This window comes from Nocardia sp. BSTN01 (assembly GCF_015354405.1).
Classification (GTDB): Bacteria; Actinomycetota; Actinomycetes; order Mycobacteriales; family Mycobacteriaceae; genus Nocardia.
Genome location: NZ_JADKYP010000012.1, coordinates 1 through 115,343 on the forward strand (window position 1 = coordinate 1; position 115,343 = coordinate 115,343).

At 67.3% G+C, this 115,343-nt stretch carries 95 protein-coding genes and 1 riboswitch (1 of these 96 running past the window's edge); of the genes, 44 read left to right on the forward strand and 51 right to left on the reverse strand.

The window, feature by feature from the left end; translation table 11 throughout:
- The coding region (locus IRT45_RS12775) for a non-ribosomal peptide synthetase (RefSeq protein ID WP_194806064.1) at nucleotides 1–4,378 on the reverse strand (4,378 nt) is incomplete at its 3' end.
- A gap of 270 nt (nucleotides 4,379–4,648) precedes the next feature.
- On the reverse strand, nucleotides 4,649–5,422 hold the full coding sequence (locus tag IRT45_RS12780; RefSeq protein ID WP_228534269.1) for a class I SAM-dependent methyltransferase: 774 nt from the start codon (nucleotides 5,420–5,422) through the stop codon (nucleotides 4,649–4,651).
- Between the two features lie 2,072 nt (nucleotides 5,423–7,494).
- Between IRT45_RS12780 and IRT45_RS12790 the strand changes: the two genes are divergently transcribed.
- Nucleotides 7,495–7,770, forward strand: coding sequence for a GlsB/YeaQ/YmgE family stress response membrane protein (locus tag IRT45_RS12790; RefSeq protein ID WP_194806159.1), 276 nt, complete (start codon nucleotides 7,495–7,497; stop codon nucleotides 7,768–7,770).
- Nucleotides 7,771–7,996: 226 nt separating this feature from the next.
- Nucleotides 7,997–8,920, forward strand: coding sequence for a PHB depolymerase family esterase (locus IRT45_RS12795; RefSeq protein ID WP_194806066.1), 924 nt, complete (start codon nucleotides 7,997–7,999; stop codon nucleotides 8,918–8,920).
- Between the two features lie 66 nt (nucleotides 8,921–8,986).
- Here the strand turns inward: IRT45_RS12795 and IRT45_RS12800 are convergent, their stop codons facing one another.
- On the reverse strand, nucleotides 8,987–11,164 hold the full coding sequence (locus IRT45_RS12800) for an acyltransferase family protein (protein ID WP_194806067.1): 2,178 nt from the start codon (nucleotides 11,162–11,164) through the stop codon (nucleotides 8,987–8,989).
- Between the two features lie 44 nt (nucleotides 11,165–11,208).
- Here IRT45_RS12800 and IRT45_RS12805 point away from each other — a divergent pair, with 44 nt between their 5' ends.
- Nucleotides 11,209–11,532: a hypothetical protein gene (locus IRT45_RS12805; protein WP_194806068.1), complete on the forward strand. Its 324-nt coding sequence runs from the start codon at nucleotides 11,209–11,211 to the stop codon at nucleotides 11,530–11,532.
- Here the strand turns inward: IRT45_RS12805 and IRT45_RS12810 are convergent.
- Both IRT45_RS12810 and IRT45_RS12815 read right to left on the reverse strand, forming a co-directional pair.
- Nucleotides 11,514–12,575 (reverse strand): alpha/beta hydrolase, encoded by a 1,062-nt coding sequence (locus IRT45_RS12810; protein WP_194806069.1) that lies wholly within the window; start codon nucleotides 12,573–12,575, stop codon nucleotides 11,514–11,516. The two genes, IRT45_RS12805 and IRT45_RS12810, sit on opposite strands and share 19 nt — an antisense overlap.
- Nucleotides 12,576–12,669: 94 nt before the next feature.
- Entirely contained in the window at nucleotides 12,670–13,911 is a 1,242-nt protein-coding gene (locus tag IRT45_RS12815) for an alpha/beta fold hydrolase (RefSeq protein WP_309240922.1), read from the reverse strand.
- A 507-nt stretch (nucleotides 13,912–14,418) separates the two neighbouring features.
- Here IRT45_RS12815 and IRT45_RS12820 point away from each other — a divergent pair.
- Nucleotides 14,419–14,682: a MerR family transcriptional regulator gene (locus tag IRT45_RS12820; protein WP_194806160.1), complete on the forward strand. Its 264-nt coding sequence runs from the start codon at nucleotides 14,419–14,421 to the stop codon at nucleotides 14,680–14,682.
- 480 nt (nucleotides 14,683–15,162) lie between these two features.
- The gene (locus IRT45_RS12825; protein ID WP_194806071.1) at nucleotides 15,163–16,227 is read left to right on the forward strand and encodes an NAD(P)-dependent oxidoreductase; all 1,065 of its coding nucleotides are present in this window, start codon (nucleotides 15,163–15,165) and stop codon (nucleotides 16,225–16,227) included.
- A gap of 14 nt (nucleotides 16,228–16,241) precedes the next feature.
- Here the strand turns inward: IRT45_RS12825 and IRT45_RS12830 are convergent, their stop codons facing one another.
- From IRT45_RS12830 to IRT45_RS12840, 3 genes are read right to left on the reverse strand one after another with little or no spacing between them, the layout of a single operon-like run.
- Nucleotides 16,242–17,318, reverse strand: coding sequence for a HAMP domain-containing sensor histidine kinase (locus tag IRT45_RS12830; RefSeq protein ID WP_309240923.1), 1,077 nt, complete (start codon nucleotides 17,316–17,318; stop codon nucleotides 16,242–16,244).
- The gene (locus tag IRT45_RS12835; protein WP_309240924.1) at nucleotides 17,308–18,006 is read right to left on the reverse strand and encodes a response regulator transcription factor; all 699 of its coding nucleotides are present in this window, start codon (nucleotides 18,004–18,006) and stop codon (nucleotides 17,308–17,310) included. The genes IRT45_RS12830 and IRT45_RS12835 overlap by 11 nt, the downstream gene beginning before the upstream one ends.
- Nucleotides 18,003–19,358 carry a hypothetical protein gene (locus IRT45_RS12840; protein WP_309240925.1) on the reverse strand — a complete coding sequence of 452 codons (1,356 nt, stop codon included), beginning with the start codon at nucleotides 19,356–19,358 and terminating at the stop codon, nucleotides 18,003–18,005. Before IRT45_RS12840 ends, IRT45_RS12835 begins: the two co-directional genes overlap by 4 nt.
- Nucleotides 19,359–19,522: 164 nt before the next feature.
- Between IRT45_RS12840 and IRT45_RS12845 the strand changes: the two genes are divergently transcribed.
- Entirely contained in the window at nucleotides 19,523–20,185 is a 663-nt protein-coding gene (locus IRT45_RS12845; RefSeq protein ID WP_309240926.1) for a glycosyltransferase family 2 protein, read from the forward strand.
- The gene (locus tag IRT45_RS12850; RefSeq protein WP_194806073.1) at nucleotides 20,182–20,856 is read left to right on the forward strand and encodes a DUF2064 domain-containing protein; all 675 of its coding nucleotides are present in this window, start codon (nucleotides 20,182–20,184) and stop codon (nucleotides 20,854–20,856) included. Before IRT45_RS12845 ends, IRT45_RS12850 begins: the two co-directional genes overlap by 4 nt.
- 85 nt (nucleotides 20,857–20,941) lie before the next feature.
- Here IRT45_RS12850 and IRT45_RS12855 read toward each other — a convergent pair whose 3' ends face one another.
- From IRT45_RS12855 to IRT45_RS12865, 3 genes are all read right to left on the reverse strand, one after another.
- Nucleotides 20,942–22,057 (reverse strand): aminotransferase class I/II-fold pyridoxal phosphate-dependent enzyme, encoded by a 1,116-nt coding sequence (locus IRT45_RS12855; RefSeq protein ID WP_194806074.1) that lies wholly within the window; start codon nucleotides 22,055–22,057, stop codon nucleotides 20,942–20,944.
- A 429-nt stretch (nucleotides 22,058–22,486) separates the two neighbouring features.
- Nucleotides 22,487–22,816, reverse strand: coding sequence for a hypothetical protein (locus IRT45_RS12860; protein ID WP_194806075.1), 330 nt, complete (start codon nucleotides 22,814–22,816; stop codon nucleotides 22,487–22,489).
- A 184-nt stretch (nucleotides 22,817–23,000) separates the two neighbouring features.
- Nucleotides 23,001–23,909: an alpha/beta hydrolase gene (locus IRT45_RS12865; protein ID WP_194806076.1), complete on the reverse strand. Its 909-nt coding sequence runs from the start codon at nucleotides 23,907–23,909 to the stop codon at nucleotides 23,001–23,003.
- Nucleotides 23,910–23,952: 43 nt separating this feature from the next.
- Between IRT45_RS12865 and IRT45_RS12870 the strand changes: the two genes are divergently transcribed.
- The 7 genes from IRT45_RS12870 (at nucleotide 23,953) to IRT45_RS12900 (ending at nucleotide 29,550) form a co-directional block, all read left to right on the forward strand.
- Nucleotides 23,953–24,420, forward strand: coding sequence for a MarR family winged helix-turn-helix transcriptional regulator (locus IRT45_RS12870; protein WP_309240927.1), 468 nt, complete (start codon nucleotides 23,953–23,955; stop codon nucleotides 24,418–24,420).
- 300 nt (nucleotides 24,421–24,720) lie between these two features.
- Nucleotides 24,721–25,539 (forward strand): glycosyltransferase family 2 protein, encoded by an 819-nt coding sequence (locus tag IRT45_RS12875; protein WP_309240928.1) that lies wholly within the window; start codon nucleotides 24,721–24,723, stop codon nucleotides 25,537–25,539.
- Nucleotides 25,540–25,874: 335 nt separating this feature from the next.
- Nucleotides 25,875–26,234, forward strand: a complete 360-nt coding sequence (locus IRT45_RS12880; RefSeq protein WP_194806079.1) for a nuclear transport factor 2 family protein — start codon at nucleotides 25,875–25,877, stop codon at nucleotides 26,232–26,234.
- Nucleotides 26,235–26,421: 187 nt separating this feature from the next.
- Nucleotides 26,422–26,670 (forward strand): hypothetical protein, encoded by a 249-nt coding sequence (locus IRT45_RS12885; RefSeq protein ID WP_194806080.1) that lies wholly within the window; start codon nucleotides 26,422–26,424, stop codon nucleotides 26,668–26,670.
- 50 nt (nucleotides 26,671–26,720) lie between these two features.
- Nucleotides 26,721–27,110 carry a bifunctional 2-polyprenyl-6-hydroxyphenol methylase/3-demethylubiquinol 3-O-methyltransferase UbiG gene (locus tag IRT45_RS12890; RefSeq protein ID WP_194806081.1) on the forward strand — a complete coding sequence of 130 codons (390 nt, stop codon included), beginning with the start codon at nucleotides 26,721–26,723 and terminating at the stop codon, nucleotides 27,108–27,110.
- A gap of 263 nt (nucleotides 27,111–27,373) precedes the next feature.
- Entirely contained in the window at nucleotides 27,374–28,270 is an 897-nt protein-coding gene (locus IRT45_RS12895) for an aminoglycoside phosphotransferase family protein (RefSeq protein WP_309240929.1), read from the forward strand.
- Nucleotides 28,271–28,680: 410 nt separating this feature from the next.
- Complete coding sequence (locus tag IRT45_RS12900) at nucleotides 28,681–29,550, forward strand: oxygenase MpaB family protein (RefSeq protein ID WP_194806165.1); 870 nt, start codon at nucleotides 28,681–28,683, stop codon at nucleotides 29,548–29,550.
- A 59-nt stretch (nucleotides 29,551–29,609) separates the two neighbouring features.
- On the opposite strand, the gene IRT45_RS12905 is transcribed toward IRT45_RS12900, so the two are convergent.
- The gene (locus IRT45_RS12905; protein ID WP_309240930.1) at nucleotides 29,610–30,482 is read right to left on the reverse strand and encodes an oxygenase MpaB family protein; all 873 of its coding nucleotides are present in this window, start codon (nucleotides 30,480–30,482) and stop codon (nucleotides 29,610–29,612) included.
- Between the two features lie 274 nt (nucleotides 30,483–30,756).
- On the opposite strand from IRT45_RS12905, the gene IRT45_RS12910 reads away from it, so the two are divergent.
- The 3 genes from IRT45_RS12910 to IRT45_RS12920 are packed head-to-tail and all read left to right on the forward strand — an operon-like array spanning nucleotide 30,757 to nucleotide 32,580.
- The gene (locus IRT45_RS12910) at nucleotides 30,757–30,960 is read left to right on the forward strand and encodes a hypothetical protein (RefSeq protein WP_194806082.1); all 204 of its coding nucleotides are present in this window, start codon (nucleotides 30,757–30,759) and stop codon (nucleotides 30,958–30,960) included.
- A gap of 7 nt (nucleotides 30,961–30,967) precedes the next feature.
- On the forward strand, nucleotides 30,968–31,120 hold the full coding sequence (locus tag IRT45_RS12915; RefSeq protein ID WP_194806083.1) for a hypothetical protein: 153 nt from the start codon (nucleotides 30,968–30,970) through the stop codon (nucleotides 31,118–31,120).
- A 29-nt stretch (nucleotides 31,121–31,149) separates the two neighbouring features.
- Entirely contained in the window at nucleotides 31,150–32,580 is a 1,431-nt protein-coding gene (locus IRT45_RS12920) for a carotenoid oxygenase family protein (protein ID WP_194806084.1), read from the forward strand.
- A 34-nt stretch (nucleotides 32,581–32,614) separates the two neighbouring features.
- Here the strand turns inward: IRT45_RS12920 and IRT45_RS12925 are convergent, their stop codons facing one another.
- The 3 genes from IRT45_RS12925 to IRT45_RS12935 form a co-directional block, all read right to left on the reverse strand.
- A complete protein-coding gene (locus IRT45_RS12925; RefSeq protein ID WP_194806085.1) occupies nucleotides 32,615–34,039 on the reverse strand; it encodes a hypothetical protein in 1,425 nt (474 codons plus the stop codon).
- Nucleotides 34,036–35,835, reverse strand: a complete 1,800-nt coding sequence (locus IRT45_RS12930) for an FAD-dependent oxidoreductase (RefSeq protein ID WP_194806086.1) — start codon at nucleotides 35,833–35,835, stop codon at nucleotides 34,036–34,038. The genes IRT45_RS12925 and IRT45_RS12930 overlap by 4 nt, the downstream gene beginning before the upstream one ends.
- 572 nt (nucleotides 35,836–36,407) lie before the next feature.
- On the reverse strand, nucleotides 36,408–37,268 hold the full coding sequence (locus tag IRT45_RS12935) for an SDR family NAD(P)-dependent oxidoreductase (protein WP_194806087.1): 861 nt from the start codon (nucleotides 37,266–37,268) through the stop codon (nucleotides 36,408–36,410).
- A gap of 159 nt (nucleotides 37,269–37,427) precedes the next feature.
- Between IRT45_RS12935 and IRT45_RS12940 the strand changes: the two genes are divergently transcribed.
- Complete coding sequence (locus IRT45_RS12940; RefSeq protein ID WP_194806088.1) at nucleotides 37,428–38,288, forward strand: helix-turn-helix transcriptional regulator; 861 nt, start codon at nucleotides 37,428–37,430, stop codon at nucleotides 38,286–38,288.
- A 182-nt stretch (nucleotides 38,289–38,470) separates the two neighbouring features.
- Here the strand turns inward: IRT45_RS12940 and IRT45_RS12945 are convergent, their stop codons facing one another.
- From IRT45_RS12945 to IRT45_RS12970, 6 genes are all read right to left on the reverse strand, one after another.
- Nucleotides 38,471–39,592 (reverse strand): HoxN/HupN/NixA family nickel/cobalt transporter, encoded by a 1,122-nt coding sequence (locus tag IRT45_RS12945; protein WP_194806167.1) that lies wholly within the window; start codon nucleotides 39,590–39,592, stop codon nucleotides 38,471–38,473.
- A 104-nt stretch (nucleotides 39,593–39,696) separates the two neighbouring features.
- A complete protein-coding gene (locus tag IRT45_RS12950) occupies nucleotides 39,697–40,113 on the reverse strand; it encodes a nitrile hydratase accessory protein (RefSeq protein WP_194806089.1) in 417 nt (138 codons plus the stop codon).
- Nucleotides 40,113–40,718, reverse strand: coding sequence for a nitrile hydratase subunit alpha (gene nthA, locus IRT45_RS12955; RefSeq protein WP_194806090.1), 606 nt, complete (start codon nucleotides 40,716–40,718; stop codon nucleotides 40,113–40,115). The genes IRT45_RS12950 and nthA overlap by 1 nt, the downstream gene beginning before the upstream one ends.
- On the reverse strand, nucleotides 40,715–41,419 hold the full coding sequence (gene nthB / locus IRT45_RS12960) for a nitrile hydratase subunit beta (RefSeq protein WP_194806091.1): 705 nt from the start codon (nucleotides 41,417–41,419) through the stop codon (nucleotides 40,715–40,717). The genes nthA and nthB overlap by 4 nt, the downstream gene beginning before the upstream one ends.
- Entirely contained in the window at nucleotides 41,416–42,957 is a 1,542-nt protein-coding gene (locus tag IRT45_RS12965) for an amidase (RefSeq protein WP_194806092.1), read from the reverse strand. The genes nthB and IRT45_RS12965 overlap by 4 nt, the downstream gene beginning before the upstream one ends.
- 156 nt (nucleotides 42,958–43,113) lie before the next feature.
- A complete protein-coding gene (locus tag IRT45_RS12970; RefSeq protein WP_194806093.1) occupies nucleotides 43,114–44,055 on the reverse strand; it encodes a helix-turn-helix domain-containing protein in 942 nt (313 codons plus the stop codon).
- 188 nt (nucleotides 44,056–44,243) lie between these two features.
- Here IRT45_RS12970 and IRT45_RS12975 point away from each other — a divergent pair, with 188 nt between their 5' ends.
- Entirely contained in the window at nucleotides 44,244–45,719 is a 1,476-nt protein-coding gene (locus IRT45_RS12975; protein WP_228534278.1) for a PLP-dependent aminotransferase family protein, read from the forward strand.
- A complete protein-coding gene (locus IRT45_RS12980) occupies nucleotides 45,712–45,939 on the forward strand; it encodes a ferredoxin (protein ID WP_194806094.1) in 228 nt (75 codons plus the stop codon). Before IRT45_RS12975 ends, IRT45_RS12980 begins: the two co-directional genes overlap by 8 nt.
- Nucleotides 45,940–46,085: 146 nt before the next feature.
- On the opposite strand, the gene IRT45_RS12985 is transcribed toward IRT45_RS12980, so the two are convergent.
- The 6 genes from IRT45_RS12985 to IRT45_RS13010 form a co-directional block, all read right to left on the reverse strand.
- Complete coding sequence (locus IRT45_RS12985; protein ID WP_194806095.1) at nucleotides 46,086–46,571, reverse strand: group 1 truncated hemoglobin; 486 nt, start codon at nucleotides 46,569–46,571, stop codon at nucleotides 46,086–46,088.
- Between the two features lie 198 nt (nucleotides 46,572–46,769).
- Nucleotides 46,770–47,534 carry a thioesterase II family protein gene (locus IRT45_RS12990; RefSeq protein WP_194806096.1) on the reverse strand — a complete coding sequence of 255 codons (765 nt, stop codon included), beginning with the start codon at nucleotides 47,532–47,534 and terminating at the stop codon, nucleotides 46,770–46,772.
- A complete protein-coding gene (locus IRT45_RS12995) occupies nucleotides 47,531–48,553 on the reverse strand; it encodes a Gfo/Idh/MocA family oxidoreductase (protein ID WP_194806097.1) in 1,023 nt (340 codons plus the stop codon). The genes IRT45_RS12990 and IRT45_RS12995 overlap by 4 nt, the downstream gene beginning before the upstream one ends.
- The gene (locus IRT45_RS13000; protein WP_194806098.1) at nucleotides 48,553–49,674 is read right to left on the reverse strand and encodes a saccharopine dehydrogenase NADP-binding domain-containing protein; all 1,122 of its coding nucleotides are present in this window, start codon (nucleotides 49,672–49,674) and stop codon (nucleotides 48,553–48,555) included. Before IRT45_RS13000 ends, IRT45_RS12995 begins: the two co-directional genes overlap by 1 nt.
- Complete coding sequence (locus IRT45_RS13005; RefSeq protein WP_194806099.1) at nucleotides 49,671–55,154, reverse strand: non-ribosomal peptide synthetase; 5,484 nt, start codon at nucleotides 55,152–55,154, stop codon at nucleotides 49,671–49,673. The genes IRT45_RS13000 and IRT45_RS13005 overlap by 4 nt, the downstream gene beginning before the upstream one ends.
- Nucleotides 55,151–64,219, reverse strand: coding sequence for a non-ribosomal peptide synthetase (locus IRT45_RS13010; RefSeq protein ID WP_194806100.1), 9,069 nt, complete (start codon nucleotides 64,217–64,219; stop codon nucleotides 55,151–55,153). The genes IRT45_RS13005 and IRT45_RS13010 overlap by 4 nt, the downstream gene beginning before the upstream one ends.
- Before the next feature lie 640 nt (nucleotides 64,220–64,859).
- Here IRT45_RS13010 and IRT45_RS13015 point away from each other — a divergent pair.
- The 4 genes from IRT45_RS13015 (at nucleotide 64,860) to IRT45_RS13030 (ending at nucleotide 68,056) form a co-directional block, all read left to right on the forward strand.
- Nucleotides 64,860–65,684 carry a class I SAM-dependent methyltransferase gene (locus tag IRT45_RS13015; RefSeq protein WP_309240931.1) on the forward strand — a complete coding sequence of 275 codons (825 nt, stop codon included), beginning with the start codon at nucleotides 64,860–64,862 and terminating at the stop codon, nucleotides 65,682–65,684.
- A gap of 73 nt (nucleotides 65,685–65,757) precedes the next feature.
- Nucleotides 65,758–66,321 carry a TetR/AcrR family transcriptional regulator gene (locus IRT45_RS13020; RefSeq protein ID WP_194806101.1) on the forward strand — a complete coding sequence of 188 codons (564 nt, stop codon included), beginning with the start codon at nucleotides 65,758–65,760 and terminating at the stop codon, nucleotides 66,319–66,321.
- 451 nt (nucleotides 66,322–66,772) lie between these two features.
- Nucleotides 66,773–67,453: a cutinase family protein gene (locus IRT45_RS13025; RefSeq protein WP_194806102.1), complete on the forward strand. Its 681-nt coding sequence runs from the start codon at nucleotides 66,773–66,775 to the stop codon at nucleotides 67,451–67,453.
- Nucleotides 67,454–67,576: 123 nt separating this feature from the next.
- The gene (locus IRT45_RS13030) at nucleotides 67,577–68,056 is read left to right on the forward strand and encodes an SRPBCC family protein (protein WP_194806103.1); all 480 of its coding nucleotides are present in this window, start codon (nucleotides 67,577–67,579) and stop codon (nucleotides 68,054–68,056) included.
- Nucleotides 68,057–68,170: 114 nt separating this feature from the next.
- Here IRT45_RS13030 and IRT45_RS13035 read toward each other — a convergent pair whose 3' ends face one another.
- Entirely contained in the window at nucleotides 68,171–68,962 is a 792-nt protein-coding gene (locus IRT45_RS13035) for an SAM-dependent methyltransferase (protein ID WP_309240932.1), read from the reverse strand.
- Between the two features lie 463 nt (nucleotides 68,963–69,425).
- The gene (locus tag IRT45_RS13040; protein ID WP_194806105.1) at nucleotides 69,426–70,325 is read right to left on the reverse strand and encodes an oxidoreductase; all 900 of its coding nucleotides are present in this window, start codon (nucleotides 70,323–70,325) and stop codon (nucleotides 69,426–69,428) included.
- On the opposite strand from IRT45_RS13040, the gene IRT45_RS13045 reads away from it, so the two are divergent.
- Both IRT45_RS13045 and IRT45_RS13050 read left to right on the forward strand, forming a co-directional pair.
- On the forward strand, nucleotides 70,300–71,004 hold the full coding sequence (locus IRT45_RS13045) for a TetR/AcrR family transcriptional regulator (RefSeq protein WP_228534264.1): 705 nt from the start codon (nucleotides 70,300–70,302) through the stop codon (nucleotides 71,002–71,004). The two genes, IRT45_RS13040 and IRT45_RS13045, sit on opposite strands and share 26 nt — an antisense overlap.
- An 857-nt stretch (nucleotides 71,005–71,861) precedes the next feature.
- The gene (locus IRT45_RS13050; protein ID WP_194806106.1) at nucleotides 71,862–72,983 is read left to right on the forward strand and encodes an epoxide hydrolase family protein; all 1,122 of its coding nucleotides are present in this window, start codon (nucleotides 71,862–71,864) and stop codon (nucleotides 72,981–72,983) included.
- Nucleotides 72,984–73,230: 247 nt separating this feature from the next.
- Here the strand turns inward: IRT45_RS13050 and IRT45_RS13055 are convergent, their stop codons facing one another.
- Nucleotides 73,231–73,977, reverse strand: a complete 747-nt coding sequence (locus IRT45_RS13055) for a glycoside hydrolase family 19 protein (RefSeq protein WP_194806107.1) — start codon at nucleotides 73,975–73,977, stop codon at nucleotides 73,231–73,233.
- Between the two features lie 892 nt (nucleotides 73,978–74,869).
- Here IRT45_RS13055 and IRT45_RS13060 point away from each other — a divergent pair.
- Nucleotides 74,870–75,283 carry a nuclear transport factor 2 family protein gene (locus IRT45_RS13060; RefSeq protein ID WP_194806108.1) on the forward strand — a complete coding sequence of 138 codons (414 nt, stop codon included), beginning with the start codon at nucleotides 74,870–74,872 and terminating at the stop codon, nucleotides 75,281–75,283.
- Here the strand turns inward: IRT45_RS13060 and IRT45_RS13065 are convergent.
- The gene (locus tag IRT45_RS13065) at nucleotides 75,278–75,418 is read right to left on the reverse strand and encodes a hypothetical protein (RefSeq protein WP_194806109.1); all 141 of its coding nucleotides are present in this window, start codon (nucleotides 75,416–75,418) and stop codon (nucleotides 75,278–75,280) included. The two genes, IRT45_RS13060 and IRT45_RS13065, sit on opposite strands and share 6 nt — an antisense overlap.
- Before the next feature lie 250 nt (nucleotides 75,419–75,668).
- Complete coding sequence (locus IRT45_RS13070; protein WP_228534265.1) at nucleotides 75,669–76,691, reverse strand: glycoside hydrolase; 1,023 nt, start codon at nucleotides 76,689–76,691, stop codon at nucleotides 75,669–75,671.
- 534 nt (nucleotides 76,692–77,225) lie between these two features.
- Here IRT45_RS13070 and IRT45_RS13075 point away from each other — a divergent pair.
- Nucleotides 77,226–77,975, forward strand: a complete 750-nt coding sequence (locus tag IRT45_RS13075) for a nucleotidyltransferase domain-containing protein (RefSeq protein ID WP_194806110.1) — start codon at nucleotides 77,226–77,228, stop codon at nucleotides 77,973–77,975.
- A gap of 222 nt (nucleotides 77,976–78,197) precedes the next feature.
- Here IRT45_RS13075 and IRT45_RS13080 read toward each other — a convergent pair whose 3' ends face one another.
- Nucleotides 78,198–78,548, reverse strand: coding sequence for a VOC family protein (locus tag IRT45_RS13080; protein WP_194806111.1), 351 nt, complete (start codon nucleotides 78,546–78,548; stop codon nucleotides 78,198–78,200).
- Nucleotides 78,549–78,607: 59 nt separating this feature from the next.
- On the opposite strand from IRT45_RS13080, the gene IRT45_RS13085 reads away from it, so the two are divergent.
- Together IRT45_RS13085 and IRT45_RS13090 are read left to right on the forward strand one after the other, a co-directional pair.
- Nucleotides 78,608–79,186, forward strand: a complete 579-nt coding sequence (locus IRT45_RS13085; RefSeq protein ID WP_309240933.1) for a TetR family transcriptional regulator — start codon at nucleotides 78,608–78,610, stop codon at nucleotides 79,184–79,186.
- Between the two features lie 140 nt (nucleotides 79,187–79,326).
- Nucleotides 79,327–80,247 (forward strand): class I SAM-dependent methyltransferase, encoded by a 921-nt coding sequence (locus IRT45_RS13090; protein ID WP_194806113.1) that lies wholly within the window; start codon nucleotides 79,327–79,329, stop codon nucleotides 80,245–80,247.
- Nucleotides 80,248–80,281: 34 nt separating this feature from the next.
- Here the strand turns inward: IRT45_RS13090 and IRT45_RS13095 are convergent, their stop codons facing one another.
- The 4 genes from IRT45_RS13095 to IRT45_RS13110 form a co-directional block, all read right to left on the reverse strand.
- Nucleotides 80,282–80,500, reverse strand: coding sequence for a hypothetical protein (locus tag IRT45_RS13095; RefSeq protein ID WP_194806114.1), 219 nt, complete (start codon nucleotides 80,498–80,500; stop codon nucleotides 80,282–80,284).
- A 45-nt stretch (nucleotides 80,501–80,545) separates the two neighbouring features.
- Nucleotides 80,546–80,839: a hypothetical protein gene (locus IRT45_RS13100; protein WP_194806115.1), complete on the reverse strand. Its 294-nt coding sequence runs from the start codon at nucleotides 80,837–80,839 to the stop codon at nucleotides 80,546–80,548.
- Nucleotides 80,836–81,051, reverse strand: coding sequence for a hypothetical protein (locus IRT45_RS13105; protein WP_194806116.1), 216 nt, complete (start codon nucleotides 81,049–81,051; stop codon nucleotides 80,836–80,838). Before IRT45_RS13105 ends, IRT45_RS13100 begins: the two co-directional genes overlap by 4 nt.
- A 92-nt stretch (nucleotides 81,052–81,143) precedes the next feature.
- The gene (locus tag IRT45_RS13110; RefSeq protein ID WP_194806117.1) at nucleotides 81,144–82,082 is read right to left on the reverse strand and encodes an MBL fold metallo-hydrolase; all 939 of its coding nucleotides are present in this window, start codon (nucleotides 82,080–82,082) and stop codon (nucleotides 81,144–81,146) included.
- Nucleotides 82,083–82,435: 353 nt separating this feature from the next.
- Here IRT45_RS13110 and IRT45_RS13115 point away from each other — a divergent pair, with 353 nt between their 5' ends.
- Nucleotides 82,436–83,197: an SDR family oxidoreductase gene (locus IRT45_RS13115; RefSeq protein ID WP_194806118.1), complete on the forward strand. Its 762-nt coding sequence runs from the start codon at nucleotides 82,436–82,438 to the stop codon at nucleotides 83,195–83,197.
- Between the two features lie 43 nt (nucleotides 83,198–83,240).
- On the opposite strand, the gene IRT45_RS13120 is transcribed toward IRT45_RS13115, so the two are convergent.
- Both IRT45_RS13120 and IRT45_RS13125 read right to left on the reverse strand, forming a co-directional pair.
- Nucleotides 83,241–83,438: a hypothetical protein gene (locus IRT45_RS13120; RefSeq protein WP_194806119.1), complete on the reverse strand. Its 198-nt coding sequence runs from the start codon at nucleotides 83,436–83,438 to the stop codon at nucleotides 83,241–83,243.
- 2 nt (nucleotides 83,439–83,440) lie between these two features.
- Nucleotides 83,441–84,457 carry a hypothetical protein gene (locus IRT45_RS13125; protein WP_194806120.1) on the reverse strand — a complete coding sequence of 339 codons (1,017 nt, stop codon included), beginning with the start codon at nucleotides 84,455–84,457 and terminating at the stop codon, nucleotides 83,441–83,443.
- Nucleotides 84,458–84,822: 365 nt separating this feature from the next.
- Here IRT45_RS13125 and IRT45_RS13130 point away from each other — a divergent pair, with 365 nt between their 5' ends.
- On the forward strand, nucleotides 84,823–85,431 hold the full coding sequence (locus IRT45_RS13130; RefSeq protein ID WP_194806121.1) for a hypothetical protein: 609 nt from the start codon (nucleotides 84,823–84,825) through the stop codon (nucleotides 85,429–85,431).
- 19 nt (nucleotides 85,432–85,450) lie between these two features.
- Complete coding sequence (locus IRT45_RS13135; protein WP_194806172.1) at nucleotides 85,451–86,182, forward strand: cobalt-precorrin-6A reductase; 732 nt, start codon at nucleotides 85,451–85,453, stop codon at nucleotides 86,180–86,182.
- Between the two features lie 27 nt (nucleotides 86,183–86,209).
- On the opposite strand, the gene cobJ is transcribed toward IRT45_RS13135, so the two are convergent.
- From cobJ to IRT45_RS13165, 6 genes are all read right to left on the reverse strand, one after another.
- Nucleotides 86,210–87,790: a precorrin-3B C(17)-methyltransferase gene (cobJ, locus tag IRT45_RS13140; RefSeq protein WP_194806122.1), complete on the reverse strand. Its 1,581-nt coding sequence runs from the start codon at nucleotides 87,788–87,790 to the stop codon at nucleotides 86,210–86,212.
- Complete coding sequence (locus IRT45_RS13145; protein ID WP_194806123.1) at nucleotides 87,787–88,422, reverse strand: precorrin-8X methylmutase; 636 nt, start codon at nucleotides 88,420–88,422, stop codon at nucleotides 87,787–87,789. Before IRT45_RS13145 ends, cobJ begins: the two co-directional genes overlap by 4 nt.
- 73 nt (nucleotides 88,423–88,495) lie before the next feature.
- Nucleotides 88,496–89,068, reverse strand: coding sequence for a hypothetical protein (locus IRT45_RS13150; protein WP_194806124.1), 573 nt, complete (start codon nucleotides 89,066–89,068; stop codon nucleotides 88,496–88,498).
- Between the two features lie 157 nt (nucleotides 89,069–89,225).
- The gene (gene cobG, locus IRT45_RS13155; RefSeq protein ID WP_194806125.1) at nucleotides 89,226–90,428 is read right to left on the reverse strand and encodes a precorrin-3B synthase; all 1,203 of its coding nucleotides are present in this window, start codon (nucleotides 90,426–90,428) and stop codon (nucleotides 89,226–89,228) included.
- A 65-nt stretch (nucleotides 90,429–90,493) separates the two neighbouring features.
- Nucleotides 90,494–90,634, reverse strand: coding sequence for a hypothetical protein (locus IRT45_RS13160; protein WP_194806126.1), 141 nt, complete (start codon nucleotides 90,632–90,634; stop codon nucleotides 90,494–90,496).
- Nucleotides 90,631–90,885: a hypothetical protein gene (locus IRT45_RS13165; RefSeq protein WP_194806127.1), complete on the reverse strand. Its 255-nt coding sequence runs from the start codon at nucleotides 90,883–90,885 to the stop codon at nucleotides 90,631–90,633. Before IRT45_RS13165 ends, IRT45_RS13160 begins: the two co-directional genes overlap by 4 nt.
- Before the next feature lie 108 nt (nucleotides 90,886–90,993).
- A riboswitch (cobalamin riboswitch) is annotated at nucleotides 90,994–91,101 on the forward strand.
- A 28-nt stretch (nucleotides 91,102–91,129) separates the two neighbouring features.
- On the opposite strand from IRT45_RS13165, the gene cobN reads away from it, so the two are divergent.
- Together cobN and IRT45_RS13175 are read left to right on the forward strand one after the other, a co-directional pair.
- Nucleotides 91,130–94,753: a cobaltochelatase subunit CobN gene (gene cobN, locus IRT45_RS13170; protein WP_194806128.1), complete on the forward strand. Its 3,624-nt coding sequence runs from the start codon at nucleotides 91,130–91,132 to the stop codon at nucleotides 94,751–94,753.
- 86 nt (nucleotides 94,754–94,839) lie between these two features.
- A complete protein-coding gene (locus IRT45_RS13175) occupies nucleotides 94,840–95,229 on the forward strand; it encodes a PPOX class F420-dependent oxidoreductase (RefSeq protein WP_194806129.1) in 390 nt (129 codons plus the stop codon).
- Nucleotides 95,230–95,262: 33 nt separating this feature from the next.
- On the opposite strand, the gene IRT45_RS13180 is transcribed toward IRT45_RS13175, so the two are convergent.
- Together IRT45_RS13180 and map are read right to left on the reverse strand one after the other, a co-directional pair.
- Nucleotides 95,263–95,649, reverse strand: coding sequence for a PPOX class F420-dependent oxidoreductase (locus IRT45_RS13180; protein WP_194806130.1), 387 nt, complete (start codon nucleotides 95,647–95,649; stop codon nucleotides 95,263–95,265).
- Nucleotides 95,650–95,686: 37 nt separating this feature from the next.
- Nucleotides 95,687–96,454, reverse strand: coding sequence for a type I methionyl aminopeptidase (map, locus tag IRT45_RS13185; protein ID WP_194806131.1), 768 nt, complete (start codon nucleotides 96,452–96,454; stop codon nucleotides 95,687–95,689).
- A gap of 77 nt (nucleotides 96,455–96,531) precedes the next feature.
- Here map and IRT45_RS13190 point away from each other — a divergent pair, with 77 nt between their 5' ends.
- Nucleotides 96,532–96,795 carry a helix-turn-helix domain-containing protein gene (locus tag IRT45_RS13190; RefSeq protein WP_194806132.1) on the forward strand — a complete coding sequence of 88 codons (264 nt, stop codon included), beginning with the start codon at nucleotides 96,532–96,534 and terminating at the stop codon, nucleotides 96,793–96,795.
- Nucleotides 96,796–96,803: 8 nt separating this feature from the next.
- On the opposite strand, the gene IRT45_RS13195 is transcribed toward IRT45_RS13190, so the two are convergent.
- Nucleotides 96,804–97,451 (reverse strand): TetR/AcrR family transcriptional regulator, encoded by a 648-nt coding sequence (locus IRT45_RS13195; RefSeq protein WP_194806133.1) that lies wholly within the window; start codon nucleotides 97,449–97,451, stop codon nucleotides 96,804–96,806.
- A gap of 96 nt (nucleotides 97,452–97,547) precedes the next feature.
- On the opposite strand from IRT45_RS13195, the gene IRT45_RS13200 reads away from it, so the two are divergent.
- Nucleotides 97,548–98,054 (forward strand): nitroreductase/quinone reductase family protein, encoded by a 507-nt coding sequence (locus IRT45_RS13200; protein ID WP_194806134.1) that lies wholly within the window; start codon nucleotides 97,548–97,550, stop codon nucleotides 98,052–98,054.
- 16 nt (nucleotides 98,055–98,070) lie between these two features.
- Here IRT45_RS13200 and IRT45_RS13205 read toward each other — a convergent pair whose 3' ends face one another.
- Together IRT45_RS13205 and IRT45_RS13210 are read right to left on the reverse strand one after the other, a co-directional pair.
- Nucleotides 98,071–99,456 (reverse strand): metallopeptidase TldD-related protein, encoded by a 1,386-nt coding sequence (locus IRT45_RS13205; protein WP_194806173.1) that lies wholly within the window; start codon nucleotides 99,454–99,456, stop codon nucleotides 98,071–98,073.
- Between the two features lie 50 nt (nucleotides 99,457–99,506).
- On the reverse strand, nucleotides 99,507–101,030 hold the full coding sequence (locus IRT45_RS13210) for a TldD/PmbA family protein (RefSeq protein WP_309240934.1): 1,524 nt from the start codon (nucleotides 101,028–101,030) through the stop codon (nucleotides 99,507–99,509).
- Nucleotides 101,031–101,236: 206 nt separating this feature from the next.
- Between IRT45_RS13210 and IRT45_RS13215 the strand changes: the two genes are divergently transcribed.
- The gene (locus IRT45_RS13215) at nucleotides 101,237–101,890 is read left to right on the forward strand and encodes a TetR/AcrR family transcriptional regulator (RefSeq protein ID WP_083870789.1); all 654 of its coding nucleotides are present in this window, start codon (nucleotides 101,237–101,239) and stop codon (nucleotides 101,888–101,890) included.
- Nucleotides 101,891–101,897: 7 nt separating this feature from the next.
- On the opposite strand, the gene IRT45_RS13220 is transcribed toward IRT45_RS13215, so the two are convergent.
- Complete coding sequence (locus tag IRT45_RS13220) at nucleotides 101,898–102,665, reverse strand: TSUP family transporter (protein ID WP_194806135.1); 768 nt, start codon at nucleotides 102,663–102,665, stop codon at nucleotides 101,898–101,900.
- 81 nt (nucleotides 102,666–102,746) lie between these two features.
- Between IRT45_RS13220 and IRT45_RS13225 the strand changes: the two genes are divergently transcribed.
- The 6 genes from IRT45_RS13225 to IRT45_RS13250 all read left to right on the forward strand — a co-directional run.
- Nucleotides 102,747–103,967: a histidine kinase gene (locus IRT45_RS13225; RefSeq protein WP_194806136.1), complete on the forward strand. Its 1,221-nt coding sequence runs from the start codon at nucleotides 102,747–102,749 to the stop codon at nucleotides 103,965–103,967.
- Between the two features lie 30 nt (nucleotides 103,968–103,997).
- Nucleotides 103,998–104,657: a response regulator transcription factor gene (locus IRT45_RS13230; protein WP_036501594.1), complete on the forward strand. Its 660-nt coding sequence runs from the start codon at nucleotides 103,998–104,000 to the stop codon at nucleotides 104,655–104,657.
- A gap of 85 nt (nucleotides 104,658–104,742) precedes the next feature.
- Nucleotides 104,743–105,225, forward strand: coding sequence for an FxsA family protein (locus IRT45_RS13235; protein WP_194806137.1), 483 nt, complete (start codon nucleotides 104,743–104,745; stop codon nucleotides 105,223–105,225).
- Between the two features lie 50 nt (nucleotides 105,226–105,275).
- Nucleotides 105,276–106,871 (forward strand): amidohydrolase, encoded by a 1,596-nt coding sequence (locus tag IRT45_RS13240; RefSeq protein WP_194806138.1) that lies wholly within the window; start codon nucleotides 105,276–105,278, stop codon nucleotides 106,869–106,871.
- A 211-nt stretch (nucleotides 106,872–107,082) separates the two neighbouring features.
- Nucleotides 107,083–108,672 (forward strand): apolipoprotein N-acyltransferase, encoded by a 1,590-nt coding sequence (gene lnt, locus IRT45_RS13245; RefSeq protein ID WP_228534290.1) that lies wholly within the window; start codon nucleotides 107,083–107,085, stop codon nucleotides 108,670–108,672.
- Nucleotides 108,673–109,042: 370 nt separating this feature from the next.
- Nucleotides 109,043–115,343: the beginning of a non-ribosomal peptide synthetase gene (locus tag IRT45_RS13250; RefSeq protein WP_194806140.1), read on the forward strand. Its footprint extends 7,349 nt past the window's final position; only the first 6,301 of its 13,650 coding nucleotides appear in the window; its start codon is at nucleotides 109,043–109,045; its stop codon lies beyond the right edge, outside the window.

Below are 115,343 nucleotides of genomic sequence, written 5' to 3' on the forward strand. Positions count from 1 at the left end.
CGCCTTGGAGTTGATCGATGAACCAGAGTCGTTGCTGGGCATACGACAACGGAACCCGCTCCGGGCGCGGCACAACCCGCAGCGTCGACTGAGCGGGGCCGCCACGATGCCGGTTCAGGTAGTCGGCGAGACCCTCGACCGTGGACGCGTCGAACAGATACCGGACCGGCACTTCTCTGCCCAGCGCGAGCTGCAGCCGCGCGCTCACCCGGGTAGCGGTCAACGAGTTTCCACCGAGGGCGAAGAAATCGTCATCGAGTCCCGCTCGGTCTCGGCCCAATACCTCCGCGAACGCCTCGGCGATGATCTTCTCGGCCCGAGTCTGTGGCGCCCGGAAGGGCGCAGCGGCAAACATCGGTGCCGGCAACGTCTGACGGTCGATTTTGCCCGACGAGGTCAGCGGGAACTCGTCGAGTACCACAATCTGCGCCGGCACCATGTACTCGGGTAACCACGAGCTCAACCGCTCACGGATGGCGGCGATGTCGATATCGCGGTGGGGGTCGTTGGCGTGAACGGTGATTCGATGCTCTCCGGTGGCAGGCAGGTACAGGTCGGTCAGCGGTGGGACGTGCCGGCGGTGGGCGTCGGTGGGGGCGAGGAAAACGGCATCGAGCGTGCCGGGGCGGGTGCCCCAGGTGACGGCGACCTGATATCCGGCGGTTTCGCCCACGCGGTGCAGTTGTTCGGGGGTAGTGGTGTCGGAGGTGGCGTCGGCTCGCGCGAGTGCGTCGGCTGGGGACAGCCCGTCGGCCAGGGCGCGTTCGATGAGGACATCGGTGATCAGTCCGGTACGGGGGATGTCGGTAATGCGCACGGCGGTGGGATGTTCGGAGATCAGCTGCGCGCGCAGCCCTGCGAATCGGGTCCACGTCCGAGTGGGTACCGTGGCCAACGAGCGGACCGGCGTCGGCGTCGTGTGGACGATGACGTCGTACCGGTACCGAGTGAGTTCGTTGTCGGCTGATCCGCGTTTCACCTGGATGTCGAGTCCGGCCACCGACGAATGGCCGGCGGCCCAACTGGTGAAGAACTCTGGGGCGAGCAGCAATTCGGGTTCGCCGAGCAGGGCGAGCTGGACTCGCCGGCGGACCTCGGCGGCGTCGGTGGTGGCGGTGCGGGCCAGCGTGACCGCGGTGTGGAACGCGGCCTGCAGAGTGTGGTTGCGGACGTCGCCGATGAATATCGCCCCACCGGGGGCCAGCAGATCCAGGGCGGTGTCGATGACCTCGGTCAGATAATCCCTGTCGGGGAAGTACTGGATCACCGAGTTGAGAATGATCGTGTCGAAGTAGCCTCGCGGCAGTGCCTCGGTGCCATGCGCCGGCTGGGTCAGCAACTGGACTCGGTCACGCCACGGGATCCGCATCTGCTCGAGCGAGCGCGCGATATTGTCGATCGCCACCGCCGACACGTCGGTGGCAACATAGTGCTCACACCACGGGGCGATCTGTGACAACACCAGCCCGGAGCCGACACCGATCTCCAATACTCGCCGCGGCCGCAGGGTGAGGATCCGATCCGCGGTGGCCGAACGCCACTCCATCATCTCCTCGAGCGGAATCGGATCATCGGTGTAGCTGCTGTTCCAGCCCCGGAAATCCATGCCGAACCCCGCCGCCGCCACCTCGGCGCCGTACAACTCGTCGTTCATGTGTCGCCACTGTTCGACGATCTCGGCATCGCGATCGGTGGTGGTGTGATCGAGGATGACGTAGGCGATGAGGTGCGTGCCGGTGGCGCTCTGGTGCACGGTCGCGGCGGCCCGGGTGACCTGTGGGCAGGCCAGTAGCGTGTTCTCGATTTCACCCAGCTCGATGCGCTGGCCGCGCAGCTTGATCTGGGTGTCGGCGCGGCCCACGTAATCCAGGGTGCCGGTGGAGGTCCAGCGCACCAGGTCGCCGGTGCGATACACCCGCGCCCCGGTCTCCCCGTACGGGTTGGCCACGAACCGTTCCGCGGTCAACTCCATTCGGCCCACATAGCCGCGCGCCAGCGCGGGCCCACCCAGATACAGCTCGCCCACCACCCCGACCGGGGTGGGGTTCAGCCGCGCGTCGAGCACCAGCGCGCATATCCCGGGGATCGGAGTGCCGATGCTGACCGGCTGCCCCGCCGATACCGGCGCAAGCGTGGCGCCGATGGTGGTCTCGCTGGGGCCGTAGCCGTTGAACATCCGCCGTCCCGGCGCCCAGACGGCCACCAACTCCTCCGGGCAGGCCTCGCCGGTGGTGATCACCGTGCCCACCCGGTCGAGCCGGGACCGATCCAGCGACGACAGCACGGTGGGGGTCAGCACCGCCGCGCTGACCCGCTGGTCCTGCAGGAACGCGGTCAACGCCTCTCCGGCATACACCCGCGGCGGTGCCACCACCAAGGTCGCGGCCGATCCGACCGCCCACAACATGTCGAAGATCGACGCATCGAAGGTCGGCGCGGCCACCATCGAAACACGCGCGTCCGCGCCCAACCCGAACACCGCCCGTTGCGCCGCGGCCAGCCCCGGCAGACCGGCGTGGCTGACCGCCACGCCTTTGGGCGCGCCGGTGGAGCCCGAGGTGAACATCACGTACGCGATGTTGTCCACCCGCAGCTCGGACGCCCGATCGGCGTCGGTGATCGCCGCCGCGGACCGTCCGGACACATCCAGAGCGTCGATGCGCAGGACCGGACGCGCCGCGGCCCCGGCTACCGTGTCGGTGCCGCGAGCCACTACGCATACGGCCCCCACCGCGTCCAGCACCGTGGTGATCCGTTCGACCGGATGGGCATGGTCCAGCGGCACATACACCCCGCCGGCCTTGGCCACCGCCCACCAGGCCACGACCAACTCCAGGCAGCGATCCATCGCCACACCCACCGCGCGCTCCGGACCCACGCCCGCCTCGATCAGCACCCGCGCCAATCTCGTCGACCACTGGTCGAGCTCGCGATACGACACCTCCCGGGCGCCGTCGACGACCGCCGGCGCGTCCGGGCAGGCCGCCACCGCCGCAGCCAACAACTGCGGCGCCAACCCGACCGGCGCCGCCACTCGCGCACCGGACCACCCCGACAACACCAGATCGCGTTCACCGGTGGCCAGCAGCGACACCTCGCCCACCGTCACCGACGAATCCGCCACCAGAAGGTGGTCGACAAGCATTTCCAGCCGGCTTATGTGACTGGCGATGTCGTCGACGGCGTACCGCTCCGGATTCCACGTGAACTGAATTCGCGGCGTGCCGTCACCCAGCTGCGGATAGATGTTGATCGCGCAGTCTTGGATGGGATAGGTGGTCAAGACGTTGTACGTCACTTCGGAAGGCCCGAAACGAAGCGGGGCGGCGAAGTCGAGGATGTTGATCGCCGGGCCGAATTCGATGTTCATGTCGGTTCGGGTTGCCTGTGCGGTCAGATCCGGCCAGCGCCGGAACTGTTGATGCCGCAACGCACTGATCATGGCCTTCGCCACCCGATCGCTCAGTGCGCCGATGGTGTCGTCGTCATGGACATCGATGAGCAGTGGCACCATGTTCGACACCATGCCCGTACACCGTTTCAGTGCCGCGGTCGTACGTGCCGAAACCGGCAGGGACAACGAGACGTGTTGCTGTCCTGTGGTTTTCGCGATGAACACCGCTACTGTCGCGACAATCCTTGCGACATCGAAGCGGACATGCCGGTTCTCCTCGACTCGATGCGGGCACACCAGTTCCCGTATCAGCGGGTGGCGCGGCGCCACCGGCCTCCGCGTCCCGCCCAGGTCGGTGATGTCGAGAGGTTCACGCAGAACAGTTTTCCAGTACTCGGCATCGGCCCGGCTGCGCGAAGACTGCTGATACTTCCGATCCGCGGTGCGGATGAGGTCCAACTCGGAGAAGTCGACTTCGCCGGTAACCGGCGTGGCTCCCGAGTAGACGGCCGCGATGTGCCGCATCAGATTATCGGCGCCGTACCCGTCCAAGAGAACGTGGTGTGTACGCAGGTAGAAGTACGACTGATCGTCGGTGATGCGCAGCAGTACGAAGTCGGTGAGTCGGTCACGGGTCACATCGAACGGCCGGTGATAGTCGTTGTCCATCCAGTCGTGAGCAGCGGATTCCGGGTCGCTTTCGGCGCGCAGATCGATACAACGGAGGGTGTGCGGAAACGAGCGGTCGACGATGAAGACCGGTTCGCCGTCGTCGAGGGACAGCCGCGCGCAGGGTGTGCCGAACCGGGTTGCCGCCGATTCGCACGCGACCATGAGCCTTTCGGCGTCGACATCGTGATCGATCGTCAGGAAAGCGGCCACGTTGTAAGGGACTTCGGGCCGGAGTTGTTGGGCAGCCCATATCGACCTTTGAGCGGCGGTCAGCGACCCCAGAACCTCCAGTTGAGCACCGTAGTTGAGCATGATGACGAATTCCTCGTATGTCCTCGAGGCTTCACATTCCGGCAACCCGACGACCGATCAGATGATCTCGTGCCGGCTGTAGCGGTGATGGCGATAACACGCACTGCACCCATGCTCGTGGTCACGGGCCTCGATGCCGATCGGTTCAATCGAATATCCACGCGTCCGGCCCCTATCGTCTGGGGAGCTGCCGTGGACGCTCGCGGGGAGCCACCTTCGATGTGGCCTCACGAGCACACTACGCCGAACGGGATTGCAACACATCAGAAGTCAGGACAGGATCTGGGCTCCCCTACGTCGGTGCCGGACGGCCACCGCGATCTGCGGGCTTCCGGGGAGAACGGGCGCCTGCCTGCGCAGTTCGAGGGTGATCGCCGGGTCGGCGTAGCGGGCCAACGCACGCAGCGCCGACGGGCTATAGGCGCGCAACGAGCTGATCAACGCGTCGTGCCAGTACGGAATGATCGTCAACGGCAGTGCCAACGCCACCATGACGAGGTGCAGGAACGAAGGCGCACGCGACAAGTCGATGATCAGCAATTTATCGGCGGCGCGGGTGCCTTCTGCGAACACTCGGGCGGCGAGCGGTGGTGGCAGATGGTGCAGCGACAGCGCGAATACGGCGAGGTCGTAGTACCCGTCGGGCGCGTCGATGGCGGTGGCGTCCATCTCCCGCACGGTGGCCCGCGGATGACTGCCCAGGTCACCGGCTTCGATGGCGGCTACGGATGCGGGCTCGATGTCGGTGACCGTGACGCGGGCGGTGGGATGCATCGTCAGCAGGGCGCGCGACAGCCCACCGTGGCCGGAGCCGAGTTCGAGGATCTGGGGATCGCGCACGCCGGTGACCTCGTCGAGCGCGATGCGCGCGAGCCTCCGGTGTATCCCGAAGAGCCTTTCGCCGCGGTCCAGAGAGCGGATTATGCTGCGCTTGCGACGTTCGACGTCGTCGCGATCGAGGTACTCCAGGCGATCGGTCTGCAACCGCCGGTCCAGCCATGACGCATCCGGTCCACCGCGCGGCATGCGGTCGATGTCGAACATGTCGGTGGCCCTGTCGTTCACCCTGCCCTCCGCGATGCCACCTTTCTGCCGCTTCGTCGTCATTCTTGCTCGGCGGTTGGCCGCGACCAGCCGCATCAGGAACGAGGGCCGCGCGAGCCGGGCGGGTGGGTCGACGAAGTGCATCACCCGAAGGACCGCTTCGGCGACCGCCGGATCGTTCGCGGCGGCTTCCTGTGCCTTGTCTATGGGCCAGTTCACCAAGCGTCTCGGCGCCCGGCGCCAACCATCTCCCTGGGACACGGTGAAATCGGTGAACCGATTACCGCGCCACACCGGGCCGATCTGCTTGGCAGTCGCCGTGAAGAATCGTCGACTCACGTCTGTGTCGCGATCGGTCAAGCAGTTGCGAAGCGTCACGGCCTGCAGCGCGGCCATGGTCATGCCCTGCATATAGACCGGGTTGAAGCTGCAGATCGCATCGCCCATCACCAGCAGCCCCGCCGGGAATCGCCGCATCTTGTCGTAGCGTCTCCATGTGCTGGCCGGGTAATGCTGCGCAGACATCGCGCCGAGCGGCTCGGCGGACCGCAGCGCGGCGATCAGCGAAGGCGGCGCGAATTGCGCGGCGCATTCGATGACGCCGGACAGATCATGGGGAAGTTTGTGCCCATCCACGCCGAACAAGGTCAGGATCCAGGTGTCGTGCTCGTAGGCCACGGCCACCACCCCGACCGGTCGTTCGGGCACCGGGCTGACCGAGAAGCCCAATTTGTCGCCGACCACGTCAGCGGGAACCCGCAGAAATTGGCTGGCGTAGCTCAGATGTACCGGATAGCTCTGCTCGATCGGTCGCTCGCAGCCGAGGCTGTCGAGAAACGCCGGGGTGTGCCCGGAGCGACCCATCGCATCGACCACCAGTTCGGCCTTCAGCCCGGTTTCCTCACCCGTGTAGCGGTTGACCACCCGGGCACCCGTGACCCGGCGGGCGCGGTCGGTCATCGGCTCGACGACACCATGACTGTCCAGGATTCTCACGTTCTCGATGGCGCGGACGCGCCGCCTGACATGGGAGTCCAAAAATGGCCGGCTGGGTTGATAGACGACCAGCGCGGCCGGGTCGGCATATTTGTCCGAACCGCCGAGTTCATGCCGGCCCAACCGGACATAGACACGCGATGGTTCATTGGCGAGAACGTTCGCGCCTGCGATGACGAGTTCATCGAGTAGGCCAGGAAACAGCTGGCCCAGGACATTCGATCCCGTGCTCAGCAGAGCATGAAAGTGCCGCGCCTGGGGCACACCGCGACGCTGCTCAGGACCGTCCGGCAGCGGGTCCCGCTCGATGAGTGTGACCTCGTCGTAGAAGTCCGACAGCACCCGGGCGGCCAGCAGCCCGCTCATACTCGCACCGCAGACGATGGCTTGCTGTCCGAGATTGCTCATGGCACTCCCTGCCGCAACTCGCCGTTGTGCTCGTTGGTGAGAAGCTTGCCCTTCTATCCTTCGTCCTATCCAGCAAGTACGAAACAGCGGGTGTCCCAGGTTCACATTTTTCGAAGTAATTTCCTGCCGCCCGCCCTCTCTACGCTACGACGTTGCCGGTGTCGAGGCAGCGGCCAGCGGTCCCGGCTTTCCCGGGGAGCGGCAGCCGGCGATTTCGAGCTCACCGCTGTTCGGCTACCGCGGCCGGGCATCGGCGGCAGGTGGTGAGGTGGTCTTCGACGGCACAGCTCGGTCACCCGATGCGCGGGGCAGTCGATCCGGCGATGGGCACCGCCGCGTCCGGTCAGTTGTCTTCTCGCGCGCCCTGCGGATTTCCCTCAGTCCGCGGGAGATGGAAATGGCGATCGCGGCGATGCCCAGCAAGCCGACGCAGATCGAGAAGATCAGCTGCCCGTGGGCGCCATCGAGTGTCATGCAGTCCTCCTCGCTCACCATCGTCGAACGCGCCGGTTTTCTGCGGCATAGACGCGGACAGACTTTCGAAACCTTCAGCACGGGAAAGAGTTTGGTGTTCTCGATGTCGGTTGGTTGGTTGCCGGGATGCGGGGTATATCGGCGTCGAGCACGCTCGGATGGGGAGCGTTTCGACGTTCGAAAGAGGAGACACGATGTTGGGACTGGGAATCATCGGTTGGATCATCATCGGTGGATTGGCGGGCTGGCTGGCTGGCAAGATCATGAAAACCGATGCTCAGCAGGGCATTCTGCTCAATATTGTGGTCGGCGTGATCGGCGGCTTCATCGGCGGTTTCCTGCTGAAACTGTTCGGCGTCGATGTCGAGGGCGGAGGATTGTGGTTCAGTTTCTTCACCTGCCTCGGCGGCGCGGTGGTCTTGTTGTTCTTGGTCGGTATGGTCACCGGCCGCGGCCGCGCACTCCGGTAAGCGCGCCGCGCCTCGCCGATCGCCCGTTCGCTCGCCTGCGCGTGAGCTGGATGTGATGAAAGAGGCGTCATGCTGGGCTCGGAGGCCGTCGTAGCCTCCGAGCCCAGCAGTGTGTCCACCGGATTCGTTCGCGCAGGCCGAGGCGAACCGATTCAACCGTTTACCGCTATGGAAAACCATGGCCACAGTAGGCTGCTGCCCATCGCCGTCTCGAGGATGGGAAAGTATGCGCGCTATCGCAATTCACCTCGCCGCGGCAGTGGCCGCCATCGCCGCAGTCGTCGCGTCATCGCAGATTGCGCATGTGGCACAAGCCGATCGAAGCCGAGTTCGTCCCACCGCGGCGCAGTGCAGCCTGGCACCGACGGCCGGCACCGTCGTACGAACGATCGGTCACCGAATCTATCGGCTCGACGTTCCCGCCGGCCTGGCCGGACACTCGGTGCCGCTGCTGCTCGCCGAGCACGGAAATGCCAGCAACGCAGCCGATTTCGAGCAGGTCTCGGGCTGGACTCCCTACGCGGCCGCGCACCACTTCATCGTCGCCTACCCGCAGGGCAACGCCAACAATCTACCGCTGGACCCCGGTAACGGTCTGGTGGGCAATGATTGGGAGTTTCAGCAGGGCTCGATCGACGTCCGGTTCCTCCGTTCGGTCGTCGCCGACATCGAGGCGACGTGGTGCGTCGACCCCGGGCGCGTATACAGCAGCGGCTGGTCCGACGGCGGCATCATGTCGCAGCGGATGGCGTGCGACGCCTCCGACGTCTTCGCGGACGTAACCTCTTGGGAGGGCGGCGATCCCACCCTTCCCAACCCGACCCTGCTGATGCCCAGTCCCGGGTCGCCCTGCCAACCCGCTCGACCGATCTCCGTCGCCATCGCCCAGGGACAGATCGACCCGATCTCCGATCCGGCAGCCGGTGTGGCCAACGTCGGCGCATGGGTGAATCGCGACGGCTGCCCCGTCCGGCCGGCCCAGTCCAGCGACGCCTTCGGCACGACGGCCGGCTACGGACCGTGCCGGAGCGGGACCTCCGTGCAATACCGGGTGGAAAACGGTCAGTTGCATCAGTGGCCGTCCGGCGCGGCCGGCGAGGACCTGCGAGATCGACTGTGGAACTTCATGTTCGCCACCACCCTCCCCTGAGAGCCGGGCGGGCTGACGGCACTGGCAGAACCGACGTCCGATGCCACAGTGGAATTCCGATGCCCCTCAGCCGTGGGCGAGGGCGCCGTCGGTGAGGGCGCCGATCGCCGGTCCGAGGGTCTGGGCGTAGCTGACGGTCAGGTGATTGTCGTCGCGGTACACCAGAGTATTGCCGACGATGACGGGGCAGCGGCCGGCAGTGCAGAACATCGAGGTGAGATCGGCGTACTCGCCGCCACCGGCCGTGGCCGCGGCCCGCTCGGCCGAGACGCCGGCGTCGTTCACCCCGGCCGGGCGCGCGGGTGCGCATGCGGTGGCATCGTCGAGGTGTTCGGACAGACAGGTCGGCACCGTGGTGTGGGGATCGGGGATCGGGCCGAGAACGAGAACCGCCGAACCGATCGCGCGCAGCTCGGAAACGAGGCGGGCCAGGCTGTCGACCCAGGCTCGATCGTAGGAGACGAAGCCGAAATCGGCGCCGTAGCGTCGGGACATGCCCACCACGATCAACCGCGGGTGCTCGTTGCGCAGCCGGTTGAGCACCTGGCCGCGCCACTGCTCGCATTCGGTGTACTCCCGGTCCAGGTACGGGCTCGTGATGGGCAGGTCCAGCAGGGGGCAGGTGACCTTGGCCATCGTTTCCAGCCGCCAGTGCCGCGCCTCGGCGATCGGTTCGAGCGCCGGATTCCACATCGCCGCATGGGAATCGCCCACCAAGGCCACCGTGGTGGACGAGTCCGGATCACCGGAGGCGCATTCGGCCTGGCCGACCTCGCGCCACGAGCGGACACAGCCGTTGGTGAACACGTCGGCCTTGTCGCCGGGCGCGTTGTCCAGCGAAGGGGTGAGATTCGATGGAACAGCACGGATGTCGGCCGAAGCGGCGACCGCGGATTGCGCTTGTGTCATCAGCTGCTGGACCGCCTCGTCTCGAGGGTCGGCGGCGGGTGTGGCCGAGTCGTGGGGTGCGGTGAGGACGAGGGACGGTGCCGCCACGCCGTGCCCGACCGGGGCGGGGACGAGGGAGAGCAGGACGAGTGCCGCGGTGGTGGCCAGTGCGGTGCAGGCGAAGCCGCAGGCGAGGCTGCGCGCGGCCGAGTTCCGCAACGGTGCCGCGAAGCGGACCGGATTCTCGATGGTCCACTGAGTGAGCAGAGCAAGCCCGCCGGCCATCATGAGCGCACCGATGGCGCCGACTCGCCCGAGCGGATGGCCCAGCATATGCGGTGCCAGCAGCAACACCGGCCAATGCCACAGGTACCAGGTGTAGGACACGCCTCCGATCGCCCGTACCGGACCGCGGGTCAGCAGCTGGCCGACCCCGAAACGTGGTCCGGCACAACTGGATACGATCATCAGAGCGGTGCCCGCGACGGGAATCAAGGCCGCGCTGCCGGGATACGGTGTCCTGCCGTCGAAGTGGGTGCAAGCAACGACGACCATAACCAAACCGATCCATCCGGCCGGCGCGGCCACCGAGTGCGGCAACCGCGACCACACGACAACCGAGAGCGCCACCAGGCCGCCGGCCGCCAACTCCCACGCCCGGGCGGGCAGCGAAAAGAACGCCCACGGCGGCAGCGTGCCGGTCCAGATCAGTGAGATCGTGAACGAGAGCGCGGCGACGATCGCGAGAATGGTCAGGAAAGGAAGCGGCCCGGCCGATCCGGTGCGGCGGCGCCGCACGAACCACGCCGACGCGACGATGAGTACCGGCCACACCAGGTAGAACTGTTCCTCCACGCCGAGGGACCAGAAGTGCTCGAACGGCGAAGGCGGCTCGTTCGCCGCGAGGTAGTCGGTGCCACGCAGGGCGAGCCGATTGTTCCCGACATACAACGCGCTGGCGATCCCGTCGCCGAGGACCTGGCGCGCCTGCAGCGGCGGCAGCAGCACCGCCGCGCCGATCGCGGTGGCGACCACCACGATGCCCGCCGCGGGCAGCAGCCGGCGCGCGCGTGCGCCGTAGAATCGGGCCAACCCGATGGTGCCGCCGGCTCTGATCTCCCGCCACAGGATGCCGGTGATCAGAAATCCGGAAATCACGAAAAAGACGTCCACACCGACAAATCCACCGGTTATACCCGGAATTCCCGCATGGAACAGCACGACCGCCACGACAGCGACCGCGCGCAGGCCCTCGATATCGGGTCGAAATCGCTCCCGGGGCTGTGATGCATCGTGAACCCGGTCTGCCCGCCGAGTTGCCAACCCGCTTACGGCCGTGTCCGTCATGTGCAGCATTGTGATTGATCGACCCGGTAGTGACGCGACGACGTGCCGGTTCAGTGGCCGACGAATTCGGCGTGCCGGATGTGCTACTTATGGTGGAATTCGGCGGTTTTTCATCGCGGAATTCGCTGGGCGCGGTGAGTATTCTCGCGAGCGCGCCGATGCTGATGCGAAACGACAACAACTTGATGCCGGTCTTCATAGATCACTGTGCCCTCGCTCACTGCGGGATCGGTGAGATTGCTCTCGTACCAAGCGTTTTCGCGGCGGCGGAACTGTTCTTGCGCGGCGGTGAGAACACCCGATCGGGACAATCCGTTGACCACGGTGAATGCTCGCTCACTGCCATCGGTTCGATACCTCACTGGTCGGTGGTGTAGGGCTCGCCTAATCGCGCCCGGACGGCATCAGCGATGTCTTCGGTGGCGGCGCGTGCGTTGGGATCCACGAGCAGGGTGGCGAATCCGTGCGGCAGGTTGTCGTAGCGTTCGAGCGATACCGGTACGGCGAGGTCGTCGAGTCGATGGGCCAGGGCTTCGCCCTGATCACGCAGGACATCCATTCCGGCGGTGACGATGTGCGTGTCGGGCATGCGGCTCAGATTCGGCGCGCGCAGCACGCACACTCGTGGGTCGGCGGCGGTGTGCGGGTCGGGGACGTACCAGGTCAGGGCTCGTTCGACGCAGCCGCGATCCAAGGGCACAGCGAACAGGTCGCTGGATCGGTAGCCAGCCATGCTCGTGTCGACCACCGGATACAGCAACACAGCCAGAGCCGGTCGATATCGAGAGTCCGCACCGAGATGCAGGGCGACCGCCGCTGCCAGGTTGCCGCCGGCGCTGTCGCCGCCGATCGCGATCCGGGTGCCATCGACACTCCAGTCCGGTGCGTGATCGACAGCGAATCGGTACGCCGCGAGGACATCGTCGAATGCCGCGGGGAACGGATGTTCGGGCGCGAGCCGGTAGTCGACCGACAGCACTGTGACGCGGCCGCGCGTGGCCAGGAGTCGGGCGGGCGCGTCGAAACCGGCGGCGCTGCCCAGATGCCAGCCGCCGCCGTGCGCGTAAACCAGTAGGCCGCATGGTCGCTGCAGTTCAGTGGGTTCATACAGTCGTGCGCTGAGCGGGCCGGCTGGACTGCTCATCCGGATGGTGGTGACAGCGACATCGGTGTGGTCGATGCCGCCGGCGATGCGTGTCAGGGCATCGAAGCGGGCTCGAGTGGCCGGTGACGGGGGCCGTCGGGCGAGTAGTTCGCGCTTTCCGAGTGTGGCCAACACGTGCAGGCGCGGGGAGAGTTGCTGGCCGTCGAGGACGGGGCGTTCGGGTGCCAGCGGCGACCACCATGCCGAGGGCATCGACAGGGCACGAGCGCCCGCTGCCTGTATCGCGGTCGTCAGGATCCTGGTGCTGAGGCTCACGGCGCTCCTTGCTTGCTTACCGACGCCACATCGAGACAGCTCATCGAGTTCTGACAGGGTCGGCGTACCTGGCGGTGGTTCGAGTTCGTCCGACTCAGCCTGAACGTAGCGGCTTCTGTTCGCGCTCGCCGCGCAGCCAGCGGGACAACGCTTCGTAGACTGCCTCGTGGTTGAGCAGCGTGAAATGATTCGCCCCGGGCAGGTGCATGCCGTTGTCGTCGTCGAAACCGATGCGCCGGGCGCGATTTCGGCCCGAACCGCTCGTGGTCAGCACCAGACCGTCTCCGATGACGCGGCCCAGGGGATGGTGCGGGCTGCGAGTGATGGTCGCGGTGACGAAATAATGATCGGCGCCCTCGAGGAGGGGGATTTCGCGAATCGCTCGGCGGCGCAAGGCGTCCGCGTCCACACCGTCCCAGTCCTGATCGACCAGTGAACCTTGACGCAGATCGCGGATGCCCGCACTGCGGCGGCGGAGCAGTCGTCCGAACGGGCGGGTCTCCGGGACGCGGACCAGCGCCGCGGAGAGGTAATGGACGAATTGCTCGAGCGGCGCACCCAGATGAGGTGACCCGAGGCAGACCATCTGGCGCACCCGGCGTATCCAGGACCGTCCCTCCTCGGCGGCGTCGAAACAGGCGCCACGGGCGATGAGCCCACCCATCGAATGGCCGACCAGCGACAACTGTTCGATCTCGACCGGCCAGTGCTCGACGAGGCGCTGTAACAGATCGTCCAGTCGCCGGGCGTTCTCGGAGATGTGCAGACCGCTGTTGTATCGCACCTGAAGGGATGTGCAGCCGAGATCGGCCTCGAGTCGTTCGGCATAGGTCGGTCTGCCGCCGAGACGCCACGCGTGTTCGGTTTCCGCCAGACCGTGCAGGAAGATCACGACCCGACCGCTCGGGTTCGTGATGTGCTTCGCGACCTGTTCCGGCGCCACCGGTTCGCCGTCGAACCGAAATGCCATGGGGGAAGCGAGAATCGGCCGCTGCTGGGCGAGAGTGTCACCGATCAAGCCCTGCAGGGCAGCGAGGAGGCCCGACCCGAAAACCGTACGCGACGGGGCGGATACTCCGGAGAGCGTCGCGGCGTGTTCGGCCAGCACGCCCGCCGAGACCGCGGAATCGCTGACGATCCGGTACACGCTGTCGGCGATGGTGTCGTGTACCACCTGCACCGGCAGAGCGGCCGGTCCGGCCCCTCTCCGTACGGCCGCGAAAACGTGATCGGAGATGGCGCGGTGCACCGTGGCGACCCCGTCGACAGCACCGCCGAGTTCGTCGCCCGCCAACCGGGCGAGTGCCTCGATCTCCGACTGCTGCCGATCGCTCACGCTTTCAGAGTACGACCGTGCACTGAAATCTGCGCGACGTCCACGGGCTTTCGTTGTGCACCGCTGCGACGGACCGAAAAAATCTGTAGTGGCGACGGTAGACATTCGCCGATGGATGCGGTAGCTTCTGTCTTGTAGGTAGTGAAGAAAGTATCCAGATGGCACGGGAGATGACGAACTGCCCGTGAGAGGAAAACGGCGGGCGCGGCTGCGGGACCGGCAAGTACGTCGGTCTCGTCGCCCGCCGGGCAAGAGATGAAGTGGAACGGAAGTTGAAGTAACCCGTGAGGAGAAGGGAGGAGTTGCCCGTCGGGTCACTCGGAAGCATGTCTGTTCCGTGTGATCGCCGGCGTTTCGGTTACATGTCGGAAGACGCAAGTACATTCCCCCTTTCAGCGCCCCGGTGCCGGACGGCACCGGGGCGCTTCGGCGTATGGAGGCCGCACGATTTCTGAATCACCCACCGCGAACGAGAAGTTCGACGACGACGACTACCCCGCCTACACGATGGGCCGGGCCGCGGACATGCTCGGCACTACCCAAGCGTTCCTGCGTAGCCTGGACGAGGCGAAACTGATCACCCCGCAACGCTCCGCCGGCGGGCACCGCCGCTACTCGCGCTACCAGCTGCGTATCGCCGCCCGCGCCCGCGAACTCGTCGATCAAGGCACTCCCCTCGAAGCGGCGTGCCGGATCATCATTCTCGAAGACCAGCTCGCCGAAGCTCGCGATCTCAACGCCAAACTCACGCGGCAGGACCGGCCCAGCTGACTCTCTGTTTCTGCCGCGACGATCGGGCGACCGCGCCGGCTGCTCACGAGGTCAGGGCTGTTGCAGGCTCGGCCGCCGCCGCGGCGGGTGGACTGGCGGTCCTGGCCCTCGCCGACGAACGAGGCGGGCCCCGCGCGCCGCGCCTTGATCCTCGGTGCCGCAACGGAATTGGCTGCCGGTGAGGTGATGAGCCGCCGGATGGGATTGTCGGCGGAGCCGCTGCACCAGGGGACCGCGGGCCGATTGATGAACGCCGCCGAAGCATTGTCGGCTTTCGGCATCGTGGCCGGGGGAGTGTGGGGCCGGCGTTCGAGGGCAGCCGCGATTCTCGGCGGCCCCGCTGCGGTGGCAGGTTCGGCGTGCACCCGGTTTCGGGATCTTCCACGCCGGTGTCGCATCCGCCCTGTGCGAATGTGACGGTTTGCTTACCGGTGGCGCCGCGTCCCCGCCTCGGGCACCGACGGTGGCCAGAATCTCGGTATGCGGATTCTGCTGACCGGCGCGGCCGGGTTTATCGGATCTCATGTGTGGCGGGCGCTGACCGACGCGGGGCACGAGGTGGTGGCGGTCGATGCGATGCTCAGCGCGGCGCACGGCCTACGAGCTCGGCCGCCGCAGGGCGTGCATCGCGTCGATGTGCGCGATCAGGACGCGCTCGACCGTGTGCTGCCGGGAATCGATGTGGTGTGCCATCAGGCCGCGGTGGTGGGCGCGGGGGTGACTGTTCAAGATGCCCCCGCTTACGCCAGTCACAACGATCTGGGAACGGCGGTGCTGCTGGCCGCGATGGACCGGGCCGGTTGCCGCCGGTTGGTGCTGGCGTCGTCGATGGTGGTGTACGGCGAAGGACGTTATCGCACAGCCGATTCCGTGGCGGTGACACCGTTGCCGCGCCGGCGCGCAGACCTCGAGCGCGGCGTATTCGACCATCGCCATCCCGACACCGGTGCGCCACTGCAGTGGGCGCCGATATCCGAGGATGCGGCATCGGACCCGCGCAGCCTGTATGCCGCCAGCAAGCTCGCGCAGGAAAATTATGCGGCGGCGTGGGCCACGGCCACCGGCTCGACGGTGACCGCGCTGCGCTATCACAACGTCTATGGCCCCGAGATGCCCAGGGACACACCGTATTCCGGTGTGGCGGCGATCTTCCGGTCGGCGCTCGAGGCGGGTTCGTCGCCGCGCGTTTTCGAGGACGGCGCACAGATGCGCGACTTCGTGCACGTCACCGATATCGCCGAGGCCAATCTGCGGGCCGTGGAACAGCCGTTGGACCGGTTCACGGCGCTCAATATCGCGTCGGGACATCCGATCAGCATCGGCGCGGTGGCCGCGATCCTGGCTCGCGCGCAGGACGGGCCCGAGCCGGTGGTGACCGGCGAGTTCCGTCCCGGCGATGTGCGCCATATCGTCGCGGGGCCGGATCGGGCACGCGAACTGCTGGGATTCACCGCGGCGATCGATCCGATCAGCGGTCTCACCGACTTCGCCACCGCTCCGTTGCGAGCCGCCGCAGGCGCGGGGGCGCCGCAGTGGCAGCGCTGACGAACGGTCGACGGTCAGGACGGCGAGATCGACAACCCGCGGTCGTGAGCAGGCCGCGACACCGCGGCAGGGTCGGCGCCGTCGAGCAGCGGTAACCGAATGTCGAAGCGGGCGCCGTGTTCCCGGTTCGATGCGCGGATCTCGCCGTGATGGACCGACACCAGACCGGCGGCGATCGCCAGTCCCATACCGCTGCCGCCGCCCTCGGACGCGGGAGAGCGTGCGGCGGTGCCGCGATAGCCGGCCTCGAAGATGCGGGGAAGATCCGCCTCGGCGATGCCGGGACCGGTGTCGTCGATGCGCACCCACGCGCTGCCGCGGGTGGCATCGGCCGAGATGTCGATATGTCCGCCCGGCGGGGTGTGCGCGATCGCGTTGGCGACGAGGTTGGTCAGCACGCGGGTCAGCGCCTGATCGCTGCCGGCCACCGTGATCGCCGAATCCGGCTGTCGAACACGCAGTGTCACTCCCGCGCGCTGGGCGGCCGGTTCGTTGGCGGCTACCACCTCGTCGACGAGTTCGCGCAGATCCAGTGGTTCGACGTGCAGGCGCAAGGCTCCGGCGTTGATCTTCGACATCTCGAACAGGTCGTCGACCATGCCCGACAATCGCGTGGTCTCGCGCACGACCTGCCTGCCGTAGCGCTCGACATCCCCGGTCTGCGCGACCACGCCGTCGGCGAGGGCCTCGCCCATCGCCCGGATCCCTGCCAGTGGCGTGCGCAGATCGTGGCTGACCCAGGCCACCAGTTCGCGTCGCGACGCCTCCGCGGCGCGCTCCCGGTCGAGCATCTGTTTCTCCCAGACCAGCTGCCGCGCCTGCGCCCGGCCTAGGACGACCGCCGCGGGCACGGTCACCGCCGTGACCACGATGAGGACCACCGACATCTTGGCCAGCGCATCGGAGAACATCAGTCCGCTGACCGCGATGAAGCCGCTGAGGGTGGACAGCGTCGGAATCAACACCAGAATCACCATCGACAGTCCGAGGGCCCGATTGCGAAAGGTCCGCAGCAGCATCGCTCCGAGCGCGACGATCGGCACCGATCCGGCCAGCGCCCATCCGATCAGGCCCGCAACATCATTCGGCACGATCGACTCCCGTTCCGGTACCCCAGGCGTAACCCCGTCCCCACACCGTCTCGATCCGGTGGGTATCGCCGAGTTTGGCACGCAAGCGTTTGACGTGCACTGTCACCGTCGACTGGTCACCGAAATCCCAGCCCCACACCTGGGCTAGCAGTTCCGTACGGCTGAACACGCGCCGCTGATTGGCCAGCAGGAAGCACAACAGGTCGAATTCGCGTGCCGTGAGTGATATCGGCCGACCGGCGATATCCGCCGTGCGCGCCGCCGGCCGCAGGCGGATCTCGCCGCTGCGCAACACGCCTGCCGTCGGCGCCGGTCCGTGGGTGCGGCGCAGCACCGACGCCACCCGAAGCGCCAGTTCCCGCGGGCTGAACGGTTTGGTCAGGTAGTCGTCGGCGCCCGCTGTCAGTCCGAGCACGCGGTCCTCCTCCTCACCGAGGGCCGTGAGCATGATGATCGGCGTCTCGGGACGCTCGCCCTCACGCACCGACCGGCACAACGCGAGGCCGTCGGGCGCGGGCATCATCACATCGAGGACGGCCAGATCGATATCACCGCCGGCCAGGGCGCGTTGCGCCTGCACGCCGTCGGCGGCCTCGGCGACCTCCATGCCGTCGCGTTCGAGGTAGCGGCGGACCACCTCCCGCACCACGGGGTCGTCATCGGCGATCAGGATGCGCACCGCGCTCACCAATTCGTGAGAAGGAGGTGGGCGAGCACCAGGGTGGCGACGGCCTGGACGGTGAGCCAGGCGCGAGCGTTGCGCGCCGGCAATAGGGCGGCTCCACCGATCACCCAGATGTCGAACGGTAGCCAGATCCGCTCGGTTTCGGCTTTGCTCAGGCCGCTGAGATCGGCGAGCAGAAGGGCGGTCAGTGCGGCCAGAGCCAGCAGCGCCGCCGGGTCCGCCCGGGCGCGCCAGCGTGTGAACGCCGTCGCGGGCGCGGCGCGGATCTCCGCCGGTGCGGGAAGGTGCAGCGCACCCGGAAGTCGATGCAGCGCCGCGGCGGATGCGATTCCGATCGCACACACCGTCGCCGCCAGATTCCCCCAGATCCAATAGGACACGGGCCGTGTGGTCGCGATGCCCTGGTAGTAGCGCTGCACCACCAGGTGATAGCCGTCCAGCCACCAGAAGCCGGACAGCGTGAAGACGGCGACGACGGCCAGCACGCCCAGCGCCGTGGGCCATACCGCTCGCACACCGCGCAGCAGCGCCACCGCCGCGGCCGGGACGGCCATCAGGACCAGTCCGTAATTGAGATAGATGCCGAATCCGAACAACACCCCGGAGACGAACAGGATCAGCGGACGTGGCCGCGCGCCGCCGAGTCCGACCGCGAGCGCGGCCACCGCCCAGGCGACCACCCCGGCGAAGAAGGCGTCCGCGGAGACCGCCAGCCAGATCGCCGCAGGCGCGAGCGCGAGATACGGTGCGGCCGCTCGCGCCCTGCTCTCGGCGCCCAACGCCCGCATCGCCACCAGCACGGCCATCGACGCGCTGCAGCCGACCAGCACGCACAGCGTGGAAGCCCATGCGCCGCCGCTCAATCCGATCCGGTCGAGCCAGACGAACACCAGTAGTGCGCCCGGCGGATGGCCGGACACGTGGGTGGTCCACGAATCGGGTTGATAATCCAGAATCCGGTCGGAGAATCCGCGCAGCATCGCCGGAATGTCGTGGACTCCGCCGACCTCGTGCAGATATTCGTGCATCGTGGTGAGCCGGCCGGCGAATCCGCGCTGCCACCCGTCGACCATGGCGAGGGAGAATGCCCACGTGAGTGCGGTCACCCAGGTGGCCGGCAGCAGCCGCCGCCAGGTGAGCGTGGCGGCGAGCCGCGGGCCGTAGCGCACCACGGCGACGGCGATCGCGATCGCGGGAGCCGTGCCCCATCCGACGTGCGGCAGCCATGAGCCGAAGATCGGCGCCGCCGCGGCGTAGATGGCATCGCGATAGTGCGGCGTGCTGATCCTCGGCACGAGGAAGGCGGCGGCCACCAGGACCGTCGCCGCCACCGCGCAGGCGATATCGGCGCGCACGCCCGATCCTCGCCGTATGTGCGATGCGGTACTGCTGCGGGTATCGCTCACCCGTTCACCGTAGGTCCCGCTCGTGTCGTGCGGCGCCCACGCGATCGTGCCGTCATACTTTCGTCACCTGTGTCACCAGCTGTTTTTCGTCCGATCGGCCTTACGGTCGACACGTGACCCCAGTCGAAGCCAGTCGAGAGCTGACCGTGGTGATTCCTTGCCGGAACGAGGCCGACGCGCTACCGGGCGTCCTGGCGGCGGTTCCGGCGGAGTATCGGGTCGTCGTTGTGGACAACGGCTCGACCGACGACACCGCCGCGGTGGCGCGGGCGGCGGGCGCGACGGTGGTCGTCGAATCCGTCCCCGGCTACGGCAGTGCCGTACAAGCCGGGATCGCCGCCGCGACAACCGACCTGGTGGCGGTGCTCGACGGTGACGGTTCGATGGCGCCCGGCGAATTACCGTTACTGGTGGCCGAATTGGGCCCCGATGTGACCATGGTGGCCGGCCGCCGCCGCCCGGTGCGGGGCGCCTGGCCGTGGCATGCGCGCCTGGGCAATTGGCTGCTGGCGCAGTGGCTGCGGCGACATTACGGGCTGCCGGTGCACGATCTGGCCGCGATGCGTGTGATCCGGCGCTCCGAGCTGGTGGCATTGGGCCCGCTGCATCCGCGGTCGGGATATCCGCTGGCATTGCTGGCCGGCGCGGCGCGGGCGGGGTGGCAGGTGGTCGAACGTGATGTCACCTATCGACCGCGCACCCATGGTGTGTCGAAAGTGTCCGGTTCGGTAATCGGGACGGCGCGTGCCGCCCGCGACTTCTGGAGTGTGCGATGACTGTTCTGCCATTGACGCTGCTGGTGGTGGCGAAAGCGCCGGTCGCCGGATTCGCCAAGACCCGGCTGACACCACCGTTGTCCCCGGCCGAGGCGGCGGATCTGGCCGCCGCCGCGCTCTTGGACACCCTGACCGCGGTGCGCGACTGCGGCGCGGCGCGGGCCGTGGTCGCGTGGGCCGGCGATCTGGAGCGAGCGTGCCGCGCACGCGAAATAGGTTCGGCCCTGCGCGATTTCGATGTCGTTCGGCAGCGCGGCGACGGTTTCGGCGTGCGCTTGGCGAATGCGCACGCCGACGCGGCCCGATTCGGGCTACCTGTTCTGCAGATCGGGATGGACACTCCGCAGGCCGGGCCGGCGCTGCTGGCCGAATGCGGGGCGCGGTTGCTGGCCGGCCCGGATGCGGTGCTGGGGCCGGCGGCCGACGGCGGCTGGTGGGCGCTGGGGTTGTGTGACGTGCGCCCGGCGCGAGTACTCGCGGAGGTGCCGATGTCCACCGATCGAACCGGTGTACTCACCCGAGAGGCATTGCTGCGTAACGGTTGCCGCGTCGAGATGCTGCGTGAACTCAACGATGTCGATCTGTACGCCGATATCGCCGAGGTCGCAGCCGGCTGCCAGGGGCTGTTCGCTGCGGCCGCCGGATCGCTGACGGCGGCTCCGCGCACCTGAGTGCCGAGCGCGACTGTCGTTTGCCGCTGCCGACGGCGGTCACGCCTGTGCGCTCGACCGGCGGCGGTTGCTCCAGCGGCCGGGGTCACCGGCCGTGACCGGCACGGACCCGTTCACACGCGGTGATGATTCGTTCGATCTGCTCGGCGGTGAGTGCGGCGTGCAACGACAGCCGAATCAGCGACCCGCCCGGAGGGGTGGCGGGCGGGCAGAACGGAGCGCCGAGGACACCGTGTGCTTCCAGGATCGCGCGCACCGCGCGACCGTCGGCTTCGGTTCCGGTGGGCAGTGCGACGATGTGGCTGTCCACTCCTCCCATATCGAAACCTATGTGGGCCAGCGCTTCTCGGACGGTATGGGCGATCTCGCGGAGCCGGACGCGGCGTCCGTCCTCGGCTCGGACCACCTCCAGAGTGGCGGACAACCCGGCGACGTCGTGGGACCGCAGGCCCGAGGAGAAGATCGCCGGATAGGCCACCGACTCGAAATAGGACGCGAAATCGGGGTCGAGTGCCGTCACCAGCCCGGCCCGGCCGATGAACGCCTTGGCCAGGCTGGCGGTGCGAAACGGCACGCGCCGGGTGAGCCCGAGCGCGACCACCGCACCGGCACCGTGTGGGCCGACGACGCCCAGGGAGTGTGATTCGTCGACGACGAGAACGGAACCGGTCTCGTCGGCGACGTCGCACAGTGCGGCCAGGGGGCTGGGTGTGCCGGTGGTGCTGTCGATCGCGTCGACGGCGATGATTCCGGGACCGTGGACGCGGATCTGCGCCGCCAACCGAGCGGGGTCGGTCTGTCCGAAAGTGTGCAACGGCGCGGCCGCGGCCAGTGCCGCCTGTCGCCAGGACATGTGCGTGTTCTCCCCGACATGTATCGGTACGCCCGGCGCCGCGATCGCTTGCAACAATCCGATATTGGCTGCCCAGCCCGATTGGCACACCACCGCCGCCGCGCTGTGCGTGTAGTGCGCCAGGCGGCGCGCCAGAGGGCTGGTCTCGGGCTCGACCGGGGCGACCATCGCCTCGCTCATGGCGGCGGTGATCCGCCTGTCGCCGGAGAGCGCCAAGTAGTCGTTCGTCGACAGTGTGATGTCGGTGGCGGCGGTGCCGGGGCCGCGCAGAAACATCCTGGTTTCCCGCATATCCGTCGCGTGGCCGCGACCGATATGTTGCTGCACGCGTTCGGCGACTGTTGCCACCTCGGTCTCCTCGGTAGGTCGCGCTCGTCGGTGTGGTTCGGCCTGCCTGCTCGGTGCCTGCGGCCGCGGCGTGTGAGCAGGCATCCCGAAGATCATCGCGCACTCGCAAGCGGAGGTGCCCCGCGACGCGATGACGAAACCATGACGTATCGCCGGATCGGTGATCGGCGACCATGCGACGAATGGCTGGGTTGAGGCTGTGTGGATGGGTATTGAAAGGTCGCGGTCGGTGCGACCGTCGTCACGGAGCGCTTCTGGTTCGTGGTGCAGCGGGCTGAGCGCGAGGAGTTCTGGTGACATACGGCGGCGCGACGGTGAATACGGCCACGGAGTATGTGATCACGCAGTTGGAGAGTGCGGGTAGTGCGGAGCGACACGATTTCGATGTTCTGGTCGCCGGCGGCCGGATATCTACGGCTGTAGGCGATGTCAGGCTGTGCGCAGCCGAATTCGCCGGGTCGCGTCGAGATGCCGGTCGGCGATGAACTGTGCGGTGGTGCCGACGATGGGTGGTGTGCCGGTCCAGAACAGGGCGGACCACAGACCATCGAACGCGACGAAGTATTCGCGAGTGGTGGGGAAGACGTCGGTGATCTCGGCGGTGACTTCCGAGCCGACGGGATGGCGGCGTGTGGCGGCGTGCCAGGGTGTCGACCTGCGCTGCCCCCGCGGCCGACACGCGCTCGGTTGCCCGGCGCAGTTTGTCGGCATCGCGCCCGACCAGTACCAGGTGTGCACCGGGCGCGACCTGGCGCGCACATGCCAGTCCGATACCCGCAGTGGCGCCGGTTTGGAGGTCGAGCATCACGACCCGCCGCGCCAGCTGCCCCGCTTGGCGGAGGCGGTCGCCGCGTGAGCCACGGTGAGCCGAAGTCGGCGCTGGCCGCCGGACTTTGATTCAGCCGCGAAACGGTCGCCAGGTCCGGTGTGGCTGTTGCGCTGTTCAGTGAGCCGGCGTTCCGGTGCTGTGTTGGGTGAGGAACAGGGCCGCGCGGTCGAGGGCTTGGTCTGCTTCGTCGAGTATGCCTGCGAAGGCCTGGAACACGTGCGGCACGTCGGCGGTGACGTCGAGGATGACGTCCACTCCCGCTGCCTGCGCTCGCGCGGCGAGGCGGGTGGAGTCGTCGAGCAGGATCTCGTTGGTGCCCACCTGGATCAGCAGCGGGGGAAAGCCGGTGAGGTCGGCGAGGACGGCGGGGCTGAGCAGGGGTTGGCGGGGGTCGGCTCCGGCGAGGTACATGGCCCCGGTGTGTTCGACGGCTCGGCGGGTGAAGATCGGGTCGAGGTCTGCTTTGGTGTGCATACTTTCGCCGGTGCGGGTGGCGTCGAGGCCGGGGGAGAAGGCGACGATGGCGGCGGGCAGCGGCAGTCCGGCGTCGCGGGCGGCCAGACAGGTGGTGACGGTGAGGCCGCCGCCTGCCGAGTCGCCGGCGAACGCGATGGTCGAAGGATCTGTTCCGGTGTCGAGCAGGGCGCGGTAGGCGGTGAGGGTGTCCTCGATCGCGGCCGGGAACGGGTGCTCGGGGGCGAGGCGGTAGTCCAGCGAGTAGGACGTGAAGCCCGTCTTGGCGACGAGGTGTCCGGTCAGCGACAGCGCGGTCTCGGGGGAGCCGAACACGAAGCCGCCGCCGTGGAAGTACAGGATCGTCGCGGCGCCGGGTTCGTCGTCCGGTTCGACCCGCAGTGCGGGTCGGTTGCCGAGCGTCGTCGGCGCGATCCGGATGTTGTCGGGGACGATCATCTGGGCCATCAACGTCTCGAATCCGGTGCGCAGCGCCTCGACCGACCGAGGGCCGGAGGGGCGTGGCTGCCGCAGCATCGCGTCGACGAGGGCCCGCTGTTGCTTGCTCATGGTTGTGTTCCTCCCGGAAGTAGATTCCATTACACTATATGCCGTGGAATATAAATCGGGGCGTGGCGTCGACCTCACCTGCTTCTTCGCGGATTTGGTGCGTTGTGAGACGCGTCTGTACAACGCTCTCAACGACCGTCTGCGGGAACGGCACGGGATTGTCACCTCGCAGTTCGAGTTTCTGCGCTTCCTGCGCGACCGGCCGGGATCGCGCGTGGCCGACCTCGCCGCCGAATTCGCCATCGGCGTCGGTGCCACCAGCAAAGGCGTCGACCGTCTGGAGACGCGGGGATGGGTGGTGCGGCAACCGAATCCGGCCGACCGCCGGTCGTCACTGCTGGCCCTGACCGCCGACGGCGCGCGACTGTTCGACGCGGCGCAGCAGACGGTCACGGCTGGACTCGCCGAGTTGATCGGCGACATCGTCGAGAGTTCTCCCGACACCGTGCGCGCCGTCGCGGAACTGCGTGGCACGCTCGAACGCAATCAGATCGGCATGCCCATCGGCTGATCGCCGGCACCCCCGATGAGCCGACATGGCGCCATCGGCGAACTCGCTTCTGCCGCGGCACTGTCGGTGCGATCGGCCGCGGGCCCGGATGGGTGAAACGGTGCCGCGCGGTGCGTAATCCGTGCCGTCGAGTCCTCGGCAGGACGCGCTGGGATCGCCGTGCGGTGGTTCGGGGCGTCGGTGTTTCGGAAAGTCAAGTGCTGCCAACGGTTGTGGTTTAGGGTTGCCCGAAGCTAGCGCTCTCCCTCTTGATCGGTTCATCCATTCCCTTGTCGCAGGAGATGTTTGATGATCTTGTCGGTGGTAGTTCCTGCTCTCAACGAAGCTCGCGTCATCGAGCGAACCCTGTCTCGGCTGGTCGCCCAGGATGCGGTCGACGAGGTGATCGTGGTCGACAACGGCAGCGTCGACGACACCGCAGCCGTTGTCTACGAATTCGCCGGCTCGCATCCGAAGGTGCAGCTGGTTCATGAGCCGGTGCGCGGCATTCCCGCGGCGCGCAACGCCGGATTCGACAAGGCGCGTGGAGAATTCATCGCCCGCACCGATGCCGACACCCTCGTCGACGACGACTGGGCCGCCACCATCCGCGACCACCTCAGCACCCACCCCGACACCGCCGCGGTAACCGGGTTGTGCACGTATCACGATTCGCCGGTCGGATTCTTCCTGCGGTTCGGCCAGCAACTGCTGCTGCGAGCGGGGAAGCTCGGCGGGCCGGTGGGGAATATGTACGGCCCGAACATGGCGCTGCGCCGGGATGCGTGGGAGCAGGTGCGCGCGGTGGTGCAGACGCGGGCGGATGTCGCCGAGGATCTGGATCTGGCGTTGTGTTTGACGTTGCGGGGTCTGCGGATCGACCAGGTCACCGCGATGCGAGCGCGGACCTCGGCCCGACGCCGGCGCACCAGCCCCCGCCGGCAGTGGCAGTTCCATCACCTCGGCTTGCGCACCATCGAACACCACGGCTTCCAGGTACGCCCGCGGCATCGGCTGATCATTCTGGCCGCCTGCGTTTCCCACACCGTGCAGTGGCCGATCTACCGATTCTGGGACTTCCAGCACCGCCGGTTCCGGCTGCGGCCGGGCGCGGAACGGATCTCGGCGACCGGCCACTGAACCACCACCCGCCGGCGTTGCGAGCCCTCGGCATGTCGCTGGAGACTCACACTTCTGCGGTCACCGTGATCGATCGCACCCGGAGGGCGGCGATGCCCCGAGGTGCCGGCGGACCATTCTTTCCGGCGCAGCAGTTTCGTCTACGGACGCCTCGAACACCTCGGCGGCCGCGGTTCGCCGGGTACGTCGATACGCCCGCCCAGACCGCCGAGCGGTTCGTCACCAACGGATGCTGTTGCCTCACAGGAGATCTCGGCCTCGACAGGACGGTCGATTCTTCTACGCGTCTCGCGATGACGATGCCAATCCGGCCGCCGGCTGGCAAGGTGTTCCGCATGGAGAACTTGCGAGACGCCGAGCGCCGGCTCCAGACCGCGCAGCTCGCCGGCGACGTCGAGGCACTGGACCGGCTGCTGGATGATCGGCTCATCTTCACCTTGGGTGCGAACGTTCAGACCAAGGCGGACGACCTGGAGCTGCACCGCACGCGAGCGCAGGTGGTGACGAAGCTGGCCGAGGAGGAGTTGACCGTGCTCACCGACGGGCGTACCGGGGTGACGTGGTTTCTCGGCACCGTCGAAGGGACCGTCTCCGGGGTGCCGTTCGCGGCGAGGATGCGCTACACCCGGACGTGGCTGTACGACGAGACGCACGGGTGGCGAATCATCGCCGTGCACGCCGGCACGACCGATTGAGGCAGCCGAACACCTGTCCCTCCACCTGTACTTTCGCGACCGTGTGTCATCCCTTCCAGAGATGTCCGCCAGCACTCGACATCGAGTCCGACTGCACTCGGCAACGTCAACCTGTCGGGGGTTGCCGATACGCTCGCGGCTCCCGCGAATCGGCTACGGACACGTCTCCACGCACCTGGACCGCATCGTGGGAAATCCGAGGGTAGGGCTGGTCATCGATACAGAGGCCGCATTGCGTCCTGATGGCGAGCGGCCGAACAAACAGGTCCGGGTGATCGGCGACGCCACCGTCACCCCCGAGCATGGTGGCGTGTGGACGCGAAGGATTCGAGCCGAATACGTCTGTCCTGCAATCGATCCCGGCACGGCGATGGCAAGGGCAAGGATGCTCATCACGGTCACACCCCGCCAGGTCATAGCGATCGCCAGCGTCTGAGCCCGTGGATATTCCGTTGCTGTCGCACGTACCGGCGGACAGCATTCGGTATGACTTTCGAACTCGTAGAACACTATTCGCGCACCTCGGAGTGTGATCGGCTACTCAGGTCCGCGCACGGTCGCCTGGAGTTTCTGCGCACCCAGGAATTGATGCGCCGCGTCCTGACGCTCCAGGCGACGGCGCTCGACGTCGGTGGCGGCACCGGCGTCCACGCCCGATGGCCGGCCGGTGACGGGCATTCGGTACATCTCGTCGACCCCGTACCCCGCCACATCGAAGTGGCCGCCACACTGCCCGGAGTCACCGCGGAGATCGGCGATGCGAGGCGACTGCACACCGCCGACAACAGCGTCGACGCTGTCTGGTGGCCGAGATCCGGCGGTGTTGGATGGCGCGTCGGCCGGTCGCAGACCAGGCGGGGACCGGCTATTCAGTAGTCGGTGTTGCTGGTCGGAATCGCGACCGGCGGTGGCCGTTGTCGCGAATGCTGGGAAAGGCGATGGCGTCTACGGTCGTTTGATGTTCAAGACGCGCGGGCTATCGAGGGAGCGCCGGTGACGACCGCGACGCGCCGGGACAGACCATGGGATCACGCGCCCATTCCATGGGTAGGAGCAGCAGGGCGGCAACCGAATACCGTGTCCACGAAGCGATCGGAAATCGGTTGTCGAGCACGGCCGGCAGGGTTCAGGATGGCGCGGTGACAGTTTCCGCGGACGGCCGCGCCGGAATCGATGCGGGGCTGGTCGCGCGCTTGATCGCGAGACAGTTTCCGCGATGGAGCGCGCTGGCGGTCACACCGGTGGTCAACGACGGGTGGGACAACCGCACTTTCCGCCTCGGCGAGGACATGTCGGTCAGGTTGCCGACCGCGGCCGGCTACGCACCCGCTGTTGCCAAGGAAAGCCGCTGGTTACCGCGATTGGCGCCCTCGCTGCCGGTACCGGTGCCGACCGTTCTCGCCGTTGGTGAACCCGACCTCGGCTATCCGTTTCCGTGGTCGGTGCGCCGGTGGATCCATGGTGAGACCGCCGATCGAGCCGGAATCGAGGACATGACCGAATTCGCGGTCGCTGCCGCAGAATTCATTCACGCTCTGCAGCGATGCGATGCCGCCGAAGCACCCCCTGCCGGTGCGCACAGCTTCTACCGAGGCCGACCACCAGGCCACTACGACGCACAGACCCGGCACTGTCTCCACATCCTCGACGGTCGCGTCGATACCGCATCGGCCACGGGCGTCTGGGAAAAGGCCCTGGCTACCGAGTGGGAGCGGAATCCGGTGTGGTTTCACGGCGACCTGGCCCCCGGCAATCTGGTCGTCGACCAGGGGAAGCTGGCTGCCGTCATCGACTTCGGCGCCTGTGGGATCGGCGACCCCGCCTGCGACCTGGTCCTGGCGTGGACGATGCTGTCCGGAGACAGCCGCGAAGCGTTCCGACGAGCAATCGACCACGACAGCGCGACGTGGGACCGCGCCCGCGGCTGGGCGCTGTGGAAAGCGCTGCTCACCGTCGCCGAGTATCGGTCCACCGATCACGAGTCGGCCAGCCGGGCACAGCGCATCCTCAACGACATACTGACCGACGAAGACTAACTCAGCCGCCTACGAGCCCGAATCCAAGATCAATATAACGAGAATTGTCGATAACATCTGCATTGACTGCCGTCCATCTCCCCTGAGAAGATGACGTTGTATTATTATCATCATCTCGCGGGGGCTTGCGATGGGTAGAACTCGATCCGATCGTGACCGATGGCCGAGGCCTTCGGTCGCCGATGCCCGCCCGCATCCCGTGTGTACGGGTCACTCCCCAGCCCCTACCTTCAGTCGCCGGTGGCGCGGCCGGAGTGGGCGTATACCTTCCACGGAAAGGATCATTTGGCATGGACGCGCAATCGTCGGCGCCGAATTATAGAGGCCCGCATAATAATTCATACGAAGAGGAACCCTCGGCTCCGGTGCGACACCGCCGGATCGAAGCGGTGAAACCACCCGAAGCCGCGATGCGGGCGCTGACCATCGAGGAGACGCGGATCCCGATATCGGCCGTCCATCGGGCCACGACGAAACGGCTACCGCAACTGCCGGACGCACTCGATTTCTGGGGACTCGCGGCCGCCCCGGCGAACGTAGCCATGCAGATGGCATGGCCCGAAGTGGGCCGCGGTGTCATCGAGAGCCCGGTCGAGTCCGGAGCGCTGATGAAGCATCCCTGGAAACGGTTGCGCACCACCGCGTCATACCTCGCAGTGGCCATTCTCGGCACCGACGCGGAGAAGCGTGCCATGCGCGAGGCGGTGAATGTCGCGCACCGGCAAGTGCGGTCCGCACCCGGAGCGAAGGTGCGGTACAACGCCTTCGACCGCACTACTCAACTATGGGTCGCCGCATGCCTTTTCGTGGGCTTCGAGGACGGCTATCAGCTACTGAACGGCAAGATGAGCCCGGAGCAGGCGGAGGCTTTCTATCAGAACGCCTCTACGCTGGGCACCACGCTGCAGGTGCATGAGGACATGTGGCCGAAGACCCGTGTCGACTTCGATCAGTATTGGAACGAGGCGTGCGGCCGGGTGAGTATCGACGAGGAGGTCCGCGCGTACGTCGATGATCTGCTGCACCTGCGGATGATCCATTGGTATCTACGACTGTTCTTCGGCGGACTACTGCGCTTTCTGACGGCGGGATTTCTGCCGCCGCATTTCCGGGAACAGATGGGTGTGGAGTGGACGGCCACCGACCAGCGCCGGTTCGAGAATCTGTTCCTGTTCGTAGGATTCGTCAATCGGTTCATCCCCAGGTTCATCCGGAACGTGGGGAACCCGCAGATGGGATACGTGCGCTGGCGTATCCGCAAGAAGTACGCACTCGTGTGATCGGCCACCGGCCACCCCTGTTGTCGACGGGGTGGCCGGAGCGGATCATCGAACCGCTTTCACACCAAGGGTTTTCCCAGGGTCCGCCGCCGTCGCATATCCCGGAGGTAGTCCCAGTAGGGGTACATCCGCCACCGCTCGGGCAGCCGGTCGAGTATCAGCCCAAGCAGACGCATGATCTTCTGAAAGGCCCACTGCCGGCGAGGACTCCAGACAAGACCGAGTTCGTCGCGGAATTGCGGTGGGAGAAAGCCGGTGGTGAAGAACCGATTCACCCGCCGCAGGGCGACACGATATGGACGGGTGAAGGGCCCCAGGTCGACGATCTGCTCCAGTAGATACGCCTTGACCTCCTCGTCGACGGAGATTTCGGCGAGCTTGGAGTTCCAGTATTCGTCGAAGGCAGCCCGGTTGGCGGGCCACGCCTGCGCGGGCATCTGCAGTGTCGTCCCGAACCGGGCCGATTCCCGGTACAGATCATCGGCCGTGTCGTCGTCGAGCTCGCCGAAGAAATAGATCAGATAGTCGCGCACACCGACGTAGATGCAGGCGGCCACCCACAGTTGCAGCTCCGGATCGAAAGCGTTGTAGGTCACGCGACTTCCGGGCGCCGACTTCACCTGACGATGCGCGGTGTTCGTCGCGGCCCGGTATGCGGCGCGCTCGTCCTCGGTGCCCATCATCGCCACCGCCAGGTAGGTCAGCGTAGTGCGCGAACGCTTGCGCGGATGCAAGTCGTAGCGGCCACTCTCGACAACGCTCTCGAAAACACCGCGACCCACGGCGGGATTGCTCAGCTGCATGATCACGTTGGCGCCACCGCCGCCGAGTAGCGCACCGAGCCCCACCATGTACCGCCGGCGGCGTTCGATCGCGGTGGGGTCGTCGGCTCCTGCCCCCGGAACGGGTGAGGAACGAATCGGGTACGCCACTATACCTCCCGAGTTAATGAGATGATTATCAACTCATCGTCTCACGGCGCAGAGCTGCGGGCAACCCTCCCGCGGCGATAACTCCAGCTTCTGGTATGTGATTAGCGATTCACCCGGACTCTCACTAAACATCTGGATCAGAGGCGAGGCCATTATCCCTGTTAGATCGTGGATCTATTGCACTTCGCCCCGTTTCTAGAGAGAGAATGTGTAGTAACATAGCGCTCGGCGCCGGGAAGTGTGGCGCGCCCGCGGGGTGGGAAGGAGTTGCCGGATGATCGGGCCGATCCCGCACTGGCTCAACAGGATTCTCGGTGTGGAGCTGACGGTGTTCGAGTTCACCCTGCTGGTGTTCCTCGGCGGCGCCGCGATCGGGATGGTTCGCGTGGCTTGGGTGACATGCGCCCGCGTCGTGCCGTCCGTCAGAAATATCGGGAAGGGACTCATGGAAACCGAACTACGACGTCCCGCACAGTGATTCGGACGTGGAGGAGACCGCCGCACCGGTGTGGTGCCGGGCGGCCGAGATCGTCCCGGGCTCCGGCGAGGCACGCGTGCTGACCACCGAGCAGGCCCGCAGCAAGACACCCATGCGCGACGTGCGGAAGCGCACTCGCAAGAACAAGGCCCTCATCTGACCACGTTGCGCGATCGAGAGGTGATCGTAATGACCGATGTGATCAAGCATTCAGCGCAGGAACCGGCCGTGGGCGAGTTCGACGACGTCGTGGTCAACGACGTCGCGGGCGTCATTCCACCCGAGTTGTCCGGCACGCTGTACCGCAACGGACCGGTGCGCTGGGAAGCGGGCGGTTTCTACGCCCAGCATCTGTTCGACGGCGACGGCATGATCGCCAAATTCGTCTTCGACAAGGGCGAACTGCACTATCGGAACCGGTACGTGCGGACCCCGAAATATCGTGCCGAGGAACGAGGACGAGGGATGCGGATCCGGGGGATGGGCACCAACGCCCCCGGCGGAGTGTTACGCAACGCCGCCCGAATCCCGAAAGACCGAGCCAACACGCACGCGATCTATCACGCCGAAAAACTGCTGGCACTGACCGACGACGGCCGACCGTGGCGTATCGACCCCGGCAGCCTAGCGACCTTGGGCCGGGAGAACTTTCGCGGCCGGTTGCCGTTGTGGAGCACCTTCTCCCCGCATCCGAAATTGGACCCGCGCACGGGCGAGATGTTCAATTTCGGGCTGACGATTCCGCGGGTTCCACGGCCGGGCGCCCTTGCCGCACTGCGCTGCTACCGGATCGATCGCAGCGGGCGCCTGTCCACGATTCGGACGGTGCCGCTGCCGCGGATCTTCATCAACCACGACTTCGGGCTGACCGAGAACCATTTCGTATTCCTCATCGATCCGTTGCACGTCAAACACCCGATTCAGTTCGGACTGGGCCTGCTCGACGCGAACGCGGCCACCGTCCATGAATCGGAGCTCGGCACGCTGGTGCTGCTCGTTCCCCGTGACGGCGGCAAACCGCGCATGTTCGTGGCAGACACTATCGCGAAGGCTCACGTCAACAACGCCTATGAAATCGGCGGTGAGGTGATCATCGATCTGGTGCGCTACGACGATTGGAACGAATTGTCGGCCATGCTGTGCGGATTCCGCGAGTACGAGAAACTCACCGGCGGCATCCCCAGCCGAGTGCGAATCACGCCGTCGGACACGTTGATCGTCGAGGACCGGACCGATCTGCTCGCGGAATTCCCTATGCACGACTGGCGGCGCACCACCCAGGACTACCGATACTCCTACCTGGTGCACGGCGACGGCAGCCGTGCCGGAATCATCAAACTCGACAACCACAGCGGCCGGACGTGGTTACACGAGTTCGCTGAGCGCGATTTTCCCGGCGAGCCGGTCTTCGTCCCGCGGGAGACAACCACGGCCGAGGACGACGGCTGGCTGCTGGTCGTCAACTACGACGGCACCCGCCATCGCACGGCCGTGGTGATACTCGATGCCCGCGACATGGAAGCCGAACCTGTCGCGGTCGCAACGCTGCCGCATCATTTCATGCCCGGATTCCACGGCATGTTCACCGGCGAGATCCGCGAGGCCGGGCACCCGGGGTGAGGTGTCCTCACCCCGGGACCGAAATACCTTGCGACTATTGATGGTTGACGACAATGTCGCAGTTGCGGACAGTGTTGTTGCCTGGGCCGACCGCGCAGCGATCGACTCCGCCCGGCCCGCCGTCGACATAGTTGTCGCCGGGACCGGTGTCGATGGTGTCGTTGCCAAGCCCGCCGACTATCCGATCGTCGCCGCCACCTTGCTTGTACCCGAAGAAGCCCGGAAAGTTGCCGGTGAAGGTGGACAGCGGGATCGGCATCCGGTCGATCTGCGGCAGACCGAGCAGGCTGGTCGCTATGCCGTCGATGGTGACGTCCAGAGCGGCAATGATGTTGTGGCCCTGGACCGGAGCGCCGATCCCGTTCGGGCCGTCACCCAGCACCATGAGGTTGTTGCCGCCGTCGCCGCTGATGGTGGGACCGATCGCGGACTGATTATCCCCAGCCATGAATCCGGTGCCGCCGGGCGGGCCCACGAGGATGTTGTTGCCACCCCGGCCACTGGCTCCGTAGAAGCTGGTATTGCCCCCGGCCATCGAGAAAGCCGTTCCCCCGGAATCGATTTCGATGTTGTCGCCACTGTCTCCCTCGGCGTGGCCGAAGATCGAGCCGTTGTGGCCGACGAAGATGTCACCGTTGTTTCCAGGGTCGACCAGCACGTTGTCGCCACCCGAACCCGCGGCGCTGCCGACGAACGCCGCGCTACCACCGTGCAGGATGTTGAAACTGTCCTGCCCGCCGCTCAGGAAATTGCTCCCGCCGTGGCCGCCCGCGCACTCGGCGTGACCGAACTCCGCGGCGTTGTTACCGGCGATGATGTTCATCAGACCGGTGCCACCCTGCAGGATGTTGTCACCGCAGCGGCCGTCGACGTTGCCGGCGATCGAGAAGTTGTTGCCGATGATGACGTTCGCGCCTGCGCCGCCATCGACGATATTGTTGCCGGGGCCACCGATCAGGACGTTGAAACTACTTCCGCCACAAATGATGTCGTTGCCCTCACCGCCGTTGATCCAATTCACCGGCCCGGTGCCCACGATGACGTTGTCGCCCGGCGGGCCCTGGATGTAGCCCGTCCCGGTGATGGTGGCGGGGCGGCCATGGCAGGTCGGCCGTGCCGGGTCGGCCGGCTGACCGACCCGTGGATCACCCGCCGTATCGTCGACGATGTGGTGATCGGGACCGCCGAGCACTACGTTGTGATCGCCTACGCGGCATTGGATGTCGGCGGCCGGGTCCGGCCGGTTGGACCCGGCGACACCGTTGACCGAGATTCCTGGGTCAACGGCCTGCCCGTACTGAGCCCGCAGGCTGCTCGCGAGGGCATCGTGACAGCTCGGCAGCGGCGCATCGGCCGCCGCCGGGCCGAACGACGCGGACGCGGCCACGACCGACAGGCCGAGCAACCCGAGCGCCATGCGAACCGGGTGTGGTCTCAGCGCATCTCCGATATTTCTCATCCCACGTCCATGATGTGTGGCTGGCCGGCCAGATACCGGCCGCGATCGACAGCTTTCAGCGAGGCGAGTTCCGGCGGGTTGTATCCGTCGAACAGCGCCGCGTGCGATTCCCGCGAACCCGCGGTGTCCAGCAATGCGTTCACCGCGTGCCGCCCCGCCTCGTTGGCGGCCTCCATCGAGGTGAAGTCGATGTTCTTGGGGGTCTGGACATAGTCGGCCGCCAGAAACAGATTCGGAATCGCGGTGTGCGCGGTCGGGCGCAGTTCCCACGAACCCACGGTGTTCAAGAAGTAACGTTCGTCGTTGTACGGCTGATCCGATCCCAGATTCTGCGCCGCGGGATCGATGAAGTACGACTCGATCATGTTGTCGGTCAGTACCTGCGCACCCCATTTATTGGTGTGCCGCTTCATCTGCTCCCAGACCTCGTTGGCCACCTCCTGCGGGGTGCATCGGCTTGCTGGTTTGCCGTACAGCACCCCGGGTTCCTGCACCCAGTCCGAGACGACGACTGACAGGCATTCCTGTTCTCTCCCCGAACCCCAGGTCCGGCTGAAGTTTTCGCGCCAGATCTGTCCCTGCGGCAGCGAGACCAGCTTCCATGGCGAGTCGATATGGGCGACGTGGCCACGAAGCATCTGCGGCTGAGTGTTGAGATAGAACTGAATCCCGTTGGACCACGACGTCTGCAACTGCTTCAGCTTCTCGAATTGCGGGTCCCGCTCGGCGATTCGGGGCACAGTGAGTAGCGGCACCGCCCGCTCCAGCGGCACCGCCAGCACGAACCAGTCGGCGGTCACGGACTCCGTCCCCTGTGGGCCGCGTACTCGGGCACCGCCGATTCGATCGCCGTCGAGATCCAGTCCGACAACCTCAGCGGGAAGGCGGAATTCGACCCCGAGCGACTCGAGGTGGCGAACCCAAGGATCGATCCAGGCCTCGTTCGTCGGCGCACCCATCACCCGGTTGAGCGGCCCAGAGCTACCCGGCAGCTGGAGATAGCCGGAGTACAGAATCGATTCGATGCCTTGTCCCGCCGTCCGGGCGCTGGCGACCTGCGCCTTCAGCGCCTGGATGATCTGGGCCGAACCGCCGAAAACGCGTTGATAGTCAACACTTCTCGCGGGGGCGCCGATGTAATCCCACCAGGACACATGTTCCCACTGACCGTATCGGCGCTCGTGACAACTCGACAGATAGATCAGTATTCGATCGACGACGTAGGCGGCCTCCCACGGTGGGATGGCCACCCCGTGCGCGAGCGTGCCGAGCAGCATCTGCCCGATACTCTCGAGGTTGATCTGATCCGGGGTGTGTACCGGATCGGTCAGCACCCAGTCTGGGAGATCGGTGCGGGCGAGGCTGACGTCCGCGAGGGTCACCAGATTTCCCAAAACTCCGTTTGCGTTGCCCGGGAATGGAATACGGCCGAGTGTATCGGGCAGATGGCGGTAGAACCCGAAATATCCGCGGTGGCCGTGCTCGCCCGGCAGATCCCGGCGCCCACCGGTGCCCGTGCCCGGCCGGTACATGCTCTTCGCCTTGCCGCCGAAGGCTTTTCGCTCGTACACCGTCACCGCGAAGCCACGCTCGGCCAGTTCGTGCGCTGCGGTCAAACCGGCAACACCACCGCCGAGCACCGCCACCCGGCGGTCGCTCGATCCCGGTGCTGCGGCGGCGGTGAACCCACCGGCGCCGGCGAGGGTCGTCCCGGCCGCGGCGACCCCGGCGGCCTTCAAGAGTGTCCGGCGGGAAAATGGCGAGCTCACCGTCTCCGGACGCGTCGAATCAATCATCTTCCTCCGTTCACACGGCAGGCACGCCCGCCATGCACGAGAAGCTGGTGTGGGTCGTGAAATATCCCCGGCGGCAACCGAACTGGAAGCCGAAAGCGCGAATGCGGCGCTGCACCCCCCGGGAAGAAGGCCATCCCTTCAGGCCGACATGAGCGGCCGAAGCGGAGGCTCGGGTCACCAAGTAAGCTTGATTTCCCCGTTGATGCTGCAAATCCTCCCAGTCCAAATCCATTGGACTAGAAGTAAGTTAATCTCAATTCCCGGATGCTGCAACGGTAGGTGGTCTACGTCATAGGCCGCCGGTGGCATGACCGAGCTTGGGCGCCGATCCGACATGTTATCGATCTTCTTTTCCAACCCTGATCAGTCGGAGTCTCACTCACGCCGCACCTCAGCGCCGCGCACCTGAGATACGTTGTCGCACCGAAGGTATCGTCTGCATGCCCGCGCCAGAGCACCAATCTGCGCCGCCGAAACCGGCCGGGGTGAGCTGAAGTAGGGAGAATCTCCGAGGGGGTGTGGCTAGTCGTGCGGTACGAAGATCTCGGCGCGGTCGGCGGCCTCCAGGCAGCTCATCGTGCTTGTATCCCGAGGAGTTCCGAGGTCGCGTTCCACAGCTGTGCGGCCATCTCCTCGTCCAGACCGGCCTTGCCTTGTCGGCCGACCGCGGGAAAGCCACGCACACCCCCCGGCCCGTCCGGCCCGACATAAGAATTTCCGGGAACGTCCTGGGTCGCGGCGTACAGGACCGACAGCGCGCCACGCTCGGGGGAATTGGTCAGGAAGGTGAGACGGTTGATGATGTTCGCCGGGGAGTGCGCGGCCAGGCTGGTACGGGCGATCCCCGGACTGGCGAGCACCGACCGGACAGGGCTGCCTTCAGCGGCCAGCCGGCGCTGCAGTTCCAGCGAGAACAACACGACAGCGAGCTTCGATGCCTGGTAGGCGGCCATACCGTTGTACGTGCGTGTGCGCCAGTCCAGATCGGCCAGGTCGATCTTTCCCAGCCGGTGCAGCTGGCTGGTGACGTGCACCACACGATCGGTGATGTGCTCGAGCAGCATGTTGGTCAGCGCGAAGGGGCCGGTGTAGTTGGTGGTGGTCTGCTGATCGAGGCCGTCGGCGGTACGCGCAGCGGGGATGTCCATCACACCCGCGTTGTTGATCAGGATGTCGAGGTCGCCCGACCAAGCATCGGCGAAGGCTCGCAGCGAGCCGAGGTCCGCCACGTCGAGTGGCCGGACGTCGAAGGTACCGGGTATGTCGGCGACGGCGCGCCGCCCCTTGTGCACGTCACGTACACCCAGCACGACGTGTGCTCCGGCACCGGCGAGTTCTCGCGCCGTGATCAGGCCCAGCCCCCGGCCGGCGCCGGTGATCACCACCGTCCGTCCCTTCATGTCGGGAAGTTGGTTTCCTGTCCATGTGGTCATGTCTTCGCTCCGTTGCTCGCTGTGCGAATGTGCTCGTCGAACGCGATCGGTGATCGCTGTGATCAGTAGGCGCGCTGCGCCCCGGCAGGGGAAGGACATGCGCAACCACTGACTGACAGGTCGTGGCCGAGTAGCGCCGGAGAAATGAGAATGGAGACTATGGATCGTAGGTTCGACAGCTTATCTCTCGGAGCCTTCCTCCGAACCCGACGAGCGTCTCTGCAACCTGAAGACGTCGGGTTGCGGCGAGGGCCGCGCAGGCGCGCTCAGGGGCTGCGGCGCGAAGAGGTCGCGCAGCTGTGCACCATGTCCGCCGACTACTTCGCCCGGTTGGAACGTGGGGACGGACCGCAACCATCGGAGAGCGTGCTCGCCGCGATCGCGCGTGGTCTGCGGCTCACCCCGGACGAACGTGATCATGTGTTCCTGCTCGCGGGATACCGCGCATCCCGCCGGGGCCTGCGGGTGCAGCACGTCAGCCCCGGACTGATGCGCGTGATGGACGGCCTTCTCGACACCCCGGCGCAGGTCATGGGCCCGTTGGGGGAAACGTTGCTGCAGACCGCGTCCGCAGTGGCCTTGCTCGGCGAACAGACGCAGTACACCGGCCACGCTCGCAGCGCATCGTTCCGCTGGTTCACCGATCCGGCCGCGCGCGAGCGCTACCACCCCGGCGATCACGACAAGAACAGCCACATCAACGTGGCGCAGCTCCGCGCGGCGATCACTCGGGACGGGCCCGGCTCGCCGGCTGCGGATCTTGTCGACTGTCTGCGCGGCACCAACGAAGAGTTCACCCGGTTGTGGGAGCTTCACGAGGTGGGCCTCGGCTGGAGCGATACCAAACGATTCGTCCACCCTGAGCTCGGGCGGCTGGATCTCTACTGCCAGCTTCTGCTCGAACCGGACCAGGGACAGTCACTGCTCATTTTCACCGCTACTCCGGGTACCGAGGACCACGAGAAACTCGCCATGCTGAAGGTGCTGGGCACGGAGAAATTCACTGTCTCCACCGACTGAGCGCTCGTCGGGCACTCCGGCGCTGATCCATGAGCGCGGCTTTTCGACGACATCCCTGGTAGGTACGACCACCAGTGATCGGTCAACGACCGTCCCGTCGAGGAGGACGTTGCGTATGAGATCGTCCACATCGTCGAAGCGAATTGCGGTGACGGCAGGGACCGGTGGCAGGGGCCGGTCGGTCATTTCGGGGACGCGGGCTCAGTGCCGGCCTGTCGCCGCCTGGCATCGCTCAGCCGCCAGTAGGCGAGCGCGAGGAGCCACATAACGGCGAAAATGCCGACGACGACAAAGCCGACATGGCCGAGCGGGACATTGCTCAGGGTATCGACGATCGGGATGTCCCACTGAAGGTCGTCGTGCAGGAGGGCTGCCAGTTGGACGCTTCCGATGACCAGGGCGACGGCGACGGAGAGTCCAGTCACGGTCAGGTTGTAGAAGACCTTGCGCTGTGGGTTGAGAAATGCCCAGTCGTAGGCGAGGCCCATCAAGATGCCGTCGAGCGAGTCGAAAAGCGTCATGCCGGCCGCGAAGAGCAGGGGCAGGAGGATCACGACGTACCAGGGAACGCCTGCGGCAACCCCGGTGCCGGCCATGACGAGAAGGGCCACCTCGGTCGCAGTGTCGAACCCGAGACCGAACAGGAGACCCACGGTGAACATCTGTCGGGGACGGGCGATGGCCGCCGTGGTGCGGCGCAGGATGCGGGCGATGAGGCCACGACCGACGAGGTGAGCGTCGAGCTCGGCCTCGTCGATGTCGCCGGCTCGCATTCGTCGCATCGTTCGCCAGATGGCGATGAGCGAAGCGAGGTTGAGCAGGCCGATCAGGTAGAGGAAACCGCCCGAGCTCAGCGTGCTCACCAGCCCCAGTCCGTTTTGGACGGTCGACCGATCGTCGACCAGCGTCCCCAGCGAGTGGACCCCGAGGGCCACCAGTCCGGCGAGGATCACGACGGTGGTCGAGTGGCCGAGCGCAAACCACAGACCCACGCTCTTGGGTTTTCGGCCCTCGGCGCGCAACTTGCGGGTGGTGTTGTCGATCGCTGCGATGTGGTCGACGTCGAAGGCGTGGCGAACGCCGAAAACATAGGCCGTGATACCCAGGCCGACGCCGAACGTGGAGGTACCCACTGCGACATGGCCGGTCGCGGGCACGGCGAACATCAGGCCGCCGAAGGCCACGAGATGCAGTGCCGCGATACCTGCGAGGAGCACGCCGACCTGGCGCCAGTCGTGGCGGGTCCATGTCGAGTACCGCTTGGTCGCGAAGTCGACGGAGATGGGTCCTGTCGTACGAAGCATCAGTTTCGGGGGGTCGTCGACCGCCTCGGCGCTCCCTGCCGGGAGGTCACGGATCGATGTCCTGACCTCCCGGCAGGGCGGCTCGCGGTCGGCGTCGCCGATCATCAGGCCACCGCGGGATCGACGGCGATGGGTTCGAGGTGAGCCTCGTGGTGGTTGCGGTTGGCCGGTGTGGCCAGCACCTCGGCCGTCCGCGATTCGAGCATGTCACTTTCGACGGCGCCGGAATCGGCGAGGACGGTTTCCAGGGCGGCGACCCAGTGCTCGTAGTAGGACCACGAGGCGTCCTTGATCGGGTGCGTCTGCTCCCAGGCCCTGATCGAACCGATCAGGGCACTTTGGAAGGCAGGCCACTGGTACTGCCCGGCGTCATGGACCGCCACAGCGAGGGCGAAGGCACGGATCTCCCACGGCTCCTCGAACGACAGTTCCCCAGGGCGTCCGCCGGGCAGACCGCAGAGCAGTTGCTCGACAACACGGCGCCGATCCTCGGTGGGCAGGCCGTCCAATTGCGAGTTCATCACGACACCACCGGGGTCTTGACCGGGCCGACACCGATCATCGAGTCGCGGGTGACCAGTTCGGCGAGCTGCTCCTCGGTCCAGCCCTCGGTCCCGGAAGGACGTTGGGGCAGAACCCAATAGCGCATCTCGGAGCTCGAGTCCCAGATCTGGATCTCGGTGGAATCGGGCACCCGATAGTCGAACTCCTCGGCCAGGACCTTGCGCGGCTCGCGAACGATGCGGGCCCGGTAGGCCGGCTCCTTGTACCAGTTCGGCGGCAGGCCGAGGACGGGCCACGGATAGCAGGAACAGAGCGTGCACACGATGGCGTGGTGGACGTCGTCGGTGTCTTCGAGGACGACCATGTCCTCACCCTGCAAGCCGCTGATGCCGAGCTCCTTGCAGGCCTCGGTGGCGTCCTTGATGAGGCGGGCCTTGAACTCGGGGTCTGCCCACGCCTTGGCGACAACCTTGGCGCCGAGCTGGGGACCGACCTCGGTCTCGTAGATCTCGACCATGCGGTCGACCATCGAGGTGGTGATGACCCCCTGCTCGATGAGCATCGACTCGAGCGCCTTGACGCGCGCGGCGATTTCCTCCTGACTGGGAACGAGGTTGCTCATGCTGCTGCTCCTTCGATGGTGGCGATGAGGGTGAGGTAGGGATCCCAGGCGTCGAAGCAGACGGTGCCGTTGGCGTCGCCTTGAGCACCCCACAACTCCGTGGCGGTGAATTTGATCGTGTAGACGTGCTCCGGGTTTTCCCCCAGGCCGTTGCCGGCGGTGTCGGGGTAGATGAACGAGCCGTGGTGGGCGATGACGGTGCCGATCTTGCCGCGCGTGTAGCCGGCGATCCGGGTGTGACCGAACGGGACATCGGTGCTCATCCGGACGGTGTCGCCGACCTTGAAGCGGGGCTCCTTGTCGGTCGGTCGAGCTGCGGGTGCACCCGCTGGGACGACGGCGTCGACGAAGTCGAGCAGCTCCTGGCTCTGCTCGTGCTCGGGCAACGGCGCCTCGGGATTGGCCAGGTAGTGGGCAGTGCGCCGGTCGAGTTCGTCCAGGTCGAGGTTGCCGGTGCGCTTGCCGTGGTGCTCGAAGGTGGCCAGCCAGTGCTCGTAGTAGGGAGCCTTCAGGTAGACCGCAGGGTCCATGAGCTCGATGCCATGCCGGAACTGGTCCACGCCGAACCAGCCGGCGCGGAAGAGCGCCGCGAACATGGTGAAGATCGGCTTTTCCCACTCGGCGCGGAAGGTCGGCTCCTCGGCCGGGGGATCGATCGGACCGAGCCCGTCGGTCCCGCCGAGATCGAACACTCCGTTCATGCGTTGCTCCTCACTGAGGTCGGCAGGGGGAAGCCCCCCACTGCGGTTTCGAGTGCCTGCGCGACGCGCAGCACCGTGGCGTCGTCGAACAACTTGCCGACGATCATGAGTCCGACGGGCAGGTTGTCGGAGAGGCCGGCCGGAACCGAGCACGCAGGGTGTCCGGTCACGTCGAAAGGGCATGTGTTGGCGAGCATTTCCAGGGCGCGGCTCAGAATCTCCTCGACCGGGGCGCCGGGCTCCGGCAGTACGCTGGCGCGGATCGGCACCGTCGGCATCACCAGGACGTCGTAGCCGGCCAGCGCCTCGTCGTAGGCCTGACGCAGGGCGGACTCCAGAGTCCGGGCCATCGCGTAGTGCTTCCCGTGCGACGTCGCGAGCGCATGCCGGCCGGCGAGGACGACCAGTTTGACCGTCTCGGAGAAGGCGCTCGGGTCCTGGCGCCACTTGGCGCCGTAGAAGGCGATCAACTCGGGGTCGTAGTAGCCCTTCCAGTTCATGCCGTACCCATTGCCGTCGACCATCTGACTGGTAGCACCCTCCACGGAGAGGACGTCCCAGATCGCCGCGCCATGGCGGTGCCAGGGGATGGAAACTTCCTCGGCGACCAGGCCGGCTCCCTCGAGAGTGGCGATGGCGGCCCGGACGGTGCTGTCCACCTCCGGCTCGGAGTTGGCCAGGCCGAAGCCCTCGGTGACGACGCCGATTCGCAGGCCCGAAGCGGGGGCCTGGATGGCGGCGAGATAGTCGACAGGCTCGATCGCGCCGGCCTGGCGCGGGTCCCGGCCGTCGGAACCCGCCAGCACCGTGAGCAGCAGGGCAGCGTGGGCGACCGTGCGTGTGATCGGGCCGAGGTGGTCGATCGACTGCTCGATCGGGAAGGCACCGGTGTAGGGCACCAGGCCGAAGGTCGGCTTGTGCCCGACCGTTCCACAGAAGGCCGAGGGGATGCGGACCGAGCCACCCTGGTCACCGCCGACGGCGATGTCGACAACCCCCGAAGCCACCAATGCGGCACTCCCGCTGGAGGACCCGCCGGCCGAGCGGGTCTCGTCCCAGGGGTTGCGCACCGGGCCGGTCTTCGAGGTGTGCGAACCTCCGGAGAAGCAGAGGTCCTCACACACCGACTTGCCGGCGATCGTGGCACCAGCGGCGAGAAGCCGGGTCGCCACGGTGGCGTCGGTGTCGGGGACGTACCCCTCGACGGTGGTCGAGCCGTTCATCATGGGAACACCGGCGACCGCGATGTTGTCTTTGATCGCTGCCCGCAGGCCGCTCAGGGGGCCGTCGGACGCCTCGGTGATCTCGGTCCGGACATACCAGGCGTTGTACGGGTTGGCGTCGGACACCGGCCGCTCCCAGTCGCGGCGGGGAGCGGTGGGCGCCACCCTGGCGTAGAGAGCCTCGACCACGTTCCAGGACTGGAGTAGGGCCGCGGCAGCGCCGTGGTAGACCTCGAGGTCCGACGGTTCCAGCTCGAGCCCGTTCTCTTCGGCGAGGCGAATGAACGCCTCGAGGTCGGGCGGGAAGAGGGGCATGAGGGACCTCCTGCAGTGAATGCGCGACGCGGTGACGCGCCGTGATGGGAGGTGATGCTCCTTTTCAGTTCACAGACATGTCAATGGAAGTCGACGCATTGACAAGTTGTGTGACTCGGATGAAACAGAACCAGCCTCCGCGGCCGGTTTCGGTGTTCAGATGTGCTGAACCGAAGCGCCTCGCCGCAGGTCGCGCGGCGACACACCGAACCGGCTGCGGAACATCCGGCTGAAGCTCGCAGGATCGACAATGCCGCAGGCGGCCCCGATCTCGGCGATGGAGTCGCGCCGGTGCGCCGGGGAAGTGAGTAGCTCCAGCGCCGTGCGCAGTCGCTGTTCGCGAATGAACGCGGCGACGGTCAGTGGTTCTGTGTCGAAGAGCCGATGCAGGTAGCTCGGAGAGATCGCGCAGGCCGCGGCGACCGTCCGGGGAGACAGGTCGGGATCGCCCAGATGTTGCTGAATGTGGGCGCGCGCCGTCACGACGAGCATGGACGCGTCGAGAGGCGGCTCGTCGACGGCGATCAGGGGCCGGACGGTCGCCAGCAGCGCGTCCTCGATCGCACCCGCCTGGGTCGGCCCCAGCGCCTCGCGGCCGGGCACCGCGAAGGAACCGATCAGTCGTCGAGCCACACGGCCGACACCGCCGAGTGCCGACCGGGGCCTGATGGTCGAGTCGCGGAGTGTCGTCTCCGGAAGGTCCAGCCGGTGCTTCGGCAGCAGCACGATCGTGTAGTCGAATTCGCCACGCGTGCGGAAGTCGAAGGGCCGGCCGCTGTCGTAGAAGGTGAAGCTGCCGGCCTGCAGCGCCACGCTCCGACCGTCCTGCTCGACCGCCGTGCTCCCGCGGTTGACGAAGACGATGTTGAGCTGTTCGGGATCGCCGCCTCGCCGGATATCCAGCTCCCGGCGCTGGAATCGGTGTTCGGTGCCGGCGATGCGTCGCACGTGGGTGTCAGCGAAATCGAGGGCGTGGATGCGCCCCTGCAGGTTGCGGCTCGCGGGCGTGACGAGCAGTTGCACGAACTGATCACACACGCTCTCGTGCCAGTAGTCGGACCGCTCGTTGGCCGGGACGACACGCGTGTCAACGTCCATGAGACAAGCCAACCATGTGATCTGCGTCCTGGTGTTTCTTTGCGGTTGCCTTTCTTGTCATTGCGTCTACAGACATTGACGCGTCGGTCCAGCGGCCTGAGAGTCGAAAGCGTCGGGTCTGTCTGGGAAAGGCAACGAAGATTACTGAGGTTCAGGACCGGAGCCAGCTCAAGCCGGAGTACGTCCAGCTGTACGAGCAGCTGTGCTCGGCCATTCTCGGCGGCCGGCTGGCACCGGGCTCCCGGCTCCCGTCGAGTCGACAGTTGGCCGAGGTCCGTGGCGTATCGCGCAACACCGCGCTGGCCGCCTACGACCAGCTGATCGCCGAAGGATACGCCGAAACGCGGCAGGGATCGGGAACCTACGTGGCCCGGTCCATCCCGGACCGCGTCACCAAGCCCCGCAGGATCGTCCGCACGCCTGGGCCGACCCACGCCGAACTTTCCCGGCGTTCCGAACCCTCACCGGCCGACCCGGTTCCTGCCGCGCTGTCGGCCAGAGGTCGGCTCCTGTGCGGCCTGCCGCGGATGCCGATCGCAGAGCTGCCGGTCGAGGTCGCTGGCGGAACCGCCTTTCGGGTGGGGTTACCGGCATTGGATGAGTTCCCCGTCGCCGGATGGACCGACATCCATGCCACCGCCGCGCGGTACCCGACAGTCCGGATGATGCGCTACCACGATCCGCTGGGCGATCGCCGCCTGCGCGAGGCGATCGCCGCCCATCTGGCCACCGGCAGGGGGATCGACTGTTCACCGGATCAGGTGATGATCGTGAGCGGCTCGCAGCACGGCGTCGACCTGGCCGCCCGCGTCCTGCTGGACCCCGGCGACGCCGTGTGGTTGGAGGACCCGGGTGACCTCGGCGCCCGCGCCGCGCTCGTAGCAGCCGGCGCCGACATCGTCCCCGTGCCGGTGGACGCCGACGGGATGGACGTCGCGACCGGAGTGGCGCGCAGGCCGGCGGCGCGGATGGCGTTCGTGACCCCGTCCCACCAGTTCCCGATGGGTGTCACCATGTCGCTGGAGCGTCGCCTGGCGCTCCTCGAGTGGGCGGCGCGAACCGGAGCCTGGATCGTCGAGGACGATCAGGACTGCGAGTTCCGCTACGAGGGCCGCCCGTTGGCCGCACTGAAGTCCGTCGACGAGAACCATCGTGTCATCTATGTGGGGACGTTCAGCAGGACGATGTTTCCGGGCCTGCGGCTGGGCTACCTGGTACTGCCGCCGGAGTTGATGAACGCGTTCGTCGCGGTACGGCTCACCACGGACGTCCACCGCGGCACCGTAGATCAGGTCGCCATGACCGAGTTCATGGCGCGCGGGGGGTTCGCCCGCCATCTGCGGCGGTTGCGCAAGATCCATGGCGAGCGGCGAGGACTCCTGGTCTCGGAGCTCGCACGGCTCATCCCGGAAGTCACCGTCCTGTCCTCGCACGGCGGTCTCCATCTGGTGGCCCGGCTCCCGAGTGGCCAGGACGACGTTGCGGTGTCGGCAGCGGCTGCGGCGCGCGGCATCCACGCCTGGGCGCTCTCGACCCACGCGATGGAGAACCGGCAGGCCCCCGCACTGCTGCTGGGCTACGCCGGCGTCAGACCGTCCCACATGGCCGGAGCGGTCCGCGTACTCGCAGAAGCTCTGCGCGATCCGAAGGAGAGACATGACTGAAACCGAATCTGCCCGGGACAACCGCCAATGGCGGGTCGAGGTGTCGAAGGCCTGCATCTCGTCAGGGATCTGCCTGGCCGTCGCGCCCGACCACTTCGAGTTCGTCGGGGTCCGCGCGCGGCCGAAAGCCGGCCTGGTCCACAGCGCCGAGGACGCCGAGCTCCTCATGGACGCCGCCGATGATTGCCCGATCGGAGCGATCTCGGTAGTCGAGGAATAGGTCCTGACAACGAATGGTCCGGTAGCCCGCAGCGCAGCGGGCTACCGGACCCGGCCGGGCCCGCAGACGAGAAACGCTCCTACCGAGCCCGGATCAAGTCCGTCAGCACGAACGGGGCTGTGCCCCGGCCACGTCGGTCATCGGGCTCACTCGGCTGTGGCAGCGCTTTTGGGGACCGGCCAGTAGACCCCGACGCTCTCCATGCCCGCCATGACGTCCATCTCGGGGTTGGCCTTCAGAACGTCCTTGAAAGTCGGACTTCCGACGACCACCGACTTGAACGAGCGGAGGAACTCGTCGATCTCCTTCGCCTCTCGCGCGGGGAGGTCGAACTCGGTGTAGGCCGGCGTCACGATCTCGTCGAAGAGTGCGTCCCAGTACTCCTCGGTGATGCCCATCCCACGGTGCGCTGTGGCCATGTCCGGTCCGGTGTAGGTGTGCGGGCCACCCCAGTGCTCACCGAGGAACTCCACGAAGCCCGCGATCTCCTCCTGCACCTCGGCCTGGGTCTTGTGATTCCAGATGTGGCCGATCGTCGGGTTGAGCATGGCCCGCTGTACCAAGATCCGGGCCAGGAACTTGACGGTGTCCAGGCCGCCCAGCCGGTAGTAGAGGCTTGTCTCGTCTGTCATCTGCCTACCTTCACTCTTCGGGAGGATGTATGACACAGACGCTATTGCGCTGCCCAAGGCGCCGTAAGTTCCACTTTGCGTGCAAGTGAAGGTGCCAGTCGACCGCGCAGGTTACGGACCATCCGGTGACGTTATCGAAATGGTTGCGCCAGGACGAAATCGACCACGGACTACGTCCAGCACCGGTTCCGGTGGCACCTACGGGTCTGCGCGGGTCCCTGGTTGTCGAACATCGGTCGTCACAAGCTCCAAGTAGGAGCGAGTCAGGGCCGGGTCGGTGATGAACGAGAAGTGTCCGCCACAATAGGTGCGTAATCGAAATTCTGCACTGGTGTGGCACTTCCACATCGGCAGGTTTCCGAGATCGACTTCCGGGTCGGTGGTGCCGGAGATGACGGTCAGCGGGCAGTGGACGGTGTCATCGGCCGCGGCGCGGTAGCCTTCGACCAGCCGGTAGTCGCTTCGGATGACCGGGAGCAGCAGGCGCCGCAACGATGGTTGCGAAAGGGCTTGCGCGGTACGGGAATCGAATCGCCCGAGATGTCGGGCGAGATCGCTGTCGGAGGCGTGGTGCCAGCTTCCGGCAGCACGGGCCGGCGGTGCGTCGGCCCCGCTGACCACCAATTGCGAGATGGTGCGGCCGGACCGCTCCACGTCCCGGGCGGCCTCGAAGGCGATGTAGCCGCCCATCGAATGGCCGAGTAGCACAACGGGTCCCGCGTCGATCAGCGGCCTGATAGCCGCGGCGCAGTCTCGGGCGAGATCCGTGAGATACGGCGGGGCGGCGACACCACCGAGTGCGTCCCGACCGGGATAGGTGATGCCGTACATGGCGATGCCGGCCGGCAGTGAGCGCGCCAGCGGGGAGAAATAGCGCGGACTTCCACCGGCGTGCGGAAATACGATGACGGTGCGCCGGGGACGGATGACCGGCCCGGCCAGATCCTGGATCAGCACGGTCATGACGCGGTGAATCCCATCGCGGTGAGTGATGGCATGTCCAGAGGTGCGAACAGGGTAGGCGGTCCGATGGCGGAGGTGACCAGCGTCCACAGTTCGGTTGCGCGGATGAACCGCTGTGACATCGGGTTTCGCCCGGTGTGTACGGCATGGACGAAGGCTGTCGCGGCGTGCCGGACCGCCTCTGGCCACAGGTCTCGGTAGATCTGCGAAACGGTCGGCTCGAACGGCCGGCCCACCACTTCGCTGACGACGTGGTCCGCGCTCGTGTGGTGTCGTCGCTGTCGCCACACCGTCGACCCATGAGTGTGGGTCAGTGTCAATTCTCCGGCATCGGTTCCGATGGTGATCTCGTGCGACAAGCGCATGTAGCTGTCGGGATCTTCCGCGCAGAGTGTGTTGTCGATCAGAAGGTCGACCGGCACATCGTCGAGTGTCAGACGCACCTGGGCGAATGGTGTCTTCCGTTGTGCCGGTAGCGCATCGACGTGTGCGGGAACCAGGCGGGGGATGATCTCGGCCAGCATGGTGAACAGTGGGTAGGCGACCTGGACCGCGCAGCGCGCGTGCGCGTAGCGGATCGGCGTCAGGCGTGAAAGGCGTTGCGCGAGCCGAATATATTGGCGCGCGGGCTCTGTGGATCCGTAGAAGTCGTTGACCGCGTAGTGAGCGCCGTGCTGTGCCGCCGCCTTCGACAGTTCGAGTATCTCGCGAGTGTGTACGGGCTGCTCCTGTAGGACGTGGATTCCGCGTTCGAGGAGCCTGGCACTGATCGCGCTGCCCGTTCCGCCGACGATTCCGGACCGGACCACGACGACGGCCATACCGACTTCGGGTAGGTCGTCGAGGTCGGTGAACAGTGGTACGCCCAGGCGGGCAGCCAGTTCTGTCGAACGCGCGCTGCCCGTCGCGACCAGCGCCGCCAACCGCATCGGAGATTCGGGCGCTGCCAGAGCCTCGGCGTAGACCGCTCCGAAGGTGGAGCCGACGACGATCGCATCCGGCTGGTCGTGGTGGTCCATCACAGCAGCCCTTGTTCGTAGCTGTCATGACGCTCGGCTTGCTCCGTAGTCGAGTCGGCGATGTGTACGCGCGCGGTGGCCGACAGCTGCGGATCCTCCACCAGCGCTATGGACGAATCGAGCGTGGCCAGCCGGTGTATGCCCGCGGGCAGCGAGTGCGCGTGGGTCGCCGCCCACGCCGTGGTCGCGCCGGTCACCGCATAGCTGTCCCTCGCCCGCAGAAGGAAACTCGATGTACGGCCGTCGCGTCGAGCCCGGACGAGAAGAGCGAAATACTGTTCTCGGCCGAAGAGATCGGCGGTAGCAGCCGCGCACAGCCGGTCGATTTCGGCGGCGGTGGTCGGAGCCTGGCCGGTAGCGCCGTAGTAGCTCTGTATCAGTCGTTCGGTTCGGTCGCCATCGATCATGTTCATCCATTCGATATCGGCAGCACCGATGTGTTCACCGGCGGCGGCCGTCTCGGCATCGAGGTGTATTCGGCCACGTGCCGACGGTGGAAACACGCCGGGCGGCGGTGGCGATGCATCCGTGGGCCGCATCCGGACCGGAACTCCGGCTCGTCGAACCACCGGGCCTGCGTGTGCCATGGTGAGGCCGGCCAGATAGTCGGCCGCGGCGGCCCGAGTGAGCGGCTGCAGACCACCGCACCAGGCCACGATGCTGTCGGCTCGACCGCCGAGGCGCTGTGCGAGCAGGCGCACGGCCAACTCGGAGATGCCCGGCTGTACACCTGTTTGCACGACCGCGACACCGTCTGCGGGCCGGCATCGGTTGAGCCGGTCGATCGTGTCGCGGTCCAGTCCCGGATCGATGTAGACGGCACCGCACATCATGACGATGGCGGCGACGGACTTGCTGTGGTGGTGTGATGGTCCGGCGCAGTTCACCACGACGTCCGCGTGCAGGGCCAATTCGACGAGTGTGACTCCGTCGTGTGCGAGTGCGTCGAAATCGATTGTCTCGCAACAGCAGACGACGGGGAGCGAGGCGCAGAGTTCCCGTAACCGCCGGGGGTTCCGGCCTGCCACGGTGAGCGCGACATTCGGATCGGCGGCAAGGATGCCGAGGCAGGTCCGGCCGGTGGCGCCGCCGGCTCCCAGCAGCAGGATTCTCGTCTTCATCGGCCGGGACTTTCGCGCCATGATGTGGCGAGCCGGTGTGCCAGCGCCGCCGCATGCGGGTTGAGGAGGCAGTCGAAGTGGTTGCCCTCGATATCGACGACGGTGAGCCTGCCCAGGCAGTGGTCGCGCCAGAAGTCGGTCATATCGTCTCGCAGCCGTGGCAGGAAGTGGAGGTTGCCATGTTGGCGAAGAAAACAGATGTCGCCCAGGTACGGTGCGTAGTCCGCGGTGGCGACTGCCCGCAGGCTGTGGGTGAAGATGGACCGCAGTTCCACGAGGGATTCGGGGGTCCAGTCCTTCCCCAGCACACCCGAACGGCTGAGAACACGCATCCGCTGTGTGCCCGGCTGCGGTCCGGCGGCGAGGGCCCGGCCGAGCCGGGGATCCACCGAGCGCAGCGCCCCGGACGGAATGATGTCGCCGCACTGCGCGCGGGTGCGGAGGAAAGCGTCGCAGAACTCCCGGTCGGGCACCGTGATCCCGAGGTCTGCCACGTCCGCGCCCATGATCTGAGCGAAGCAGTAGTCGAGCAGGTCGTCGTCGTGGATCTCGACGGGAACGCGGTAGGAGCTGATGACGGTCACACCGCCCACGGCGACCGCCGATTCCTGCAGATACCTGGCGATCTCGACGGCCAGCAGTCCGCCCATACAGTATCCGAGCAGGTGAACGCGTGCCGGTCGCAGGTCTCGGATGGCCTGGCCGTATCTGGACGCGAGCGTAGCGACCAATCGGCCGGGGGCGATCTCGGAGTAGCCGTCGCCAGGGACACGGCACAAGCCGTAGAGGTCCGGGATCGCGGAATACGCAGACAGTTCGGCGATCAGATCGGTGTACGGTGCCAATCCGCCGCTGCCGTCGTGAACCAGTACCACGATGGGACGATGCGGTTCGGGTTCGGCATCGGGTCCGCCGAGACGGACCAGCGGTGACGGCGCCAGGGTATGCCCTCGCACCGCGGTGCCGGCGCCGAGGATCGCCCGTTCGGCGCCGGCCACTGTCGGGTCGACGGTGAGTTCGCGCAACAGTTCGTCCCAGAGGCATTCGGCCGCTTCGGGGATATCGCGTCGGATTCGGCCGATGGCCTGGGCCAGCAGCAGTGAATCTCCGCCCAGGGCGAAGAAGTCCGACCGGGGCGAAAGACCATGCGAATCACCGAGTTCGAGGATATCCGCCCACACGGCGGCGATCCGTGTCTGCAGTGCGCTCATGACGCCGCGGGGTTCGGCGGTATCGGAATCGGCGCGGGCCCGGGTGACGCGCTGCAGCTCGACCCGGATCCGCTTCCGGTCGACTTTTCCGTTGTCGGTCAGCGGGAGTGACGGCACGATGGTCACGTGCTGTGGAATCATGTAGGACGGCAGGACATCGGTGGCCTGTTCGAGGAGCCGGGACGGCCGCAGTGCCGCGGTCGGCGCGGATGTCGGGCACCAGAAGGCATGCTGGCCCAGGCGTTCCAGGACATGTCCGTCAGGTGGCATGATCTGCGGGGGTTCGAAGGGGCTCGCCGATAGCACCTCCTTCCACTGATCCAGTGTGAGGAACGGGGAATCACCGCTGCCGCGCACATCGGTGAAATCGGTGAGGCCGTCCTTGAACTCCATGGAGATCATCAACGCCGGATTCGGCGCGGTGGAGTCGATGAATGCCAGTACCCCACCAGGGGCGAGCAAGCGCTTCAGCACGACCAGGCGCGCGGGAATGTCGTCGGCATTGTGCAGCACGTTGGCGCAGACGACGATATCGAACGCCGAGGTCTCGAATCCCTGGTCGGCCGGGTCGAGATTCAGGTCGAACAGCCGATATTCGGCGATGTCGCCGCCGAATGTCTCACGGGCATGGTTGAGGAAGAACGGTGAGATATCGGTGAAGGTGTAGTGCACATTCCGGTGCGGCAGTGCGGCCAGGATATCCGTGGTGGTTCCTCCCACGCCGGCGCCCACTTCGAGGATCCGCAGTGGCCGCGTCTCATCGAAAACTTCCGCGTATGAGCGGATCTGGGCGCTGATGACGGAGTTGAGATAGCGACTGACGAGGTTGTCGCGGTAGGCGCCGAGTGCGATGTCGAGTTGCCCCTCCGGGAACAGCAGCGCGAGCGGGTCGGCCGTACCGGTGAGTAGTCCGGGCAATGTCGACATGCATTGCCCTACATAGTGGATGAGCTGGTCACCGTACTCGATGGCACGAGCGAGTTCGCAGACTTTCTCCCACTCCTCGGCGCACTCCTCGATCGTGGGGTGCTCGTGCAGCAGTAGCGTGCCCTCCCGGCCGGTCATCCATCCTCGGTTCGTGAGGGTGTGCACCCACCTGCGCAACAACGGGCGGTGCTCGGTCGCTGTGCCGAGTGCCGCGGCGATCTCGTCGAAGGGGCGCGCACGCCCTGGCGGAAGCGCTGGGGCCAGTGTCGCGGCCATACTCCGCAGTGCGGTATCGGTTGCGGCGGTGACGAATCGGGCGACCGCGACATCGTCGAGGTTCGCGCTGTGGGTCCGGTGGATGTCGCACGCGGCGGCGCGGGCGGACAGCTCGGCGGCGGCACGGTGGCGCAACTCGTCCTCCGGTGCCGCGGCGGGAGCGACGGCGACCGCCAGCGTCTGATGGGGACGGTCGCCGAGGGTGCAGGCCACGGCCGACGAAACACCCGGGATGGCGTCGAAGGCCGATTCGATATCGGCCAGTTCGATCCGGTGCCCGCGAATCTTGACCTGGTTGTCGCGGCGGCCGATCAGCTCGATGACGCCGGCTTCATCGGTGCGCCCGAAGTCGCCCGTGCGGTAGAGACGTTCCCCGGATCCGGGATGGATGGCGAAGGCAGCCGAGGTCAGGTCCTCGTCACCCAGATACCCTGTCGCCACACTCATTCCACCGATGAAGATTTCGCCGATCTGCCACGGTGCGGCCGGTTCGCCCCGATGGTTGAGTACATGCACGCTCTGGTTCGGAAGTGCCGTGCCGTAGGGAATGCTGCGGTCGTAGCGGGGTTCGTCGATGCGGTGCCGGATCGACCAGATTCCGGCCTCCGTGGCGCCGCCCAGGCTCCATGTCGTCGCTTGCGGTGCGGCGTCGGCGATCTCGGCCGGTTGTGCGGTAGGAATCCAGTCACCGGACAGCAGTATCCGGCGCAGCCCGGACAATGCCTCCCGTTCCCCGGTGAGCCGCCGCTGATCGAGGAGGAGTTGTAACTGCGCGGGGACGGAATTCCACACGGTGACGCGGTGTTTCGCGATGTCTTCGAGCCAGGCGTCGGGGCGGGGCCGATCGGTGCTATCGGGAAACGCCAGGCACCCGCCCGCGCCGAGGATTCCGAAGATGTTGTACACCGACAGGTCGAAGGTGTGCTGCGACACCGCGAGGACGGTGTCATCGGCTCCGATCGCGCACATCGCGTTGATGCTGTCGATGGTGTTGACCACTGCCTCATGAGCCATGACCACGCCTTTGGGCACGCCGGTCGTACCCGAGGTGAAGATCACGTAGGCGGCCTCGCTCGCGGTGGTGCGAGCAGGAGCCGCACTGTCGTGCGCCGTGTCCGGTCGCCATGACTCGGGGCGCTCGAGTATCCGGGCGATCGGGCCGGCGGGTTCGATCCGGACCGCGGGGTCGCACTGTTCGAGGATCCGGTTCACCCGAGCCTGCGGCCAGCGGACATCCAACGGGATATAGGTCGCTCCGGCGATCAGGACGCCGAGAAGAGCGGCGACCTGCTGTGGCCCGTTGCCGAGCCGGACCGTGACATGGTCACCGTCGGCGATACCACGCCCGCGTAGTTCGGCGGCGACCTGCTCGGCCGCCGACACCAGTTGCCCATAGGTGACCGCGACATCGCCCTGCCGGATGGCGACGGCGTTCGGCGCGCGGTTCGCCTGCTCGAGCAGTGCCGAGTGCAGAAGCCGATCGCCGCGGCCGGCCGGTGCCGGAGTCGGCGGGGGAGAGACCGGCGGGAGCAGCGGTCGATCCCACGCCGAACCGTCGGCGCACAAGTCGCCGATCGCTGCGGCGAATTCGCCGAACGCGCGGTCGAGCACGAGGTCGGGGACGGTCCCGGCCCGGCTGTCCCAGTGGATGTCGACACCGTCGCGGGCGTCCATCACCTGGCAGTCCAGCAGGACCTGCGGTGTCTGGCTGAGGCCGCGACCGGTGATCGGCCGCAGCAGGGGCGGACGGGACTCGTGCTCCTGGTGGGCGCGGTCGGCACCGACGGTGGAGGTGAAGACGACCGGCGACTGCTGTCCGCGGTTGTCGTCGCGGCGCGCCAACTCTCGCAGTATCTCCACACCCGATACGCCGGGGTGGTCGATGTCGTCGAACAGGCGCGCGCTGGTGCGGGCCACCGTCGCCGAGAACGGTTCCGGCGCACTGACATCCATTTCGAGGGCGAGGGTGCCGGTGAAGTCGCCGGCGATCTGGTCCACGACGTCGGTGAACGGGCGCCGGTTCATCGTCGTGAGCGTGAGCAGGAAATGGTCGCTGTCTCCGTAACGTCCGATCACTCGAGCGAAGGCGGTCAGCAACGCGGCGGTGGGGGTGAGGCCTCGAGCACGGGCGTGACCGGTGAATTGTTCCCATTCGCGCGCGCGGATGTCGAATGCCCGCCGCCTGAAGTGCGGCGGTGCGGTGTGCGCGTGGGGGAGCAGCGGCAGATTCAACGGTGCCGGAAGATCGTCCAGGCGGGCGTCCCAATAGCCGCGATCGCGTTCGAGTTCGGCGCGGCCGGCGGCGCTGCGGCGGTGGCGGGCCACATTCAGGAGATAGTCGCGGAAGGTGAATGCGGGACGGGGCAATTCGGTCGACGGGTCGCGCAGGGCGCGCTCGAAATCGCGCATGACGAGCGCGATACTCGCGAAGTCCGCGATGAGCAGGTCGACGGAGAAGTGTACGAGGGTATCCGCCGGTCCGATGGTGACGACGAGGTCGAACATCGGACCGGTCCCGGGAGAATAATCGCGTTCGGCGAGCGTCTCGGTGATCCGCGTGCGCCGCGCCGCGATCGCGGCCGTCGTGTCCTCGATGTGGACGGTCAGCCCGGTCGGTGCCCCGACGGTGCCGCGATCCAGTTCGATGCGCTGATACCCCTCCGGATGGACGACGCAGCGCAGCATGTCGTGCCGACCCAGCACCGCGTACCAGGCGCGGCGGAAATCGTCCGGACACAGTGCGCGCGGGGACTCCACGTCGGCCACCGAGAACTCCGCATATCCGTGGCAGCCGATGCCACCCCACTCGAAAGCGGTAGTGCGGCCGAGGAGATAGGAGGCCTGGACATCGGTCAGGGGGAACGGTTGATCGTGATTGCCGGGATCGGTGATAGCAGCGCTCTCGGTGGTCAGTGCCGCTATCACCTCGGGCTTGAGTGCCCGCAGTCTCGCCTTCATCTCGCTGTCGACGGCTCCCGACGGTGCGCTGTAGCGCAGATCGGGACCGTCGATCCATAGGTCCGCCCCGAGGGCGCGCAGGTGGGAAATGAGTTCGGTGGCGTTCACAGCACGCCCTCCTCGAGATTGCCGGCGCTGCGCCGCGCCGTCGGGTGGGTGGTTGCCTGCGCTACCGCGAGGGCGAAATCCGCGATCACCGGATGTGCCAGCAACAGTCGCAGCGTGGCGCCGGGGCCCGCCTCGCGTCGGACACGTTCGACAACCGCTGTCGCGGCAACCGAATCGCCGCCGATCTGGAAGAAGTTCGCGTCGGGCGCGACGGACGGGCGATGCAGTACCGCCGCGCAGATGCCGCGGATCCGGTCGGTGAGCGTATCGGGCCGGTCGGTGTCGGTGGCGGCGGACTCGATGGTCGCCGACAACCGAGCGAGATATCGCACCGCGGTGTCTTCGGGGATCAGCTGGGCGACGTGGTCCCAGGACAACTGCAGTGCGCCGCCGTCCTCCCAGACCTGGAAGTCGAGCAGGGTTTGCGGCGTCTGGGAAACCGCGAAAGTCTGGTCACCGAAGCCGAATCCAGCGGTGGTGTCGATGGTCCGCAGCCCGAGTCCGCTGGTGAACACCACGGGGAACATCGCCGCGGCGGGATCGCCGTGATGGCCGAGTATTTGTTTCTGCACCCAGACTCCGTCGGCCGCCCGATGTGCCAGGTCGGAGATCAGCTGACGCTGAATCGCCTGTGCCGCATCCCATATTCCGGTGCCGGGCTCGACATGACATTCCAGCAGCAGCAGGGAGGTGAAGTCGCCGATGACGTTGTCGATACCGGGTTCGCCGGTGGCACGGTCGAACATCGTGACATTCAGGCAGAAGTCGGGGGTATCGGACCAGGCCGCGATCACCCGTGCGTAGCACGCCAGCAGCAGGGCCGCCGGCGTCACCGCGCGGCTGCGGCACCGGGTCGTTACCTCGGCCCAGGTATCGCGCGCGATACGGGCTCGGGCCCGTTCGAAACGCGGTGTGGACACGGCGGCCATGGCGTCGGGTGTCACCAGTGCGGGAGCGGATGGCAGATGGTGCAGTCGCCGCAGCCAATATTGCTGTGCCGCAGTGAGTTCGCCATCGCTCGCGGCGTCGGGGTCAGGGGCTGTGTTGCGCACGTGATCGGCGAAGGTCGTCGTGATCGGCGGTAGTTCCTCGATCGGTCTACCCCGGTAGAGGTGGTCGAGTTCGGCCAGGACGGTCATCATGCTGGCGCCGTCCAGGAGCATGTTGTCCATGCTTATTCCGATGAGGGCTCGGGACCGGTCGCTGTCGAGGTACTGCACCGCGATATCGAGACCGCCCCGCTCGCTCAGGTCGATCACCTGGTCACGCATGCCGGCACGGACATCGTCGAGCACGCGCACCACAGGCTCGATCGGGTCGTCGTGGACTGTCGCGACGGTGCCGCTCACGGTGGTCCGGAGGCCGGGATGACGGCGGACGAGAGCGGTGGCGGCGGTCGTGAATCGAGATGAATCCAATGCGGTCGTGGCGAATTCGAAGTAACAGTGTGCCGCGACGCCGCTGAGCAGATACCCCGCCTGCCGGCCGATGGCATACGCGCGCTGTACCGATGTGAGTGGATAGGTGCGTGCGGGTGATGCCGGACCGCGCGACTCGGGCCCTGGCGGTTCGCCCGGGAGCGGGGACATCCGGCCGATATGGTCGGCGAGTGCACTCAGTACCGGGTGATTGAACAGGTCCACCATGGCCACCTGGCGGTATCCGAGTTCTCGCAGCCGGGTGTAGATCCGCGTGGCCTGCAGACTGTCGCCACCGAGCAGGAAGAAGTCGTCGCCCGGCTGCGGACGGACGCCGAGATAGTGCTGCCACAGATCGGTCAGTATCGCCAGCTCCGGGTTGTCGGCCGGCGGTGCGCCCGCGGTGGGCTGGGCATGCTGCGGCCTCGGCTCGCCACCCCCGTCGGCGACAGGGTGCTGTGCGCGGTGGGCGAACAGCGTGACACCCGGTCCCGCCGCCGTCATCGTCGTGGGCGTCCATCCCCGGTCGTGCAGAAGATGCCACCACTGGTCGGCGGTGAGCGGCTGGGTGCCGAGCAGATCGGGATCGATCACCGCCGCACTGATCAGGGTCGCCGGGGTGTAGGAACAGTGTTCGGTCAGCCACAGCCAGCCGTCGGCCCGCATCGGCACCTGGGACAGGAGCCGACCGCGGTCGTCCATCTGGTGGATCGAACCGCAGCATAGGACTATGTCGAATGGCTCGGCCGACTCGATCTGGTCGGGGCCGATGTGCCGCACTCCCGTGATGTGGCGCTCCGCGGCGATGGCGCGCAGGACGGGATGGGGTTCGACAGCGACATAGTCCGCCACGACCGGATCCATCGCCGCCAGCAGCCGCTGTGCGGTGTGTCCGGTGCGACCGCCGATTTCGATGACGCGCAGCGGCCGGTCCTGCTCGCGGGCATGGTCGACGACGCGCTCGGCCAGCGTGTCGATGCTGCGCCGAACATGCGCGTCGCTGAGCAACAGCGATTCGGGAGCGAGCAGCGGATGAGCGAGGAGGGCATGGTATGACGCTGTGCCGGTGACGATTTCGGCCAGGAGGGCGCCGGCGGCAGCGGCGGAATCGGTGGGCGCCGTCCGCTGGTGACCGGCGACACGGCGCCACCGGGCCACCACCGGGGCATATCGAGCCGACACCGGTCGGTGGGAGTCGTGATCGAGCCGGTGCAGCGCCGCGGCGATGACCAGCAGCGGCCAGTTCTCGTCCCGATCATGGTGTTCCACGGTGGCGGGCGTGGTCGCGGGCGACCGCAGGCGACAGCGCACAGCGCGCTCGAAATCATCGAAGGCCGTGGCGGTTTCGGCTGCCCGTACGGCGCAGTCGGCGGTGTCCCAGCTGATTCTGATTCCCTCGTCGTAGTCCTCGACCTGACAGTCGAGAAGCACCCCGGGAGTTCTGGTGAGGGTGCGGACCAGGTTCAGCGAGAATTCGGCGGCACGGCGATTCGACAGCCCGAGGGTGCTGGTGAACACGACGGGATAACCCGGCTGCCGTTCCCGCAGTTGCTGCTCGGCGATCTGGGCGGTGCCGTCGGTGGCGCTGGCCACGATGGCGTTGAGCCGGCGGTGCGTGTCCGCGACGGCCGCTTCCGATCCGGGCGATCGGTCGGCGTAGTCGGCTTCGCACAGATACGGCCGGGTGAAATTTCCCAGAACCTCGCAGTGGACCGGTGCGTAATCGGGTCGGTGCGCTCGGGGAATCGTCACCGCGAAACGAGGACCGCTCCCGTGTCGGTACAGCGTGTGGGTGAAGGCTTCCAGCACAACCGCGGTCGCCGTGACGTCGGCGGCCGTGGCCAGGCTGCGCAGACGGGTGGATTCCGCGGGGGTGAGGACGAAGCTGCGGCGGGTGAATGCTCCGACGGCAGTGCCGTCGGTCGTGGTGGCCGACCACGACGGCGGCAGGTGTGGTGGCGGTGGCGCCGGTGCCGCGGTGCGGGTTTCGGCGATCGCGGTGGTTGCGAAACGGCGGAAGACATCCGCCCGCGCGGCTATCCGGACGGGGCGTGGCGAACCATCGTAATCGGCCATGATCGCGGTGATCACAGTATCGAGGCTGCGTGCGTCCAATCCGAGGTAGTTGATGAGCAATGCGATGTGCCGCGGCTCGGAATTCGTCGCATAGCACCGCAACAGAGGTCGCCGGTCCATCGGCATCGGGAGACCGGCGAGATGGTCGGTCAGCGAATCGGGGTCGTCGGGCACATCGCCGATCCGCTCGATCCGGACGGGCCAGGCGTTGGTGTCGACCGCCTGTGCCACATCGGTGTCGAGATGGCACCGCAACATATCGAACTCGCGCACTGCCGCTGTCAGTACGCCCTCCAAGCGGTTGATGTCGATGGGGACTGTGGTGGCCGCACCGAGGACGGCGACCAGGGCGGTCGGCGCCCGCGGGACGCCGCGCAGGCCGCCGGCCGCCACGACGTAGGCCTGCTGCAGCCGGGTCAGCGGGAAGGGGCCCGAGCCGACGGCATCATCCGGTGTTCTGGGATCTGCTGCGGCCGTGCGGAAGTCGTTGCCCATCACGCAGTGCGCGGCGAAATCTCGCAGGGTGGGCGACGTCAGTAGCAGTTCGACATCGGCCCCGAGCACGCCGCGGGCCGACAACACGCGGCAGACCTCGGTGGCGCGCAGGCTGTCGCCGCCGCTGTCGAAGAACTTCGAGTCGGTCCGCAGCGTCTGCGGTGCGACGCCGAGCGCCTGCGCCCATACCTCGCCGACGCACTGTTCCGTCGGCGAAATCCCTTCGGCGGGAAGAGATGACACGCCTTGTTCCAGGCTGCGCGCAGCCGCGCGGCGATCGACTTTGCCGTTGACGCTGTGTGGAATGGTCGCGGTCTGACGGAAAACCCTGGGCACCATGTATCCGGGCAGACGAGCGGCGACGTAGGTGCGGATCTCCTCGGTGTCGGACAGGCAACCTGCCGCGGTCACGAGCAGGCACCCCAGACGTGTTCGGTCGTGTATCGGCACCACCACCGCGTTCTCGATGGCGGGATGGGTGCGCAGGATCTGTTCGATTTCGCCGCATTCGATGCGGTGGCCGCGAATCTTCACCTGGGAGTCGGCCCGGCCGAGGAACACCAGGACACCGTCGGGGAGGTAACAGCCCAGATCGCCGGTCTTGTACCAACGCCGGCCGGTGCGATCTTCGTGGAAGCGTTGCTGAGTCAGGTGCGGATCGTTGTGGTAGCCCAGCGCTACCCCGGTGCCGCCGATCCACAGCTCGCCGGGCACGAGATCGGGCTGGTCGCGGCCGTCGGGCGCGACGACGCGATAGCACTGATTGGTGAGCGGACGGCCGTAGGGCACGGATGTCCAGTGCGGGTCGACATCGTCGACCCGGAATTCGTTGGACCAGATCGCTGCCTCGGTGGCACCCCCCATCGCCACCAGTTGTGCGTCCGGGGAATGCGCCCGTAGCTTGGCCGGTAGGTTGAGTGGAATCCAGTCGCCGGACAACAGAACTCGGCGCAGAACGGTCAGTTGTGGCGGCCGATGGGGGCCGCAGGCGGTGAGCAGCATCTCCAGCAGCGCCGGAACCGTATTCCACACGGTGATGTCGAAGGCGCGGATCAACTCGCACCAGCGGAAGGCGTCGCGGCGGGTGTCATCGGCGATGGTCACAATCGTCGCGCCGACGCTGAGCGGCCCGAATATGTCGTAGACACTGAGATCGAAATCCAGGGAGGACAGGGCGATCAGGGCATCGCGACCGTCGATGTCATTGCGGCGGTTGACATCCACGATGGTGTTCAGCGCGGCGCTATGAGAGATCGCGACACCTTTGGGTTCACCGGTGGAGCCGGAGGTGTAGATGATGTACGCGGGCGCGGCGGGATCGACGCGAGTGGGTGGCCCCGGCAGGTGGCCGGGTGCGATGTCGATGGAATGTCCGGTGACGCCGACGAGTGTGGTTGCGCCGCTGCAGAATTCGTCGTCGTGGACCAGTGCGCGCATACCGGATCGGCTGCTGATGCGTTCGAGCCGGTGCGGTGGCTGGTCGGTGGATATGGGCAGATAGGTGCAGCCGGCCATCAGGGTGGCGAGTACCGCGATGATCTGGCCGGGCCCCTTGGGAAGCCGGATACCGACGACGGCGCCCGGCTGATGATGCGCGCGAAGTTCGGACGCGAAAGCCCGTGCGTACCTGTCGAGTTCCCCATAGGTGAGGCAGGTGGGCTGCGCGGGGACGCACCAGGCCGGCAGGGCTGGTCGCTGCCGGTATTCGTCTGCCGACCAGCGCAGGGCCGGTCGGTCGGGTGCCGACGCGGCCGATTCGGTGAACGCGTCGTAGAGCAGACCTGCGGGAATCGGGCCGTCGGTGGCGTTCACGTCGGCCCGGGTGCGCCGGGTGTGTGGCGGTATGTCCACCGTCGCCGGCTCGTGCCAATCACAGGCCGACAGGGTCGACAACAGGTGCAGGTAGCTGTCGAACATGTCCTCCACGACACCGGCGGGAAAGCGGCCGGCGCGGAAGTCCCAGGACAGCTGGACCTCGGTACCGATCAGACAGCATTGGTTGTCGATCAGGGTCTGCGGGGTGGTGGAGCTGATGTGTCGCGCCGAGCCCAGGGTGGACAGTGCCGCGGCGTCGATGACGGGGTGATCGGCTGCGTAGGTGAACACGAGGGGGGAGCGGCGCAGGGTGGTCTCGGTCCACCGGCCGACTCCCGAATCGAGGTCGGGCAGGTTCGCGCGGAAGGCCTGTTGCGTGTCCCGCATGTACTCGGCCCACGACCGGCCGGTCGGATCGGTGTTGTGATGCGTGTGCAGCGCGGTGAAGTCGCCGACGGTGTGCGCCGTCGCTGGTGTCCTGCCCGTTGTCGTGACGGTGACGGTGAATTGCGGCTCCGTGGACCACCGGTGCAGCACGAGTTCGTACGCTGCCAGCAGAATCACCGCGCGGGTCACTCCGACGGCCCGGCCGGCGGTGTCGAGCCCGCGCAGGACATCGTGTGACAGATGGGCGCTCAGTCGGCGAAAGTGTGGACCCGCCTCGGTCCGCAGTGGCAATTGGGGTGCGGAACCGGTGTCGGCGGACTGCCCGGCCGGGCGCGATGGTTCCGGAGCGGGTGGTTCGATCCGCAGGCCACCGGGGGCACCGGGCTGTTCGCCGCGATACAGGGCCGCCAGATCGGCGACCAGGATTCCGATTCCGGTCACATCGGCGATCGTCATGTCGACGGCGAGATGAATGATCGTCGCTTCTCCGGAGCGGGTGAATTCGATGCGCCAGCAGTCGCCCGTGACAGGATCGAAGCGGTGGTCACGCAGTCGCTCACGAACTGCGCGCAGATGTGCTTCCCGGTCCGCATCTCCGGCCAGGTCGTGCACCGGCAGATCGACGGTGTTCGATGCCGGATCGATGATGCACTCGTCCGGGCCGGGGAACCGCGCGCGCAGCATGGGGTGTCGCCACACCAACTCTCGCAGCGCGTCATGCAGCCGGCTGGGGTCCACCCCTGAGCCCCGCAGCTCGAAATACGTCCGACAACCGACTCCGCCGAGCGGTTGCCGAGCGTCGCGGCCGATCCAGAACGCTCGTTGCAGAGCGGTAGTGCGCGTCGTGCCCGACTCGCCGCCGGTCAGCACGCGGACCGGAGTCGGTGCGGATGTGGTCCGGCAGCGTTCGATCAGGTCGTCCCATCGCCGAACGGTGGGTTCGGTATAGAGCGCGGCGAAGGTAGGAAAGCTGTCGCGTTCGGCGGCCCAGGACATGAGCTGTGCCGTCATCGCGGAGGTCCACCCGTAGCCCACCAGGTCGGCATCCACGTCCAGCTCATCGGGACGGACACCGAGCAGTGCCGCGACGAACCGTGCGGTATCGGATCGGCGAGGGTTCCCCACGGCCGCGGCGGCCGTCTCCCACAAGACCGGAAGGGAATTGCCGGACACGCGCGCGGCCACCTCGCGGCGCCTGATCTTTCCTGAGGTAGTCAGCGGGAGCGTCTTGGGTGGAACGAAGATGACGCGTTCGGGTGCGGTCCGATGCTCGGTGAGGATCCGCCGGTGCACCGCTCGGCCGATGTCGTCGAGAATGGCTTCCGGACCGGCTGTTTCGACAACCAGGACCCAGGACTGGTCGCCGGATTCCGGCTGGACCGCACATGTGCCCGCCGGTGCGATCGCATCGTGCGCCGACTCCGCCGTGGTCTCGATGTCGTTGGGGAAGTGGTTCATTCCGCCGACGATGATCAGGTCCCGATATCGGCCGGTGATGTACAGCTCATCCCGCAGCCGGAATCCGGCATCGCCGGTGCGCAGGAACGGTCCGGCACCCTCGTGGGTGTGCGCCCCGAACACCTGTGCGGTATCGGTTTCGCGCTGCCAGTACCCGATCGGCAGGCCGGGTCCGGCGATCCAGATCTCGCCGATCCGGCCGTCGGGGAGCGTGCGGCTGTTGTCGGGGTCGACGATCCGCACGTCCCAACCGAGGGTGGAGTTGCCGCAGCTGACCACAGTCCGAGCGGGGCGGCTGTCGTCGCGATCCACGGGCACCGCACGGCCACAGCGCAATTCGTCGGCATCGAAGCGCTGTTGATGCCATCGGCGCCGGACGGTGGTACCGCTGACAGCGAGGCCGGCCTCCGCGAGGCCGTACTGGGGGCACATAGCGGAATCTGCGAGGCCGGCCGGCGCGAAATGCTCGGTGAACCGGCGGACCGTATCCGCGCGTACGGGTTCGGCGCCGTTGCTGGCGATGCGCAACGATCCGAGATCGAGGTTTTCGACGTCGTCGGGGTGGAACGCCGTGATCGACTGCCGGTAGCCGAAGTCGGGCCCGGCGATCCAGTTGCCGCGAACGTCGGAGACGGTGGCGAGCCAGATCCGCGGATCACGAACGAAGTCGTGCGGGGGGATCAAGGTCGCGCTACCACCGGTGAGCAGCGGGACGAGCAGTCCCCAGAACAGGCCCATATCGTGGTACGGGGGAAGCCAGCTGACGGTGTGCATCGGCTCGGGCGCGTTCCAGATCGAACTCACCACGTCGACTTGCCGCAGGATCGAGGCATGAGTGTTGAGCACACCTTTCGGGCGGCCGGTGGAGCCGGACGAGTATTGGATGAAAGCGACCGCCTCCGGTGCCGCCGAGTCCCCGGCGCGCGGAGTCCGGTTGCCGTCGCCGTGTGCGCACTCCGGATCGTCGACGAGAACCGCTGGAAGTTCGTGCAGTACAGCGTTTTTGTCGACTGCTGCGGCAATCTGCGTGGTCGTGGCGACGGCAGCGGGCGCGCAGTCGGCGATGACGCCCTGTGCACGGGCGAGGTATCGCTGCGGGTCGTGGGCCGACGGCAGATAGACCGGGACCGGGATCGCCCCTACCTGGAGCGCGCCGAGGAAGGCCGCGATGAAATCTTCACCACCGGGAAGTGCCAGGACAACTCGCTCTCCCGGGTGCAGCGTCGCGAACGCTGTCGAGCAAAGCCGCGAAATATGTTCCGCCAGAACCGAGTAGGTGAACTCCGCTTCGTCATCGTGCGTCCGGATCCGCACCGCGACGTTCTGTGCATGCCGGCGGGCGATGTCGGTGAACGCTTGTGGCACCGAAATGCCAACCGGCCGTGAGGATGTCAGGTCGACGGAGGGTGTACTCATGATTCTCCAAGCGCGGCCGAACGACCGAGGCGCGCAGAGTTCGAGCGGTGCCCGACATTGCGCACCCTCCGGTCGGACAAGTCCCACCGGTCGGTCATAAGTTACTCAGTAATCTGAGAGTATGTCGAGGTGGAGGCTGTCAGGCGCGTTTTGCTGTAAGTGACACCGCGTGACCTTTGCGGCTGCGATGGCTACCTGACGTAAGAAGAACGTGGCCTATTTACCTGCGAGTATGTGCGAACTCGCGAACGGCGTCGAGCGGTTGTGGTGTCATGTTCTCCTGCGCCGCAAAGCTCGTCGGAAGTCTGCCGAGGTCACGATAAGTAACTTCCCATTCTCCATGATGAGTTGTCGCCGCGGCGTGGAACCCGGTCTGTGGAGGCGAGAGTGATCGTGGCCTACCGAGCAGGCAGTCGTCTGCCACGCTGTCTGGCGCGTCGGGCGAGCGGATCGATGTCGGGCACTCTTCGCGCCGTGGATCATGGACCCGCGGTCGGTGATCTCGATCCTCCGCCGCGGCCGGCGCTTTCGGTCTGCTCGGGTGGATGTCCCGTCGGATCGGGGAATGCCGCCGCCGGCGTCCGGCGGCGGCGAATCGACGCGAAGTCGCCGGCTCGTGTTATCAACTCCGCTATCGTGCGTGACCCTCTCGACTCCGGTGTCTCCGCTGTTGCGACATATTCGACCGGCGGCCGGTGGAAAGAAAGAACAGGTATTTCTCATGTCTCCCGAAGTGCTGACCGATGATCCCTACGCGCTCTCCGCTGAGTTCTATGACGTGATGGCGGCGCCCCATTGGGCAACCAAACGGGAATTTCTCGTCGCAGCTCTCCGGGCGGCAGGTCCGATCGACCTTCCGATCGTGGATATCGGCGCCGGGAGTGGACTGTCGACAATGGCCATAGCGGAAACCGTGGATGATGTCGCCATTCACGCGGTGGAACCGTCGCCGGCAATGCGGGCGGCGCTTGTTTCCAGGATCCTTTCCCATCATAATGCGTTCGAACGTGTCACTGTGCAGGCGGGGCGAGCCGAAAATATCGTCTGGCCGGATCGAATCGGCGCGGTGTCGATGATGGGAGTGGTCGGCTATCTCGATCCGGACGTGCGCCATGAACTCTGGGCGAATATCCGATCTCGCCTTCCTGCGGGTGCGCCGGTGGTTGTCGAGTACATGCCGCTGTCGACGCCGGTGACGGTGCCCGAGTTCACCATCGCGCAGAAGCGCATCGGGCAACATATCGCCGAGGTCAGGATCGCGGGGGAGCCGGCGTCGGACACCGCCGAGCGCTGGACGATGAGATATCTGGTACACGAGGGACAACGCGTCGTACGGGATTTCACAGCCGAGCATGTATGGGAGACGGTGGGGATCGAAACTTTGCGGGAGGAAGCATCGCACCATGGATTGAATTGCGAGGAAGTCAGTCCGATCATCGGTGTGCTGCGCCCGTCGACATCCTGATCGGCAGGCTCTGGATTGAGAAGGCGACAGCTCATGATCTGTCGCGGCGGCCGCATTGCGAAGGATGAGTACGATGTCGGGCGACAATGTGAACAGGCGTGGCAGCATGACTCGTATGTCATTTCGGAATGCTCTGGTCGAATTGACCGAGCAACGCGGCTACGACGCGGTCACCGTCGGGGATATTGCTGAACGGGCCAACGTGACTCGTACAGCCTTCTATCGTCATTACCGCGATAAGCAAGATCTCATCGAGGGTATATTCTCCGACACGCTGGGGATGATTGTTCAGGCCGATGCGTGTTCGGTGGAAGAGCGTGCGCCGCAATTGCGCATGCTCTTCGATCGGGTGGCCGAGAACGAGCGACTGTTTCGCGCATTTCTGGGTCCGGGGGGCAGTGCGTGGTTCGACTGTGAAATCCAGGAACTCGCATCGCCACTGAGTTGCCTTGTGTGCCAGTGCACGTCGTCCACCTACGCCTGGATCAAGAGCGCGGTCGGTGGAATACTGACAAATACGATCGTGTGGTGGCTGGACAACGGGCGCACGATCAGTGCGGACCAGCTTGTTGCGATATACCTTCGGGTGGAGAAGGCCGTCATCGTCCGGATCGCCGCGGTCGACGATCGGTTTTGACGAGATGGTTCAACACGATTCGCCGGTTCCTCCATGCGGCTGTCATTCTGGCGCCCGGATTCGACAGTCTGTCTATGTGGCCCTATGCGGGTCGGCGCGGCAACAGTCCTGTCGGCAACTTCCCGCTGACGACGATTGCCGAATGGTGCAGGCCGAGCGCATTGCCCGAGTGGCATCCGAAGCGATTGAGAGGACCGCGCCGCGCACGTAGAAGTGATTAGGCATTCCATGTCTCATATGGCTTACCGAAAGGTGAGCGGCGCCGATGGGCGATCCTATGCGGCCGACCGTGTGTAGTTTACCTCGAACCAGCAGGCCATCGACGGCGTTCTATCCAGTAGAGACCGCTGCTCGCTGTGGTTCGGTTGGAGTGTGGCAGCAGGATCTGTGATCTGTCCAGATGTGATCACGACGCTGTCCACCTCTGGTATGTTAATGGCGATTCTCTTCTATGGAGGCGTTGTGGTCAGTATGCGCCTCAGCTCGACGAGGAGTGGTGAGAGTGGATAGCGTGCGCACTTGCGCGTCGGTGAGGTTCGCGAAAAGGTTCGGTGGTGCCCTGTTGGCCGCGATCGCCCTCGCTGTCGCGGGGACGGCCGGGCCCGCGCACGCACGATCACCTGAGCGAGAGTGTCCCGGACGCTACGTTGTGACCGTGCCGGGGACCTGGGAGACCTCTGCTGATGAGCCTCGCCGGGGCATGCTCGCCGCCGCCTTGGAGGATTTGCCGGGCGATGTGCGTGTCGATAATGTCGCATTGACCGCCACCGCCTTTCCCTGGGAAGGTGACGTCTATGGCCGCTCCGAGCAGGAGGCTCTCGACAAGGCGCGTGCCATGGTCGCCGATATGGCGCGAATATGCGCATCGACACGCGTCGCCCTGGTCGGTGACAGCCAGGGCGCCGATGCGGCCGGAGATCCGGCGGCCGAGATCGGCACCGGCAGCGGGGTGGTATCGCCGGATCGTATCGCACTCGTGGGGCTGATCTCCGATCCCAGTTTCCTCGCACAGATCGAGGAATTCCTGAACTCCGGTATTCACCAAAGCTATCCGGGCTATGTGGTCGGTCCGCGCGGTGAGACGTCGTTGTCGTGGCCGCGAATGCGGTTGACGGAGGCTGCGGATGAGTAGGTATCGCCGGCCTGTCCGGATGCGGCACTTTCGATCGGAAACTCGAGGCGGAGCCTCGAAAATCAAGCAGCGTTGGTCTGCTGTCCGGTTCCTGGCACCAGGCGCGGATGGTCGGTGATTCCGATGCGCACGGTCGATGTGGAATGCATTATTCGGGCACCGATATCGGATGTGTTCGAATGGCTTACAGACGTCTCCAACCACCGCAGGGTACCTGTCGTACAGGGTGTCCGGCGAATACGCCCGGGTGATGTTGCCGAGCACGGCACCGGGTCGGTCCGGCGAATCGGCTCCCCTCTGCTGCGGTTGACCGAGCAAGTGGTCGACTACGTCCCGCCGTCGTATGTCCGGTATCGAATCACCGATTCGTTTCCCGCCCTGGCCCGTTCGGAGGGGTGCGTGATCTTCGATGCGGTGGCGGAGGGCACCCGGGTGCGCTGGACGACCCGATTCGAGGTCGATACCTCATTCGGCGGCCGACTGCTCACGGCGGTGTGGGAACCGATCTTCAGCGCTGGAATCCAGTCGGTACTGAACACTGCTGCCGCGGAACTGCGGGCGCGGAGTTCTGTGGTGACCGGCCGAGCAGGCGCCGCGCACTGAGCCCGACCCGATGAATCGATGCCCTTGTGCAGAGAACGAACATGGGCCCGCCCGGCCGCGCGGCCGAGACGGCGGCGGCGCGGCTGCGTCGGCTTTCTGCACGGGCCGTCGGGCCTATGACTTGCGCGCCACCCCCGCATAGAACGACACCCGCGCGTCCAAGTTGTCGCCCTCGATGTTCGTCGCTTCGGGTTGCCACCTGTGCGGCACCTCCACACCCGGTGCCACCAGCTCCAAACCGGTGAAGAATGCCGAAAACTCCGCCCGCGACCGGAATTGGGCGGCAATCCCGCCGTCTGCGTAGATCTGCGCGATCCTGGCGAATGTGTCCGGATCGAAATCTCTTGTCGCGTGGCTCAGAACCAGGTAGCTGCCCGAGGGTACCGCATCCATCAAGGCCGCGAGGATCTGCGCCGGCCTCTGACTGTCAGGGATGAAGTGCAGCAACGCAATCAGGCTAACCGCCACCGGCCTGGTCAAATCCAGCGTGCGTCGCAGATCGGGCGCGTCCAAGATCGCCTGCGGTGTCGTGACATCGGCATCGACATAGGCGGTGCGGCCCTCCGTACTACTGGCCAGCAGTGCCCGCGCATGTGCCAGGACCGTGGGATCGTTGTCGACGTACACCACCCGTGACTCGGGTGCATCCGTCTGCGCGACCTGGTGAAGGTTCGGCTCGGTCGGGATTCCGGTCCCGATGTCGAGAAACTGCCGCACGCCCTGTTCGACCAAGAAGCGCGTGGCGCGATGCATGAATCCGCGATTCACCCGAGCGGCGACGCCGACCGACGGGAACACCCTCTCTACCCGTGCAGCGTGTTCGCGGTCGACGTCGTAATTGTCCTTGCCACCGAGGTACCAGTCATACATCCGGGCGGTGTGTGGCTTGCTCGTGTCGATGTCCACAGTCGCCAATTCTGACAGCCTCCTCGGCATTTCACCTCCATTGATCGTGCCCTCGATCCTTGAATCTGCCGTAAACGGCGCAAGGCGGACGCTCGCCGGAAATCGATGCCGCGCCGATGATCATGCTCAGGGCGGCCGTGAGCGCCGAAGCCGATGCCGCGCATGGGATCTCGTCCCCTCCGCTCACCACCGGTTCTGCCCTGAAGCGTGCACTGATTCAACGCTTTTCGACGGTAGACCGGGCGGCGCCCGCCCTGATTCCGGGCGTTCGCTGATCAGCACGGCGACGGACGCGATCCGACCGTCTTCCCGGGATGCACGCTAGCCTGGCCACTATGCCCGTCGGCGCCGACTCGTTCGCCTCCGGGCTGTTCATTCGCTTCGACCTGACCGCTCTGTGTGCGAGCTACGTTGCGCGACGTCGGGTTCTATCGCCGTCGAGTCGATACGGCTGTGCTGAGACTCAGGCGGATCGGAGCGAGTGCTGCGGAAAGGTGACGCCCGTCAGTTCTTCGGAGACCTCCCACAGGCGGCGGGCCACGTCGACATCCTTCGATCGATGTGATCGGCCGACCAGTTTCGGCGCGCCGCGCCCCTGCAGTAGCCCGCCGGGGCCTGCGTAGCCATTGCCGGGCATCTCGGTGGTTGCTGCATAGAGTGTCGGCAGCGCGCCGTCGTCGTCGCTTTGTGCGGCAAGGGCGGTGGCCATCCTCATGACCAGATGTCGCGCGCGGCCGTGTCCGTCGGGCTTCAGCAGGTTCGTCGCCGCCATTCCGGGGTGAGCGGCCGTCGCAAGCACCGGCGAGCCGGCTTCGGCGAGGCGACGCTGAAGTTCCGCGGTGAACAACAGGTTGGCGAGCTTGGATTGTGCGTATGCGGCCATCGGCCGATATGGTCTGCGCTCCCAATTCAGGTCGTCGAAGTCGATCGAGCCGATCTTGTGGCCATTGGACGACACGGTCACCACCCGGTTGCGGATCTGCGGCAGAAGCAGATTCGTGAGCGCGAAATGCCCGAGGTGGTTCGTCCCGAACTGCAGTTCGAAACCATCCACCGTGCGGGTGAGCGGCGGAATCATGACGCCCGCATTGTTGATCAGAATGTCGACAGGCTCGGAGAAGCCGTCGGCGAACGTACGGATCGACGACAGGTCGGCGAGGTCGAGTTCGCCGACCTCGACCTCGCCGGGCATCGCCGCCGCGGCTGCGCGGCCCTTGTCGAGGTTGCGTACGGCGAGCACGACGTGCGCGCCCTTCGCGGCAAGAGCACTCGCTGACGTGCGGCCGATCCCGCTGTTCGCGCCGGTGACGACGACGGTGCAACCGGTCATGGAAGGAATGTCCGAGGCGGAGAAGTTCATCATCGCTCCAATGTATCCACCTGCCTACAATGTTGTCCAGTGGAAACATTGCTATCGTTGGTTCGTGCCAGACCCTCACGACCCCCGGCCCTACCACCACGGAAACCTGCGGGGAGCGCTACTTGCCGCGGCCGAGCGTGCCCTGCGCGAGCGTGGGCAGGATCAGTTGTCGTTACGCGACCTGGCCAAGGAGATCGGCGTCAGCCACACCGCGCCACGCCGGCACTTCCCGAACCTGCAGGTCCTGCTCGATGAACTCGCCGAAGCGGGTTTCGCCAGGCTGGAGACGGCGTTGCGGGAGGCATTGACAAGCGCCGACGACGAATTCGGCGCCCGCGTGCGCGCAACCACGACGGCTTATACGCGTTTCGCGACCGACAACGCCGCGCTCCTCGAGCTGATGTACACCAGCAAACACCGCCCCGACGCGGCTCGGATCGCCAAGGCCGCCGAAGGCCCATTCGGCCTGATGAACGACCTCATCATCGAGGGGCAGCAACGAGGCAGGCTCCGAGGCGGAGATCCCGAGCGTATCGGCATCGTCCTGTTCGCGACCCTGCAGGGCATCGCGTCGATCATCAACGGCAACATCGTCAAGCCGGCACTACTCGACGGGCTCGTGGAAACCGCGGTCGAACAATTTCTCCGCGGGGCGAGTCCTGCCGAAACCACCGCGCAGTGAGTATCCCCGGGAGCCTGTGAAGAACACCGGGCTATCTCTGGCTGGTGCCCATATGCCGCTCGTAGCGTCGCCGGCAGTCCTGGATCTCGTCTGGTGGACGACGTGGAGGCGGGCGAACGATTCTCGTCGTGATTCGCCGAGTGGAGTCAGGGATTCCGGGGCGGGAGTCAGGTTTCGGCGGTCAGGATTTCGTTGAGGAAGCGCTGTGCTCATGTCGTGGGCTGGTGATCGGTCGTCCGGCTGGTCGATATCTACTCCCCGGCATTCCCGATGCCCGTTTGCAGGCGTTGCACGCGGGGTTCTCGGTGCCCGGCGCAGGCGCGCTGCTGGGCGGTGAATTCGCCGCGACCCGTAGCGGTGGTCGCACCGACTCTCGCGGTACTACGACGAGACTCTCAGATGGCTCGAGCTGGAGCGACACCCAGCGTGCGGGTCGCCGACAGCGCGGCCGGCTGCTGTCGGATCCCGACTGCGCGCGGTGGTGCAGAACAGATCAGCGTCTGGCTGCGCCGCGAATATTCCGACCGCCGCTTGTGGCATGTGAGCCACGAGGCGATCGACAACGCCGAAAAGTCTAGTCTGTCAAGAACTTTGACCAAACGACTGCGCATTGGCGGTTCGCTGGGGCGGCGCAGGCGCCGTGCTGATCGATGGGGGCGAGCAGTGACGATGCGGTGATGCGTGTGGTCATCGGGCCCCTCCCTGACTGATGAGCGCTGGTGTCTCCCCGACGTGGGCAATGGTCGGCGGATACGTGGCACCGGGTCCGAGGTTTGCTGCACCTGGGCTACCGCTATGAAGTGGTACCGCGTTGGATATATCTGATGTGATAAGTCTTGCCGAGTAAGGGAGGCCCGGTGGCCGCGGAGCCGTTCGAAGTCAGCATCACCGAAGCCGAGATCGCGGATCTGCGTGAACGATTGCGACGGACACGGTGGCCCGAGCCCGAGCCGGTGGACGACTGGTCGCAGGGTTTGCCGCTGGCTTATGCGCGGGAACTGTGCCGCAGCTGGGCCGAGGACTACGACTTCGGGTTCGCCGAGCGGCTGAACGTCTTTCCGCAATATCGCGACACGATCGACGGGCTGGGCATCCACTTCCTGCACGTCCGCTCGCCCGAGCCGGATGCGTTCCCGCTGGTGCTCACGCACGGGTGGCCGGGTTCGGTACTCGAGTTCCTGAAAGTCCTGGGGCCGCTGACCGACCCGCGAGCGCACGGTGGCGACCCGGCGGACGCGTTCCACGTCGTCGCGCCGTCGCTGCCCGGGTACGGCTGGAGTGACAAGCCGTCGACGACGGGGTGGGGCGTCACTCGCATCGCGCGCGCCTGGGACACGGTGATGGTTTCGCTGGGTTACGAGCGGTACGGCGCGCAGGGTGGCGACTGGGGTTCGGCGGTGTCCGGCGCGCTGGGCGAGGTGGCGCCCGGGCGGGTCGCCGGCGTGCACCTGAACATGGGGTCCGTGGCGGCGGGCACGTTCGATGACCCGACGCCCGCGGAGCTGGCGAACCTCCAGGCCGCCAAGGAGTTCCAGCGCACCGGTAGGGGGTACTCGGCGATCCAGGCGACCCGGCCGCAGACGCTCGGCTACGGCCTCACCGACTCGCCGGCGGGCCAGGCCACGTGGATCGCCGAGAAGTTCTGGGCCTGGACGGACAACAACGGTCATCCCGAGGACGCGTTGTCGCGGCAGCAGATCCTCGATGAGATCTCCGTCTACTGGTTCACCGCGTCGGCCACGTCGTCGGCGCGCCTGTATTGGGAGAGCTTCGCCTCCTTCCGCGACAAGGTCACCGCGCCGTCCGGGTTGTCGATCTACCCGCGCGACATAACTCGCCCGTCGCGGCGCGAGGCCGAGCAGCGGTTCACCGACCTGCGCTGGTTCGAGGAACTGCCGCGAGGCGGCCACTTCGCCGCGCTGGAGCAGCCGGAGTCGCTGGTCGAGCAGGTGCGCGGGTTCTTCCGCCTCGTCCGCTGACGGTCCGTCCCCCCTCGCCACCGCCGGCCCAGCCCGCCAGCATCTCAGCAGTGCCCCTCGATGCGGCGTTTGCCGAAGGAACGCTGGATCGGTCGGTTCGACTTGCTAGGCATATCCGCCTGATCGGACCTGTTGATCGTCTTCAACCGCGATCGCACGAACCGCTCTGAGTCGTCTGCGAATGGCCGGTACCCCTACCGGCCATGTGGTGAACGGGACATTCCGAGCAGCGGCGAGCCTGCGCGGCTTACGGGCATTTCAGGATCTGGCATGCCTGGATGAAGTGATCACGCCGGACGTCTCTCCCATGGGAACCGCCGTTGATGATCTGCGAGACGGGATCGATACTCGCGGGGTCCTGGGGGTGCGCGTTGTCGGCGACGGCGTTGAGATTGTGGGTGTTCCAGTACCACGCGGCCGTGGCGAACGCGTACTTCGGATCCGCCACCAGCTCGGGGTGATTGACGAAGTCGACACCGAGCGCCTGGCTTGCGCGTTCATAGTTGTTTCGTCCGGTGAGTTGGAGGCCACCGCGCCCCTTGTACTTGGGGCCGTCGCCGGGTTGGGTGTTGCCGAGATCTGCCCGTCCGTTGTAGTCGCTGCCGTCGCTGTACTCGGTCAACGTCGCGAAACCGGCGGTCTCCTGTCCGACCTGCGCGAGGAAAGCGGCGGCACGCTGCGGTGTGTCGATACCGGCCGACTGCATCGCGCTGTTGATCTGCGGTAGCCAGTTGGTGACATTCGCCTGATCGGCGCCGGGCAGCGCCGCCGGGGCCGCGATGGGCTGAGGAGCCGGGGGCGCGACGGGCTGAGGGGCCGGGGCGGGTGCCTGACCTGCTCCGGGCGCGCCGGTCGCGGTGATGGTAGTCGCGAGCGCCTTCATATCGATCGCCTGTGGGGGAGACGACTGGCCACCGCCGGCCGTGGCGATGATGGTCGCTGCCGCGGTGGCGGCCAGCGACACGGCACCGGCGGTGCGGACGATCGAGGTCATTGATCTGCGACGTGTGGATGTTGCGGACATGCGATCTGATTCCTGTTCTCGACTGTTCGGGCACACAGCGGGCAGCGAGCAGCCGGGCGGGATCGAATGAACTCGCCTCTGCACGGAGTGCTGTGGGGGATGACCTGACCCGGAATGGCGAACTGTCGCGATGCTGCGGGCGCTGCCCTGTGCCGCGCCTCGACCGGAGTCGGGCGCGCGTCCTACCGCGATCAGTCCGCCGACCGGTTTGTCACGCCGAAGGCGCGGCCGAATTTGGCGACGGTTTCAATTGGGAGACGCGAATTACGATTCGCAAGCACATTCGGACCAGGTTGCCGAACATATCTCTATACGATAACGCTCCGGCATCACCGCGGCAACGACGGCACGCTGGAAGCGGGGCCGCACCGGGGTGGGCTACCCCTTTTTCATGCGCCTGACCAGCAAATATTCCCTAAACTATGGCGCCGCTCACAGTTTGTGATTCTGTATTCCAGATCACGTTAGTATCAAGAAGGCCGTTACGTGTTCGAGTCTCGCCCCGCCGGGCGGGGCTGTATTTCGCCGGCCTGGTCGACTGTGTCTGCAGGCTAATCGCGACCGGAACTCGTGCCCTCGGATTCATCGCCGGCGCCGACGTCTACCTCTACGCGGCGACATCGATGATGGCCGGTGTCGGCATCATCGCATCGGCACAGTCGCTGTTGTCGCACCCGATGGACGCTCGCCGCCGCGGCGGTTGCGGCCGTCGGGGGCGGCAGCAGCCGGCTGCGCGAACGCGGTCTCAGGAAACAAGCGGCCGCAGCTGTCGGTGGGTGGGCCGCAGTCGACAACGCGTTGGCCCCGCATACCGTCCTGCGTGGTTATAGCCGGTGTGGGCCCGAGCTGATGCACTACGCGATTGGTCCGGAGAACGTGGCGCCGCACCGGCTCGGGCGATCACGAGGCCGCCGTGGCGATGGCGGCGCCGGACCTGCGCTTCCGCTTCCTCGGCGATACCCCGCTCGGTGCCGACCTGCGCGGACCGGAGGCGTTTCGCGATTGGTTCGCTCGCTTCGATCGACTGCTGCCGGGACTGCGCCTGGAATTGGTGGATGTGGTCTCCAGCGGCCCGCCTTGGAGAACGAAGGTCGCGGTCCAGCTGCGGGTGAGTGGGACCCTGGCCGATGGCAGCGGTTACCGCAACACCGCGATGCAGTGGCTCACGCTGCGCTGGGGCAGGCTGGTGGAGGATCTGGTTCTGGAGGACACCCTGACCCTGCATCGCGCCCTCGCCCGGCAGCAGGCGGACGGGGCGATCGCCCGATCGCTATAAGGTCAGCACCACGCGATAGACGATCTCCATGCCGCCACGGGCCAACGGGCGCGAACTCTCGAATTCGAGATCCGTCCGCGCATCCAGCGAATCCGTCAGGCGCACACCGCCGCCGACGAAGAACGGCAGAACCACGGGCTCGAGTTTGTCGAGAACTCCGAGCGCGCGGTAAGTCTCGATCGTGGCCGGCCCGCGGTGAACAGCACCGACCGTGAGAGCCAGGATTACCCCGAACCCCGAATTTCGTTGCACCCCCGCGCTTTTCGCGAGATTGGCCTGGCCTGGCCTGCGGGCCGGCCGCCGGCGGTCCGCGCGTTCGGTGACTATGCCGAGAGGGGGGCCGTGGGTGCCTGGTCGGTGCGGGCAGGCCGCGGCCGGATCGTCCTCACCGCGTGGCGGGCTTCGGGCCCGGTTGCGGGCCGGTGTTCAGCTGTTCGGGTAACACGGTGAAGTGGCGGACGAAACCGGACAGCACGGGCAGGTCCTTCGGTGCGGTCCACTCGCCGAGCAGGTCGCCGGTGACGGTGTCGCTGTAGAGATAGTGACCGTGGGTGGGTTCGTCGAGGTCGTAGGCGTCCAGGTAGATCCGCCATCGGCCGTCGGGGAGCGGGATCACGCACTGTCCCTCGCGCGGTTGTCCCGGGCCCGGTCCGCCCCAGCGCGCCCAGTTCCCGGTTCGCGCGAACGTGTACGGGCCGACCAGGCGGTCGGCCACCGCGACCTCGACGTTCTTGGTCGATTCGTTCTTGACGAACGCGTAGTAGCGTCCCTGCGACAACGTGACCGTAGTGTCGATGTAGCCGAGGTCGCCCGGTGCGGGAACGACGCCTGCCAGCGGTATGGGCGTGGTCCAATGCAGCCGGCTCAGCGATGAGGTGGTCGCGGTCATGACGCAGGGCCGGAAGACCGTGCCGTCGTTGATGTTCACCAGGACGCTGACCGTGCCGTCACGGTCGACGAACCATTCCGGCGCCCAGGTATGGGTGACACCGTCGAACGGAATCGTGTACTCGTACAGGAACTCCCAGTGGATCCGGTCGCGGCTGCGAGCGAACCCGATGGTGTCGCCGTCCCATGCGGTCGTGTACGTCACGTAGTACGCGCCGTCGATGTGACGAAAGATGCTGGGGTCGCGGCACAGGCCCTTCTTGGTCGTGGCCGCAGCCGGCGGGGTGTCGCCGGGGTCGGCGTCCGGTGGACGGTAGGCGTCGGCCTGAACGAGCCGGAAATTCGTTGCGTCGGTGGATTCGTAGACCCACATATCGGTCTGGCTGGCGTTGGTGAACGCCGTCATCGTGTATCGGATCGGCGGGGCAGCGGCCACTGCGCGTCGGGATGCCACACCGCTCAACGGTACGCTCGCTGCCAGGGCCAGCATCGCTCTGCGCGACAGCCCGATCGACGTCATATGCGGATTATCCAGCCCGTGAACGCTGAATGATTGCTGACACACCGCGCGTGGTGAGTAGGTCGATATGCTGCTGTTGTGGTGGCAGCACAGGCGCCCACACCGGCCGTCCCGGGCGGCCGCCGGATTCTGCTGCGTGGGCCGTGGAGATGACGTGGCATGTGCGCCCTCAACGGCCGAGAGGCTACCGCGTCGTTTCCCGAGCTGACCGCCGCGCTGGCCGATACCGCCGCCGATCGCCGGTTCGTCATCGACGGAGAGGTTATCGCCCCGGAGATGCCGACCGGGATCCTTATCTTGAGTTGTCAAGTGTCGTGCCCGGTAGGTGGCTGAAGCTTGAGCGAGGCATGTGAGGCATATTCGCGTGCTCAGCGAACCTCGGCATACGGTCGATTTGTAGGGCCGCTCGCACGGCAGCGACCGTTAAGGCGGCGGGGTACGGTCGACCCATGATGTGACGACGAATTGCCCACTCTGGCACCGCTTGAGCCGACGCTGCGGTGCCGTTCCGTCGACCGTCCGCCATGGAGATTCATGACCGACGAACAATTCTGCGATCTTGTCGCTACACGTTTGGCTGCCCTGCACGCGGTGCAAGCAGTCACACTCGGCGGCTCTCGCGCCACCGGCACCCACACCCCGAAAAGCGACTGGGATTTCGCTATCTACTATCGCGGCCATTTCTCACCTGGCCGTTTGCGTGAGATCGGTTGGCCAGGAACGGTTTCCGAGGTCGGAGAATGGGGCGGCGGTGTGTTCAACGGCGGTGCTTGGCTCACCATCGACGGCCGAGCCGCCGACATCCACTACCGCGACCTCGACGTCGTCGAACACGAAATCGTCGAATCACGCCAAGGCCGGTTCCATTGGGAGCCACTGATGTTCCACCTGGCAGGGATCCCCAGCTACCTATTGGTCGCAGAATTGGCCCTCAATCGCGTTCTGCGCGGACAGCTGCCCCGACCGCAGTATCCGCAGGCTCTTCGCACAGCCGCCCCACCGATCTGGCGCGACAAGGCGGAACAGACACTGCGGTACGCCCGCAAAACCTACCCCGCACGGAGCCAGATCACCGAAGTCGCGGGTGCGCTCGCCACCGCGGCCATGCAGACCGCGCACGCCGTGCTGGCCGCGCGCGGCGAATGGGTCACCAACGAGAAGCGGCTCCTGCATCGAGCGGGACTACGTGAGTTCGACGAGATCATCGCCGGACTTCGCCCGGAACCGGCGACTCTGGACCGGGCCCTCGCCTACGCGCAAAACCTGCTGCTCTCGTCTGAATAGCGCAGATTCAACACACGGCGAGTCTTCGAGCTCGAGGGGAACGTGAGCCCGGCCCGCAGCGAGAACGTCAACTTTTTCGCGCGATCGAGGTCGACATCGACGCCGAACTCGCGTCAGTTGGGCCCCACTAGATTCCGGCCGCTGCACGGCCGCGACACTCTGTTCTGACCGTAGTGTTGCGAGGACGTATCCCCGGCTCGTGACAGAGAACGCGCAGGACCGCTACTGGCTCGCAGCCTGCCACAGCGCCAACGTCGCACCACCGGGCTCGTCGATCACCACCACCGACCCCGGCGGCAGGTCGATGCGGGGCTTGACGATTCGTGCGCCGAGCGCGAGAGCCTGCTCGGCTGCAGCATCCACATCGGCGACCGGCACGTACGGAATCCATTGCGGGCGACGTGAGTCGTCGGCCGCGAGTGGGGTGAATCCACCCCAGAGGCCGTCGCTCATGCCGAACATCGGGCCTGCGGGCGATTCGGTGATCGGCCACCCGAACAGCTCGGAGTAGAAGCGACGCGACGCGTCGAGGTCGGTGGTCCGGACATCATGGAAAACGAAAACTTGGGACATGCGTCCTAACTTTAGGTCGAGTGTCCCAACTTTGGCAACGGGTGGGTAGATTGGGGCTCGTGACAACGACGAGACCGGTCATCGAGGCCAACCGGCGCGGCAAGCGCGAGCAGATCGTCGACGCTGCCAAACAAGTTCTCGCACGCGATGGTCTGGCCGCGTGTACAGCGCGCACGGTCGCGGAGGCGAGCCCGCTGAGCAAGAGCGCCGTGCACTACTACTTCGACGACATCCACCAGCTCGTCGATCAAGCCATGCGTGAACACGTCGCCGCGATGGTGGCGGCGCTGCGCCGCGCCGCCGACGCCGAAACCGATGCGGCCGAGAAGGTCTGGGCAGTGGTCGACGCCTACCTGCGGATGTTCGCCGAGCAGCCCAATGCGGCGTTCTTATGGTTCGAGTACTGGATCGACACCGGCCGCCGGCACTCCTCCGGAGCCGTCGGCGCAACTCTCAGCGATATGCACACGCTGCTGAGTGAGGTCATCGCCGAACTCCCCGTCGAAGATTCCGCCGCGACCGCCCGCACGGTGCTGTCCTGGCTGCTGGGCACCGTCGTACAACAGCAAGTGCAGCCGAACACACCGACCTCCATACGCCAAGAACTGGACGCGATCCTTCGAAGCGCCACAACGTAATTCAACCCGCGACGAATCGACGGCCCGAGCTTCAGCATGGCACCCCACCCACAATTCGGAGGTTGCCGCCCGCGAGGCAGGAGAGGCCGGCTTGAACCTTGACGAATACGCACCGAGTCCGGAGAAAGATGGGGCAGGAAATGACCTCGACCAGGTATGACGGAGACAGCTGGGACGTGGCATCCAGCGTCGGCTCGACCGCCACCATGGCTGCGGTGGCCCGGGCGATCGCGACCCGTGCCGACCCAGCGCTCATCGACGACCCGTTCGCTGAACCGCTCGTCCGGGCGGTCGGCATCGACCTGCTCACCGGACTGGCGACCGGCGAAGCGCCCCCCGACGAACTGGTCGAACAGGTATGGATCGACCTGGCCAAAGTGCGAACCAAGTTCTACGACGAGTTCTTTCGCGACGCGACAAACGCGGGCCTCACGCAGGTCGTGATCCTGGCCTCGGGGCTGGATTCGCGCGCATACCGATTGGCGTGGCCGACCGGGACCGTGGTGTACGAGGTCGACCAGCCGCAGGTCATCGCATTCAAAACTCGCACGCTGGACGACTTGGGTGCCGTGCCCACCGCCGACCGCCGAGTTGTCGCTGTCGACCTCCGCGACGATTGGCCCACCAGACTCTGCGCCGTCGGATTCGACCCGAGTCGCCCGACCGCGTGGAGCGCCGAAGGACTGCTGGGCTACCTGCCACCCGAGGCGCAGGACCGCCTGCTGGACACCATCACAGAACTCAGCGCGCCCCGAAGCCGGATCGCCACCGAGAACAGGCCCAATCCACGGCCGGGCCAGGAGGACACGACGAAGGAACGTCTGCATCGCATTTCCGAACGCTTCCGCACAGACGATTTCGCTCCCGACATGGCGAGGGTCCGGTATTTCGGCGACCGCAACGAAGCGGCCCCCTACCTGGCCGACCGCGGCTGGACGCTGAATGGCATCAGCGTCCGAGACCTGCTGGCCGCCAACAACCTTTCGCCTCTGCAAGACGACGACATGCGGATGGGCGACATGGTCTATGTCAGCGGCACCCTCGACAAGACCAGAAACTAGCCTCCTCGAGGTTCGCAGGGACATCTGCTGGTATTCAGTTGCGGGTGCGGATCATTCGCCGCAGGCTCGTCCGCGCGGCCAAAAGGTCGTCGCTGGTCGCGGTGAGTGTTGTCGACAGGGCGGCATACTCGGTTCGTAGTTGTTCCAGTTCGGCCCGCAGTGTGCTGTTCTCAAGCCCGAGGTCTTTCGCCTGTTGCAGCAGGGCGACGGGATCGGGGGCTTCGAGTTGCCGGCCCAGCTGGCGGCGGATCATTGTTTTGGTGGCATCGAGTTCTGTGCGCAGCCGCGATATTTCGGCTCACGCCAGTTCAAGGTCGGTGCGAAGGCTCGCCACGCCGACGCTGTCGACACGGCCGGAGGTGGCCAGCGATGTGTGAGTCTGCTGGCGGCGGGCTTTTTCCAGGTGCTCGCGGATGCCGGGCGCGTAGACGAGCCAGGTCGACACCTTCGCTGCGTGCGCGACCGAGGCCGCGGTGATGGTGTCGCCGCGCTCGAGCATCTGCTCGAGGGTGGCCAGCACGCGGGCTCGTTTCTCCCGGCTGTCGCGGCGGCGCGCTTCGCGTAACACCTCGGCTGGTGTGCGGGCGTTCATGAATCGGCCTCGTGTCCCTGAGTGACGGACAGTGGCAACAGTTTTCGTCCTTCGGCGGCGCGAGCTCGGCGCAGTATCCGGCTGGCGTCCTCGATGTGCTCGCGCTCCTGGTCGGGCAGGGCGGCGAGTTGGTCGTTGATGATCGAAGCGATGCCGCTGAATGCGTCGATCTGGTCGGTCAGGTTGCGGATCACGAAGTCGTCGGCCTCCATTGCCGAGGCGATCTCGCGGTCGGCTTTGAGTGATCGGATGTGGTCCTCGATGGCTAGTGAGTTGCGGGGCCGTTCATCTCGACAAAGATCGGTCATACCGGGACCGTGACCTGGAGCTGGCGGGTTGCCTGATGGTCGTGCGTGGGGACGATCCGCGCGAGGTGCCGGGCGAGGTGGAGCCGGTGCAGGGTTTCGAAGGCGCGGTCGCGGTCCTCGTCGAGCAATGATCCTGGGTAGCTGGTTTTCTGGCGGATCTCATCGACCTGCAGGGTGTGCCAGGCGGCGTCTCCCGCGAGCAGGACCCAGCCACGCTCGGTGTGGGTGAGCACGCCGACGCTGCCGGGCGTATGCCCGGCCAGATCGACGAGGAGCACAGTCGAGTCGCCGAACAGATCGTGACTGCGGGTGAAGGTGAGTACCGGCGGGCCGTCCAACTCGTAGTCGACGATCGGGCGATCGCGCAGCGCATCGCGGACCCCGCCCGTCGGGGCTACCGGTCCGGCCGAGATCCACTCCCGCTCCGGGCGGTGCAGGTACACCGGGAGGTCGCGCAGATCCAGCAATCCGCACACATGGTCCCAGTGCGCGTGCGTGGGTAGCGCGAAGTCCAGCGCCGGCGGACCGGGCAGTTCACGCAGGGCGTCAACCGTGGCGAGCGCGCCGGTCGGTGGACGGACCGCCATCCGCAACACGGCCGGCAGCTGCGCGATCGTGCGCTGCTCGACATCGACACAGATGCTCGGATCGACGATGAACCGCGCCGCCGGATGCTCGACCACGAACGAAGTGAGCGAATTGGTGATCCGCCACGGCGTGAACCGCCCTTCCACGACCCCGAAGGTCGGCACCGACCGCGGCGCCTGACGCAGAGCCGTCACCGTCACCGCACCCTGCGGCGCGGGCAAACCCGCATCGGCGATCGAACGGAGCAACCGCTGGTCGGGCCGACGCGGCCGGATCAGCCCGGGCACGATTCCCACTGCGGCGGTACAGCATTCGACAACGCTCGGTGTGCGTGCACGATCGGACATATCGGCGTTCCCCCGTTCCCCGCTTTCTGCAGGCGACTCGATCGGTCGCCGCTGACGGTGGGACCGTAGCACCGTACGTCGACAGGAAGAATCGGACCGAGGGATCAGCCGGTGTCCTACCGGGGTGGGAAGACAAGCTCCGTCCGTGGCCCGTATTCAGCGCGCGATGCTCGCGGTACATTCCGTTTTCGTAAGGACAGGAGCGGTTTTCGTCTCTGCGACTCCGATCGTGGGATGGGTGGGATCGTTGCCTGGGGACATGGCGCGGCGGCCGCGTCGAATTCGCGCGCACCCAGCAGAACGGGGCTGAATACATGGCGCTACCTTCTCCCGGGCCGGATGCCACGGCGCTGGTGACCGGCGCGTCCTCCGGTATCGGTGCCGCATTGGCCTGCGAGCTCGCCAGGCGTGGCCACGGCGTGACTCTGGTGGCGCGTCGCGTCGACCGCCTGAATGCGCTTGCCGAGGATTTGTCGGAGGCCTATGACGTACGCGCTGAAGTGCTGCCGTGCGACCTGCTGGACGCCGACGCCCGTGCTGCGCTGCCCGGCCGCGTGGAAGAGCGTGGCCTGAGAGTGAATGTGCTGGTCAACAACGCCGGTATCGCCAGCTCAGGTGAGTTCGCCGCCCAGGATGTCGACCACGAGATCACTATGGTTCGGCTCAACTGCGAAGCGGTGCTGGCCCTGACGGCCTCGTTCACACCGGCCTTCACTCGACGGCCCGGAGCCATCCTCTTCGTCGCCTCGGCCGCGGGTTTTCACCCCGTTCCTCGCCAAGCCACCTACGCCGCCACGAAGGCATTCGTGCTCTCGCTGGCCGAGGCTTTGCACAGGGAATTGCGCCCGGCCGGAACCAGTGTCACCGCTCTGTGCCCCGGCCCCGTCGACACGGAGATCGCCGCGAGGTCCGCGAGCCTTCAACACCTGATGGCCGAAATCCCGCGGTTCAGTCGTATCTCGGCCGATCGGTGTGCGGCACAGGCCATCCGCGCGCTGGACAGGAACAAACGCATCGTGGTGCCTGATACGGCAATCCGCGCGGCCACGCTCCTCAGTCGAAACACCCCCCACCGGCTACTGTTTCCCATCCTCGAACGGGTCTACCCGCCGTGACACCACCACCTACGAAAGCATCGTGTGGCATCCGTTCGAGGACCTACGGCACCGGGACCATCTCCGGGTGCAGCAACGCGGCCGGAGCGCGAACGAGATCGTCGTATCGACCGAATGCTGTGTCGAAGAAGGCGCGCAGGTAGCCGCGCTGCAGATCGAGTGAGTCGCGGGGACCGATGGTGCCGACAAGCCGGGTGGTAATCGTGGGCGGCGTGTCGGCCGCGGCGGCGAGCGCGGGCACGATCAGTTGGTTGTCACAAACGACAGGTGCTGCGAACCGTTCATCCGGAAACGAGGTTGTGGCCCGTGCCCGTCGGCCCGGAACTGCCGCCAGCCCGGGTCCGCGTCACGGGCGTCGTCACCGGCGCCCACGAGCAGGAATGGGCGGTCCAGCCCGTCGGTGACCGCCGAACCCGACAGGGTGCCATCGAGATTCGCTCCCGCCGCGATCCGCCGATCGTCGTGCATCGCCTGGGCCGTGGTGGCGCCACCCAGAGAATGCCCGAACATCCCGACCTTCGACACGTCGAGTATCCGGGCCAGGCCCTGCGGTAGCGGATGACGGTCGGCATCCGGATCCGAGCCCGCGGCCATGTCGGCCAGGCGGTCGAGCACAAACCGCGTGTCGGCCAGTCGGATCGGTACTGCGGCAGCGGCCTGAACCGCAGACTTGTCACGGTCGGGGGCCGGCGGCAGAACACTCTTCTCGACCCGCCCATCCGGGAATCGGGTCGCGAACGTCTCGTAGGTATGTCCGAGAGTGACCACGACGAAACCGTGGCTGGCGAGGTCTTCGACCTGGGCGCTGCTCAGCTCGCCCGGCATGCCCATACCGGGCGAGAACAGCAGCATCGGGCGACCTCCCCCGGACACGTCGGCGGGCGCATCGACATGGCCGTGACCGGGTGCCAGCGTCGAGGACGCCGCCGAAGGAATACCGTAGTAGGCGAGGCTCTGGATATACATTCGGGCAAGATCAGGAGCGAGCCACGGCCGCACCGGCACCCCTGCGACATCGGTTGCGGGATACCAGATACTGATCATCAATTCGCGCGCACGACCCGGGATATACGGATCCTCGCGGGACGCATCGACCAGATGCAGGTCGGTCACACCGATCGCATCGGGACCGGTCGGTTCCGGCAGAGTCACGACCACCGGCACCGGTTGAGGCGGTACCGGCTCGGCCCGGCCGACGGCATCGACCACCGCCGAGGCCAGCAGCAGAACCACCAGGCACCGCAATACCTTGCCGAACAAGATATTCCCTCCCCGAGTATCGACGATGCTCGCCGCGCTCGGCTCAGCCTATCCTGGGATCGATCGATCGTCGGTGTGTATCGGCGGCACGGCGCAGATGCGTAGGCATGTGAACCTAGAGCCAGTGCGCAATTGGGCTACTCGGAAGGTTCGTCGATGGCCACGCGCCACTATATCGACAAGCGTGGGTTCAAGCACAAGGCTGTCGACAACTCCCAATGGCTGGAGTACCTAAATCCCCAAAGTGGCACTAAAGTTACACTTCTGACCCGATTCCCACAGGCGGCAACCGGCTGACCTGCGGAAATGTTTCGGGTCAGCGTAATCCGATCGTTATGTCGGGTGATCGATCCGATGGGAAATAGATGAGATTCACCAACTTTGTCGGCACCTCGCTGATCGCTATCGCGGCGACGAGTATCGCCTACGGTACCGCTTATGCCGAGCCTGCCGCGCCCGCGCCGGCGCCGGGCCAGGTGCAGACCCAGCAGAGCCCGGCCGTGCACGGCACGGACCAGGGTGTCGGCTACACCACCGAACTCGCCGATATGGGCAACAAGATCGTCACCACGGTGACGGGCGGCAAATTCGCCCTCACCTCGGACAAGTCGGCGGTCACCCTGACCAACGACAAGGGCGCCGTGGTGATGAGCTACCCGCTCTCGGCCAAGGGACCCAACGGCACCACCGTCGCCGCCGCGGTGAACGAGGACGGCACCAGCCTGACGCTGACCCCGCAGGGGCAGCCGATCTCGTCGGTGAAGAACATCTCCGGTCAGGACTGGTTCTTCTCCGAGCTGCAGCACGCCTCGCTGGGCGCTGCGGTCGGCGCGGTGATCGGCTTCCTGGTCGGCCTGATCTTCATCGGCGTCGGCTCGATCCCGGGTGCGGTCCTGGGTGGCGTGATCGGCCTGCTGGTCGCGGGCGGGCAGCCGCTGATCGACTCCGCCTTCGCCTACTTCAGCGGTAACTGACACCGAAAGTGTTGCGACACTGAAGGTTCTGATTCTCGGCGGCACCAGGGAAGCTCGGCAGCTCGCCGATATCGCCTCCGGCGAGCGAGGATTCGACATCGTCTCCTCGCTCGCCGGCCGCGTGCGCGAACCCGTCCTGCCCGCCGGAGCGGTGCGCATCGGCGGGTTCGGCGGCACCGCTGGCTTGCGGAAATGGCTGGCGGACAATGTGATCGACGCGGTCGTCGACGCCACCCATCCCTTCGCGGGCACCATCTCCTCGCATGCGGCCGCCGCGGCACGAGCGAACGGGGTGCCGATCGTGCACGTGCGCCGGCCGGGTTGGTCCGAACAGCCCGGTGACCGGTGGTCACGGGTACCGGATCTGGCCGCCGCCGCCCGCGCCGTGGCCGAAATCGACCGCGTCTTCCTCACCATCGGCCGCCAGGGCGTGGCGGCCTTCGCCGAACTCGGTGAGCCGTGGTTTCTCATCCGCGCCATCGACCCGCCGACCGGACCCGTTCCGCCGCAGCATCTTCTGCTTCTCGCCCGTGGGCCGTTCACCGTGGCGCAGGAGGTCGATCTGCTGCGCGAGCACCGCATCTCGGCGATGGTGACCAAGGACAGCGGTGGCGACCTCACCGCGGCCAAGCTGACCGCTGCCCGTACGTGCGGCATTCCGGTCGTGGTCGTCGACCGGCCACCGGTGCCCGAGGGTGTCGAGTGTGCGGAATCCGTTGCGGCGGCGTGGGAGTGGTTGAACGCGCGCTGACGCCGGTCGGTGCGGTGTCCGAGCGGCTTACCGGTCGGCCGCGACCGTCGCTGTGTTGTCCTTCGCTGCCTGCCCGTACCGCCGCGAGGTGAAAACCCGTGTCCCGTGCGGGGTCTCCACGGTGGCGGTGGTGGACGCGCCGATGATGAGCAGCGTGCGCATGTCGACCTCGTCCGGGTTCAGCTCGGCCAAGGTCGTCACGCGCACCGATTCGCTCGGCCCGCCGACGTCGCGGCCGAGGACCACCGGTGTGTCCGGGCCGCGATGCTCGAGGACGAGCTCGCGCAGGGCGCTCACCTGCCACCGCCGCTGGGTGGAGGCCGGATTGTAGATCGCGATCGCCATATCGGCGGCGGCGACCGCCGAAATGCGTTGTGCCACGGTCTCCCACGGTTTGAGGCGATCCGAGAGCGAGATCATCGCGAAATCATGGCCGAGGGGGGCGCCGATGCGCGCGGCGACGGCACTGGCCGCGGTGACGCCGGGCAGCACCCGCACGGGTACGTCACGCCATTGCGGATCAGCGGATTCCTCGACGACCGCGGCGGCCATCGCGAACACCCCTGGATCGCCGGAGGACACGACGACCACGCGGGCTCCGGATTTCGCCAGATCCAAGGCCATGGCGGCGCGTTCGGATTCGACCCGGTTGTCGCTGAGATGGCGGCGCTGCCCGGGGCGGATCGGCACCCGGTTCACGTAGGTGGTGTAGCCGACGATATCGGTCGCCGCCGCGAGGGCGCGGGTGACCTCGGGCGTGGTCCACTGCGCGGAGCCGGGGCCCAGTCCCACGACCACGACCTCACCGACCTCCGGACCGGGGGAGGCGGGCGAATCGTCCTGCGCCGCGGCGGGTTCGGCGGTGGTGAACGGTATCTGGGTGGTCGGCGTGGGGCCGGGCACCACGGTGATGGCGAAATACGGCACGTCGGCGTCGGAGACATCCGCAGCGCGCAGGACCCGCTGCCGCCCGGTGCTGGCACGTTCCACGTAGTAGGCGTCGTCGAGCCGCCCGGCCTTCGAAAGCGCTTGCCGCACACCGGGATAGGTGCGGCCGAGTTTCATGATGGCCGCGGCGTCGGCATCGGCGAGGCGTTCGGCGAGCTGATCCGGCGGCATGGTGCCGGGCAGCACCGTCAGCACCTGCTCGCCCTCCACCAATGGCGTGCCGAGCGCGGCGGAGGCGGCACTGACCGAGGTGATGCCGGGGATGATCTCCGCGGGGAACCGGTCGGCCAGGCGCCGGTGCATATGCATGTACGAGCTGTAGAACAGCGGATCACCGGCCGCCAGCAGCGCGACGGTGCGGCCCGCGGCCAGATGGCCGGCCAGCAGTTCGGCGGCGCGTTCGTAGAATTCGTCGATCGCGCCCTGATAGCCGCCCGGATGGTCGGTGGTCTCGGTGGTCACCGGATAGACGAGATGTTCCTCCAGCTGACCGGGCCGCATATACGGCGCCGCGATCGAGCGGGAGATACTGCGGCCGTGGCGGGCGCTGTGGAAGGCGATGACATCGGCCGATTCGATGATGCGGGCCGCCTTCACCGTCACCAGCTCCGGGTCGCCGGGCCCGAGCCCCACACCCCACAGTTTTCCGGGCGCGCTCATTCCTGCTCACTCGCGATCGCATTGAGGGCGGCGGCGGTGATGGCGCTGCCGCCGCGCCGGCCGTGCACGGTGAGGTATTCGACGCCGCCGTATTCGGCCAGGGCCTGCTTGGATTCGGCGGCGCCGACGAAGCCCACCGGAATTCCCAGCACCGCGGCGGGGCGGGGCGCGCCCGCGTCGAGCATGTCCAGCAGATGGAACAGTGCGGTCGGGGCGTTGCCGATCGCGACCACGGCGCCGTCGAGCCGATCTCGCCACAGTTCCAGTGCCGCAGCCGATCTCGTATTGCCCATTTTCTGTGCGAGCTGCGGTACGCGCGGATCGGCGAGCAGGCACAGTACGTCGTTGTCGGCGGGCAGCCGTTTGCGGGTGACGCCGGAGGCGACCATGGTGGCGTCGCACAGGATCGGCGCGCCGGCGCGCAGTGCGGTGCGGGCCGCCGCCACGACCTGCGGGGTGTGGGAGATATCGGTGGTCAGATCGACCTGTCCGCACGCATGGATCATGCGCACCACCACCTGCGCGACATCGGCCGGGAACCGCGCCAGATCGGCTTCGGCCCGGATCGTCGCGAACGAGCGCCGATAGATCTCGGCCCCGTCGGTGAGGTAGCTGGTACGCACATCGGACATGGGCATCACCCTAGCGGTGAGAATCCGGGCCCCGAGCGGCAGCGTGGGCAAGGCGCCGGCCCGGCCTGCGACATCAGAACGGGACCCTGGCCCGCCAGGGCGATCCGGCCGGATCGTGCAGAGGATTGGCCAAGACGAGATAGCGGAACAGGGCCAGCGCCCCGGTCAGCAGCACCACCGCGAGCGGGACTTCGGCGAGCGCCGCCGTCGCGATCGAGACCCGTATCTCGTCGGGACCGGCGGTCGTCGTATCGAACCACGCGTCTACGAGCAGCAGCACCCCCGTGCCGAACGCCGGCAGGATCACCAGCACCCGCCGTCGCCAGCCGAGATAGGCGGTGGCGGCCATCATCGCCACCAGGAAGATATCGAAGCCGATCCATACCAGCGCCCAGTGGTTCGCGTTGTAGTCCTGCGGCAGCGTGAAGCCGAGGTAGACCAGCCACGGAATCATCGCGATCGAGCCGCCGACCATCAGCCACAGGCGTAGTCCGCGGGCCACGCGCACCTTGTGCGGACGCGGCCGCACCCGGTCGGGCCGCAGTCGCGCGACCAATTCGAGCCGCTGGGCGAGCGAGAGCCGCGCGATCTGCGCATCGGTGAGCAGGTCGGCGGTAGACGGCGAGGGATCCGCGGACGAGTCCATCGATCCAGTGTGCGCGAACCGCGGGATTGTTGGGGCGTGCCGCGAGCAGTTCGACCAGGCGCGGCCGACAGTACGACCATCCGAGCGGCGGTGATGCCGAATAGGACAGCGTCACGGCGAGGTGCTGCCTCAGCGAGCCGCGCCGGGCGGTGAGGTGCTAGTGCGGTCGGTCGTCTGCGCGGGGCCCGGTGATGCGATAACCGCCGGATTCGGCGACCACCTCGGTGACCGGCCCGGCCGGACGCCCGCATTGCCGATCGCAACCGGACCAGTGCTGTCGCCCGGCGACGACCACCTGATCGGCCCCGACGCCGGACAGGTCCGGTGCCGGGGCGCCGACCGGCAGCACCCGCCCGGAGGCGACGGCGTCGGCCGCGTCCGCTCGCACGTCGGTGAGTGATTTCGCGCAGCCCGGCCGCCCGGCGCACGCGGTCACCGCCAGCCACGGCGAGTTCGCGTCGAAGATCAGGCCCATCGGCGCCAGCACCCGCACCACCTGCTCGGCGGTCCACTCGTCCATATCGGCCACGACCAGACTGCGCCAGGGGGTGATCAGAATCGGATGTTCCACCGCCGCGACGAATTCCGCGGTCCGGGCCGGCAGGGCGCCGAGGGGCACCGCCGCCCCGAGCGCGACCCGGTCGTCGGCCTGGGTGAGCCAGCCGATCGGAATATCGTGGCGGGCAACGAAATCCATCGGCTCGGCGGTCGGTTCCAGAGCCAGTTCGGTCAGGATCCGAGCCGGGCCGTCGGCGACCTCGCGCAGCCGCCACTGTTCGCCGCGCAGCCGCTGGAAGCTGTGTGCCGCCGCCAGCATCGTGTCCACCGCCCGGTCCGCGCCGATGCGCGCGCCCGAATCGCGTCCGGCCAGAACCAGCGCGAACTCGGCCTCATCGGTGGCGTGGACGCCGATATCGCCGGCGAGACCACTGATGTCGCCGCGGCCGTCGTCGAGGGTGAACAGCACGCGCCCGGGTAGCGCGGCCAGTTCCGGGGCCGCCCGCAGCCCCGCGTCGAGTTGCGCGACCAGCGGATGCACATCGCTCCAGCCGCCCGACCGGCCCGACAGCGGCGAGGCCACGATATTGCGCACTCGTTCGTGGGTGGGTGCCGGCAGCAGATCGGCGCGCTCGAGCCGCTCGGCCAGTGCCGCGGCATCGTGCATCTGCCGCAACTGCACATTGCCGCGGGAGGTCAGTTCGATACTGCCGTTACCGAGCTCGTCGGCCGCCGCGGCCAGCGCACGCAGTTGATCGGGGGTGATCGCGCCGCCGGGCAGCCGGATCCGGGCCAGCGGACCGTCGGCGGCCTGATGCAGGCGCAGAACACCGGGGCAGGAGTCGGGAGCGGAGCGCGTCATGATGTCCCCAGCCTACGAGCCGGGCGTGCCCGGAATGCGGCCGGTGCGTCCGAGGCACGGGCTGGTCAGTGACCGCGGCGCAGGTACAGGCGATGGCGCGAGACGCGGGACGGTTCGTGTGCGGCGCCCGGCCAGGAGGAATCCGGCAGCAGGCTCGGACCGGTGTGGTGGGTCGTCCGGTCGTGACAGGCGGTCGCGCTGCTCACCGGTCCTTCGAGCTGTTCTCGTCCCGGGCGTGGACTACGGCCTGCCACAGCTGGTCGTCGACGTAACTGTCCGACAACAGGTGTGGTGTGTCGTGCCGATCGGAATGGTCGCGGCGGACCGTGGACTCGAAGACCAGCAGCCCGAAGATCGCGACCGCCGCACAGGCGCCGGCGGCGACGAGCAACAGCCCGCCGTGGCCACCCGCCGCAGCGGCCAAAGCCATCGCTAGCAACGCGACGGCAATCATCATGCAAGTTATTCCTGACCAGGCGGCAAAGCGGTTCCGCCTGCTCCATCCCGGTGAGTTCGGCATATTCACAGCGTACGCCGAGGAGTCGGATCGGGAAATACCGGTCACAGCAGTGCGATAGCATCCGGGGGCTCGCCGATACGAGGAAAGCCGGTGCAATTCCGGTGCGGTCGCGCCACTGTGACAGTCAGACCCTCCGGGCGGGCGGCCGTATCCGCTATGGGCGCGTCACCCGAGGAGAACCGTGATCCTGCTGCTGTCCACGTCCGACACCGATCTGCTGTCCGCGCGCGCGAGCGGCGCCGAGTACCGGCTCGCCAATCCGGCCCGGCTGCTGGTGGAGGATCTGCCCGGACTGCTCGACGGCATCGATCTGATCGTGGTCCGCATCCTGGGCGGCCGCCGCGCCTGGGAGGACGGCCTGGACGCGCTGCGCGCGAGCGGGATTCCGCTGGTCGCCCTGGGTGGCGAGATGGCGCCCGATGCCGAGCTGATGGAGTGCTCGACGGTCCCGGGCGGGGTCGCCGCGGACGCGCACAACTATCTGGCCGCGGGTGGGCCCGGCAATGTGCGGCAGCTGCACAACTTCCTGTCCGACACGGTGCTGCTGACCGGTCACGGCTTCGAGCCGCCGGTCCACCTGCCCTCCTGGGGTGAACTCGACCGGACCCCGGAGGACTTGTCCGGCAACGATTCCCGCCTCGCCGCCTCGCCGACGGTGGCCGTTTTGTACTACCGCGCCCAGCACCTGGCCGGGAATACGGCCTACGTCGAGGCGCTGTGCCGCGCGCTGGAACAGGCCGGCGCCCGTCCGCTGCCGCTGTTCTGCGCGTCGCTGCGCAATGCCGAGCCGGATCTGCTCGACACGCTGCGCCGCGCCGACGCGCTGGTGGTGACCGTGCTGGCCGCGGGCGGCACCAAACCCGCGACCGCCGCCGCCGGTGGTGACGACGAGGCCTGGGATATCGGCGCGCTCGCCGACCTGGATGTGCCGATCCTGCAGGGCCTGTGCCTGACCAGCGGCCGGGACCAGTGGGCGGACAACGACGACGGGCTCTCGCCGCTGGACGTCGCCACCCAGGTCGCGGTGCCGGAATTCGACGGGCGGATCATCACGGTGCCGTTCTCGTTCAAGGAGTTCGACGCCGATGGCCTGTCCACCTATGTGCCCGACCCGGAGCGGGCGGCGCGGGTCGCGGGCATCGCGGTGCGCCACGCGCGGCTGCGGCATCTGCCCGTGGCGCAGCGGCGGATCGCGCTGATGCTGTCGGCGTATCCCACCAAACATGCGCGCATCGGCAATGCCGTGGGGCTGGACACCCCCGCGAGTGCGATTCGGCTGCTGACCGAGATGCGGACGGCTGGTTACGATCTCGGCGCGACAGGTGAGGTGCCGGGACTCGAGGAGCGCGACGGTGATGCGCTCATCCACGCGTTGATCGCCGCCGGTGGCCAGGATCAGGACTGGCTCAGCGCGGAACAGTTGGAGGGCAACCCGATTCGCATCGGCGCCCGGCAGTACGCGGCCTGGTTCGCCACCCTTCCCGAGGAACTGCGCACCGCCGTCGTGGAGGCGTGGGGGCCGCCGCCGGGCGAATTGTTCGTCGACCGCTCCGCCGATCCGGACGGCGAAATCGTCATCGCCGCACTGCGTTTCGGCAATATCGTGCTGCTGGTGCAGCCGCCGCGCGGCTTCGGCGAGAATCCGGTCGCGATCTACCACGATCCGGATCTGCCGCCCAGCCACCACTATCTGGCGGTGTATCGGTGGTTGTCCGCGCCGACCGGCGAGGGCGGGTTCGGCGCCGACGCGATGGTGCACCTGGGCAAACACGGCAATCTGGAATGGCTGCCGGGCAAGACGCTGGGCATGTCGGCGGCCTGCGGCACCGATGCCGCCCTCGGCGATCTGCCGCTGATCTATCCGTTCCTGGTCAACGATCCCGGCGAGGGCACCCAGGCCAAACGCCGCGCCCACGCCACACTGGTCGACCACCTCATTCCGCCGATGGCGCGCGCCGAGACCTACGGCGATATCGCGCGTCTGGAACAACTGCTCGACGAGCACGCCAATATCTCGGCGCTGGATCCGGCCAAACTGCCCGCGATCCGGCAGCAGATCTGGACCCTGATGCGGGCCGCGAAGATGGACCACGACCTGGGGCTGGACGAGCGGCCGGACGAGGACACCTTCGACGACATGCTGCTGCACGTCGACGGCTGGTTGTGCGAGATCAAGGATGTGCAGATCCGCGACGGTCTGCACATCCTGGGCCAGGCGCCCGCCGGGGAGGGCGAACTGGATCTGGTGCTGGCGATGTTGCGCGCCCGCCAGCTGTGGGGCGGCGAGGTCGCGGTGCCGGGGCTGCGCGAGGCGCTGGGGCTCGACGAATCAGGGGAGGAATCGCGTGAGCGCGTCGATGTCGTCGAGCAGCGCGCCCGGCAGTTGCTGGCCGCACTGCAGGCGGCGGAGTGGTCGCCGGACGCGGTCGGGGAGCTGGTGGCCCGCTACGAACCCGACGCTCCGGATACTCTCGCCGCCGTCTTGCGGTTCGCCGCAACCGAAGTCGTGCCCCGGCTGCGGCAGACCGGAGTCGAGATCGAGCGGATTCTGCACGCCCTGAACGGCGGTTTCATCCCGGCCGGGCCGAGCGGTTCACCGCTGCGCGGTCTGATCAACGTGCTGCCGACCGGGCGGAACTTCTATTCCGTGGATCCGAAGGCGGTGCCCTCGCGGCTGGCGTGGGAGACCGGGCAGGCGATGGCGGACTCGCTGCTGGAGCGCTACCGCGCCGATCACGGCGACTACCCGCGCTCGGTCGGGCTCTCGGTGTGGGGCACCTCGGCCATGCGCACCGCCGGTGACGATATCGCCGAAGTGTTCGCGCTGCTGGGTGTGCGGCCGGTGTGGGACGAGGCGAGCCGCCGCGTCACCAGCCTGGAGGTGATCGACCTGGCCGAGCTCGGCCGCCCGCGCATCGACGTCACCGTCCGGATCTCCGGCTTCTTCCGCGACGCGTTCCCGCACGTGCTGGCGCTGCTCGACGACGCGGTCCGGCTGGTCGCCGATCTGGACGAACCGGCGGAATCGAATTATGTTCGCGCGCATACCGATTCGGACCTGGCCGAGCACGGTGACCGGCGCCGTGCGACCACCCGGATCTTCGGCTCCAAACCCGGCACCTACGGCGCCGGCCTGCTGCAGCTGATCGACTCCAAGAGCTGGCGCACCGACGACGACCTGGCCCAGGTGTACACCACCTGGGGCGGCTACGCCTACGGCCGTGGTCTGGACGGCGCGCCGGCCGCCGACGATATGCGCGCCGCCTACCGGCGCATCGCGGTCGCGGCCAAGAACACCGACACTCGCGAGCACGACATCGCCGATTCCGACGACTACTTCCAGTACCACGGGGGTATGGTCGCCGCAGTCCGGGCGCTGACCGGTAAGAACCCCGAGGCCTACATCGGCGACTCGACGCGTCCCGACGCGGTGCGCACCCGCACCCTCTCCGAGGAGACCACCCGGGTGTTCCGCTCCCGCGTGGTCAATCCGCGCTGGCTCGAGGCGATGCGCCGCCACGGCTACAAGGGCGCGTTCGAGATGGCCGCGACGGTCGACTACCTGTTCGGCTACGACGCCACCACCAACGTCGTCGCCGACTGGATGTACGAAAAGCTTTCGGAGAGCTACGTTTTCGACGATGTGAACCGCAAGTTCATGACCGAGTCGAATCCGTGGGCACTGCACGGCATCGCCGAACGACTGCTCGAGGCGGCCGAACGCAAACTGTGGGAGGCCCCGCAGCCGGAGACGCTGGACCGGTTGCGGCAGATCTACCTCGAAACCGAGGGCGAACTGGAGTAGCGCGTGGCCGCTACGTCGTCGAGCGCACCGGCTGCTGCGCCGCGCGGCGGATGTGCGGGCGCGCGTTCCGCCCTTACCGTGGGTATATGACCTGGAACGAACTCGCACAGGAGAAGTACGTCCTGCTCACCACTTACAAGAAGGACGGCACGCCGGTCGGGGCCCCGGTCTGGGTGGCTCCCGACGGCGACCGGCTGGTGGTCTGGACCAATCCGAAGACCTGGAAGGTGAAAAGGCTGCGCCGCAATGCCGCGGTGACGGTTCAGGCCTGCGACGCCCGCGGCCGCACCTCCGGATCGCCGGTGAGCGCCGGCACCGCGCGCATCCTCGACGCGGACGGAACCGAACGGGTGCGCGATCTCGTCGCCCGCAAATACGGCGTGATCGGCACGGTGCTGATCCGCGGGCACAAGTTGATCTTCGGTAAGGATCGCTCGGTCGGGCTGGCGATCACCGCTGAACCGGCGGGGGAGTAGCCGCCGCCGGATCAGGCCGGGTGCCCTGCCGAATCACGCCGGGACAGCGGTGATTTCGATGCCGATCGTGCCCTTGCGTCCGCGTCGCAGCAGGCTGCCGGTGACGATCAGCCAGCCCATGATCGAGTACTTGCGCTTGATCAGCTGCCGGGTCCGGTCGCTGTCCTGCTCGTCGAGCACGCGGGCGGTGCCACGCACGATCTCCCCGTGCGGCTTGCCGGAGACGTTGCACGGCTGCAGGGTGACGTCCGGATTGCGCCGCACCCGCTTGACCTTCCACGCGGCGGTCTCGCTCCAGACGTACAACTTGGCATCGTCGAGCGCCGCCCACACCGGGGTCGCGACCGGTGTGCCGTCCTTCTTGTAGGTGGTGAGCAGAACGTAGTTCGCGGTACCCGCGGGCCCGAAAGGATTGTCCACGACTGCCTAGCCTAATCGGTCGGAAGACCGGCGTGAATCATGCCGTATGCGTGAGGATTCGAGGGCCCTCGTCGGTGATGGCGACCGTATGTTCGGAATGTGCGGTGCGCGAGCCGTCGGCGGAGCGGATCGTCCACCCGTCCGGATCGGTGATGATGCGGTCGGTGGTACGCGCGAACCAGGGCTCGATCGCGATGGTCAGGCCGGGGACGAGGCGCATGCCGCGCCCGGCGCGCCCGGCGTTGGGGACGTGCGGATCCTCGTGCATCGTGCGACCGAGCCCGTGGCCGCCGAATTCGGTGTTGACGGGGTAGCCGTGCCGCCGCGCGACCGCCGCGATGGCCGCGGAGATGTCGCCGAGCCGCCCATCCGGCCGGGCGACCTCGACGGCGGCGGCCAAGGCCTCCTCGGTGGCGGCGACCAGCCGGGCATCCTCGGGATCGGCGGTGCCGACGATGGTGCTGACCGCGGCGTCGGCGACCCAGCCGTCGACCGAGACCGCCAGGTCCATGGTCAGCACATCACCGTCGCGCAATCGGTAGTCGTAGGGCAGGCCGTGCAGGACCGCGTCGTTGACCGACAGGCACACGGTGTTGCGGAACGGCCCGCGCCCGAACGAGGGCGCGTAGTCCCAATAGCACGACACCGCTCCTCGTTCCCGGATGCGCCGGCGCACATGCTTTTCCAGATCGAGCAGATTCACCCCGACCTCGGCCTTCTCCCGCAGTTCGGCGAGCACCTGCGCGACGAAGCGTCCGGCCACGCCCATTCGCTCGATCTCGGCAGCTGTCTTCAGTTCGACCACGAAACCTCCCTGGAATCGGTATTTATATACCGACTCTAACCGTAGCGGTATTTGAATACCAGCTCTATGCTGAGGGCATGGTTCGACTTCCGCTGACCCCGGCCCAGGTGGAGGCCGGTCGCCGCTTGGGCGCGCATGTGCGTGCGGTCCGGGGCGACCGAGATCCCGCGGAGATCGCCCGGGCGGCCGGCATCTCACCGGAGACGCTGCGCAAGATCGAATCCGGTCGGCTGCCCAGCCCGGCGTTCGGCACCGTCGTCGGACTCTCCGGGGCGCTGGGAATCCCGTTGCAGGAGTTGGCCGAGGTCTGGCAGTCCGCACGCCTCAGCGCCTCGGCCTGACGGTCCGGCTAGTTCTTCTCGGCCCGGAACAGGGGATATGCCGCGTCGGCGATCGCTTCCGGCGACGGGAGTGCGGCGCGCGCCTCCGGCGGGCTCATTCGCGATTGCAGTGCCCGCTGATGCGCCGCGCCCACCACCAGCAGGGCCGCGGTGCGCGGTTCGGCGACGATGCGGTGGCGGGCCGACAGGTGTCCGATCACCACATCCAGGGCGCGATGTGGGCCCAGATCGAAGTCGCGGCTGCGTTCGGCGTAGACCGCGCGCAATTCGGCATCGGATTCGATTGCCGCGATGACGGGTAGCGCTGCGCGGAAGAAGTCCTCCAGCACGATCACCAGGTGCGCGAGATCGCTTCGCAGATCGGCGGATTCGGCCTCGTCGGGGGAATGGGACGGATCGGCGAGCATATCCTTCAACGGCCGCAGGTGATGCTGGATCACCGCTTGGAGCAGGCCGGTGCGATCGCCGAAGTGGTAGAAGATGCTCGATTCGGCGACCCCGGCGCGCGTGGCGATCTCCTTGGTGGTGAGCCGCGCGACCCCCGAACTCGTGAGGACCTCCTGTGCGGCCGCGATCACGGCCTCCCGCACTCCGCTGCGCGGTCGCCCACGCGTCCGTGCGGGCGGTTCGGTGTTCTGGGCGTGCTGGCGGGGCACCGAGTCTTCCTTCCGATCGGTCGTGCCCTTGCAGTATGCCGCATCCCGTCGTATTTTCTGAGTAGGCACTCGAAAATACAGATCGGAGCTGTCGACATGTCCACTCCCAGCACACCCACGTCAGCCGGCACCGCGGCTGCCGAATCGGCGGGACGCGGCCGGTTGCGCATGCAGACGGCGGTCGACGCCGCCATGCGCGCACTGTTGCGGTCGCCGCTGCATCGCCTGCTCAGCGCGAAATTGATGATCGTCACCGTGGTCGGGCGTAAAACCGGCCGCGTCTACGCGAATCCGGTCGGCTACGCCGAATCCGACGGCGCGCTTCTCGTCGGCACCGCGGCGGGCTGGCGGCGCAATCTGCGGCCGGGTGAACCAGTTCGGATCACCTGGCGCGGCCGGGAGCGGCTCGCCGACTGGGAGGTGATCTCCGGCGAAGACGAGATCACCGAGCCCTACCGCATCATCCTCACCCAGAACCCCACGCACGGTCGCTTCGCCGGCATCAGCCTCGATGCGGACGGCAATGTGGACCGGGAACAGCTGCGCGCCGCCCTCGGTCGCGGCACGGTGGTCGTGCGGCTGCGGCCGCGCTCGATGCGCTGAATGCGGGTAACGGTGCTCAGGTCGCCTGGCTGACCGAGGACATGTGAAAGTCGGGGATCCGCATCGGTGGCATGGCCGTACGGGTGAACCAGTCCTTCCATTCGCGAGGCAGCGTGATCTCGGTGGCACCGACCTCGGTGGCGCGGCGCAGCAGATCCAGCGGGCTCTCGTTGAAGCGGAAGTTGTTGACCGCGGCGGTGACCGCGCCGTCCTCCACCAGATACACACCGTCGCGGGTCAGGCCCGTCTGCAACAGCGTGGCCGGATCGACCTCGCGGATGTACCACAGGCAGGTCAGCAGCAGACCCCGCTCGGTGGTGGCGATCATCTGCTCGAGCGTGCGATCCGTCCCGCCGCTCAGCAGCAAATTCTCACCGGCCACCGTGACCGGAGCGTCGTACTGCGCGGCCACGGCGCGCGGATAGATCAGCGACTCGATCACGCCCTCGCGCAGCCAGTCGACGCGACCGGCCGACAGGCCGTTGTCGAAGATCGAGGACGTTTCCGACGAGGCCGCGGTCGCGACGAACGGCCGATACTCCAATCCGGCAGCAGCCGGGTCCGAGTACAACGTCAGCGGCAGGTCGGTGAGTCGCTCCCCGATACGGGTGCCGCCGGCCCGGGCGAATGCGGTGTGCCCCTCGTGAGCCCCGCGTCCGTCCATCGACCACAGCATCGGAATGAGCAGATCCGCGACCGCCGAGGGCGGCAGCAGGGTGGGGTAGCGGCCGGCCGGCAGCTCGACCCGGCGGGCGCACCAGTCCAGGCGCCGGCTCAGCTCGGCCAGCAGTGCGGTGACGCCGATATCGGTGAAATCGGCGGTCGGCGCGCCCACCCAGGCGCTGGCCGGATCGTTGTCGCCGCGTTTGCCGTTGATCTCGATGGATCCGGTGGGCTCGGTCCACCGTCGGCGGATGCCGGTCGACGTGCCCAGCCAGGTGGTGTGCAGCTGATGGTGGGCGAAACCGTAGAGCCGGTCGGCGCCGGCGAACCCGACCGCGAGCTCACCGGCGAGTCCGGTGAACACCTCGATACCGGTTTCGCGCACCGGGCCCGACCACTCCGGATCCGATTGCGCGCCCGCGTTTTCCGGGTCCAGCAGTGGCATCGCGTCGGCGGCGGGCTCGGCGGTGCGAGCCGCCTCTTCGGCACTGCGCACCACGGCCTCGATCTCGGCGGGGTCCACGCTGGTGGAACCGACGCTGCCCACTCGCGCCGAGCGTGGGCCCTCGCGCAGGATCGACACCACCGCCCAGGACCGTGACACCGACGACCCGTTGGTGGTCATGGAATTGCCGGCCCAGCGCAGCGAGGCCTCCGACGCGTCGGTGACGATGACGATCGTCTCGTCCGCGCGTGCGACGGCCAGCGCCCGCTCCACGACCTCCGCGCCGTGCATCATCGTCACCGACCGGCCTCCCGTGTTGTCTGCGAAATCCGAACCGTCGCCGTTCACCCCGCCTCCTGGCGGGTGTTGAGGATGTTCACCCCGCGCACCAGCACCGACGGGCACCCGTGCGACACCGCCGCGACCTGGCCGGGCTGGGCCTTACCGCAGTTGAACGCCCCACCCAGGACCCAGGTCGAGGGGCCGCCGACGGCTTCCATCGCGCCCCAGAAGTCGGTGGTGGTGGCCTGGTAGGCGACATCGCGCACCTGTCCGGCCAGCTCCCCGTTGCGGATTCGGAAGAAGCGCTGCCCGGTGAACTGGAAGTTGTAGCGCTGCATGTCGATCGACCAGGACCGGTCGCCCACGATGTAGATGCCGTCCTCGACGCGCGAGATCAGCTCGGCGGTGCTGGTGTCGGTCTGCGGATCGGGCTGCAACGACACGTTGGCCATGCGCTGAATGGGCACGTGGTGGGCCGAATCGGCGTAGGAGCAGCCGTTGGACCGGGGCACCCCGAGACGAGGCGCGAAGACCCGGTCGAGCTGATAACCGACCAGGGTGCCCTCGCGCACCAGATCCCAGCGCTGCCCGGCGACCCCCTCGTCGTCGTAGCCGACCGTCGCCAAGCCGTACTCCTGGGTCCGGTCGCCGGTGACGTGCATGATCGGGGTGCCGTAGCGCAGCGTCCCGAGCTTGTCCGGGGTGGCGAAGGAGGTTCCGGCGTAGGCCGACTCGTAGCCGATCGCGCGATCGTATTCGGTGGCGTGACCGATGGATTCGTGAATCGTCAGCCACAGATTCGTCGGGTCGATCACCAGGTCGGTGGGACCGGGCGTCACCGAGGGCGCGGCGACCTTCTCGGCCAGCCACTGCGGCATCCGGGCCAATTCGTCGTGCCAGTCCCAGACTCCGTCGGCGCCGGTGACGTACTCCCAGCCGCGCCCGGCCGGGGCGGCGAGAGTGCGCATGGTCTCGAAACCACCCGTCGTCGCGTCGACGGTGATCGCCTCGAGTTGCGGGTGCAGCCGCACCCGCTGCTGGGTGATGGTGGAGCCCGCGGTGTCGGCGTAGTAGGTCTGCTCCTTGACCTGCAGCACCGAGGCCGTCACGTGATCGATGCCCGCGGCCGACGACAGTTGCTGCGAATAGTCCTGCAGCAGTGCGACTTTCTCCGGGGTCGGCACGGTGAACGGGTCCACGTCGTAGGGCGAGACCCAGGTGGCGTCGCGGTAGACCGGTTCGTCGGCGAGTTCGACCCGCTCCCGGTTGAGTGCCCGCACGGTGGCCGCGACCGTGACCGCGCGCTGGGCCACCACCACGGCCGTCGCGGATGTCAGCTCGCAGTGCGAGGCGAAACCCCAGGTGCCGTCGACGACCACCCGGACCGCGAAGCCCAGGTCGACGGCGTTGTCGACGGACTCCACCCGGCCGTCGCGCAACCGGATCGATTGGGTCACCAGCCGGTGCACCCGCAGGTCGGCGTGTTCGGCGCCGGCCGCGCGTGCCGCCGTCAGCGCCGCGTCGGTCAGGGCGGCCAGCGGTAGCGCGCGGAACTGTTCGTCCACGGTCGCGGATGCGATGCTCACCCGGCCTACGCTAATTGCTGACCGCCGACCGGGCCAACGGATTCGCCGGCGGGTGCGGCGAAACACTCCGGGACCCAACGCGACACGCCGTGCAAGTTTGCAGACGATGCAAACATGCACGAAATGCGGTGTGGCACCGACTGAAACGCGCGCGAAACGCCCAGCCTGCCGCAGGTTGCGGCACCGATGGCGTACTGTCTGCCCGCGTGCCGCCATCCGCACTCCGTGACCGCAAGCGGGAACGCACCCGCCGCTCCCTCCTCGAGGCTGCCGCCGACCTGTTCGAATCCCGCGGCTACGAGGCGACCACCGTCGCCGATATCGCCGCGACCGCCGAGGTGGGGACCAGGACATTCTTCAACTACTTCGAGAGCAAAGAGGAACTGCTCTTCCCCGAACCCGACGAACGCGTGACCGCGGCGGTGGCCGCGATCGCGAGCCGCCGCAGTGACGAACGCCCCGTCGAGGTGCTGCTGCGCGCGCTGCGGGCCGCCGGCGACAATCCCGGAGACCATCTCGGCGACGATCTCGCGGCCCGGATCGCGGTGTTGCGCGCCCAGGTCTCGCGCACCGTTCCCGCCGTCAGCGGCCGGGCCGCACACGCCCAGCTGGCCGCGCAGCAGGAGATCGCGCGTCGGCTGCGCGACGCGTTCCCCGACGAATTGGACGAGGTCGGCGCGGCCGCGCTGGTCGGCGCTGTCGTCGGAGCGGTGTCGGGCGCGCTGACCGTGCTGTTCTCCGGCCGGCACGCGATCGAGGACGGGGAGCGACTGCATCGCACCATTCGCGAGACCACATCGCGGGTGCTGGCGCCCTGGCTCTCGGCCGGGCGGCATCTGACCGCGGAGGCCCGCTGCTGAGCGCCGCTCAGCCGAACTGCTGCCAGCCCAGGCGGATGACCATCGCGGTCACCACGATCAGCAGCACCGCGCGCACGAACCCGGCGCCGCGGGCGAGCGCCATCCGCGAACCCACCACGGACCCCGCGATATTCGCCACCGCCATGCCGAGGCCCACCGACCAGATGATGTGCCCGGTGGCGGCGAGCAGAATCAGCGCTCCGAGATTGGACCCGCAGTTGATCACCTTCGCCATGGCCGCGGCGCGCACGAACTCGGTGCCCAGCAGGGTGGCGAAGGAGATGATCAGGAAGGTGCCGGTACCGGGACCGACCAGCCCGTCGTAACCGCCGATCAGTCCCGCCGACAGGCCCACCACCAGAATCGTGCGGCGCCGGGTCGGCGGGTCGGTGGCCATCGTCACCCCGATCGAAGGCCGCGTCGCCACCACGATCGCGACACCGATCAGCACCGCCATGACGATCGGGATGAAATAGCGCCGGTCGATCAGCGCCACCGCGGCCGAACCTGCGGCCGCCGCGCCCGCCGCGATCACCGCACTCGACACCATCAGCGGCCGGTTCATCGGGACCCGGCGCGCGAAAGTCAGTGCGGCGGCGCTGGTTCCGGCGAAGGCGGCGATCTTGTTCGTACCCAGGGCGGTCTGCGGCGCCAGCGTCGGCGCCACCAGCAGCAGGGTCGGCAGAATGATCAGTCCGCCGCCGCCCACAACGGCATCCACCCAGCCCGCGACCGTGGCCGCGGGCAGCAGCACCGCCCAATCAGCCACATCCACGTCGGCGACACAATCAGAGTTCGCGACGTGCGGCAAATCGTGGCGCCCGATGCCGCGATGGCGGCCACCTAGGCTGAGCGGGTGCGCCGATTCAGTCTGTGGCTCCGTGGCAAACCCATGGTCGCCGATTCCATCCTCGCGGCCGCACTGGTGCTGTTCGATCTGCTCACGCTCGGCGGCAAGGATCACACGATCGTCTACCTGATCCTCGGGCTGCTCGTTCCGGTGCCGGTGATCTGGCGGCGCAGCTATCCGCGGGCCAGTGCGGTCGCCCTGCTGGTGTTGTCGATCACGACCAGCGCGGTGAGCGTGGTCCTGCACGAGGATCTGCAGCCGCCGGCACTGCTGGCGGTCGGCGTCGCGCTCTACACCCTCGTCGCGTACGTGGGCCGGCGCGAAGGTCTGCTGTATCTGGTCGGCCTCGCCGTGGACGGGGCGTTCTCGCTGGCCGTGGTCGACCAGTCGGTGCCGATCGTCATCGGCTTCCTGATCATGTTCTACGCGCTGTGCTGGACGCTCGCGGAATTCCTCGGCGCCCGCCACGCCTACGACGCCGAGGTCGCGGCCCGGCTCGCCGTCGCCGACTACGACCGCGAACGCAGCGCCCACGACGCGGTCTCGACCGAACGCACCCGCATCGCCCGCGAACTCCACGACGTGGTCGCCCATGCGGTCAGCGTCATCATCGTGCAGGCCGACGGGGCGAAATACGCCTTGCGCCGCGATCCGGAGATCGCCGAACAGGCATTGGGCACCATCGCCGCCACCGGCCGCGAGGCGCTGCGCGAACTGCGTCGCACCGTGGAACTGCTGCGCACCGAACACGCCCCGGAACAGCTGCCGCAGCACGGCACCGCGGGACTGGCGAAGGTAGTGGAGATGATGCGCAGCGCCGGGCTGGCCGTGGAACTGGAACTCACCGGAGAACTCGACGACGTCGCTCCCGAGGTGAGCCTGGGCATGCACCGCATCGTGCAGGAATCGCTGACCAACACCTTCCGCCATGCCGGCCCCGATCCGCAGGCCTGGGTGCGGGTGCGCCGGCGCGACGCGGACGTGCTGGTCGAAGTCCTCGATCGCGGTGATGCCGGACCGTCCGCGACCGGCTCCACCGTGGCGGCGAAGGCGCCCGCCGTGGACGACACCGCATTACGCAACGGCATCGCCGGCAGCGGTCTCGGGCTGGTCGGGATGCGGGAGCGGATCGCGGTCCTCGGCGGCACCCTCGAGGTGGGACGACGCCCCGAGGGCGGCTGGCGCGTCTGCGCCACCATTCCCCTGCAGCGCGAACTACCCGACTGACCGGGGGAGAAGCCCGGTTAGATTGGTGCGGTGCCGATCACCGTACTCGTCGTCGACGACCAGGAACTCATGCGTGCCGGACTCAAGATGGTGCTGGGCGCGCACCCGGATGTCGACGTCGTCGCCGAGGCCGACAACGGCGCGACCGCCGTGCGCCTGGCCGGTGAGCTGGCCCCGGACGTGGTCCTGATGGATGTGCGGATGCCCGTGGTCGACGGCGTCGCCGCGACCGCCCAGATCCTCGAATCCGGATGCGGCAGCAGGGTTCTGGTGATGACCACCTTCGACCTCGACGAACACGCGCTCGGCGCATTGCGTGCCGGAGCCAGCGGCTTCCTGCTCAAGGACACTCCGCCCGAGGATCTGATCTCCGCCATTCGCAGTGTCGCGGCCGGCGACGCCGTGGTCTCGCCGAAGGTGACCAAGCGGCTGTTGAACCGGTTGATCGCCGCGGACCCCGCCCGCGTGCGCGACCCGTCGGTGCTCGACGTGCTGACCGCGCGCGAACGTGAGGTGCTCGAACAGATCGCCGCCGGGCGCTCCAACGCCGAGATCGCTGCCGAGCTGTACCTGTCGGAGGCCACGGTGAAGACGCACGTCGGCCGGGTGCTGACCAAATTGGGACTGCGCGACCGGGTGCAGGCGGTCGTGCTGGCCTATGAGACCGGGCTGGTCACACCGGGTACCTGACCCGAGCGTGCGGCGATATGCCCGGATCGGGAGAAAATCGGGGCCCTCGCGCGTTGGGCAGGGTAGATCGTGGAAAGGATCGCCGATGCCCGCCCTGTTGTTCGCCGTCTATCTCGTCGTCGAGATCGCGGCGCTGGTCGTGGTCGGCCACCTCATCGGTGCCGTGCCGACCATTCTGCTGCTCATCGCCGGATCCGCGCTCGGGCTGATCCTGGTGCGTTCCCAGGGCCGCCGGGTCTTCGAGCAGTTCCGCCGCGCCCGGCGCGGTGAGATCGCCCCGGGTACCGCCGTCGCCGACGGCGCGCTGGTCGGGGTGGGCGCGCTGCTGATGTTCGTTCCCGGTCTGGTCACCTCGGTGTTCGGACTGCTGCTGCTCCTGCCCACCCGCGCACTGTTGCGACCGCTGGTCTCGGCCGCGGCGCTGCGCCGCATCGACCGGCTGACCATGGCCGGCGGATATCGCGGCGTGGTGGTGGAACCCTCCGGTGAGGTGGTCGACGGCGTGGTCGTCGAGCAGTACTACGACGACGGTCAGGGCCCCGCGCGGCGCATGATCGATCCCCGCTGACCGACCCGCACTGATCGCATGCAGCCGGCCGTGCGGCACACTGGTCACCCGTGAGTACCCAGTTGCTGGTCGGCGTCCGAATCTACAGTTCCAGTTCCCCCGATGCGACCACGATGGCGGTCACCGACGGCACCGTGGTCTGGCTGGGCGCCGAACGTCCCGGCCGCGCGCTGCATCCCGACGCCGAAATCATCGATCTGGACGGCGCTTTCGTCGCCCCGGCCTTCGTCGATCCGCACGTACACGTCACCGCGCTGGGCCTGCAACTGACGGGTCTGGATCTGTCCCAGGCGAATTCGCTGGCGCAGTGCCTGGATCTGGTGCGCGCGTACGCCGCCACGCATGCCGGAACGATCATCGGCGACGGCTGGGACGAGACCCGCTGGCCCGAGGGGCGCCCGCCCACGGTCGAGGAGATCGACGCCGCGGCCGGGCCGGGCCGCGCGGTCTATCTGTCCCGCGTGGACGCCCATTCCGCCATCGCCTCGACCGCACTGCTCGACGCGGTGGCCGCCGTCCGCGCCGCCGCGGGATATACCACCGGCGCACCGCTTCGCGCCGACGCCCATCACCTCGTCCGCGAGGCCGCACTCGACGGTCTCGACCGCGCCCAGCGCGACCGGGCCCGGGCCACCGCACTCGATTACGCGGCCGCCCGTGGCGTGGTCGCCGTCCACGAATGCGCGGGCCCGCAGATCTCCGGCCGCACCGATGTGCGCGAATTGCTGGAATTCGAGCACGGTGTCCAGGTGCGGGCGTATTGGGGTGAGGCCGTCACCTCCGCCGACGAGGCGCGGGCGCTGGTCGGCGAACTCGGCGTGCACGGGCTGGCCGGGGATCTGTTCGTCGACGGGTCCTTCGGCTCCCACACCGCGTGGCTGCGCGAGCCGTATGCCGACCGCGACACCACCGGCGTCTCCTATCTCGACGCCACGGCGATCGCCGCCCACGTCCGGGCCTGCACCGAGGCCGGGATCCAGGCCGGATTCCACGCGATCGGCGACGCCGCCGTCGACGCGGTGGTCGAGGGCTTCGCCCGCGTCGCCGGCGAGCTCGGCGCACCGGCGGTGGCCACCCGCGGCCACCGCCTCGAACACGCCGAACTGCTCGATGCCGCCCAGATCGCGAAACTGGCCGAATTCGGCGTGATCGCCAGTGTGCAACCGGGATTCGACGCCGCCTGGGGTGGCGCCGAGGGAATGTACGCCACCCGGCTGGGCGCCGAACGCGCCGTGGCCACCAACCCGTTCGCGGCGATGGCCGCCGCCGGGATCTCCCTGGCCATCGGCTCCGACGCTCCGGTGACGGCGCTGAACCCGTGGGAGGCCGTCCGCGCGGCCGCGAACCACCGCACTCAGGGACACCACATCTCCCCGCGCGCGGCCTTCGCCGCCGCCACCCGCGGCGCGTGGCGAGCCGGCGGCGTGCGCGACGGCATCGCCGGCACGCTGGTGCCCGGCGCTCCCGCGAACTACGCGATCTGGGACACAACGGAATTGGTGGTCGCCGCCGCCTCGGACACGGTGCAACGCTGGTCCACCGATCCGCGCTCCCGCGTGCCCGGCCTGCCGTCGCTGGACGAGGGCGCCGAACTCCCGCGTTGCCTGCGTACGGTCCGTGAGGGAGTCACCATCTACGCGGCCTGAGGAAGGTGCGCGACCGACATCGGCCGCGCTTCGTCCCTGTGGGCGCGTGGCGGACGCCCGGCATGACCCGTTCGTCCACCGCCACTGCACGGACCGGGGTAACCGACGAGCGCCGTGGTTGGACATCGACGACGCGCCCCGGCCCGGCATGCGTGCGCCCCCGGAGCCCGGCACGGGCCGGTGCACGGTATCCCAGTAGGCTGGCGCGGTGCTGGGCGTGACGTGGCGGGTGTGGGGGAGGATCGGGGCCGCTGTCGTCGCCGGGCTGCTGGTGTTCGCGAGTTTTCCGCCCCGTACCTGCTGGTATCTCGCGCCGATCGGCATCGCGATCCTGATCCTGGTCGTGCGCGACGCGCCGAGGTTGCGCGGCGGATTCGGTTACGGGCTGCTGGCGGGGCTCGCGTTCTTCCTGCCGCTACTGCCGTGGACCGGCATCTACGTCGGGCCGGGGCCGTGGCTGGCGCTCTCGGCCGCGTGCGCGGTGTATGTCGGCCTGTTCGGGCTGCTGTCGCGGCTGGTGTGCGACCTGCCGGGCTGGCCGGTGTGGGTGGCGCTGATGTGGACGCTCACCGAATGGGGACGCTCCAGTTTTCCGTTCGGCGGATTCCCGTGGGGCCGGCTCGCTTTCGGGCAGGCCGACGGCTGGTATCTGCCGCTGGCCTGGCTCGGCGGCGCGCCGGTGGTGAGCTTCGCGGTCGCCCTGACCGGAACGGTTCTGGCCGCGCTACTGCTTCGGTTGCGTCCCCGGGCAAACGCACGGCGTGCGGTCGTAATTATCACTCTCGCAACGGTTGTGGCTATTATCCCGATTACCGGAGTGATCCTCCGGACCGCGCTGCCCGCCCCGGACGACGGAGACCGGTCGATCACGGTCGCCGCTATCCAGGGCAGCGTGCCGCGGCTGGGCCTGGACTTCAACGCCCAGCGCCGCGCCGTGCTGGACAATCACATTCGCCGTACCGAGGAACTGGCCCGCGCGGTCGCCGCGGGCACCGCGGCACAGCCGGATGTGGTGATCTGGCCGGAGAATTCCTCCGATATCGACCCGCTGCGCAATTCCGACGCCTACGACGAGATCACCGCCGCCTCCCGCGACATCCACGCCCCGATCCTGGTGGGCGCCGTCCTCGTCAACGACGACCGCACCACCACCAATTCGGTGATCGTGTGGGACGCCGACGGGCCGGGGGAGCGCCACGACAAGAAAATCATCCAGCCGTTCGGCGAATATCTGCCCTATCGCGGCTTCTTCCGCCACTTCTCCAGCTACGCCGACCGCGCCGGCTACTTCGTGCCCGGTCACGGCGACGGTGTCGTGCACGCCCGGTCGGCCGGCGGAGGCCCGATGGTCGCGATCGGCGTGGCAACCTGCTACGAGGTCGCCTTCGACCGGGCCTTCGAGGATTCGCTGCGCGCCGGTGCGCAACTGCTGACCGTCCCTACCAACAACGCCACCTTCGGCGACAGCGATATGACCTATCAGCAGCTGGCCATGTCGCGAGTGCGAGCCGTCGAACACGGCCGGGCGCTGGTGGTCGCCGCGACGACCGGCGTCAGTGCCGTTGTCACCGCCGACGGTGCGGTGCGACAGCAGACCGCCAAATTCGTGCCCGATGCACTCGAGGCGACACTGCCGTTGCGCAGCGAAACGACACCCGCGACGGCGATGGGTCCCCTCCCGGAACGCATGTTGTGTATTCTTGCTGCGGCCGTTGTCCTGGTTGCGGCTATCCGGCGGCGAACGATGCGCTCGGCGCATCGGACCGATGAGGACGTCACCGGCGACCGGGCATTCGACTGACGGCCACCGCAACTCTCCCGGACAATCACACATCGCGGGTACCCACGAATCGATCTTTCTCACACTCCGTCGATTCCGGGCCGCCCATCCGCATTCGCCGACCGGTTGCACATCCGGATGCCGCGTGCTGTCGATCTCGTCCTTGACGGGCTATCAGAGCGGAACGGCTGCGATTTGCGGTGAAATAGCTATCTAATTGCTCCATCCGCCTGTGGCGTTCGCGGCCGAAGATCACGACATCGTTACCAGTCCGGCCGCAACGGGGCTCCGAATCATAGGGCGTGGATCACGTCCTCCCGTTGGCGCGCGCTTTTCCGCCCGCGGATGGGGACCGGGGAGTTGCGTATACAGCGGCAGAACGGAGTGATTGATGAGTTCATTGGCCACCGATCGTGTCGACCAATGTGCTTCCGGCGAATTCTCAGCACAACCCTTCGCTCTGTCACCGGCGCAAACCGCCCTGTGGTACGCGCAGCGGATTCGACCCGATGTGCCACTGACCATCGCACAGTACGTGGAAATTCACGGTGATCTCGACGTGGGCCGGCTGCTCTACTCGATCGAGCGGTTCGGCACGGAATCCCAGGTGGGCCAGTTGCGCGTCGTGGAGATCGACGGCGTGCCGCAGCAGGTGGTGGATTCGGCGCATCGGCCCGGCTGGGCTCGGATAGATCTGCGCCAGGAACCCGATCCGCGCGCGGCGGCGCTGCGATGGATGAACGAGCACGCCAGCAGCCCGATCGAGATCGAACACGAGCCGCTGACCATCAACGTCGTCCTGCGCCTCGGCGACCAGGACTACATCTGGTACTGCCGTGCTCACCACATCGTCATCGACGGCTACGGCGCCATGAACGCGCTGACCCGCACCGCCGAGATCTACACCGCGCTGGAGAATCACACCGAGCCCTCGGTCTCGCGGGCCACCCCGCTGGCGGAGATCTATGCGGGGGAGTCGCAGTACCGGGAGTCGAGCCGCTATCGGGCCGATCAGGAGTACTGGCGTGAGCAGCTGGTGGGGGTGGGCGCGCCGCTGACACTGTCGTCGTCGGGGATCGCCTCGTCCACCCCGGATCCCGGCCGGCGCATCGCGGCGGCCGTGCTCGACGCCGATACCGAGGCCGAACTCGCCACTGCCGCTGCCACATTCGACTCGCAGAACTCGGCACTGGTGGTCGCGGCGCTGGCGGGGTACGTGCGCGCGGCGACCGGCACCTCCGATGTGGTGCTGAGCCTGCCGATGTCCGCGCGGACCACGGTCGCGCTGCGCCGCTCGGCCGGCGTGGTGTCGAACGTGGTGCCGATCCGGGTGCGCTTCGACGCCGGCACCACGGTCGCCGACGTCGTCAAGGCGACCGAACTGCAGATCACCGGCGCCCTACGGCACCAGCGTTACCGCCACGACGACATCAGACGCGACTGCGGTTATTCGCGCGATGCCCGCGGCTTCTTCGGCCCGATGGTCAACATCATGCTCTTCCACAGCGAGCTGAACTTCGGCAGCTTCGTCGGCTCGCTGAACGTGCTGTCCACCGGCCCGGTCGAGGATCTGTCGATCAACCTCTACAACGGCGAGGGCGGGCGCATCCACGTCGATTTCGAGGCCAATCCTCAGCTCTACGGCGCGGCCGAGCTGACACGTCACCATGAGCGGTTCCTCGACTATCTGAACCGCTTCCTCACCGCCGATCCGGCCGAGCCGATCGCGGCGGTGCCGGTGATCACCGACGCCGAACGCGACGAGGTGCTGCGGCAGTGGAACGCGACCGCCGTGCCGGAGCAGCCAGGGACCCTCGCCGATCGGTTCGGGGCGCAGGCACGGGCCACGCCGAATGCGATCGCGCTCGAATTCGACGGCGACACACTGACTTACGAACAGCTACGACAGCGCGCGGATCGGCTGGCGCGCATGCTGATCGCCCGCGGCGCCGGACCCGACACGGTCGTGGGCCTGGCCATGCGGCGCAGTCTCGACCTGGTGGTCGGGATGTACGCCATCGTGCGCGCGGGGGCGGCCTATCTGCCGATCGATCCCGATCATCCGGCCGAGCGCACCGCGCACATCCTCGACCAGGCCGCCCCGCTGTGCGTACTGACCGCGGCCCGGGACGAGGCCGACCTGCCCGGCGACGTCGCGGTGATCGATGTGCAGCAGCTCGGCACGGCCGATTCCGGCGCCGAACCGCCGATCACCGACGCCGACCGGCGCGCACCGCTGCGCCGCGACCACCTGGCGTACGTGATCTTCACCTCCGGCTCGACCGGTAAACCCAAGGGCGTCGGCATCACCCACGCCGCCATCGTGAACCGCCTGGCGTGGATGCAGCACCGCTATCCGCTCGACGACAGCGACACCGTCCTGCAGAAGACTCCCGCGACCTTCGACGTGTCGGTATGGGAGTTCTTCTGGCCGTTGCAGATCGGCGCGCGGCTGGTGATCGCGGCACCGGACGGCCACCGCGATCCGGCTTATCTCGCGCGGATCATCGCCGAAAAGGGCGTGACCACCGCCCATTTCGTGCCCTCGATGCTGTCGGTGTTCGTCACCGACACCGATGTGCGCGGCTGCGACGGACTGCGCCGGGTGTTCTGCAGCGGTGAGGCGCTGCCCGCGGCGACCGTGCGTGATTTCCACGCCGTCGTTCCCGGCGCGCGGCGGGCCGGATCCCCGGCATCGGCCGACGGCGCGCAGTTGCACAATCTGTACGGGCCCACCGAGGCGGCCGTCGACGTCACCTATTGGGCGTGCGCGCCGGAGAACGACGTCGTCCCGATCGGCGCGCCGGTCTGGAACACCCAGGTCTACGTCCTCGACGAGACGTTGCGACCGGTCGCGCCCGGTGTGATCGGCGAACTGTATCTGGCCGGCGTGCAGCTGGCCCGCGGTTACCTGGGCCGCCCCGCCCTGACCGCCGACCGCTTCGTCGCCAATCCGTTCACACCCGGCGAGCGCATGTATCGCACCGGCGACCTGGTGCGCTGGCGGATGGATCCGATCCCCCCGGCGACCGGCGCGGACCGGCTGCCCGCGGTCCTGGAATACCTGGGGCGCAGTGACTTCCAGGTCAAGATCCGCGGCCAGCGAATCGAACTCGGCGAGGTCGAGGCGGCACTGCTGGCCGACGAGCGGATCGCCCGCGCGGTCTGCGTCGCCCACACCACGCCGGGCGGAGACGAGCTGGTCGGCTATGTGGTGGCCGCGCCGGGGCACACCGTCGACAGCGTCGCCATGATCGCCGACCTCCGTGGCGTACTGCCCGGGTACATGGTGCCCACCGTGATCGTCGTACTCGGCGAAATGCCGTTGAGCGCCAACGGAAAGATCGACCGCAAGGCGCTGCCCGCACCGGAGGCGCCCGCGCGCCGCGGCGGCGACAGCATCGTCGAGCCGCGCACGGCCACCGAACGGCAGATCGCCGCCCTGTTCACCGAGGTCCTCGGCTGCGAGAGCCTGGGCGTCGAGGACAGCTTCTTCGACCTCGGTGGCAATTCGCTGTCCGCCGCACGGGCCGTGGCGCGGATCAACGCCGCCTTCGGCTCCGGGCTGACCATCCGGGATCTGTTCGAATCGCCGACGGTCGCCCAGCTCGCCGAGCGGATCGGTGAGCACGGCGTCGACCGGTCCTCCCCGAAACTGGTGGCCGGCCCACGGCCGCAACGCATTCCGCTCTCGCTCGCGCAGCAGCGGCTGTGGATCCTCAATCGTTTCGCCGAACACGCCGGCGCCTACAACATGCCGCTGGCCGTCGAGCTGACCGGACCGCTCGAGGTCGAGGTGCTGCGCGCCGCACTGCTCGACGTGCTCGAACGGCACGAGAGCCTGCGCACCACCTTCCCCGATTCGCCGACCGGCCCGACCCAGGTGATCCACGAGCCCGCCGAGATCCCGCTGAACCTCGAGCCGATCGACGTCACCGGTGCCGACGCGCTCGCGCTGGCCACCGAATACGCCGGATACGGCTTCGATCTGCGCAGTCAGGCGCCGATCCGGGTGGCGCTGTACGCCACCGGACCCGACGTACACGTCTTCCTCATCGTCCTGCACCACATCTGCGGCGACGGCTGGTCGGTGGCGCCGCTGGCTCGCGATCTGATGGGTGCGGTCGCCGCGCGCACCACCGGACAGGCCCCGCACTGGGCGCCGCTGCCGGTGCAGTACGCCGACTTCGCGCTGTGGCAGCGCGAACTGCTGGGCGACGAGACCGATCCCACCAGTGCGCTGGCGCGGCAGCTGGCCTACTGGCGCACCGCCCTGGCCGAACTGCCCGATCAGCTGGACCTTCCGCTGGATCGCCCGCGCCCGCGGCAGCGCGATACCGCCGGTGGCCGAGTCGAATTCACGATTCCGGCCGAAACCCGCCGCGCGGTCGCCGACGTGGCCGCCGAGCGCGGCGTCAGCACGTTCATGATCATGCACGCGGCGTTGGCGAGCCTGCTCTCGCGTCTGTGCAACACCACCGATATCGCCATCGGCACCCCGATCGCCGGGCGCTCCGATCCGGCGCTCGACGATCTGGTCGGCATGTTCGTCAACACTCTGGTGCTGCGCACCGAGGTCGACCCGGCCACCGGATTCGACCGCATGCTCGATCGCGTCCGCGAAACCGACCTCGATGCCTTCGCCAATGCCGATGTGCCGTTCGAGCGGCTGGTCGAGGTCGTCAACCCGTCCCGCGACGCCGGCCGCCACCCGCTGTTCCAGGTGATGCTGTCCTACGAGAACTCGCCCGAACTGCGGGTCGACCTGCCCGGTCTCAGTGCCCGGGTGCTGCCGATGGACGTCGGTGTCGCGAAATTCGATCTCCAACTGATCGTCCACGACAGCGATGCCGCCGATGCCGAGGACGGCCCGCTGAGCGCCGAATTCGGTTACGCCGCCGACGTTTTCGACCATGCCACCGTGCAGGCCGTGGCCCGGCGTTTCGTCCGGCTGCTCGACGCCGCGGTCGTCGCGCCGGAGACCGCGGTCGGTGATCTGCCGATCCTCGACGCCCGCGAGATCGGCAATCTGGTGCCGATCGCCGGTGCGCCGGGCGTGCCGCCGCTGAGCCTGGCGCGGCTGCTGCACGAAACCGCGGAGCGGGTCCCGGATCTGGTCGCGGTCCGATACCGGGGCCGCGACACCACCTACCGGGAGATCGACGAGGCCTCCAACCGGCTGGCCCGGGTGCTGATCGAACACGGCGCCGGACCCGAGGTGGTGGTCGCTATCGCCTTGCCGCGCAGCCTGGCCTCGATCACCGCGATCTGGGCGGTCGCCAAGACCGGCGCGGCCTATGTGCCGGTCGACCCCGGCTATCCCGCAGAACGCATCGAGCACATGCTCAGCGATTCCGGTGCGATGCTCGGCCTGACCGACGCCCCCAGCCACGCCGCCATGCCGGAACGGCCGATGCACCGTGGCCGGCACCGCAAACAGGGCGCCGACTGGCTGCTGCTGGATTCTCCCGTCCTCACCCATGCCCTGGCGCGGGTCTCGTCGGCGCCGGTCACCGATCGGGATCGGCTACTGCCGCTGCGCATTTCGCATCCGGCATATCTGATCTACACCTCCGGTTCGACCGGCAAACCCAAGGCTGTCGTGGTCACCCACGGCGGTATCGCCTCGCTGGCGCACGAGCAGATGCATCTGTTCAAAGTCAACGATATGGCGCGCACGCTGCACTTCTCCTCGCCCTCCTTCGACGCCTCGGTACTCGAACTGCTACTGGGTTTCGCCGCGGGCGCAACGATCGTGGTCGCCCCGGCCGGACTCTACGGCGGCGCCGAACTCGCGCGGCTGCTGCGCGACGAGCGGATCACCCACGCGTTCATCACCCCGGCCGCGTTGGCGACCGTATCGCCGGACGGCCTCGATGATCTCGAGGCCGTGATCGTCGGCGGTGATGCGTGCCCGGAGGATCTGGTCCGCACCTGGACCGCCGGACATCGCATGCACAACATGTACGGGCCGTCCGAGGCGACCGTCGCCGCCACCGCCAGCGACCCGATGGTCGCGGGCCGCCCCGTCCCGATCGGCAAACCGGTGCGCGGGATGCGGCTGTTCATCCTGGACCACCGGCTGCATCCGGTGCCGCCCGGCGTCGCGGGGGAGTTGTACATCTCCGGCCCCGGCCTGGCCCGCGGCTACCTCGGCCGCCACGGGCTGACCTCGACCCGGTTCCCGGCGAATCCGCACGGGCGCCGCGGCGAACGCATGTATCGCACCGGTGATCTCGTGATGACCGACGGGAACGGTGTGCTGCGCTTCTTGGGTCGCGCGGACGATCAGGTGAAGATTCGCGGTTTCCGCATCGAGCTGCGCGAAATCGACCATGTGCTGCGCGCGCACCCGGGTGTGCGATTCGCGATGACCGTCGTGCACACCGGTGAGCACGGGGCCGCCCGGCTGGCCGCGTACCTGGCCGCCGACGCCGGCGCCGACGTCGACCCGGCCGAGGTGCGCGAGACCGCGCGCCGCCATCTGCCCGCCTATATGGTGCCCGCCGCGATCACGGTGCTGGACCGGGTACCGGTGACTCCGGCCGGCAAGGTCGACCGCAAGGCGCTGCCCGCGCCCGTCTTCACCTCCGCCGGGCCGACGCGGGCGCCGGAATCGGAGCTCGAGAAGCGGGTCGCGCAGGTCTTCGCGACGGTGCTCGGCCATGCCGTACCCGGCGCCGAGGACAGCT

Excerpts from the sequence above, each read along its gene's own strand:
- nthA (WP_194806090.1), bottom strand. The coding sequence starts at position 40,718 with ATGAGCAACCTCGTTCCCAGTCAGGAGGAAATCGCCGCGCGCGTCAAG.
- IRT45_RS13080 (WP_194806111.1), bottom strand. The coding sequence starts at position 78,548 with ATGTCCCAAGTTTTCGTTTTCCATGATGTCCGGACCACCGACCTCGAC.
- IRT45_RS13000 (WP_194806098.1), bottom strand. The coding sequence starts at position 49,674 with ATGAAGACGAGAATCCTGCTGCTGGGAGCCGGCGGCGCCACCGGCCGG.
- IRT45_RS13200 (WP_194806134.1), top strand. The coding sequence starts at position 97,548 with ATGTCCACTCCCAGCACACCCACGTCAGCCGGCACCGCGGCTGCCGAA.
- IRT45_RS12780 (WP_228534269.1), bottom strand. The coding sequence starts at position 5,422 with ATGTTCGACATCGACCGCATGCCGCGCGGTGGACCGGATGCGTCATGG.
- IRT45_RS12800 (WP_194806067.1), bottom strand. The coding sequence starts at position 11,164 with ATGCTGCACATGACGGACACGGCCGTAAGCGGGTTGGCAACTCGGCGG.
- IRT45_RS13175 (WP_194806129.1), top strand. The coding sequence starts at position 94,840 with ATGACCTGGAACGAACTCGCACAGGAGAAGTACGTCCTGCTCACCACT.
- IRT45_RS13030 (WP_194806103.1), top strand. The coding sequence starts at position 67,577 with ATGCGCACGGTCGATGTGGAATGCATTATTCGGGCACCGATATCGGAT.
- IRT45_RS12950 (WP_194806089.1), bottom strand. The coding sequence starts at position 40,113 with ATGAACTCGCAATTGGACGGCCTGCCCACCGAGGATCGGCGCCGTGTT.
- IRT45_RS13190 (WP_194806132.1), top strand. The coding sequence starts at position 96,532 with ATGGTTCGACTTCCGCTGACCCCGGCCCAGGTGGAGGCCGGTCGCCGC.
- IRT45_RS13020 (WP_194806101.1), top strand. The coding sequence starts at position 65,758 with ATGTCGGGCGACAATGTGAACAGGCGTGGCAGCATGACTCGTATGTCA.
- IRT45_RS12795 (WP_194806066.1), top strand. The coding sequence starts at position 7,997 with ATGCGCGCTATCGCAATTCACCTCGCCGCGGCAGTGGCCGCCATCGCC.
- IRT45_RS12930 (WP_194806086.1), bottom strand. The coding sequence starts at position 35,835 with ATGATTGATTCGACGCGTCCGGAGACGGTGAGCTCGCCATTTTCCCGC.
- IRT45_RS12925 (WP_194806085.1), bottom strand. The coding sequence starts at position 34,039 with ATGAGAAATATCGGAGATGCGCTGAGACCACACCCGGTTCGCATGGCG.
- IRT45_RS13040 (WP_194806105.1), bottom strand. The coding sequence starts at position 70,325 with ATGATGAACTTCTCCGCCTCGGACATTCCTTCCATGACCGGTTGCACC.
- IRT45_RS12850 (WP_194806073.1), top strand. The coding sequence starts at position 20,182 with ATGACTGTTCTGCCATTGACGCTGCTGGTGGTGGCGAAAGCGCCGGTC.
- IRT45_RS13090 (WP_194806113.1), top strand. The coding sequence starts at position 79,327 with ATGACCTCGACCAGGTATGACGGAGACAGCTGGGACGTGGCATCCAGC.
- IRT45_RS12865 (WP_194806076.1), bottom strand. The coding sequence starts at position 23,909 with ATGAGCAAGCAACAGCGGGCCCTCGTCGACGCGATGCTGCGGCAGCCA.
- IRT45_RS12945 (WP_194806167.1), bottom strand. The coding sequence starts at position 39,592 with ATGCTTCGTACGACAGGACCCATCTCCGTCGACTTCGCGACCAAGCGG.
- IRT45_RS12790 (WP_194806159.1), top strand. The coding sequence starts at position 7,495 with ATGTTGGGACTGGGAATCATCGGTTGGATCATCATCGGTGGATTGGCG.
- IRT45_RS13130 (WP_194806121.1), top strand. The coding sequence starts at position 84,823 with ATGAGATTCACCAACTTTGTCGGCACCTCGCTGATCGCTATCGCGGCG.
- IRT45_RS12940 (WP_194806088.1), top strand. The coding sequence starts at position 37,428 with ATGGATCGTAGGTTCGACAGCTTATCTCTCGGAGCCTTCCTCCGAACC.
- cobG (WP_194806125.1), bottom strand. The coding sequence starts at position 90,428 with ATGACGCGCTCCGCTCCCGACTCCTGCCCCGGTGTTCTGCGCCTGCAT.
- IRT45_RS13045 (WP_228534264.1), top strand. The coding sequence starts at position 70,300 with ATGTCCGAGGCGGAGAAGTTCATCATCGCTCCAATGTATCCACCTGCC.
- IRT45_RS13150 (WP_194806124.1), bottom strand. The coding sequence starts at position 89,068 with ATGGACTCGTCCGCGGATCCCTCGCCGTCTACCGCCGACCTGCTCACC.
- IRT45_RS12980 (WP_194806094.1), top strand. The coding sequence starts at position 45,712 with ATGACTGAAACCGAATCTGCCCGGGACAACCGCCAATGGCGGGTCGAG.
- IRT45_RS13165 (WP_194806127.1), bottom strand. The coding sequence starts at position 90,885 with ATGATGATTGCCGTCGCGTTGCTAGCGATGGCTTTGGCCGCTGCGGCG.
- IRT45_RS13145 (WP_194806123.1), bottom strand. The coding sequence starts at position 88,422 with ATGTCCGATGTGCGTACCAGCTACCTCACCGACGGGGCCGAGATCTAT.
- IRT45_RS12985 (WP_194806095.1), bottom strand. The coding sequence starts at position 46,571 with ATGACAGACGAGACAAGCCTCTACTACCGGCTGGGCGGCCTGGACACC.
- cobJ (WP_194806122.1), bottom strand. The coding sequence starts at position 87,790 with ATGAGCGCGCCCGGAAAACTGTGGGGTGTGGGGCTCGGGCCCGGCGAC.
- IRT45_RS13110 (WP_194806117.1), bottom strand. The coding sequence starts at position 82,082 with ATGTCCGATCGTGCACGCACACCGAGCGTTGTCGAATGCTGTACCGCC.
- IRT45_RS12990 (WP_194806096.1), bottom strand. The coding sequence starts at position 47,534 with ATGACCGTGCTGATCCAGGATCTGGCCGGGCCGGTCATCCGTCCCCGG.
- IRT45_RS13055 (WP_194806107.1), bottom strand. The coding sequence starts at position 73,977 with ATGACCTCGATCGTCCGCACCGCCGGTGCCGTGTCGCTGGCCGCCACC.
- IRT45_RS13075 (WP_194806110.1), top strand. The coding sequence starts at position 77,226 with ATGACCGACGAACAATTCTGCGATCTTGTCGCTACACGTTTGGCTGCC.
- IRT45_RS12970 (WP_194806093.1), bottom strand. The coding sequence starts at position 44,055 with ATGGACGTTGACACGCGTGTCGTCCCGGCCAACGAGCGGTCCGACTAC.
- IRT45_RS13095 (WP_194806114.1), bottom strand. The coding sequence starts at position 80,500 with ATGATCCGCCGCCAGCTGGGCCGGCAACTCGAAGCCCCCGATCCCGTC.
- IRT45_RS12825 (WP_194806071.1), top strand. The coding sequence starts at position 15,163 with ATGCGGATTCTGCTGACCGGCGCGGCCGGGTTTATCGGATCTCATGTG.
- IRT45_RS13105 (WP_194806116.1), bottom strand. The coding sequence starts at position 81,051 with ATGGAGGCCGACGACTTCGTGATCCGCAACCTGACCGACCAGATCGAC.
- IRT45_RS12820 (WP_194806160.1), top strand. The coding sequence starts at position 14,419 with ATGGGCCGGGCCGCGGACATGCTCGGCACTACCCAAGCGTTCCTGCGT.
- IRT45_RS12910 (WP_194806082.1), top strand. The coding sequence starts at position 30,757 with ATGATCGGGCCGATCCCGCACTGGCTCAACAGGATTCTCGGTGTGGAG.
- IRT45_RS13070 (WP_228534265.1), bottom strand. The coding sequence starts at position 76,691 with ATGACGTCGATCGGGCTGTCGCGCAGAGCGATGCTGGCCCTGGCAGCG.
- IRT45_RS12935 (WP_194806087.1), bottom strand. The coding sequence starts at position 37,268 with ATGACCACATGGACAGGAAACCAACTTCCCGACATGAAGGGACGGACG.
- IRT45_RS13010 (WP_194806100.1), bottom strand. The coding sequence starts at position 64,219 with ATGAGTACACCCTCCGTCGACCTGACATCCTCACGGCCGGTTGGCATT.
- IRT45_RS13235 (WP_194806137.1), top strand. The coding sequence starts at position 104,743 with ATGCCCGCCCTGTTGTTCGCCGTCTATCTCGTCGTCGAGATCGCGGCG.
- IRT45_RS12900 (WP_194806165.1), top strand. The coding sequence starts at position 28,681 with ATGCGGGCGCTGACCATCGAGGAGACGCGGATCCCGATATCGGCCGTC.
- IRT45_RS13100 (WP_194806115.1), bottom strand. The coding sequence starts at position 80,839 with ATGAACGCCCGCACACCAGCCGAGGTGTTACGCGAAGCGCGCCGCCGC.
- IRT45_RS13025 (WP_194806102.1), top strand. The coding sequence starts at position 66,773 with ATGGAGGCGTTGTGGTCAGTATGCGCCTCAGCTCGACGAGGAGTGGTG.
- IRT45_RS12995 (WP_194806097.1), bottom strand. The coding sequence starts at position 48,553 with ATGGACCACCACGACCAGCCGGATGCGATCGTCGTCGGCTCCACCTTC.
- IRT45_RS12890 (WP_194806081.1), top strand. The coding sequence starts at position 26,721 with ATGACTTTCGAACTCGTAGAACACTATTCGCGCACCTCGGAGTGTGAT.
- IRT45_RS12880 (WP_194806079.1), top strand. The coding sequence starts at position 25,875 with ATGGAGAACTTGCGAGACGCCGAGCGCCGGCTCCAGACCGCGCAGCTC.
- nthB (WP_194806091.1), bottom strand. The coding sequence starts at position 41,419 with ATGAACGGAGTGTTCGATCTCGGCGGGACCGACGGGCTCGGTCCGATC.
- IRT45_RS12920 (WP_194806084.1), top strand. The coding sequence starts at position 31,150 with ATGACCGATGTGATCAAGCATTCAGCGCAGGAACCGGCCGTGGGCGAG.
- IRT45_RS13205 (WP_194806173.1), bottom strand. The coding sequence starts at position 99,456 with ATGATGCACGGCGCGGAGGTCGTGGAGCGGGCGCTGGCCGTCGCACGC.
- IRT45_RS12965 (WP_194806092.1), bottom strand. The coding sequence starts at position 42,957 with ATGCCCCTCTTCCCGCCCGACCTCGAGGCGTTCATTCGCCTCGCCGAA.